Origin of the sequence: Pseudomonas beijingensis, assembly GCF_030687295.1 — a bacterium.
GTDB lineage: Bacteria > Pseudomonadota > Gammaproteobacteria > Pseudomonadales > Pseudomonadaceae > Aquipseudomonas > Aquipseudomonas beijingensis.
In genome coordinates this window covers 2331100-2446442 of record NZ_CP117425.1, presented here as the reverse complement: position 1 = coordinate 2446442, position 115343 = coordinate 2331100, and the positions used below count along the sequence as shown (strand labels likewise).

Sequence of the window (115343 nt, the reverse complement as noted above, 5' to 3'; positions counted from 1 at the left end):
GGTTTTCCGGGAAGAACTGCGCCACGGCATCGTTGACCTTGCGCGACGACTCCAGGTCCGAGCCAATGGGCTTCTCCAGCACCACCCGGGTATTCTCGCTCAAGCCGACCTTCGCCAGGTTCTCGCAGATCGCCCCATACACCGCCGCCGGGGTGGCGAAATAGGCAATGACCTGCTGGGCCGAACCGGCCGCTTCGGCCAGGGCGACATAATCGTCGGCCTTGAGGAAATCCACGTGCAGGTAGGTCAAACGGGCCAGGAAACGCTCGAGTACGGCTTCGTCCAGGTCTTTTTCGCCGACATAACGGCGCAGCTCGGCGGCGATGAATGCCAGGTGCTGCTGCTCGCCGCCGGGCTCACGGGCCAACGCGATGATCCGCGTGTCCTCGTGCAGCAATTGGGCGCCATCGAGCTGATACAGGGCAGGAAAGAGCTTGCGCAAGGCCAGATCGCCCAACGCGCCGAACAAGGCAAAGGTGCACGGTTCAACCGTAATCGAAGGCATGATGTTTGTTCTTTTATCAAGTTAAACTACAAATACCTTTTTTCAAGGTATCACTCAAGGAAAAATGTAGTAATAACCACAACATTTTTCGAAAATACCGATTCCGGGTGGTGGTCCGTCGGAGCCATCAGTAGGATAGGCCACCGCAAAGGGTCGTATCAAAGACCCGTCTTCCTAGGAATCTTGTATGGACCGCGTGCGAAACTTACTGGAACAGATCCAGAGTCGCCTTGAAGACCTGAACAAGGCCGAACGCAAGGTGGCCGAGATCATCCTGCTCAACCCGCAGCAGGCGACCCGCTTCAGCATCGCTGCCCTCGCCCAGGCGGCTTCGGTCAGCGAACCGACCGTCAACCGTTTCTGCCGCTCGTTCGGCGTCAGCGGTTACCCGGAACTCAAGCTGCAATTGGCCCAGAGCCTGGCCAGCGGCGCCGCTTATGTCAGCCGCGCAGTGGAAGCCGATGACAACCCGGAAGCCTATACCCGCAAGATCTTTGGCAGTGCCATTGCGTCATTGGACAGCGCCTGCCAGGCCCTTGATCCCAATTTGATCAGTCGCGCCGTGGACCTGCTGATCCAGGCCCGGCAGATCCACTTCTTCGGCCTCGGTGCTTCCGCCCCGGTGGCCCTGGATGCCCAGCACAAATTTTTCCGCTTCAACCTCGCGGTGACCGCTCACGCCGATGTGCTGATGCAGCGCATGATCGCGTCAGTGGCCCACACCGGCGAGCTGTTCGTGATCATTTCCTACACCGGCCGCACCCGCGAGCTGGTGGAAGTGGCGCGCATCGCCCGGGAAAACGGCGCGTCGGTACTGGGCCTGACCGCCGAAGGCTCGCCGCTGGCCAAGGCCAGTACCCTGAGCCTGAACATTCCCCTGCCCGAAGACACCGACATCTATATGCCGATGACCTCGCGGATCATCCAACTCACCGTTCTGGACGTGCTCGCCACCGGCATGACCCTGCGGCGGGGCGTGGACTTCCAGCCGCATTTGCGCAAGATCAAGGAAAGCCTGAATGCCAGCCGGTATCCGGTGGGGGATGAGTTCAACTGACTCGATCCAGAATCTTCAGTGCCTGATAGTCCGTCTTCGCGAGCAAGCCCGCTCCCACAAGGTCTATGTTGATCACAAGTTCTGTGAACAACCCGAACCCCATGTGGGAGCGGGCTTGCTCGCGAAGGGGCCAGCCGCCACATCAGAGATACTGAGCTAAGCCCCCACCCACGCCTGCAAACTCAAATGCGCCCGCTCCCCCGGCGCCAGGCACAGACTGTCGGTGCCGCCACTGGCCGCTTCGACACAGACAAACTCACTGACCTCATCCCAACTCACCCCCAGCAATGGCCGGGCGCCGGGATGCCACACCACGGTGTCAGCACTGTCGCCGGTGTCGATGCACAGCTCGCGCTGCCAGGCGTGATCCTTGAGCTGCAATTCACCCTCGTGCTGGAACACCCGCTGACAGCCACCCTCGACCCGCAACTCACCTTCCTGCTGGCAAACCTCACGGTTGAGCTGGTCGTAACCTTGCGCACCTTCGAGCCCAGACAGCGCTACCTCACCGACGTCACCGATGCGCCAATAGGCGTGCAAGGCCTGGCTCAACTGGCACGGCAGGCTGTCCTGGTGCTCGGTGCTCAAGCGCAGTTCCATGCGCTCACCCAGGTCGGCATGCAGGTCTACTTGCCAGTCGCACAATTGCAGTTGCCAGTGCAAATGCACACCTTCGTCGTCACTGCGGCTGTCGAGCAGTTTCCAATCGATCAACCGCGCCCAACCGTGGCACGGCCAGGCGTTTTCGCTGGGATGGCGGCCATACCACGGCCAGCACACCGGCACCCCGCCGCGTATCGCGCCGACGTGTGGCCATTTGGCCGCGCACCACAACCATGGCTTCTGGCCGCGCGGCTGAAAGTGCAGCAACTGCGCGCCCTGGCGGCTGAACACCGCCTGGCACAACGGGTGATCGATCACCAACACATCGCGCTGCCGATAGCGCTCCCACGCGAACACCGGGCGTTCGCGCAAGGATCTGAAAAAGCGTTGTAGCGGATGCTCATGCATGGGCCGCGGTCCTGGAAATCATTGAGTTGCTCATCTGTTTGCAACGCTTGTTGTGGCAAGGCGATTGAGCTGTGGGAGCAAAGCTTGCTCGCGATGAAAGCGCCTCGCTTCCCTGGGAGACCGCGTTGCCTTCATCGCGGGCAAGCCTTGCTCCCACAGGCCCCTCGCCACAGGTTTTGCGCCAGCCGAGCACTCCGCAAAAAAAAGCGGACAGCCTTGGCCGTCCGCAAATATGCGCACATAGAGAGGAGCTTATCGCAACAGCGTTAGAACACCGACTGAATTTTCAGGCCGGCCACCAACGCGTTGTCGACTTCATCCACGCCACCTGGATGGGTGATGTATTGCAGGTTGGGACGTACAGTCAGCCAGTTGGTCACGTGGAAACCGTAGTTGATCTCGTAGTTGTATTCGGTGCTGCGCAACGGCGTGAACAGCGGATCATCGTAGTCGCTGACACCATTGGCAACGTTGACCAGCTCGGCGTTTTTCTTCACATCTTCGTTGACATGGATCCGGGAGAAACCGATCCCGACATCATCTTTAGGACGCGCATCGAACGGCCCCTTGTACACGAACATCAGCGACTGGTAGTTGTCGACGATGTTGGTTTCCTTGTCGTGGAAGGTGGCGTTGGCCGCGATATTCAGACCGCGAGAAGCATCACCGTTGTGAGTGGTGAGCTGTTGTTGCGCGACAAACCAGTAGCCGTCCTTGCTGCTGTGGCTGCGATAGGCGTTGCGGGTGGTCGCGGCGTCGTTGCCATCGTCGTCCTCACGGACGTCATCGGCCTTGGCCGTGCTCTTGTAGTAACCGACCCGGTACTCGCCCGGCAGGTTATTGATCTTGGGTGACCAGACCAACTCGACCGGAATGAGGGTACCCTTGGTGCCGCTGCCGCTGAGCTTGTAGCGGTTCTTGTTTTCCAGTTGCGAAGGGTTCTGGTTGTAGGCACCGATTTGCGCATAGAGCTCAGGCGTGATGTTGTATTTGACACGAATCGCCGCCTGCATGATCGGCCAGTTGTACCAGATACCGGTCGCCCAGTTACCCGCTTGTGAACCGCAGAACGCCAGGTTCTGGAACTCGCACGGGAAGGTGTTGAAGTCTTCGCCCTCACCGAAATAACCGGCTTTGACATCCAGTTTGCTGTCGAAGTATTTCTGCTTGATCCACAACTGGGTCAGACGCGTGGTTTGCCCACGACCCCAGACTTCCTGGGAAGAACTGAGGGTACCGGCACGTGGATCACCGATACGGTCGTTGGAGATGTTGCGACCGTCGCGGCGGGTGAACTGGATCTTGGCTTCGGTATCGCCCCAGCCCGCCAGTTTCTCCAGATCGAGCGCGACCCCAAGGCCAAACTGCTGAGACCAGCGCGCGGTCTTGTCATCGTTGTAGCCGCCGTGGAGGTTGGCACCCATCTCGCCGACAAAGTCAGCCTTGATATCGATACCTTGCTCGATCAGCTTGGTCCGTTCACCGCCCCAGTCGCCCGTCATCCACTGCGAATCGGCGCTGAACGCGTCGGCAGCGTGTGCGCTACCGGCCAGCATCATCGCCGCAACGGCTGACAACTGGCAGATAAGCTGGGCGTTGTTTTTCTTTTTCATCCCTACATCCTCGTCTTTATTTATTGTTATTAACTGTTTTTATCTAACGCGGTTTACAACGATTGCGGCGAATGTCCCCATCCACCGCATACTCCCTTGTGGGAGCGGGTTTGTGTGGGAGCTGTGCTTGCTCGCGATGAAAGCGCCTCGATCTTTCGAATGACTGCGTTATCGTTCATCGCGAGCAAGCTTTGCTCCCACAAGCCCGCTGCCACATTGATCCCTCATCGGCCCTTGAACTGCGCCACGTTGGCACCCCGGGCGTCAGCTTGCGGCTGGCCGGCCACGCCCAGGCGTTCGCCGGACTGGGCGTCGAACAGCAGCACTTTCGACGGATCGAATTGCAGCGTCAGGGTTTCCCCGGGCTGCGGTGCCACGTCCGGTGCCAGGCGGCAGCAGACCTTGGTGTCGTTGAGGTTGACGAATACCAGGGTGTCCGGCCCGGTAGGCTCGGTGACCTGGACTTCAGCACGAATGGTCGGCAGGCCATTAGGCTCGCTGCCGGCCAACGCGATCTGTTCCGGGCGCAGGCCGAGGATCACTTCGCGGTCTTCCAGGCCGGCGTCCTGCATGCCCAGCGGCAGCTCGCAACGGGCCTGGCCGCTGTCGAGCAGCGCCAGCAGGCGACCGTCCTTGCGTTGCAGGCGCAGCGGAATGAAGTTCATCGGCGGCGAACCGATGAAGCTCGCCACGAACAGGTTGGCCGGGTTGGTGTAGATGTCTTTCGGCGTGCCGAACTGCTGGATGATCCCGTCCTTCATCACCGCCACTTTGTCGCCCAGGGTCATGGCTTCGATCTGGTCGTGGGTCACGTAGACCGTGGTGGTCTTCAGGCGCTGGTGCATCAATTTCATTTCGGTACGCATCTCGACCCGCAGCTTGGCGTCGAGGTTGGACAGCGGTTCGTCGAACAGGTAGATCTTTGGCCGCCGTGCCAAGGCCCGGCCCATGGCCACGCGCTGTTGCTGGCCGCCGGAAAGCTGGCCGGGCTTGCGATTGAGCAGGTGCTCGATCTGCAGCAGCTTGGCCACGCGATTGACCTCTTCGTCGATGTCCGACTGTTTCATCTTGCGGATTTTCAGGCCGAACTCGATGTTCTCGCGCACGCTCATGGTCGGGTACAGCGCATAGGACTGGAACACCATGGCGATGTCGCGATCCTTCGGGCTCATGCCGCTGACATCCTGGTCACCGATCATGATCGCGCCGCCAGTGATGGTCTCAAGGCCCGCGATGCAGTTCATCAGCGTCGACTTGCCGCAGCCCGAAGGTCCGACGAGGATCAGGAACTCACCATCCTTGATCGACAACTCAATGTTCTTCAGGGTGGTCCGGCAGGCCGGCACCATAGGTCTTGTTTACGTTGCGAAGTTCAAGCGTTGCCATGATTACCCCTTGACTGCGCCGGCCGTCAGGCCGCGCACGAAATACTTGCCTGCGACCACATAGACCAGCAGGGTCGGCAGCCCGGCGATCATCGCCGCCGCCATGTCCACGTTGTATTCCTTGGCCCCGGTACTGGTGTTGACCAAGTTGTTCAGCGCCACGGTGATGGGTTGCGAATCACCGCTGGAGAACACCACGCCGAACAGGAAGTCGTTCCAGATCTGCGTGAACTGCCAGATCAGGCAAACCATGATGATCGGGGTGGACATCGGCAGGATGATCCGCCGGAAAATGGTGAAGAAACCCGCACCGTCCAGTCGCGCCGCCTTCACCAGTGCATCGGGAATGCTCACGTAGTAGTTGCGGAAGAACAGCGTGGTGAACGCCAGGCCATAGACCACGTGCACGAACACCAGGCCCGTGGTGGTACTGGCCAGGCCCATCTTGCCGAGGGTGAACGAGGCCGGCAGCAGGACGGTCTGGAACGGCAGGAAGCAGCCGAACAGCAACAGGCCGAAGAACAACTGCGAACCGCGAAAGCGCCACATCGACAACACGTAGCCGTTCAAGGCACCGATGGCGGTGGAGATCAGCACCGCCGGGACGGTGATCTTGATCGAGTTCCAGAAGTAGCCGTCCACCGTGGCCCAGGCCTTGACCCAACCGATGCCGCTGACCACGGTCGGCCAGCTCAGCAGGTTGCCGGTGCTGATGTCTTCCGGTGTCTTGAAGCTGGTCAACAGCATGACCACCAACGGCACCAGGTAAAGCACTACGGCGAGGATCAGCACCGCGTAGATCGCGATGCGACTCAGGCTGATGGAAGGTTTGGCAGCGAGACTAGTCATGACGCTTGGTCCTCAGCTCGGAGTACAGGTAAGGCACGATGATCGCGAGAATCGCACCGAGCATCAGGATTGCACTGGCCGAGCCCATGCCCATCTGGCCGCGACTGAAGGTGAAGGAATACATGAACATCGCCGGCAGGTCGGAGGAATAACCCGGGCCACCGGCCGTCATCGCCGCCACCAGGTCGAAGCTCTTGATCGCGATGTGCGCCAGGATCATCACGGCGCTGAAGAACACCGGACGCAGGCTCGGCAGTACCACTTTCCAGTAGATGCGCGGCATGCTCGCGCCATCGATCTGCGCGGCACGGATGATCGATTGATCGACACCCCGCAGGCCGGCCAGGAACATCGCCATGATGAACCCCGAAGCCTGCCACACCGCCGCGATCACCAGGCAGTACACCACGCGGTCCGGGTCGATCAGCCAGTCCAGGCGGAAGCCCTCCCAACCCCAGTCACGCAACAATTTGTCCAGGCCCATGCCCGGGTTGAGCAACCATTTCCAGGCCGTACCGGTGACGATCATCGACAGCGCCATCGGGTACAGGTAAATGGTGCGGATAAAACCTTCGCGGCGAATGCGCTGGTCGAGAAACACCGCCAGCAGCACGCCGATCACCAGGGTGATACCAATGAACAGGCCGCCGAACAGCGCCAGGTTCTTGCTCGCCACCCACCAGCGGTCGTTGTCCATCAGCCGCGCATACTGCGCCAGGCCTGCCCACTTGTAGTTCGGCAGGAACGTCGAGGTGGTGAACGACAGGACGAACGTCCACAAGATATAGCCATAGAAGCCCACCAGTACGATGAACATGCTCGGCGCCAGCACCAGTTTCGGGAGCCAGCGCTGCAATGCATCGAACGGCGAGGCCTTGCTGAACACAGCAACAGAACTCATGGGAAGATCCAGTACAAGAGAAAAAGACTACAAAACAATCCCTGTGTGGGAGCGAGCTTGCGTGGGAGCCGAGCTTGCTCGCGATGAAGGCACCTCGGTCTTTCGAATGACCGCGTTATCGTTCATCGCGAGCAAGCTTTGCTCCCACAGGCTCGCTCCCACAAAGGGACCGCGGCGCTAATTACTTCGCTGACTGCACCGCCGCACCCAGTTTCTTGGCTGCGTCAGCCGGGTCGGCTTTCGGGTCGTTGATGTAATTGGTCACCACATCGAAAAACGCACCCTGTACCGCCAGCGTGGTCGCCATGTTGTGCGCCATGCTCGGTTGCAGGCCGCCGGTCTTGGCGTCCGTCAGGAAGTCCTTGGCAGCGGTCTGGGCGCAGGAATCGAAACCGTACTTGGCCATGTCGCCCAGCATGTCGTTGCGCACCGGGATCGAGCCCTTGTTGATGCTGAAGACTTTCTGGAAGTTCTCACCCAGCACGACCTTGGCGATATCCTGCTGGCCAGCCGCAGTGCCCTTGTCCTTCTGCTTGAACACCGCCAGGGAGTCGATGTTGTAGGTGAAGGCCTTGTCGGTGCCCGGGAAGGCCACGCACTCGTAGTCCTTGCCGGCGACTTTCTTCGCTGCGGTCCACTCGCTCTTGGCCCAGTCACCCATGATCTGCATGCCGGCCTTGCCGTTGATGACCTTGGCCGCTTCCAGGTTCCAGTCCTGGCCCTTGCCGTCGGCGTCCATGTAGGTCGCGACTTTCTTCAGCTCGGTCAGCGCCTTGACCATTTCCGGACCGGTCAGGGCCTTGTTGTCCAGGTCGACCAGGGCCTTCTTGTAGCCATCAGCGCCCATCACCGAAAGCACCACGGCTTCGAACACGGTGCTGTCCTGCCAAGGCTGGCCGCCGTGGGCGAGCGGAATAAAGCCCGCGGCCTTGAGCTTGTCGCCGGCTGCGTAGAATTCTTCGAGGGTGGTCGGGTTCTTGGTGATGCCGGCCTTCTTGAAGACTTCCGGGTTGATCCACAGCCAGTTGACGCGGTGGATGTTCACCGGCACGGCGACGTAGTCACCTTCGTACTTCACGGTATCGGAGACTTTCTTGTCGAGCAGGCTGTCCCACTTTTCGGCCTTGGCAACGTCCTTGAGGATGTCGGTGTCGAGCAGGCCGGTGGACGCCCATTCCTGGATGTCCGGGCCCTTGATCTGGGCGACACCCGGTGGGTTGCCGGCCACCGCACGGCTCTTGAGCACGGTCATGGCAGTGGAACCGCCACCACCGGCGACAGCGCCGTCCTTCCAGGTAAAACCGTCTTTCTCTACCTGGGCCTTGAGCACATCGATCGCGGCTTTTTCACCACCCGACGTCCACCAATGGACGACTTCCACGGAACCTTTGGATTCGGCGGCAAGCGTGGTGACAGGGAAGGCTGCGACGGGAAGCAGGGAAGCAAGAGAAATGACAGTAGCGAGGCGAGAAATCGCATTCATCTAGAATTACCTTTCTTGTTGTTATGCATGCAAGTCTGGTGCTTGCGCTGCATGGATTCTAATCAGAGGGAATCCCTTCGCAGGTAACGAAGGGACGTGCAAATGTCACGACATGGTTACACAGGCGCAGGGCTGGATAACCGCGCCAGGGCTGACGCCATGCTCGGTGCCAGGGGCAGGCGCGGAATCAGGACCGCCTGCCAGGCGTGATAAAGATCCGGCTTGCCCGGCCAGATATCGGCGCTGGGACGGTTTTGCGGATCGAGTTCGTGATGCCAGCTGCCGTTGCAGCGGTCGATGAAATGTTTGTCGCAGAACTCCCAGAAGCACCGGTACCAGGCTTCGTACTTCGCCTCGTCGGTGCGCTTGAGCAAGGCGCTGGCAGCGGCCGCCGCTTCGGCGTGAACCCAATGCAGGCGATGGCGAACCACGGCGCGGTTATCCCAGTCCAGGGTGTAGACAATGCCCGGCGCGCCATCGACGTCCCAGCCGTGGCGGCAGTTCTGGTCGAAGAGTTTTTGCGCGTCCTGGGCCAGCCATCCCGGGGTCAGCATGCCGATCTGGACCCGTGCGGCTTCAAGGTGCAGCAGCAGCCGAGCCCATTCAAAACCGTGGCCGGGGGTGGTGCCGTAGGGGCGGAAACCATCGGCGGGATTGTCTTGGTTGTATTCGCGCAACGGCTGCCAGTGGCGATCGAAATGCTCCACCACCAGGTAGTCGTTGGCCGCGGCATGACCGTGGATCACCCGCTCGACAATGCGCAGGGCGCGGGCCAGCCAACGAGGATCGTCGGTGGCATCGGCCAGGGCCAGGAAGGCTTCGGTGGCGTGCATGTTGCTGTTGGCGCCGCGATAGGCCTCCTCCTCGCTCCAGTCGCGGTTGAAGGACTCGCGCAACGCGCCCTCCTCCTCACACCAGAAATGCTCATCGATGATCCGCACCGCTTCGTCCAGCAACGCTGGCGCGTCGGGACGCTTGGCCACCACCGCGGAACTGGCCGCCAGGGCAACGAATGCATGCAGGTAGGCCGCCTTGCCAGCGCCGTCTTCATCAGGCCGCGTCGTGGCGAACCAACCACCGTGCTCGGCGTCGCGCAAACGGCCGTTGAGGGCCTGGATGCCGTGATCCACCAGCTCGGCGAAACCCGGCAAGCCCTGGATGTGAGCCATGGCGAAGCTGTGGGTCATGCGCGCGGTGTTCATGGTCTCGGCCCGGGCATCGGCCGGCAGGCGCCCAAGTTCGTCCAGATTGCCAAAGCCGTCCGGCAGCTTCGAGGCCTTGGCGAACGCCAGCAGCCGCAAGCCTTCATCGGCAAGCCATTGCTGGTGGGCAGGCGCGTTCAGCCAACTGCTGAAGGCCGGTTGGAAGGTGTCCATCGGAATACCTTTTTTGTTGTTTTGACGCAGGGAGTCTAAACAAGGGATGGCGGGCGGCAGGTAACGAAAGGGGCGAGTTATGTCACCGATTTGTGACATTTACCTGGGAGATGAGGTGAGGCTACTGGCGCCATCGCGAGCAAGCTCGCTCCCACACTGGGTCTGCGGCGTTCACAAAACTCCTGTGGGAGCGAGCTTGCTCGCGATGAACGATAACGCGGTCTGATCAATCCACACTGCGCGGCAACTGCAACGTCACTCGCAACCCACCCTCGCGCAGGTTCTGCAGGCTCACTTCACCCCCATGGCTGTGGGCGATGTTGCGGGCGATGCCCAGACCCAGGCCGTAGCCCTGCTGCTGCCCGGCCAAGCGGAAGTGTGGTTCGAAGACTTGCTCCAAGCGCTGTTCCGGCACACCGGGGCCTTCATCGTCGACGTGCAGGATGAACGCGGCTTCATCGTCATCGATGTGCAGATGGGCGTTCTGTCCGTATTTCAAGGCGTTGTCGATCAGGTTGCCGATGCAGCGCTTGAGGGCCAGCGGCTTGCCGGGATACGGCGCCAGCGCCCGGCCATCCTGGGTCACCCGACCGTTGCCGTTGGGCGCCAGGTACGGCTCGACCAGGCAATCGAGCACATGGTTGAGGTCCACCGGCTCAATGTTTTCGTGGATGTCGGTGTCCTTGACGCATTGCAACGCACCTTTGACCAGCAGCTCCAGCTCATCCAGGTCACGGCCGAACTTGGCTTGCAGGTTTTCGTCTTCCAACAGCTCGACCCGCAGCCGCAACCGGGTGATCGGTGTGCGCAAGTCGTGAGAGATCGCACTGAACAGCTGGCTGCGCTCCGTCAGGTAACGGCTGATGCGCTCGCGCATGGCATTGAAGGCTCGCCCCACTTCCACCACTTCGCTGCCACCGCCCTCGGCCACCGGTTCCACTTCGGCACCCAGGGACATGTCCCGCGCGGCCCGGGCCAGACGCTTGAGAGGCCGGCTCTGCCAGTGCACCAGCAAACCGATGAACAGCAACAACAGGCTGCTGGTGAGCAGGATGAAACCGACCTGCTGCTTGGGCAGGCTCTGTTCTTCGAGGCTGGTGTAGGGCTCAGGGAGCAGCGAGGCGATGTACAGCCACTCGCCCGGCGCCATCTGGATCTGCGTGACCAGCACTGGCGGGTTCACCGGTTCGAGGGTCAAGGCGTAGTGGGCCCACGAACGGGGCAGTTCGTCGAGCTTGAGTCCGGCGTTGAAAATCCGCAGGTCATCGGGGCTGACAAATTGCACGGAGATGTCGGCGCTACTGCCCAGGGATTGGCGCAGCACCTCGTCCACCGCCTTGAGCACCGCCAGCTTGCGCGGCGTGACCGGCAACACGTCCATGCCAAGGGGTTTGTCATTGAGGGTGACGACAAACCGCGTGCCGCCCATGCTGCGCAACTGATCGAGCACCAGCGGCCGGTAAGCCACCGGCAGCGACCGCAAATAACTGACGCTGGCGTTCATCGAATGGGCAAGGCTGCGGGCACTGGTGATCAGGCCTTCGAGCTGGGTGGCGCGCAATTGCGAGACCCAGATCACGCTGGACAGGGTCTGGGCGAACAACACCACCAGCAAGGTCAGCAACAGCATCCGGCCTAGCAACGAGCGCGGTACCGGTACCCGCCGGGCGATTTTCCTGATCCAGTCAATGCCCATTGCTGGCAACCACACTGGCCGCCAGTTGGTAACCGCTGCCCCGCACCGTGCGAATCAGCCGCGGCGGCTTGTCGGTGTCACGCAGGCGTTGGCGCAGGCGACTGACCGCCATGTCGACGATCCGGTCCAGGGGCATCAATTCACGGCCACGAGTCGCATTGCCGATGGTGTCGCGGTCGAGGATTTCCTGGGGATGGTCGAGAAACAACTTGAGCAGGGCGAAGTCGGCACCGGAGAGAATCACTTCTTCACCGTCGGTGTGAAAAAGCCGATGGCTGACCATGTCCAGCCGCCATTCATCGAAGGCCAGCACTTCACCGCCGGAACGTTCCTGGCCGAATTGCGCCCGGCGCAGCAGCGCCTTGATGCGCGCCTGCAATTCACGGGGGCTGAAGGGCTTGCCCAGGTAATCATCGGCGCCCAGCTCCAGGCCGATGACCCGGTCGGCCTCGTCGGAACTGGCGGTGAGCATGATGATCGGCACATGGGCCTGGCGGGGGTGCTGGCGAACCCAGCGGCAAAGGCTGAAGCCATCTTCATCGGGCAACATCACATCGAGGATCACCAGGTCGCTCGGCGCATCGTTAAACGCCTGGCGAAACCCGGCGCCGTCGGGCGTGGTGCGCACCTGGAACCCCGCACGGCTGAGGTAGGTGTCCAGCAGTTCGCGAATCTCCTGGTCGTCGTCGACCAACAAAATCGATTTGTTTACTGAACTCACGGGCCTCGTCCTTGTTGTTTGGATTGGGGCGATTATGCCTGATGGATGAGGACTACAAACACACTACAAAAACCCTGTGGGAGCGAGCTTGCTCGCGATAGCGGTGTAACAGTCACCTCAATAGCGACTGGCACTCCGTCATCGCGAGCAAGCTCGCTCCCACAGGGGTGGGTATATATCGAATTTTAAGCGGCGGCGGATTGCTCCAACGCCACGCCCGCGCCCATCAGGCCGGAGTATGGCGCGGTCACCAGCCAGACCGGAATGCCCTTGAAGTAATCGCTCATGCAACCCTTGTCGGCGAAGCAACGGGCGAAACCGCTTTCGAGGAAGAAATCGGCAAAGCGCGGGACCACGCCACCGACGATGTAGACGCCGCCGCGCCCACCCAACGTCAACACATTGTTGCCGGCCACGCGCCCCAACCAGCGGCAGAACTGCTCGAGCACTTCCAGGGCGATGGGGTCGCCAGCCAGGCCGGCCGCGGTGATGGATTCGGGGGTATCGAGCACCGGCACATGGCCGTCCACGGCGCAAATGGCCCGGTACACCCGCGGCAAACCGCTGCCACTGAGGGCGGTCTCGGCGCTGACGTGGCCAATTTCATTGTAGATGTGCTGCCACAGCTGGGTTTCCCGTGGGCTGCTCATGGGCAGGTCGACATGGCCGCCCTCCCCCGGCAGCGCGGCGAAGCGGCCCTCGCCCAGGTCCAGCAGCGTCCCGACGCCCAGCCCGGTGCCCGGCCCGATCACCACCGCCGGCCGCATCGGCTCCGGGGTGCCTTCGCAGACGACCCGGTATTCATCGGAACGCAAACGAGTCATGCCCAGGGCCATGGCCGAGAAGTCATTGACCAGCAGCAGCTTCTCGACCTCCAGGGTCTTGCAGAACGCCAGGTTGCTGAGGCGCCAGTGATTGTTGGTGAAACGAAACTCATCGCCGCTCACCGGGCCGGCCACCGACAGGCACACAGAACCGATGGCGCCCGGCTTCAGGCCCATGCCGCTCAGGTACACCTGGATGGCATCTTCCGGGCAGGCGTAGTCCGCCGTTGCCAGCACCTGAATGTTTTCCAGGGTGTGGTTTTTCCACAGCGCGAAGCGTGCGTTGGTCCCACCGATATCACCGACCAAAGCCAGTTTCAATTAAGCGTCTCCAGGGCAGAAGTGAAGGCGCTGGCGCCCTGCTCCGCCGAGCTGAAGGCCATGCGCATGAAACCGAACAGCTCGCGGCCGGTGCCGATGTTGTTACCCAACAGGCCCTTGGCCGGCGTGCGCGCGGCGAATTCCTCGGCGTCCACCTTCAACTCCAAGGTGCCTTTGACGCCATCGACGCGGATGATATCGCCCTCCTGCACCCGGGCCAACGCGCCGCCGACATAAGCTTCGGGGCTGACATGAATGGCCGCCGGGATTTTCCCCGACGCACCGGACATGCGCCCGTCGGTCACCAGCGCCACTTTGAAGCCACGGTCCTGCAACACACCGAGGAATGGCGTCATCTTGTGCAGCTCCGGCATGCCGTTGGAGCGCGGGCCCTGGAAGCGCATCACTGCGACAAAATCTTTTTCCAGCAGGCCGGCCTTGAACGCGTCCGCCAGGTCCTGTTGATCCTGGAAGACCATGGCCGGTGCTTCGACAATCTGGTTTTCCAAGGCCACGGCCGAGACCTTCATCACCCCACGGCCCAGGTTGCCTTCCATCACTCGCAACCCACCTTCTGGCGAGAAGGCGCGAGCCACCGGGCGCAAAATGTTTTCGTCGAGGCTTTCGATCGGGCCGTCGCGCCACACCAGCTCGCCATCCTCGAGGAACGGCTCCTGGGTGTAGCGGCTCAGGCCGTGACCGAGCACGGTGTTGACGTTTTCATGAAGCAAACCGGCTTCCAGCAACTCACGGATCAGGAACGACATGCCGCCCGCCGCCTGGAAGTGGTTGATGTCGGCCTTGCCGTTCGGGTAGACGTGGCTCAGGGTCGGCACCACCTCGGAGAGGTCGGCCATGTCCTGCCAGGTCAGCTGGATGCCTGCCGCCATGGCGATGGCCGGCATGTGCAGCGTGTGGTTGGTGGAGCCGCCGGTGGCGTGCAGTGCGACGATGGAATTGACCAGCGAGCGCTCATCGACGATCTCACCGATCGGCATGAAGTTGCCGCTTTGCTTGGTCATGCGCGTGACCTGGAACGCCGCTTCACGGGTCAGCGCATCGCGCAACGGCGTGTTCGGGTTGACGAACGAGGCGCCAGGCAGGTGCAGGCCCATCACTTCCATCAGCAACTGGTTGGTGTTGGCGGTGCCGTAGAAGGTGCAGGTGCCGGGGCTGTGGTAGGACTTCATCTCCGATTCCAGCAGCTCTTCGCGGGTGGCCTTGCCTTCGGCGTAGCGCTGGCGCACGTCGGCTTTTTCCTTGTTGGAAATGCCCGAGACCATCGGCCCACCTGGCACGAAGATCGTCGGCAAGTGACCGAAGCGCAGCGCGCCCATCATCAGGCCCGGGACGATCTTGTCGCAGATGCCGAGCATCAGCGCGCCGTCGAACATGTTGTGGGACAGCGCCACCGCCGTGGAGAGCGCGATCACTTCGCGGCTCGGCAGACTCAGTTCCATCCCCGCCTCGCCCTGGGTCACGCCGTCGCACATCGCCGGCGTGCCACCGGCGAACTGGCCGACCGAGCCGATCTCGCGCAGGGCTTTCTTGATCTGTTCCGGGAAGGTTTCGTAGGGCTGGTGGGCCGAGAGCATGTCGTTATAGGACGACACGATGGCGATGTTGGCGGCGTTCATCATCCGCAGGTGGTGTTTGTCTTCGGTGCCGCAACCGGCCACGCCGTGAGCGAAGTTGGCGCACTGCAGCTTGCCGCGCATCGGGCCGTCGCTGGCAGCACCACGGATCAATGCAAGGTAAGCCTCACGCGTGGCGCGGCTGCGGGCGATAAGCCGTTCGGTGACCTCAAGAACGCGGGGATGCATGTGTAGAACTCCAGGCTAACGGGTGTGGCGACCTGATTGTCTATGCTGGTCAAAAGCCCGCCGCACGCTGTGTGGAAGGCGAGGCGACAGACGGTTTTTGACCATTCGGACCAGTTGATTCAGGTCACTCGTTGTAGATAAACCAAAATATTGCCACTAAAAAGGCTTGTTTTCTATTTTTATGCGAATAATCTTGTAATTCCAACAACAAATCGACGGCGGCGCAGTTAATGACTCTTCGAATCGCAATCAATGGTTTTGGCCGCATCGGCCGCAACGTCCTCCGTGCACTGTATACCCAAGGCTATCGTCGCGACCTGCAGATCGTCGCCATCAACGACCTGGGTGACAGTGCCATCAATGCCCATCTGCTCAAGTTCGACACCGTGCATGGCACTTTCGATGCGGACGTGCAGCACGACCACGAAAGCCTGACGGTCAATGGCGACCGCATCTCGGTCAGCGCCATCCGCAACCCGGCCGAACTGCCTTGGGCGGCCGAGAAGATCGACGTCGTGTTCGAATGCACCGGCCTGTTTACCGACCGTGCCAAGGCCGCCGCGCACATCAGCGCCGGCGCCCGCAAGGTGATCATCTCGGCCCCGGCCAAGGGCGCCGATGCCACCGTCGTGTACGGCGTGAACCACGATATCCTGCGCCAGTCCCACCAGATCATCTCCAACGCGTCGTGCACCACCAACTGCCTGGCCCCGGTGGCCCAGGTGCTGCACCGCGAGCTGGGTATCGAAAGTGGCCTGATGACCACGATCCACGCCTACACCAACGACCAGAACCTGACCGACGTCTACCACAGCGACCCGTACCGCGCCCGTTCGGCCACCCAGAACATGATCCCGAGCAAGACCGGCGCCGCCGAAGCGGTGGGCTTGGTGCTGCCGGAACTGGCCGGCAAGCTGACCGGCATGGCGGTGCGCGTACCGGTGATCAACGTGTCCCTGGTCGACCTCACCGTGCAGCTCAAGCGCGAAGCGTCGGCCGAAGAAGTCAACGAGCTGCTGCGCCATGCCAGCCAGCATTCGAAGATCCTCGGCTACAACACCCTGCCGCTGGTCTCCAGCGACTTCAACCACAACCCGCTGTCGTCGATCTTCGACGCCAACCACACCAAGGCCAGCGGCAAGCTGCTCAAGGTACTGGCCTGGTATGACAACGAATGGGGCTTCTCCAACCGCATGCTGGATAACTGCCTGGCGTTGTGTAACGCGGAATAATCGACACGGCAGTCTTGAGCTTTTCTGTGGGAGCGAGCTTGCTCGCGATAGCGGTGTATCAGCCAACATCAATGGCGACTGGCACTCCGTCATCGCGAGCAAGCTCGCTCCCACAGGGTTTCAACGCTGGTGAAATGAAGGCTTGACCCGCCCTGTAGATGATAAGCATTATCATCAACTCGAACCGGATCGGGCCCTACCGTGAGTCAATCGCGCTTTCATCACGTCTTCCTCGCCCAGCGCACGCCGCTGCTGCGCACCCTCGAGCGCATGGTCAGCAACCCCAGTACCGCCGAAGACCTGCTTCAGGAAACCTACCTGCGCGTCACCCGCGCATTGGCCGAACGCACGGTCGAGCACCTTGAACCCTTTGTGTTCCAGACCGCCCGTAACCTGGCGCTGGACCATCTGCGTGCCCGACGCATCCAGTCTCGAACCCTGCTGGATGACGTACCGCTGGAAGTCGTCCATAACGTCGCCGCTCCCCAGAGCAGTGCCGAGGACGCCGCCCATGCCCAACAACTGCTCGAGCGCCTGGACGTCAGCCTGCAGGCCCTGAGCCCGCGACAACAGCAGATTTTCATCCTCAGCCGCCTGCATGGCCACAGTTACCAGACAATCGCCGAACGGCTGGGCGTGTCCCTGAGCACGGTGCAAAAGGAACTCAAACTGATCATGGCGATCTGTGTGGGACAGCTGCAGCGATAAGATTCGAGCTGCAAGTTGTTTGCGGGCTTGTGCTTGCGACTTGAAGCTTGAAGCTTGTAACTTGCCGCTGAACCGAGGAACGAGAACCCACCGTGACGGACAACTCCCCTTCTCCTGCGCCGACGCCGGAAACCGCCCATGCCATGGAGCAGGCGCTGGACTGGCTGATCCTGCTGGACAGCCCCAGCGAGGAACAGACGCGGCAGTTCCAGGCCTGGCTGGCGGCCGATCCACGTCACGGCGAGGCGTTCGCTCGGGCCCAGGCGATCTGGAACGGCCCGCAGGTGCTGGAGGGTGCCCGCCGACTTGCAACCGCACCCAAGGTCACCGCGCTGTCGCGCCTGCGCGCCCACTGGAAACCCCTGGCCACCGCCGCGGTAGTGTTCCTCGGCCTGTTCAACTTCAGCGACCTGCCCCTGCATTTCCAGGCCGATCACCTGACGGTGGTCGGTGAGCGCCAGCGCTTGCAATTGGAGGACGGTTCCAAGGTCCTGCTCAACACCGACTCGGCCTTCTCCAGCACGTTCAGCGAACAACGGCACGTGGCCCACTTGTACAAGGGCGAGGCCTTCTTCGAAGTGCCGGGCAACCGCACCCTGCCGCTGGAAATCGACGCCGGCCCGGTCACCGCCAGCGTCAGCGACACCACGTTCGCCGTGCGTTACCTCGACGGCGTGGCCCAGGTCCAGGTGCAGCGCGGCGATGTGGACCTGCGGGCCAACCGCAACGACACCCATGTACGGTTGTCGGCCGGCGAAAGTATCCGCATCGGCCCCAACGGCTTCGACCGCCCGGCCCGGCTCGATGCCAACACGGACCTGGCCTGGGTCCAGGGGCGGCTGGTGTTTGAGAATCGGCCGCTGAGCCAGGTACTGGCCGAGCTGCGCCGCTACTACCCCGGCTGGATCATCAACAGTAACGAACAGTTGGCCAATGTCGCGGTGACCGGCAATTACCGCCTCGATCAGCCGTTGGACGTGGTTCGCTCCCTGGCCCATATCACCTCGGCGCGGCTCCAGGAATTCCCGGCGCTGGTGATCTTGAACTAAATGAGAATTATTTTTACTCGATAGGCTCCGCTGGTTCGTCTCGTTATAGCCAATGCAATTGATTCGCATCCAGCGATGCGATCTGCACCTATAACAGATGCGACACGGAGCGCTATCGATGTCCTCTCGCCTTACTTGCCGGTTTCTTGCCCCCTCTTGCACGCTGTCACTGCTCACCGCCGCCATCCTGATGGCCGGCACCGCGCCGCTCGCCCTGGCCGCCAATACCGTACAACCCGCTGCCCGCAACATGGGCGACTACACCTTTGCCATCGCCCGGCAGCCCTTGGTCTCGGCCTTGAATGCATTCACCGCGGTCACCGGCTGGCAAGTCGGCATGCCAGCGGAACTGGCCGAAGGCGTCGCGTCGCCAGGAGTGAACGGCTCGCTGCCGCCGGAAAAAGCCCTGGAACGCCTGCTGGTGGGGACCCACCTGGACTACCGCAAGCTGGGCGACAACAGCATCGTCCTGGAAAGGCGCAGCAGCGGCAGCGCGATGGAGCTGCAGCAGGTGACCATCAGCGCCACCCGCCAGGAGCAAGACATCACCAGCGTCCCGAGCACGGTCACCGTCCACGACCGCCAGGAACTGGACCGCAACAACGTCAATACCCTCAAAGACCTGGTGCGCTATGAACCGGGCGTGTCGGTGGGCGGTGCGGGCCAACGCGGCGGCATCAGCGGCTATAACATTCGCGGCATCGACGGCAACCGGATCCTGACCCAGGTCGACGGCGTGGAAGTACCCGGCGATTTCTTCAACGGCCCCTACGCCAAGACCCAGCGCAATTACGTCGACCCGGAAATCATCAAGCGCGTGGAAATCCTCCGCGGCCCGGCCTCGGTGCTGTACGGCAGCAATGCCATCGGCGGTGCCGTGAGCTACTTCACCCTCGATCCGGACGACATCATCAAGCCGGGCGAGGACGTTGGCGCGCGGCTGAAGACCGGCTACAGCTCCGCCGACGAGAGCTGGCTCAAGTCCGCCACCGTCGCCGGTCGCAGCGGCCCCTTCGACGGCCTGCTCCACTACAGCCAGCGCGACGGTCACGAAACCCAATCCTACGGCAGCCACAACAGCACCGGCCTGGACCGCACCGCCGCCAACCCGCAAGACGTGCGCGCCAACAACGTGCTGGCCAAGCTCGGCTGGAACTACAGCGATGATGCACGCCTTGGCCTGGTCTACGAGAAATACAAGGACGACCGCGACAGCGACCTGAAAAGCGCCTACGGCGGCCCCTACGCCAACGGCCAGCCGGCGATCCCCGACTTTGTATTGCCCGGCGGCATGTACCAGTGGCGCACCGGCAACGACACCATCACCCGCGAGCGTTTCGGCCTGGAGCACCGCTTCGCCCTCGACAGCCTGCTGGCCGACCACGTCAAATGGAGCCTCAACCATCAGGTCGCCAAGACCGACCAGAGCACCGCCGAGTTTTACTTCCCGATCACCCGCCAGGTCCTGCGTACCCGGGATACCCTCTACGAAGAAAAGCAGTGGGTCTTCGATGCGCAACTGGACAAGGCCTTCAGCGTCGCCGACACCGATCACGCGCTGACCTACGGCACCACCATCAAGCAACAGAAAGTCACCGGCTCGCGCAGCGGCAATGGCGTGTGCCTGGCGGTCGGCGCCGGTTGCTCCGCGGTGGGCGCCATCAGCACCCGGGACGTGCTGGCAAAGGTCAGTGATTTCCCGGACCCGACCATCAACACCTACAGCCTGTTCGCCCAGGACCAGATCAGCTGGGAGCGCTGGACCTTCACGCCGGGCCTGCGCTACGACTACACCCAGCTCAAGCCGCACCTGACTCAGGAATTCCTCAACGCTGTGGACCCTACCGGCGGCGGTAACGTCAGCGGCAAGAACAAGACCTGGCATCGCGTCTCACCCAAGTTCGGCCTGACCTATGCCCTGAGCGACGAGTACACCTGGTACGGCCAGTACGCCGAAGGCTTCCGCACACCGACCGCCAAGGCCTTGTATGGCCGCTTCGAAAACCCCGACGCCGGCTACAGCGTCGAGCCCAACCCAGATCTGGAACCGGAAAAAAGCAAAAGCTATGAGACGGGGCTCAAGGGCCGTTTCGATTCCGGTTCGTTCGACGTGGCGGTGTTCTACAACACGTACCGCGATTTCATCAACGAGGACGCCATCACCCCCGGCGCCAACCAGTTGACCTTCCAGAGCAACAACATCAAGCACGCCACCATCAAGGGCGCCGAAGTCAAGGGACGCCTGGACCTGGACGTGCTGGGGGCGCCGAAAGGCCTCTATACCCAAGGCTCAGTGGCCTACCTCTACGGGCGAAACAACGACACGGGCGAACCGCTCAACAGCGTCAACCCGCTGACCGGCGTGTTCGGCCTGGGCTACGACCAGGAGCAGTTCGGCACCTTGCTCAGTTGGACCCTAGTCAAGAAAAAAGACCGCGTCGACGACAGCAACTTCAACTCGCCCGATGGCGTGAGCAGCCAGTTCAAGACGCCAGGCTTCGGCATCCTCGATCTGACGGGTTTCTACAAGGTGACCCGCGACGTGACCGTCAGCGGCGGTCTCTACAACCTCACCGACAAGAAGTACTGGCTGTGGGATGACGTGCGCGGCTACGACAGTGTTGGCGAAGCGGCGGTGCTGAACCCCGCCAACCTCGATCGCCTGACGGCGCCTGGGCGTAACTTCGCGGTGAACCTGATCTGGGATATCTGACTCGGTTGCCCAGGCAAAACAGACACCTTTGGCGAGGAGAGACATGTGGGAGCAAGGCTTGCCCGCGATGAAGGCGATGCGGTCTTTCCAGAGATCGTGGCGTCTGTTTCGCGAGCAAGCTTTGCTCCCACACCCCCTCGCCACACGTTCTCATTCGAAGGAATTTTTCATGACATCACAACGCCCCGCTTCCCGCTCCCAACGCCTGAACCAGATCACCCACGAACCTCACAGCAAACTCGACGCGCTGGTCAAGGCCCACGCCCCGTTCGAAACCCCGGCCAGCTTCGCCCGTTTCGTCGTCGCCCAGTACCTGTTCCAGTCGGAACTGGTGGCACTGTACAACGACGCCGAGCTGTCCAGCCTGATCCCCGACCTGCCGGCCCGGTGCCGGGCCGACGCAGCCAAGGCGGATCTCGCCGACCTGGACACCGAAGTCCCCGCGCAGGTGGCCGGTGCGGTGAACAACCCGACCCAGGCCGAAGCCCTGGGCTGGCTGTTCGTCTCAGAAGGCTCCAAGCTCGGCGCCGCGTTCCTGATCAAGCGTGCCGTGGGCCTGGGGCTGAGCGAAACCTTCGGCGCCCGCCATTTGGCGGAACCTGCCGGCGGACGCGCCGAAGGCTGGAAAACCTTCACCCGCACCCTCGACGGCCTGGCCTTTACCGAACAGCAGGAAGCCGAGGCGGACAAAGGCGCGCTGGACGCATTCAATCGCTTTACCGTGTTGCTGGAACAGGCCTATGCGGCCGAGTTGGCCTGACGGTCCGCCTCCCACTGGGATTTATGGTGGATACATATTGCTGCCCCCCCAGGAACCCGTGTGGGAGCGAGCTTGCTCGCGATGACGCCAGACCAGTCGCTCTTCATGCGCCTGACACACCGCTATCGCGAGCAAGCTCGCTCCCACAGGGGAAAGTGCATGTCGGATAGAAATACATGAGCCGCACACCCTCCAAACTCACCCAATGGCTCTTCGCCCTGCTCGCCTACACCAGCCTGGCCATCGGCCTGGTAGCCATCGTCGTGCCCGGCCTGCCGACCACCGAGTTCATCCTGCTGGCCGCCTGGGCCGCGACCCGCAGCTCACCGCGCCTGAGCGCCTGGCTGGAGAACCATCGGCTATTCGGGCCGATGTTGCACAACTGGCGCAACGGCAAGGTCATCCCCCGCCAGGCCAAGGTCGGCGCCACCGCCAGCATGCTGCTCTGCGCAGGATTGATGCTAGTGATGCTCGACCACGGCTGGCCGGTTTACCTGGCGCTCGCTGGCATGGGCCTGGGCAACCTGTGGATCTGGTCGCGACCGGAACAGGTGCAAGGCAATTGTGGCGAGGGAGCTTGCTCCCGCTGGGCCGCCAAGCGGCCCCCAACGGATTTTTGAACTATGATCGCCCTCTCGTACTGGAGGGCTTTCGATGGCAGATCTGCTCACGTCCATGCAAGCCGCACTCGGCTTGCCCACGACTCCAATCACCTTCAGCGGTGAAGGCGCCCTGCCCTCGGCCTTCGCCGTCACGGAGTTGGCCAGCGCCAGCATCGCCGTGGCCGGCCAGGCGACCGCCGCGCTCATCCACCAGCAAACCGGCCGCCGGCCACCCGTCGAGGTCGACCGGCGCCTGGCGTCGTTCTGGTTCTCCACGTCCCTGCGCCCCATCGGCTGGAGCGTGCCGCCAATGTGGGACGCGGTGGCCGGCGACTACGCCAGCGCCGACGGCTGGATTCGCCTGCACACCAACGCACCGCATCATCGCCTGGCCGCGGAAAAGGTCCTCGGCACCTGCACCGACCGCGCCGACATGGCGGCCAGGGTGGCCCGCTGGAACAAGGCCGAGCTGGAACAGGCCGTGGTCGACGCAGGCGGTTGCGCCGCCGAGATGCGTTCGTGGCAGGCCTGGCAAACCCACCCTCAGGGTCTGGCGGTCAATGCCGAGCCGCTGGTGCACCTGAGTGAAACGACTGCGGAGCAGCGCAAACCCTGGCTCGGCGCCGTGACTCAGCCGCTGGCGGGCCTCAAGGTCCTGGACCTGACCCGCGTGCTGGCCGGCCCCATCGCCAGCCGTTTCCTCGCGGGCCTGGGGGCCGACGTGCTGCGCATCGATCCGCCGACCTGGAACGAGCCTGGCGTGGTCCCGGAAGTCACCTTGGGCAAACGCTGCGCCCGCCTCGACTTGCATCGGGCCGATGATCGCGCAGCGTTCGAGGCACTGCTCAAGGACACCGACATTCTCCTGCACGGCTACCGTGCCGATGCCCTGGAACACCTGGGCTATGGCGCCGAGCAGCGCCGGCAACTGGCCCCGGGCCTGATCGACGTCAGCCTCAATGCCTACGGCTGGAGCGGCCCGTGGCAGAACCGTCGCGGCTTCGACAGCCTGGTGCAAATGAGCAGCGGCATTGCCGAAGCCGGCATGGCTTGGAAACACAGCGACAAGCCGACGCCGCTGCCGGTGCAAGCGCTGGATCATGGCACCGGCTATCTGCTGGCGGCCAGTGTCCTGGTGCTGTTGACCCGGCGCCTGGAAAGCGGCCACGGCGGCTCGGCCCGCTTGTCACTGGCGCGCACGGCGAAGCTGTTGATCGAGCGTGGGGCCGCAAGCGAGGCCGGGTTGCGACCTGAAGACGAGAGCGACCAGGAACTCCTGGTGGAGCAGACACCCTGGGGCCCGGCGCATCGATTGCAGGTACCGCTGAAAATTTCCGCAACGCCGTTGCAGTGGGCCTTGCCAGCCGCCGAGCTCGGGGCTCATCGCGCGCAGTGGTGACCGTTCAATCGCTATCGCGAGCAAGCTCGCTCCCACAGTGGATCTGCAGCGGAAACTTATTTGTGTACAACGCCAACCCCTTGTGGGAGCGAGCTTGCTCGCGATAGCGGCCCACCCGTCGCCAAATTGTCTGCGCCATTGCGAGCGAGCTCGCGTCCACAGGTTACCTGACCCAGATCAGCTGCCGACCGTTCGAATCGACTTAGGCTGGTGACTCTCTTCCCTCGCATGGGAGTCATGCAATGTCTGATACCCCCGGAAAACTTCGACTGGGTGCGCTGGTCGCCCTGGTAGTGGGTTCAATGATCGGTGGCGGGATTTTCTCCCTACCCCAGAACATGGCCGCCAGTGCCGATGTCGGCGCCGTGCTGATCGGCTGGGCCATCACCGCTGTCGGCATGCTGACCCTGGCCTTCGTGTTCCAGACCCTGGCCAACCGCAAGCCCGACCTGGACGGCGGCGTGTATGCCTACGCCAAGGCCGGGTTCGGCGACTACATGGCCTTTTCGTCGGCCTGGGGCTACTGGATCAGCGCCTGGCTGGGCAACGTCGGTTACTTCGTGTTGCTGTTCAGCACCTTGGGCTACTTCTTCCCGATCTTTGGCGAAGGCAATACCGTCGCAGCGGTGATCGGCGCCTCGGTGTTGTTGTGGGCAGTGCATTGGCTGGTGCTGCGCGGCATCAAGGAAGCCGCGTTCATCAACCTGGTGACCACCGTGGCCAAGATCGTACCGCTGGTACTGTTCGTGCTGATCGCGGTGTTCGCCTTCAAGCTCGATATCTTCACCGCCGACATCTGGGGCCTGAAAAATCCGGACCTGGGCAGCGTGATGACCCAAGTGCGGCGCATGATGCTGGTCACCGTGTGGGTGTTCATCGGCATTGAGGGCGCGAGTATTTTTTCCGCCCGCGCCGAGAAACGCAGCGACGTCGGCAAGGCCACCGTGATCGGCTTCATCACCGTGTTGCTGTTCCTGGTGCTGGTGAACGTGCTGTCCCTGGGCATCATGACCCAGCCGGAATTGGCGAAGTTGCAGAACCCGTCCATGGCCGCCGTGCTGGAGCATGTCGTGGGGCATTGGGGCGCGGTGCTGATCAGCGTCGGCCTGGTGATTTCGCTGCTCGGCGCCCTGCTGTCCTGGGTGCTGCTGTGCGCCGAGATCATGTTCGCCGCCGCCAAGGACCACACCATGCCCGAGTTCCTGCGTCGGGAGAACGCCAACCACGTACCGGCCAATGCCCTGTGGCTGACCAACGCGATGGTCCAGCTGTTCCTGATCATCACCCTGTTCTCGGCCAGCACTTACCTGTCACTGATCTACCTCGCCACCTCGATGATCCTGGTGCCGTACCTGTGGTCGGCGGCCTACGCCGTGCTGCTGGCGGTGCGCGGCGAGACCTATGAAAACGCCCTGGCCGAGCGCCGCAAGGACCTGCTCATCGGCGCCATCGCCCTGATCTACGCGGTGTGGCTGCTATATGCCGGCGGGATCAAGTACCTGCTGCTCTCCGCCCTGCTCTATGCCCCCGGCGCGATTCTGTTCGCCAAGGCCAAGCACGAGTTGGGCAAACCGATTTTTACCGCTGTCGAGAAGCTGATTTTCGCCGCAGTGATCGCAGGCGCCCTGGTGGCGGCCTACGGGCTCTACGACGGCTTCCTGACCTTGTAGTTGGCTGATTGTTTTAACGGGAGGATGTGTAATGACCACGGAAAAAGTGAAGTACGGCGTTCATTCCGAAGCCGGAAAATTACGTAAAGTCATGGTCTGTTCCCCAGGCCTGGCCCACCAACGGCTGACCCCGAACAACTGCGACGAGCTGCTGTTCGATGACGTCATCTGGGTCAACCAGGCCAAGCGCGACCATTTCGATTTCGTCACCAAGATGCGCGAGCGGGACATCGACGTGCTGGAAATGCACAACCTGCTGACCGACATCGTCGCCATTCCCGAAGCCCTGGACTGGATCCTGCAGCGCAAGATCACCGCCAATTCGGTGGGCCTGGGCCTGGTGAATGAAGTCGGTTCGTGGCTGCGCAGCCTGGAACCGCGCCATATCGCCGAATTCCTGATCGGCGGCGTCTCGGCCGATGACCTGCCGGACAGCTTCGGTGGCAAGACCATCCAGATGTTCCGCGACTTCCTCGGGCACTCCAGTTTCATCCTGCCGCCGCTGCCCAACACCCAGTTCACCCGCGACACCACGTGCTGGATCTACGGCGGCGTGACCCTGAACCCGATGTACTGGCCGGCGCGGCGCCAGGAAACCCTGCTGGCCAGCGCCATCTATAAATTCCACCCCGAGTTCACCCAGGCGGATTTCCAGGTCTGGTACGGCGACCCGGACCAGGAACATGGCAACGCCACCCTCGAAGGCGGCGACGTGATGCCCATTGGCAACGGCGTGGTGCTGATCGGCATGGGCGAACGCTCGTCCCGCCAGGCCATCGGCCAGTTGGCGCTGAACCTGTTCAAGCACAAGGCCGTGGAGCGGGTGATCGTCGCCGGCCTGCCGAAATCCCGGGCCGCCATGCACCTGGACACCGTGTTCAGCTTCTGCGACCGCGATCTGGTCACGGTTTTCCCGGAAGTGGTGAGCCAGATTGTCGCCTTCTCCCTGCGCCCTGACGAGAGCAAGCCCGGCGGCATCGATGTGCGCCGCGAAGAAGGCAGCTTCCTCGACACCGTCGCCTCGGCCCTCAAGCTGCCGGCATTGCGGGTAGTGGAAACCGGTGGCAACAGCTTCGCCGCCGAACGCGAGCAATGGGACGACGGCAACAACGTGGTGGCCCTGGAACCGGGCGTGGTGATCGGCTACGACCGCAACACCTACACCAACACCCTGCTGCGCAAGGCCGGCGTGGAAGTCATCACCATCAGCGCCAGCGAGCTGGGCCGTGGCCGGGGCGGTGGTCATTGCATGACCTGTCCGATCATCCGCGACCCGATCGATTACTGACCTTTGAGCCTGGGCCGGCAACGCTCTCCATCCCACGGCAGAGACCGGCCCCGGGGATAACCTACACCTGAGGAGATCCACATCATGGCGTTCAATATGCGCAACCGCAGCCTGCTGAGTCTGATGCACCACACCCCTCGCGAGCTGCATTACTTGCTGGACCTGTCCCGCGACCTCAAGCGTGCCAAATACACCGGCACCGAGCGTCCACACCTGCAAGGCAAAAACATCGCGCTGATCTTCGAGAAAACCTCGACCCGCACCCGCTGCGCCTTCGAAGTCGCGGCCCATGACCAAGGCGCCCACGTCACCTACATCGACCCGGTGTCGTCGCAGATCGGCCACAAGGAAAGCATGAAAGACACCGCCCGGGTCCTGGGGCGGATGTTCGACGCCATCGAATACCGTGGCTTCGAACAGGAGATCGTCGAGGAACTGGCCAAGTTCGCCGGGGTGCCGGTGTTCAACGGCCTGACCGCCGAATTCCACCCCACCCAAATGATCGCCGACACCCTGACCATGCGCGAACACAGCGACAAGCCGCTGCATGACATCAGCTACGCCTACCTGGGCGATGCCCGCTACAACATGGGCAATTCGCTGCTGATGATCGGCGCCAAACTGGGCATGGACGTACGCATCGGCGCACCGAAAGCCCTGTGGCCGCACCAGGACTTCATCGACCAGTGCCAGGCCTTCGCTGCCGAAAGTGGCGCACGCATCACCATCACCGAAGACCCGAAGGAAGCGGTCAAGGGCGTGGACTTCATCCACACCGATATCTGGGTGTCCATGGGTGAACCGGTGGAAGCCTGGGATGAACGCATCGAGCAATTGCTGCCCTACCAGGTCAACGCGCAAATGATGAAAGCCTCGGGTAACCCGCGGGTGAAATTCATGCACTGCCTGCCAGCGTTCCATAACAGCGAAACCAAGGTCGGCAAAGACATCGCCGCCCGTTATCCGAACCTGGCCAACGGCGTGGAAGTGACCGAGGAGGTATTCGAGTCCCCGGCCAACATCGCCTTCGAGCAGGCGGAGAATCGCATGCACACCATCAAGGCGATCCTGGTGGCGGCGTTGGCGGATATCTAGAACCCAACGCAGCTTGCTCTCTGTAGAAGCAGATCTCTGGGGGTAAGGTCTGTGGGAGCAAGGCTGGCCCGCGATGGCATCGCCTCGGTCCATCAGTTACACCGAGGTGCTTGCATCGCGGGCAAGCCTTGCTCCCACAGGCCAGCTTCCACAAGGGAACTGCGTTGTTCGACCCATTTTTGAAAGGACAGCACCATGCGCATCGTCGTTGCCCTGGGCGGTAACGCCCTCCTGCGTCGGGGTGAACCCCTGACCGCGGCCAATCAACGCAGCAACATCCGCACCGCGACCGAACAGATCGCCAAGATCCACCCCGGCAATCAACTGGTCATCGCCCACGGCAACGGCCCGCAGGTCGGCCTGCTGTCGTTGCAGGCGGCGGCCTACACCTCGGTCACGCCGTATCCGCTGGACGTGCTCGGCGCCGAAACCGAAGGCATGATCGGCTACATCATCGAACAGGAACTGGGCAATCTGCTGGACTTCGAAGTTCCCTTCGCCACGCTGCTGACCCAGGTCGAAGTGGATGGCAACGACCCGGCCTTCCAGAACCCCACCAAGCCTATCGGCCCGGTCTACAGCCAGGAGGAGGCGCAGAAACTGGCCGCTGAAAAAGGCTGGACCATCGCCCCCGACGGCGACAAGTTTCGTCGCGTGGTCGCAAGCCCCAGGCCCAAGCGCATCTTTGAGATCCGCCCGATCAAATGGCTGCTGGAAAAAGGCAGCATCGTGATCTGCGCCGGCGGAGGCGGCATTCCGACGATGTACGACGCCGACGGCAAGCTGCAAGGCGTGGAAGCGGTGATCGACAAGGACCTGTGCTCGGCGCTGCTGGCCGAACAGCTGGAAAGCGATCTGCTGGTGATCGCCACCGACGTCAACGCCGCGTTCATCGACTTCGGCAAACCGACCCAGAAAGCCATCGCCCAGGCCCACCCCGACGAAATGGACCGCCTCGGCTTCGCCGCCGGCTCCATGGGGCCGAAGGTGCAGGCCGCCTGCGAATTCGCGCGCAACACGGGCAAGGTCGCGGTGATCGGTTCGCTGTCGGACATCGATGCTATCGTCCAGGGCACTGCCGGCACGCGCATCAGCACGTCGACACCCGGCATCGCTTATCGATAACAGGAAACTTGCAGGGCGGATCCGGGGTCTGTCCTACACCCATGCCTTCGAAGGAGAGTCGTTTTATGGCCATGTTCGAACCCGGTCACCTGCACATGGAGCGCCATGCGCTGAACAAGGATGATTTCAGCTACAACCTGTGCATCGACTACAAGGTTGAGCAGGACCCCAGGGAGGGCGCAGGCATGTCGTTCCGGGTGCATGGCACGGTGGAAGACAAGACCTTGGACAAGACGTTCTTCCTGGCCAAGGACCAGGCCTTCGACTTCGCCCGCCATGCCACGCGTATCGCCCAGCAATACGGCTTGCCCAAGACCGCCAGCATCGGCTCGATGCACAAGTACTACGACGAAATGTTCGAAGACGTGCGCAAGCAACTGGACGTCAAGCCAGGGGATCCGATGAAGCCTGAACATCTGGCGTAATCGATCCCAAAGCCCCCTATCCCCTGTTTGTGGGAGCAGACCTGTGGGAGCAAGGCTTGCTCCCACAGGTCTACTCCCACCAACAGGGGGTTATCAGTGTTCTGAATATCGGGCTAAATGCAACACTTGCCTGGCTGGCAACCCGCCACGGCTGACCTATGCTCAATGTAGTACCCCCGGGTATTCGTTCAGAGGTCACCGCCATGAACATCAAAATAAAAAGACGCCTCGCCATTTTCGTCACCTGCGCCGCCACGCTTGCGCTGTATGGCACGGCGGCCTACCGGGTCGAGCAGGCCAGGCAACTGCCCCGTGAACACGCCAGTTGCAACTTCGAACGCTGCATCCCCCACAGCGCGACCCTGAACGCCCTGCGCTGAGGCGTGGTCAGTCGTCCTGTTGATCGGTCTTGAGCCGGTCCCGGAACGCCTTGGGCGAGATGCCGACGCGGCGGCGGAACAGCCGGGTGAAGTTGGTCGGGTCGGAAAAACCGAGCAGTTCGGAAATCTCGTAGATGGTCATGCCGGTGTAGGTCAGCAGGCGCTTGGCTTCCAGCAACTGGCGCTCATGCATGATCTGCAACGCCGGTTGCCCCGCCAGTTCCCGGCAGGTGCCGTTGAGGTGGGACACGGAAATACCCAGGCGATGGGCCAAATCTTCGACCTTGACGTGCTCGCGATAGGTTTCTTCCACCAACTGAATGAACCCGTTGAGGTATTCCCGGGCCCGTTGCGGGCGCTGGGCCTGGGTGTGTCGCTGCATCACCTGGCGGCTGACCCAGACCATGATCACGCTGACCAGCGCATGCATCAGCATTTCCCGGGCCGGTTGATGCCCCATGTATTCATTCTGCAAGGCGCTGAACAGGCTGTTGAGGTACTCGGCATTCTCAAGGGCGGGGTAGCTTTCGGCCTGGGCCAGCACATTGACCGAATGCCCCAGTTGCGCTTGCAGGTGCGTGACCAGCGGTGCCGCCAGCGTCACCACATAACCTTCCACATCCTCGGAAAAACGAAAGCCATGGACCGACAGCGGCGGCAGGATCTGCACGGCCGGCTCGGTGAGCTGCGTGCGCCGGCCTTCGATTTCCAGTTCTGCCTGGCCCTTGAAGACAAACAACAACTGACACAGATCGGCGTGCCGATGGGGTTTGATTTCCCATTGATGCTCGCGACTGCGCTTGGAGATGGTTTCGCAGTGCAGCAGGTCCGGCGTCGGCCATTCCTGGCTCTCACCGTAGAGCTTGAACACCGGGATCGAAGGCAGATCAGGTTTTTTCATAACGTGGATCCGGGCCTGGGGGTGCGGGCGATAATCGCACTAATTGGCGAAAAGAACAGGTATCGGCTCAGTTTTCCCCTTCAACTGACAGGTCCGCAAGCGAAAAATGTAGGCACTCGGTCCATAACAATCAACACCGACCCTGGTCGCGTGCTTCGTGCGAGTCATAAGAACAATGAAAATCCTCAAGACCCAAGTCGCTATTATCGGCGCCGGCCCCTCTGGTCTGCTGCTCGGCCAGCTGCTGCACAACGCCGGGATCGACACTGTCATCCTCGAACGCCAGACCCCGGACTATGTACTGGGCCGCATCCGCGCCGGCGTGCTGGAGCAAGGCATGGTCGACCTGCTGCGCCAGGCCGGCGTGGGCCAACGCATGGACGCCGAAGGCCTGCCCCATGACGGCTTTGAACTGGTGCTCAACGATCGGCGGGTGCACATCGACCTCAAGGGCCTGACCGGCGGTAAAAACGTCATGGTCTACGGCCAGACTGAAGTCACCCGGGACTTGATGGCCGCCCGCGAAGCCGCCGGCGCCCGCACGCTGTACCTGGCCAGCGATGCCCAGCCCCACGACATGCAAACCGAACAGCCCTTCGTGACCTTCGAGCACGAAGGGCAAACCTGGCGCCTGGACTGCGACTACATTGCCGGTTGCGATGGTTTCCACGGCGTGGCGCGACAGTCCATTCCGGCGGAAAAACTCAAGGTCTTCGAGCGCGTCTACCCGTTTGGCTGGCTCGGCGTGCTGGCCGACACCCCGCCGGTCCACGAGGAACTGGTCTACGCTCGACACGACCGCGGTTTTGCCTTGTGCAGCATGCGCTCCAAGACCCGCACCCGTTACTACCTGCAAGTCCCCGCCGAGGAGCAAGTGGCCGACTGGCCGGACGAGCGTTTCTGGGGTGAACTGAAAAACCGCCTGCCCTTTGATCTGGCCGAAGCCCTGGTGACCGGCCCGTCCATCGAGAAAAGCATCGCGCCGCTGCGCAGCTTCGTGGTCGAACCGATGCAGTACGGGCGGATGTTCCTGGTGGGCGACGCGGCCCACATCGTCCCGCCGACCGGGGCCAAGGGGCTGAACCTGGCGGCCAGCGATGTCAGCACGCTGTTCAACATCCTGCTCAAGGTCTATCGCGACGGCCGCGTGGATTTGCTGGAGCAATATTCGGCCATCTGCCTGCGACGCGTCTGGAAAGCCGAGCGGTTTTCCTGGTGGATGACCTCGATGCTGCACCGTTTCGACGACGACGCCTTCAACCAGCGCATCAGTGAAGCCGAGCTGGAATATTTCCTCGACTCCGAGGCTGGCCGAAAAACCATTGCGGAAAATTACGTCGGGCTTCCTTACGAGGCTATCGAATAGCCGCCTACCGACTTAAACTGCGGGCTTCGTCCCATTCGCCTTTCCAGCGCGATGCCTGCAGGTTCTGCCGTGACTCAGCTCAATACGCCCCAAGCCCCGAAACCGGCCATCCGCAGCGTGCTGGTGGCCCTGATGCTGGCGATTTTCCTGGGTGCGCTGGACCAGACCATCGTCGCCGTCTCGATGCCGGCCATCTCCGCACAATTTGCCGACGTCAGCCTGCTGGCCTGGGTGATCTCCGGCTACATGGTCGCCATGACCGTGTCGGTGCCGATCTACGGCAAACTCGGTGACCTCTACGGACGCCGGCCGCTGATGCTGTTCGGCATGGGCCTGTTCACCCTGGCCTCGCTGTTCTGTGGCCTGGCGCAAAACATGGAGCAATTGGTACTGGCGCGGATTGTCCAGGGCATCGGCGCCGGCGGAATGATTTCGGTGAGCCAGGCGATCATCGGCGACATCATCCCGCCCCGCGAGCGGGGTCGCTATCAGGGGTATTTCAGCAGCATGTACGCGGTGGCCAGCGTGGCCGGGCCGGTGCTTGGTGGCTACATGACCGAATACCTGTCGTGGCGCTGGGTGTTCTGGATCAACCTGCCACTGGGCCTCGTGGCCTGGCGGGTGGCCCGACGCACCCTGGTGGGGCTGCCAGTGCCGCAACGCACGCCAATCATCGATTATCTGGGCACCGTGTTGCTGATCATCGGCCTGACGGCGTTGCTGCTGGGGATCACCCAAGTCGGCCAGGGCCATGCCTGGCACAGCCATGAAGTGCTGGGGTTGCTGGGTTGCGCGGGGATAGCCCTGGGGGTGTTCGCCTGGCACGAACGCCGGGCGCGAGAACCGTTGCTACCGATGCACCTGTTCGCCAACCGCAGTGCGGTGCTGTGCTGGTGCACGGTGTTCTTCACCAGTTTCCAGGCGATTTCCCTGACGGTGCTGGTGCCGTTGCGCTTCCAAAGCGTGACCGGCGCTGGTGCCGACAGTGCGGCGTTGCACTTGTTGCCGCTGGCGATAGGGCTGCCGATCGGCGCGTATTTCGCCGGCCGCCGTACCTCGGTTACGGGGCGCTACAAACCGATGATCCTGAGTGGTGCCCTGCTCTTTCCATTCGCCATCCTCGGAATGGCCTTCACGGCGCCCGACGCGTTCTGGCTCAGCAGCCTGTTCATGCTGCTCAGCGGCATCGCCTCGGGCATGCAGTTCCCCACGTCGCTGGTGGGTTCGCAGAACTCCGTGCAGCAACAGGACATCGGCGTCGCCACCAGCACCACCAACCTGTTCCGCTCCCTCGGCGGCGCGGTGGGCGTAGCCCTGATGTCGGCGTTGCTGCTGGCCTTGCTGCAGAATTCAAGCTTCGCCCAGCTCGCCGGCACGTCGCTGATCGGTGAAGGGCATGCCGGCAACGTCTTGCTGGACGGCCTCAACGCCACCCCGGGGGAAGCGCAGCATGCCTTGCGCCAGGCATTGCAGGCGACGTTCCGGGATTTGCTGTTGATCAGCGCGGCGGTGTCGTTACTGGGACTGGCGGCGGCAGTGGCGATGCCCGATCGCCTGTTGCGGGGCCGGGATGAAAAAGCTCGCTAGCCAGAATGCACAAAAAACTGTGGCGAGGGATTTTTGGGAGCAAAGCTTGCTCGCGAAACAGGCGCCTCGGTTTTCTGAAAGACCGCATCGCCTTCATCGCGGGCAAGCCTTGCTCCCACAGATGCTATCAGGCCGTCGCCGCGACACCCTCCGGCACCACCTGCGCGCTCATCCCATCCTTCATCCGCTTGGCATCGCGCACGAAGCAGCGTGACGCCAGGAACAGGAACACCATGGTCAAGAGCAGCGCCACCGGGATCAGGTACATCGCGTCGTGCAGGCCGATGGCCTTGAACGCTTCGGTCATCTGGTCGACGCCGGCCGCCGCCATGGCCGTGCGGGCGAAGTAGTCGGACAAACCACCCACCACCACCGGCCCCAAGCCGCCGCCGAGCAAATACAGCCCGGCAAAGTACAACGCCATTGCGGTGGCGCGCAGGCGTGGCTCCACCACGTCCTGGATCGCGGTGTAGACGCAGGTGTAAAAGTTGTACGCAAACAGCCAACCGACGCTGAACACCGCCACGAACACGCCGATTTCAATGCGCCCGGCATGCAGGGCCCACGCCGTGGTGACCGTCGAAATCGCCAGGCTGAACCCTGCAAACAGCAGGCGGCCGTTAGGCACGCGCTGGTGGATCTTGTCCGCGACCCAGCCACCCAGGGTGAGCCCGAACAATCCCGTCACGCCTACCATGATCCCAGTCGCCACAGCTGCCTCGTGCAGCGGCATCAGGAAATAACGCTGCAGCATCGGCACCAGGAACGAGTTGCAGGCATAGGTGGCGAAGTTGAAGCACAGCCCGGCCAGCACCAGCCACAGGAAGGTGGGAATCGCCAGCACCCGGCGAACCGGCCGGTCGATCTTTTCCTGGGACACCTGCACGGTTTCCGCCGCGCCGCGCTTGGGTTCCTTGATGAAAAACATGAACACCGCCAGCACCAGCCCCGGCACCGCCGCGATGAAGAACGGCGCGCGCCAGCTGTCGAACGCCTTGACCATCGCGCCAATGGTGAAAAACGCCAACAGCAGGCCCAGCGGCAGGCCCAGCATGAAGATGCCCATCGCCCGCGCCCGACGGTGGGCCGGGAACAGATCGCCAATCAGTGAGTTGGCCGCAGGCGCATAGCTTGCCTCGCCGATGCCGACGCCCATGCGCACCACCAGGAACGCCCAGAAACTGCCCACCAGGCCGTTGACCGCCGTCAGGCCGCTCCAGGCCGCCAGGCCCCAGCCCATCAATTTGCTGCGCGAACCGTTATCGGCCATGCGCCCCAGGGGCAGGCCTGCAATGGCGTAGACGATGGTAAACGCGGTGCCGATGATGCCGATCTGGAAGTCGCTGAGGCTCCACTCCATGCGGATCGGCTCGATGATGATCGCCGGAATGGTGCGGTCGAAGAAATTGAACAGGTTGGCCAGGAACAACAGGAACAGAATGCGCCAGGCATTCGCCGCTTGGGTCGAGTTCTGCATGGGTCCGTCTCTTTTATTGTTATGGGCCAACGGTCCGTGGCCTGGATATGCAATCTAGACAGCGGCACGGACGCTGTCTCCAATCATTCGCAAGGTTGATACCCGGCCATGGGACGCGGCGTATTTCTTGATACCGATCAACTTCCTGTAACAATTGCCATCATTTTGCCTTTTGTTGGTTAAAGATCGAAGTCCGGTGGCCGATTCAACGAGATCAGGAAAAGATTACCCCGAGCGCTGCTCAGGCTGCAGCCCTGACCGCTTGGACCGACATTCGCGTTTATCCCGGCGCGAGTACCCATCCGCGATGATTCGATGAGTGCATTCATCGAGTCACCCGTTCAGGCAAATGGCGCACAATGACCTCAAAAAAAACAGCCACTGCGGTATCCGATCTGACCTTGAGCCCGGCCGCCAACGGCCCGGAAGTCTCGAAGCCGTCGAGCCCCCCACGCCCCCTGTCGACCCAGCAGTATCTGTATTTCACCGAAACCAACACCGACCGTATCCTCGATAACCTCGACGGCCTGCGTGACACCGTGTTCCCGCGTCCGCCGCACCTGGTGGATGACGAATACGACCGCGCCCAGCAAGAGTTCCCGTCGGTGTGCCTGATCGGCCTGGGTCGCTGCGGCTCCAACATCGCCCTGGACGTGGCCGAGCTGGTGTACAACGCCCGCAAGTTCTACCTCAACGAATTCAACGCCGAAGACAAAGGCTACAACGACAAGGGCTACAGCCCCGCACAGTGGATCCGCAACAACCTGCGCCTGGGCACGAGCAAGGTCAGCAAACCGGTGTTCCTGGTGGAACCGCTGGTGATGCTCGGCGACCTGGACAAGGACATCGCCGGGCGCATCCGTTTCTCACGCAAGGGCGAGAAAAGCGGCTTTTTGCGCGACTACAGCAAAATGAAAATCATGGACCTGTCGGAAGTCCACGCCGGTGGCGCCGGTAACGCGCCGATCCTCGGCCAGTACCTGGCCAAGATCATCCTGAACAAGGACACCCAGCGCTTCTCCAGCCCCGACTGGAAAATGATCCACTCGTACCTGATCGACAGCTGCGGCATCAAGGCCAACCAGTCGCGCCTGTACTTCTCGATCTTCAGCGCCGGCGGCGGTACCGGTTCGGGCATGGCCTCGGAGTTCGGCCTGGCCCAGCAGTACTCGTACATGAACAAGACGTTCGACACCAAACCGATGGACGAACACGACAGCAAGAGCGGCCACTCCTTCGTCTTCGAGCCGATCTTCACCAGCGGCATCTGCGTACTGCCGAACATTTCCGACCACCGCAGCGAAATGTCCGAAGCGCTGCACATCAACGCCGGACGCCTGCTGTGCAAGTACCTGTCGGAAGAATGGGATTTCTCGTACAACTTCGCCAACGAAGACAGCAGCGAAGCCAGCGTGATGGGCCGTATCCGCCCGTGGAACGCGATGATGCTGATCTCCAACGACATCATGCGTTATGCCGAGGAAAGCGATGACGGCAACATCCAGAACATTGATGTCAACGCCATGGAGAAGCACGCCAACCAGTACATCTCCCAGCAGATCTTCAACATCCTGACGGCCCAGGCTGTCACCACCGACTACGACCAGAACTATTTCCGCCGTGCCGGCATCGACATTGGCGAGACCATTCGCCTGGACGCCAACGACCTGTTCATGAGCCTGGCCGGCCCGGTGGCGATTGCCTACGCCGAGTCCGTCGTCCCGGAAACCCCGGCGCCGAGCGGCGACAAGTTCAAGGTGTTCGAGAAAGAGCCGCCGCGCCTGAACATCGACGACCTGTTCTTCCGCTCCATCGACCTGCCGCATTTCAACAAAGTCACCCAGGCCATCGAAGGCATCAGCCTGTTGCCAATCGAATCCAAGCGCTACCGGGCGTCGCTGGAGCAGTACAAGAACTCCGGCTACGACGCCGCGGCCCTGCATGACCTGCACTTCTTCAAGAATTGCTCGTCGGTGGTGTCCATCGTCTCCCTGCCCAAGGATTACAAGCTGTCCTACATGGACCTGAACCGGCTCAAGACCCACCTCAACAGCCTGTTCCCCAACACCACGCTCAAGCGTTACGCGTTGGTGATCGGCGCCTCGGCCAACCTGTCACTCACCACCCTGATCGCCAAGAGCCCGTGCCTGTCGGATGATTTCCTGACCCTGATCGTGGCCTTTATCAAACGCTGCTTCGCCCGCACCCCGTACCGCTTCGACGACACCCTGGACAACTCGATCCTGGACTTCATCATCAACGAAGACTTCGACGAAGCACGCATCGACGACCTGCTCAACGAATTCGAAAACCCGGCGAAGATCCTCGACACCAACTGGTACGCGATCAAGCCGATGTACGAGAAGAAGTACCGCGAGCTGATCAACGACAAGGACAAGTTCGTCTCGATCAACGACATCCGCCTGTCCCGCGACTGCGTGAAGAAATCCATCAAGTACCTGCGTGAGATCTACCGTCACCGCATTGGCAAGACCAAGGTTATTTCCCTTAATAACCATACTGGCAGGACTTACTGAGGCTGGCGCACAGACCGCGGCGTCTCGATCGCGAGCAAGCTCGCTCCCACAAGGGTTTTGTGTACACAGACCCACTGTGGGAGCGAGCTTGCTCGCGATAGCGGTCTTGAACCATCCCCTGAACAACATCCAGAAACAATTAATCAGCCCTAAGGCTGGCCCATAAACTGTTCCCGTTACGTATACGTCACCCTCCCCTGTGGCGTTTCGCCACGGCAGGGGCGCTATCACGCTACTCACCTACACACTTTTCAAACGCAAAAACACGAACCAACTTGGTGCACCGATCAATTCGACGCCCTTTCCTGGATCATAATCCACGGCGAAACCACCACCGCCCAAAGCTGCGGATCGCGTTCCAGAAAATCCAGCGCCCGCGTTTCAGACAGCTTGGCGAGCTGGTCGGCGGCCAGCCAGGCGGCGACTTTGGTACCTTCGTCCTGGGCAACGGCCTCGGCGGCGGCGATCAAATCCAGTGCCGGATCGACCCACAATAGGGCACCCTTGGCAAAGAACGGCTCCAGCTCTTTCCAGGTGATGGATGCAGTTTCTCCAAGCAGCTTGGCATAGAGGGTGCTAGGTTCTTGATTCATGGGACCTGTCCGGAAAAGAAATCGGCGCGAATGATAACGTCGGTGGTCTGGCAGAAAAACCCGGTAGTAATTGCAGCACCGATTGAAAAGCGCAGGAAAGCCAAGGATTGCCGAAACGACCGGACAACCCCCGCCGCTATTCTGTCTTTTTCTTTCAATTTAGCGACACCTCCAGGTTTTGCCCCCAAGCGCCAGCTTCCCTTGCCAACAATCGGCGCTCTACACTGTACCGGTACAGTTGCCGGGGGCATTTTCCGCGAGGGTATCCAAGATATCTGACCCGGTTCTGCTGCTACGGCGCCAGGACTATAAAAACTACAACAGCATGAGTGGAGCACTATGACTAAGGCTACTAAGCAGATTTCCAAACTGTTTGCCGCTATGGTTCTGGCCGGGGTTGCCAGCCATTCGTTTGCCGCCGACACCATCAAGATCGGCATCGCCGGCCCGAAAACCGGCCCTGTAGCCCAATACGGCGACATGCAGTTCAGTGGCGCGAAAATGGCCATCGAGCAGATCAACGCCAAAGGCGGCGTCGACGGCAAGAAACTTGAAGCCGTTGAATACGATGACGCCTGTGATCCAAAACAAGCGGTCGCGGTCGCGAACAAAGTCGTTAACGACGGCATCAAGTTCGTGGTCGGCCACCTGTGCTCCAGCTCCACCCAGCCAGCTTCGGACATCTACGAAGACGAAGGCGTGATCATGATCACCCCGGCGGCTACCAGCCCGGACATCACCGCTCGCGGCTACAAGATGATCTTCCGCACCATCGGCCTGGACAGCGCCCAAGGCCCTGCGGCCGGCAACTACATTGCCGACCACGTCAAGCCGAAGATCGTTGCGGTCCTGCACGACAAGCAGCAGTACGGTGAAGGCATCGCCAGCGCCGTGAAGAAAACCCTCGAAGGCAAAGGCGTGAAAGTGGCCGTCTTCGAAGGCGTGAACGCCGGCGACAAAGACTTCTCCTCGATGATCGCCAAGCTCAAGCAAGCCAACGTCGACTTCGTCTACTACGGCGGCTACCACCCGGAGCTGGGCCTGATCCTGCGTCAATCCCAGGAAAAAGGCCTGAAGGCCAAGTTCATGGGTCCGGAAGGCGTGGGTAACGACTCGATCACCCAAATCGCCAAGGATGCGTCCGAAGGCCTGCTGGTGACCCTGCCGAAATCCTTCGACCAGGACCCTGCCAACGTTGCCCTGGCAGACGCCTTCAAGGCCAAGAAGGAAGATCCGAGCGGCCCGTTCGTGTTCCCGTCCTACTCGGCTGTTGAAGTCATCGCCGAAGGTATCAAGGCTGCCAAGTCCGAAGACACCTCCAAAGTGGCTGAAGCCATCCACGCCGGCACCTTCAAGACGCCAACCGGTGACTTGAGCTTCGACAAGAACGGCGACCTGAAGGACTTCAAGTTCGTGGTCTACGAATGGCACAACGGCAAACCTAAAACTGAAGTATCGCCTCAGTAAGGCCTGGCCTGACTGACTGCCAATAAAGCCCACGGCGTGCCGTGGGCTTTGTTTTAAATGTATTGGGCCGCGCTGGCGTGATCCGCCAGTCTCCCCACCTGAAAATCTCAAAACCGTCATCAGCGGTTCGCTGGCAAACCTCGTGCTCGAAGTGGATGCAGATCCACGGGGCCCGGGCGGGAAAATGACTCCACCAGTGAAATGCGTATCAGGTTTTTAGGAGCGCTGTAATGCCTGACATCTATCACTTCTTCCAGCAGCTGGTTAACGGCCTGACCGTTGGCAGCACGTATGCCCTGATCGCCATCGGCTATACGATGGTTTACGGCATCATTGGAATGATCAACTTCGCCCACGGCGAGGTGTACATGATCGGCTCCTACGTGGCGTTCATCGCCATCGCCGGGCTGAGCATGATGGGACTCGACAGTGTCCCGCTGTTGATGACCGCCGCGTTTCTCGCGAGCATCGTCGTCACCAGCTCCTATGGCTACAGCATCGAACGGATCGCCTACCGCCCCCTGCGCGGCAGCAACCGTCTGATCCCGCTGATTTCCGCCATCGGCATGTCGATTTTCCTGCAGAACACGGTTCTGCTTTCGCAAGACTCCAAGGACAAAGCTATTCCCAACCTGATTCCGGGCAACTTCGCCATCGGGCCAGGCGGGGCACATGAAGTGCTGATTTCCTACATGCAAATCGTGGTGTTCGTGGTGACCCTGGTCGCCATGCTCGGCCTCACGTTGTTCATCTCCCGTTCCCGCCTGGGCCGCGCCTGCCGCGCCTGTGCCGAGGACATCAAGATGGCCAACCTGCTGGGCATCAACACCAACAACATCATCGCCCTGACCTTCGTCATCGGTGCGGCCCTGGCGGCCATCGCTGCGGTGCTGTTGAGCATGCAATACGGCGTGATCAACCCCAACGCCGGCTTCCTCGTAGGCCTGAAAGCCTTCACCGCCGCGGTACTGGGCGGCATCGGCAGCATCCCCGGCGCAATGCTCGGCGGGCTGGTGCTGGGCGTGGCGGAAGCCTTTGGCGCCGACATCTTCGGCGACCAGTACAAGGACGTCGTGGCATTCGGCTTGTTGGTTCTGGTTCTGTTATTCCGGCCGACCGGCATCCTGGGCCGCCCGGAGGTTGAGAAAGTATGACTAGGCATCTCAAATCGGCGCTCTTCAGCGCCCTGCTGGTCTGGGCCGTGGCCTACCCGGTATTGGGTCTTAAACTGACCATCGTCGGCATCAACCTGGAAGTGCACGGCACCAGCCCGGCCATCCTGGCGACCATCGCCGTGTGCTCGCTGCTGATGTTCGTGCGCGTGCTGTTCAGCACACAGATCAGCGCGGCATGGAAGTCTTCGCCCGGCCTGCCGGTGATCCCGGCCAAGGCCAGCAACTTCCTGACCTTGCCGTCGACCCAGCGCTGGATCGTGCTGGGCCTGATCGTCGTGGCCCTGGTGTGGCCGTTCTTCGGCTCTCGCGGCGCGGTGGATATTGCCACGCTGATCCTGATCTACGTGATGCTCGGCCTGGGCCTGAACATCGTCGTAGGCCTGGCCGGCCTGCTGGACCTGGGTTACGTCGGTTTCTATGCCGTCGGCGCCTACAGCTATGCGCTGCTGTCCCACTACTTCGGCCTGAGCTTCTGGATCTGCCTGCCGATCGCCGGGATGATGGCCGCCACCTTCGGTTTCCTGCTGGGTTTCCCGGTCCTGCGCTTGCGCGGCGACTACCTGGCGATCGTGACCCTGGGGTTTGGCGAGATCATCCGCCTGTTCCTGCGCAACCTGACCGACATCACCGGTGGCCCGAACGGCATCAGCAACATCGAGAAACCGACGTTCTTCGGCCTGACCTTCGAACGTAAAGCCGCCGAAGGCCTGCAGACCTTCCACGAATACTTCGGCCTGGAATACAACTCGATCAACAAGGTGATCTTCCTCTACCTGGTTGCCCTGTTGCTGGCCCTGGCCGCGCTGTTCGTCATCAACCGCCTGCTGCGCATGCCGATCGGCCGCGCCTGGGAGGCATTGCGTGAAGACGAAATCGCCTGCCGTGCCCTGGGTCTCAACCCAACCGTGATCAAACTGTCAGCCTTTACCCTCGGCGCCGCGTTCGCCGGTTTTGCCGGCAGCTTCTTCGCCGCTCGCCAAGGCCTGGTGACGCCGGAGTCCTTCACCTTCATCGAGTCGGCGATCATCCTCGCCATCGTGGTGCTGGGCGGGATGGGCTCGCAGTTGGGCGTGATCCTGGCGGCCATCGTGATGATCCTGCTGCCGGAAATGATGCGTGAATTCAGCGAATACCGCATGTTGATGTTCGGCGCCTTGATGGTGCTGATGATGATCTGGCGTCCTCAAGGTCTGCTGCCTATGCAACGCCCCCACATGGAGCTGCGCAAATGAGCCGCGAGATCCTGAAAGTCGAAAACTTGAGCATGCGCTTCGGCGGTTTGCTGGCGGTCAACGGCGTGGCCCTGACCGTGAAAGAGAAGCAGGTGGTAGCCCTGATCGGGCCTAACGGCGCGGGCAAGACCACCGTGTTCAACTGCCTGACCGGCTTCTACCAGCCCACCGGCGGCACCATCCTGCTGGACGGCGAGCCGATCCAGGGCCTGCCCGGCCACCACATCGCCCGCAAGGGTGTGGTGCGCACCTTCCAGAACGTGCGGCTGTTCAAGGACATGACGGCGGTCGAGAACCTGCTGATTGCCCAGCATCGTCACCTGAACACCAACTTCTTTGCCGGTCTGTTCAAGACCCCGGCGTTCCGCAAGAGCGAACGCGAGGCGATGGAGTACGCCGAGTACTGGCTGGACAAGGTCAACCTCACCGAGTTTGCCAACCGTACCGCCGGGACCTTGGCCTACGGTCAGCAACGGCGCCTGGAAATCGCCCGCTGCATGATGACCCGTCCGCGGATCCTCATGCTCGACGAACCGGCCGCCGGCCTGAACCCCAAGGAAACCGAAGACCTGAAAGCGCTGATCGGCGTGCTGCGCGAGGAGCACAACGTCACCGTGCTGTTGATCGAGCACGACATGAAGCTGGTCATGAGCATTTCCGACCACATCGTCGTGATCAACCAGGGCACGCCCCTGGCCGACGGTACGCCGGAACAGATCCGCGACAATCCTGAAGTGATCAAAGCCTACCTGGGGGAAGCGTAAATGCTGCAGTTCGAAAACGTTTCCACCTTCTACGGCAAGATCCAGGCCCTGCACAGCGTCAACGTCGAAGTCCGCCAGGGCGAAATCGTGACGCTGATCGGTGCCAACGGTGCCGGCAAATCCACCCTGCTGATGACGCTCTGCGGTTCGCCCCAGGCCCATAGCGGCAGCATCCGCTACATGGGTGAGGAACTGGTGGGCCAGGACTCGGCGCGCATCATGCGCAAGAGCATCGCGGTAGTGCCGGAAGGTCGGCGGGTATTTGCCCGACTGACCGTGGAAGAAAACCTCGCCATGGGCGGATTCTTCACCGACAAGGGCGACTATCAGGAACAGATGGACAAGGTCCTGCACCTTTTCCCACGCCTGAAAGAACGCTTTACCCAGCGCGGTGGCACCATGTCCGGCGGCGAACAGCAAATGCTCGCCATCGGCCGTGCACTGATGAGCAAACCCAAGCTACTGCTGCTCGACGAGCCGTCCCTGGGCCTGGCACCGATCATCATCCAGCAGATCTTCGACATCATCGAGCAACTGCGCAAGGACGGCGTGACGGTGTTCCTGGTGGAGCAGAACGCCAACCAGGCGCTGAAAATCGCCGACCGGGCATACGTGTTGGAGAACGGCCGCGTGGTGATGCAAGGCACCGGTGAAGCGCTGCTGACCGACCCGAAAGTGCGCGAGGCGTACCTGGGGGGTTGAGTCTGTCGCAGTAAAAAAACGGCCTTCGGGCCGTTTTTTTGTGGGAGCAAGGCTTGCCCGCGATGAAGGCGATGCGATCGTTCAGAAATCGAGGCGCCTGTTTCGCGAGCAAGCTTTGCTCCCACACAATCTACTCTCACCTCATTGGGTTTCGGGAGTAAACAAAAAAATCGGTAGCCCGCTGTAACGCTTTCCCACCTCCCTTCTCTAGTTCAGCAGACCGGCGCTAACGCCGGTTCATTTCCCTGAATGACTGGAGAATCATCATGACTGCTTCGACCCGCACCCTGTCCGCCGCTGCCTTGGTCCTGGCCCTGGGTTCTGCCCTGAGCATGACAGCCGTCTCGACCGTCCACGCAGCCGACGACACCATGGAAAAATGCTTCGGCGTTGCCCTCAAAGGCAAGAACGACTGCGCCGCCGGCGCCGGCACCACCTGCGCCGGTACCGCAAAAATGGACTATCAGGCCAACGCCTGGAAATCGGTCCCCAAAGGCACTTGCACCACCATGGAAAGCAAAACCTCCCCAACCGGTTTCGGCCAGCTCGAAGCGTTCAAAGCCAAGTCCTGATCGCATCCGCCTGAGGCCCGCCACCATGTTGAACACCCCGTCCCTCGCCTCTGCTAGCCGGCTGCCGCCAAGGGCAGGGTTGGGGCTCAAGAGCGAGCATTTTCGTGAGGTGCTCCTGACCCGACCGGATCTGGGCTTTTTCGAGGTGCACGCGGAAAACTACATGGTGGCCGGCGGGCCGCTTCATCACTTCCTGGGGCTGATACGCGAACAGTACCCGCTGTCATTGCACGGCGTCGGCCTGTCGATCGGTGGGGAGGGGCCGCTGGATGTCGCGCATGTGCAGCGCCTGGCCGCATTGATCGAACGCTATCAGCCCCAATCCTTTTCCGAACACCTGGCCTGGTCCAGCCACGGCCCGGTGTTCCTCAATGACCTGCTCCCCCTGGCCTACGACGAAGCGACCCTCGACCGGGTCTGCGAACACATCGACCAGGTGCAGAGCAGCCTCAAGCGCACGCTGTTACTGGAAAACCCGGCTACCTACCTGGCCTTCGAAACCTCGACCCTCGACGAGCCACAGTTCATGAGCGAAGTGATCCGTCGCACCGGCTGCGGCCTGCTGCTGGATGTAAACAACGTCTACGTTTCATGCGTCAACCACTGCCGCGATCCATTGGCCTACCTCGACGCCCTGCCCCTGCAAGCGACCGGCGAAATTCACCTGGCCGGTTTTGCCGAAGATACCGACAGCCTCGGCGAGCGCCTGCTGATAGACGATCACGGCGCGCCCATCGACCACGCGGTCTGGCAACTGTACCTCAAGGCATTGGAGCGGACCGGGCCGGTCGCCACCTTGATCGAGCGCGACAACCACGTCCCTGCATGGGAGGTGCTGCTGGCCGAAGCACACCAGGCCGATCAACTGTTAAGCGCCGCGGGAGCCCGGTCATGAGCGGCCAGCACGCATTCACCGCCGCCCTGCTCGACCCGCGCAAGGCCTGTCCACCCGGACTGATCAGCGCCAATGGAGCGGACCCGCAGAGCCGTTTCGTGGTGTACCGCAACAACGTGCTCAGCTCATTGATCAACGCATTGGCTGACAATTACCCGGTGGCGGCGCAACTGGTGGGCGAGGAATTTTTCCGGGCCATGGCCGGGGTCTATGTCCAATCGACGCCGCCGCGAAGCCCGGTGATGAACGACTACGGGGGCGACTTTGCCGAGTTCATCGAACACTTCGAACCCGCCGCCAGCGTGCCTTACCTGGCGGACGTCGCCCGCCTGGAGCGACTGCACGTGCAAGCCTGGCATGCCGCCGACGCCGAGCCCATGGCGCAAGAGCGAATCGTGGCGGCGCTGTCGTCCCCCACGCTGGCGGGGCATCTGAAGATCGGGTTTCACCCGTCACTGCGCCTGCTGCAATCCCCCTACGCCGTGGTGACGATCTGGGCCGCCCATCAGCACCAGGCGCCGATGCCGTTCGAAATCTTTCCCGCGCAAAACGCCTTGGTGCTGCGCAACGGCCTGGACGTGGAGGTGTTTGCGATCAGTCAAGCTGCCCATGGGTTCATCGCAGCCCTGCAACAAGGGTTGCCGCTGACCGCTGCCATTGAGGCCTCAATCGATCTTGACCTGGAACACACCCTGGCGGGGCTCATCCGCCACCAGGCCATCACCCAAATCCTAGCCGAACAGGTATCCCCATGAACGCTCTGATTGCCGGTTTCATTCAATGGCTGGAGAAAATTCCCCACAGCCTGATCGCCTTCGTCGCACGCTTTTCGATTGCCGCGGTGTTCTGGAAATCCGGCCAGACCAAAATCGAAGGCCTGGCCATCGACCTGTTCGACGGCACCTTCCAGATCGGCCTGCCGCACCTGGCGGACTCGACCATTCCCCTGTTCAAAAGCGAATACGCCCTGCCGCTGCTGTCGCCGGAACTGGCCGCGCACCTGGCGGCCACTGCCGAGCATGTGTTCCCGGTGCTGATCCTGTTGGGCCTGGCGACACGCTTTTCAGCGCTGGCCTTGCTCGGCATGACCGTTGACCATCCAACTGTTCGTCTACCCGGATGCCTACCCGACCCATGGCACCTGGGCGGCGGTCTTGCTCTACCTGATGGCCCGCGGGCCGGGGGTGTTGTCCATCGATCACCTGATCGCCAAGCGCTACACCCACTGACTGAACCCAGCCCCTGTGGGAGCGAGCTTGCTCGCGATAGCGGTGCATCAGCCTGCAAAAATGCCGAATGTGCCACCGCCTTCGCGAGCAAGCTCGCTCCCACAGGGATCTTTGGGTGTTCATGAGTCTTGTGTTCAGCGCAGGCCCCCTGTGGGAGCGAGCCGATCCAGCGCCTCGCCGCTGCGCTTGAACCAGTCGATCAAGTAGTCGGCCAGCACCTGGGTGCGCTTGGGCAGGCCGCCCTGGTACGGGTGCACCAGGTACATCGGCATGCGCCGGGTCTGGTAGTCGCGCAGCAGCCAATGCAGGCGTCCGTCGGCCAGTTCTTCATGCAACAGGTACGACGGCAGCCGGGCGATTCCGGCACCGGCCAGGGCGGCTTTTTTCAGCAAGCTGTAGTGATTGCTGGCGAACGGCCCCGACACTCGGACCCGCAGCAATTCATGTTGCTGGTGGTAAAGCCATTCTTCCCGGCCACTGTAGTGGCTGTTGAGCAGGCAACGGTGTTCGGCCAGGGCCTGGGGCGTCTCGGGTTCGCCATAGCGTTCGAGGTAGGCCGGACTGGCGCAGGTCATTTCGTGCCACGCCAACAATGGCCGAGCCACCAGCCGCTCATCGATGGCGGCGTCGGAACGGATCGCCAGGTCGAAGCCATCGCGGGTCAGGTCACGGTAACCGTTGTTGAGCTCCAGCTCGATCTGCACATTGGGATACGTACGAGCGAACTCCATCAACAAGCCCTCGAAGAAGGTTTCGCCCAACGAAACCGGAACCGTCATACGCACCGGCCCGGAAATGTCATCCTTCAACCGCGCCAATGCCTGACGCGCCCTTTCCACCTGCACCAACAGCGCCTGGGCCTGGGGCAACAACGCCGCCCCGGCCGCCGTGAGGCTCAAGCGCCGCGTGGTGCGTTGCAGCAACACCACCGAAAACCGACTCTCCAACAGGCTGATGCGCTTGGACAACTGGCCCTTGCTGCACCCCAATTGCTGGGCCGCCAAGGTGAAACTGCCAGCCTCCATCAACACGGCAAACGCCGCCAGGTCATCCATTTCGCTCATTGGATTGTTTCCAAATGAAAACCAAAGGTTGCCTATTAGCATGATTATCAGCGGGAAGAACATCTCTAGACTGAAAACTCGTTCAACCCATTAAGGAACAGCTCATGAAAATCCTGTTGATCGGCGCCAACGGCACCATCGGTTCGGCCATTGATAACGAACTGTCGCCCCGCCATGAAATCGTGCGGATTGGCCGCCACAGCGGTGAGTTACAGGTGGATATCAGCGACAGCGCCTCGATTCGTGCTCTGTTCGAGAAGACTGGCCGTTTTGACGCCCTGGTCTGCGCCGCCGGCAACGTCACCTTCGCGCCCCTGGCCGACATGACCGAAGACAGCTTCGCCCTGGGCTTGAAAGACAAGCTGATGGGCCAGGTCAACCTGCTGCTGATCGGCCGCGAATTCGCCAACGACGGTGCATCGTTCACGTTCACCACCGGCGTGCTCAGCCACGATCCGATCAAGAGCGGTGCGTCGGCGGCCCTGGTCAACGGTGCCCTGGACAGCTTCGTGCGCGCCGCGGCAATCGAGTTGCCACGGGGCCTGCGGGTCAACTCGGTGAGCCCGAACGTGTTGCTGGAAGCCATGGACAAATACGCGCCTTATTTCCGCGGTTTCAAACCCGTTCCCGCAGTGGATGTGGCATTGGCCTACGCCAAGAGCGTAGAAGGCCTGCAAACCGGTCAGACCTTTCACGTAGGCTAAGCGATGCTCTACCCGTAGGAACTGCCGCAGGCTGCGATCTTTTGATTTTGATCTTTCGCTCGCGACTCAATTGTCCGGGGCAAGATCGCAGCCTCGTTGCACTCGACAGCTCCTACGGGTTGTGGTGTGAGATCAGTCTGAGTAACGTGGCGGCACTTGTCTGGAGACCCAATGATGCGTGCCGCCCGCTCCCTGCTGTTTATCGCCCTCCTGCCGCTGTTCACCGGCTGCCAATTGCTCGACGCCCCACGTCAGAGCGTCTCCCACGCCGGCCAGACGCGCATGCAGGGCGAGCTCACAGCGGCCGATGGCAAGCTGGTGTTCCAGCCGTGCCAGGAACAACGCCGCTACGTCGTCAACGACAGCGGTGGTACCAGCGTGCTGCAACAGGCCGCCAGCCTGGCCGATGAGCGGGGCAAGCTCTTTGCCGATGTGCGCGGCCGTATCGTTTCCAGCGCAGCGGCCGGCGCCGACAGTCAGTTGGACGTTGAACAGCTGTATCGCCTGGAGCGCTCGGGAACGGCGTGCGAAGACGTTGACTTCAAACGGGTGATCCTGCGCGCCGCGGGACACAGCCCTGAATGGACGCTCAAGGCCAGTGGCAAGGGTCTGGTGCTGGACCGCGAAGGCCAGCCGCCGCTGGCGGTGCCTTACGTCGAGGAGCAATTGGGCGATGGCCGCTTCAACCTCGGCACCGAGGCCAACGGCCAGAAAGTCGAGCTCTGGGTCACTCCTGCGCGTTGTGTCGACAGCGTCACTGGCAGCGTGCAACACATGAGCGCCGAGTTGCGGGTCAACGGCCAGGTCCAACGCGGCTGCGCCTACTTCGGTGGCGCACGCGACGACTGATTCACAGCTTTTGGCTTATAATCGCCGGTTCACGCCCTGGTGCAGTTGTGCATCCCGCGAACCGGACCCCGCCATGTTACGAATCACCGAACTCAAGCTGCCGATCGACCACCCCGAAGAAGACCTGCGCCCTGCCATCGTGCAGCGCCTGGGCATCGCCAGCGATGACCTGCTCGACTTCACCCTGTTCAAGCGCAGCTACGACGCGCGCAAGAAATCCTCCGAGCTGTGCTTCATCTACACCATCGACCTGACGGTGCGCGATGAAGCCAGCCTGCTGCGCCAGTTCGCCGATGACCGTAACGTCAACGAAGCGCCGGATGTCAGCTACAAAGTGGTGGGCCAGGCACCGGCCAACCTGAGCGAGCGGCCGATCGTGGTCGGTTTCGGTCCGTGCGGGATCTTCGCCGCCCTGTTGCTGGCACAGATGGGTTTCAAGCCGATCATCCTCGAACGTGGCCCGGAAGTGCGCCAACGCACCAAGGACACCTGGGGCCTGTGGCGCAAAAGCGTGCTCAACCCCGAGTCCAATGTGCAGTTCGGTGAAGGCGGCGCCGGGACGTTTTCCGACGGCAAGCTCTACAGCCAGATCAAGGATCCGAAATTCCTTGGCCGCAAGGTCCTGCACGAATTCGTCAAGGCCGGGGCGCCGGAAGAAATCCTCTACGTCAGCAAGCCGCACATCGGCACGTTCCGCCTGACCGGCGTGGTGGAAACCATGCGTGAGCAGATTCGTGCCCTGGGCGGCGAAGTACGCTTCCAGCAGCGGGTTACCGATGTGCTGATCGAGGACGGCCAACTGGTCGGCGTCGAACTGGCCAGCGGTGAACGCATCCATTCGAAACACGTGATCCTGGCCCTCGGCCACAGCGCCCGGGACACGTTCCGCATGCTCCACAGCCGTGGCGTGTACATGGAAGCCAAGCCGTTCTCGGTGGGTTTCCGCATCGAACACCCGCAATCACTGATCGACAGCGCGCGCCTGGGCAAGTACGCCGGCCATCCGAAGCTCGGCGCCGCCGACTACAAACTGGTGCACCACGCCAGGAATGGCCGCTCGGTGTACAGCTTCTGCATGTGCCCGGGCGGCACCGTGGTGGCGGCGACGTCCGAGCCGAACCGCGTCGTGACCAACGGCATGAGCCAGTATTCGCGCAATGAGCGCAACGCCAACTCCGGCATCGTCGTCGGCATCACCCCGGAAGTGGATTATCCGGGTGGCCCGCTGGCCGGGATCGAGTTGCAGGAACGCCTGGAATCCCACGCGTTCGTGCTCGGCGGCAGCAACTACGAGGCCCCAGCGCAACTGGTGGGCGATTTCATCGCTGGCAAGCCGTCTACGGCACTGGGCAGCGTCGAACCTTCCTACAAGCCTGGGGTGTCCTTGGGGGACCTGGCCCTGGCCTTGCCGGACTTCGCCATCGAAGCCATCCGCGAAGCCTTGCCGGCGTTCGAGAAACAGATCCGCGGCTACTCGCTGCACGACGCCGTGCTGACCGGCATCGAAACCCGCACCTCATCGCCCCTGCGCATTACCCGCAACGAATCGCTGCAGAGCCTGAACGTCAAGGGCCTGTTCCCGGCGGGTGAAGGCGCCGGTTACGCGGGCGGGATCCTCTCGGCGGGCGTGGACGGGATCCGGATCGCCGAAGCGGTGGCGCGGGATATCCTCGGCCTCGAGGCCTGACAGAGGGCTCTTGGAGCGCCAATGCTGTTCATTCAAGCCAACCCAGGCCCAAGTAACAGCATGACCCTGTGGGAGCGAGCTTGCTCGCGATGGCGGCCTGGCATTCAACACAGATGTTGACTGATCCACCGCTATCGCGAGCAAGCTCGCTCCCACAAGGGATCCCGGGGTTTTCAAGATTCAGATGTTCGCCCGCAACACACTCTCCGGCAGTGCCTCCCCGCGCTCCACGCTTGCCGCCACGATGTCCATCAACCCGCTCAACTCATAGCCTTGGACCTTGAGCCAGGCCGGGTCGTAATAGGTCGTGGCGTAGCGCTCGCCACCGTCACACAAAATCGCCACGATCGACCCCGACTCCCCCGCATCTGCCATCTGCCGGGCCGCCATGAGTGCGCCGATCAGGTTGGTGCCGCTGGACCCGCCGACCCGCCGTCCCAAGCGCTGGGCCAGGTAATGCATGGCCGCCAGCGACAAGGCGTCCGGCACCTTGACCATCGCATCGATGACTTTCGGCAGGAACGACGCTTCGACTCGCGGCCGGCCGATACCCTCGATGCGCGAACCGCAATCCAGGCGCAGGCTGGCGTCGCCACTGCGGTAGTAGTCGAAGAACACCGAACGCTCGGCGTCGGCACACAGCACGCGGGTGCCGTGCTGGCGATAACGGACATAGCGTCCCAGGGTGGCCGTGGTGCCGCCGGTGCCGGGGCTGGAAATCAGCCAGGTGGGCTCCGGATGCTGCTCGAAGCGCATCTGCTGGAAGATCGATTCGGCAATGTTGTTATTGGCTCGCCAGTCCGTGGCGCGCTCGGCATAGGTGAACTGGTCGATGAAATGTCCGTCATGCTCACGGGCCAGGCGTTCGGATTCGGCGTAGATCTGCGTAGGATCATCCACCAGGTGGCTTTGGCCGCCATAGAAGGCAATCTGTGCGATTTTTTCCCTGGACGTCGTCGCCGGCATCACCGCAATGAACGGCAAGCCCAACAACCTGGCGAAGTAAGCCTCGGAAATCGCCGTCGAGCCGCTGGAGGCCTCGATCACCGGCGCACCGGGCTTGAGCCAGCCGTTACACAACGCGTAGAGAAACAGCGAACGGGCCAACCGATGCTTGAGGCTGCCAGTGGGATGGCTGGACTCATCCTTGAAATACAGCTCGATGCCCGGCAGGCCAGGCAGCGGCAGCGGAATCAGGTGGGTATCGGCGCTGCGCTGGAAGTCTGCCTCGATGATGCGGATCGCTTCACGGGCCCACTGGCGGTGGTCGTTCATGGTGTATTTCTCACTGGATCGGTTCGGCGTGGGGAGATCACGCGGTCGTGCAGGCACGGCTGACGTTCGGAAAAACCAGACGCCAGCTTAGGAAAAAACCGACATCACACACAGATACAGCTAAGGTCCCATATGGCCCGTAACTGCCGATTGCGTGGCGCAGGCCTTGTAACGTCATATAACAAAAAAGAATATAACTTTTGTTTTAACAACTAACAGTACGGGTTAGGGTGTGCCATCTTTTTGATTCTGATAATGGAGAGCTACCTTGCCAATTCGTAGCACTTTGACACGATTCCTTCAGTTGGAAGCCGCCGGTGGCCTGCTCTTGATCGCCGCTGCCGTGCTGGCCCTGATACTGAATAACTCACCACTGTCCTGGCTCTATACGGACTTCCTGGACACGCCCGTGGTGGCTCAGGTCGGGGCACTGAAGATTGCCAAGCCGGCGCTGCTGTGGATCAACGATGGTCTGATGGCGCTGTTCTTCCTGCTCATCGGCCTCGAAGTCAAACGCGAGATTCTTGATGGGCAGCTGTCGAATCCTTCGCAAATCGTCCTGCCGGGCGCAGCGGCGATTGGCGGCATGGTGGTACCGGCCCTGATCTATTGGTTCCTCAACCGCGACAATCCGGCCGCCCTCGCGGGCTGGGCGATTCCAACGGCCACCGACATCGCGTTCGCCCTCGGCGTGCTGGCCTTGCTCGGCAAGCGGGTGCCGGTATCGCTCAAACTGTTCCTGATGACCCTGGCGATCATCGACGACCTGGGCGCCATTATCATCATCGCCATCTTCTATTCCGGCGCCCTGTCGACCTTGTCGCTCATGCTGGCGGCCGCCTGCATTGCCGCGCTGGTGGCGATGAACCGGATGGGCGTGGTCAAGCTCGGCCCCTACATGGTCGTGGGCCTGATCCTCTGGGTCTGCGTGCTCAAGAGCGGTGTCCATGCCACGTTGGCCGGGGTGACCCTGGCGTTCTGCATCCCGCTGCGCACGAAAAACGCCGAGACTTCGCCGCTGCTCACCTTGGAACATGCCCTGCACCCCTGGGTGGCCTATGGCATCCTGCCGCTGTTCGCCTTCGCCAACGCCGGGCTGTCCCTGAGCGGCGTCACCGTCGAGAGTTTCACCCATCACGTGCCAATGGGCATCGCCATGGGCCTGTTGCTGGGCAAGACCGTCGGCGTCTTCGGCCTGACCTGGCTGGCCGTGAAAATCGGCATCGCCAGCCTGCCCGCCGGGGCCAATTGGGGCCAGGTACTGGGCGTGGCAATCCTGTGCGGTATTGGTTTCACCATGAGCCTGTTCGTTGGCTCCCTCGCGTTTGAGCCGGGTGTCAGTGACTATGCGGGCATGGACCGGATGGGGATTCTCACCGGGTCGATCCTGGCGGCGGTGCTGGGTTATGCGGTGACGGCGGCGGCCAGTCGTAAGCAGCCTGCATTGCCGGGCTGATTCCTGGCTGCCCCACGGGGTGTATATCCATTGCTGCGGTAACGGCCACTTAGGGTTCCGCCCTTACGGCGGCTCACTTTTGAAGAGCGCAAAAGTAAGCAAATGTATGGTCAGCCCATCTCCTGCAACCACGGGCGATGAGCGGTAAAGCATGCTTGCACTAATGTATCCGGGCTCCTAGTCGGCAATTTGCCGCCTGGCCCTTGATGAGTAGTCGCTCCTGCCTGTCCTTGAAAAACGCTTCAGCTTCGAAAGCTGTTTTGCTTACCAGGTTCTCAGGCAGGATTTGAGCTGTTTATCGTCATCATCGCTGTCGTCGCAAAAGCCGGTAGTGTGGGTTTCGGTCAAGCCCTGGACTGGGTGTTGTAGCTTCCTCCGTGAACTAAAACGGCCCACACGATTCTTGCCAACTTATTGGCTAGGGCGCAGGCGACCTTGTTTGGATGTTTTCGTGTCAGCAAGTCCCTGCACCAACTTCCCAGAGCATCATTGCGCTTGTCGATGCGCACCAGGACCGCCCGAGAGCCTTGAACCATCAGCTTTCGAAGGTATTTATCACCTCGCTTACTGATGTTCAAAAGGACTGTTTGATCACCCGTTGAATACTGCCTCGGCACCAGGCCCAATGAAGCGGCGAAGTCTCGCGCTGAGCGAAAATTGGAAGCGTCCCCGATGTCGGCCAGCAGCGCACTAGCGATGATTGGGCCGATGCCGGGGATGCTCATCAGCCGGGTTCCCGCGTCATCAGCACCCACCTGCTCTTTAATCGTACGATCAACCGCCTTGATTTCGTCGGTGAGCCGTTTGGTCTCTTCTGCCAAATGCTCAATGAAGTCCTTCAACTGTTGCGGCAAGTCTGCGGCCGGGTCGTCCAAAATTTGATGAATCTGATTCATCGCAGCTTTTGTCGCAGGTAACTCAATTCCGAACTCAAGCAAGAACCCGTGAATGCGATTGATTGTTGAGTCCTCTGGACGATTAAGGCTTCGCGAAACGATGTTGCGTCGATAGAAGCTGTTGCTAACAGTCCTTGATGGCACGTAGTGTGTCCTGGGACGGGAGGCAGCTTCGCAGATGGCCTCAGCGTCGATGTAGTCGTTTTTATTGCCTCTGACGTAGGGTTTCACATGCTGCGGGGCAATCAATTTCACTTGATGGCCGAAGGATCTGAGCTTCCTTGCGAGCCAGTGTGAACCGCCGCATGACTCCATCACTATGGGCAGGGTTCGAGCTTTGCAGCGAACTCAAGTAGCCGCTTACGATTGAATTTTTGCGTAGGACTTCCTTGCCTTTGGCGTCGTGCCTACGAGATGGAAGGTGTGTTTCCCGATATCCAGGCCGATTAGCTTCAAGGGTTCCATGAGAGGTCTCCTTCAGGTAAGTGAGAGCCCCGGTCAGTTTAGATTTACCGGGACTCCCACACGGGCTGACCATCTCATTAACGCTTCTGCCCCACCACTCGGCACCTCGCCTAGGCTCGGTGTGCCCTCACTCCGGCATTGCTCCGTGGGCCCGCCGCGAAGGGCTATCCATGGCCCAGCGCGGCTATCCCGGCATCCATGCCGGGATGCCCACTGCGCAATGCCTGCGTTCGGCCAGCGTGGTTTAACGGGGCGTCCAGATCAAGATCAAGAGCCAAAGCAAGAGCAAGAGCAAGAGCGGGGCACATGCCGGCCCTATGTGGTTGAGCCACCGCTATCGCGAGCAAGCTCGCTCCCACAGTGGGTCTGTGGTGAACACAAGACTCATGAACACCCAAGATCCCCTATGGGAGCGAGCTTGCTCGCGATGCCGTCGGCACATCCAACATCACCGCAAACTGACCCTCCGCCTTCGCGAGCAAGCCCGCTCCCACAGGAGGAACGCGGTCCCAACCAAGAGCCAGGTCGGCTATCAGGCCGCCTCGCGGTGGACGTTGATCTCGGGCGCCCCGTTAACCACGCTGGCTGAACGAAGGCATTGCGCAGTGGGTAACCCGGCATGGATGCCGGGTTAGCCGCGCTGGGCCATGGATGGCCCTTCGCGGCGGCCCACGGAGCAATGCCTTCGTTCAGGCATGCCGAGCCTAAGCGAGGCACCGAGTGGTGGGGCAAAGCGTTTTTGGTTACTTTTGGCGCTCTTCCAAAAGTGACCCGCTGTAAGAGCGGAACCGCCAGTAGCCGTTACCGAAGAAATGGATATACACCCCGCCCCCCCCGAAACGAAGCCACAAAAAACGGCGCCTTCCCGTCCAGGAAAAAGCGCCGTTTTCTCAAAGCGATTCCAGCTTAGTGCGAAACGCGACTCGTACCACCCACAGTGGAAATACGAACCCGCTCACCCACACGGAACACCTCGTTTTCCTGAACCTGCTGCACATAGGCACGCATGCTGCCGTCATCTTCACGCACAGTGATTTCCACACCCTGGGTACGGGTCAGGCCTTCTTCGGTAGCGGAACCAATCAGGCCACCCGCCACAGCGCCGATCACGGCAGCGACGATGCTGCCACGGCCACCACCGATGGCACTGCCGCCGACACCACCGACCACAGCACCCGCCGCACCGCCGATAGGGGTCTTGGTGCCTTCGATCTTGACCGGACGCAGGGATTCGATAGTCCCCATGCGAATCGTCTGCACGCGACGCGCTTCGTCACGGGAGTAGGAGTCACCGGTCAGGCTCGACTGACAGCCAGTAAGCAACATCGCCATCGTGGAAAAGGAAGCAACCAGCAAAACAGACTTACGCATAGCATCAACTCCAAAAGACAGGGATTCATTAAACTCCGCAGCTTGACGCCTGTCACGGCCTCGCCGGGATAAAATTGTTTTCATTCAGGTGGGATACAGGCGCACCGGAAAAATTCACCAAACAGTAGCGCCAATTTACGAAACCTGCGTCATCAACCCAGGGATTTTTTCATGGATTATTTCATCATCGTCGTCACCACCGTGGCCGGCCTGTACTTCCACGGGTGGCTGTACGTGCGGATCAGACGCTGGATCGACCGCGACCTGGCGTTGTCGCTGGCGGGGCAGGATGAGCAGAAAAAGACCTACATGCTGCAACAATTGGCCCGCGCCCGGGAGCAAGGCATCAAGCGTCGGGACCTGCCGCAATGGCTGCAAACCGCTGCGGCAGGTTATCCCCCTAAGGCGCCAGGCGCTCGCGAACCCAGCCCGCCCCTTGCAGGCGGTAATTGAGGCGGTCATGCAGGCGACTGGGACGGCCTTGCCAGAACTCGATGCGCTCGGGCAGCAAACGATAACCACCCCAATGCTCAGGGCAGTGGGGTTGGCTGTCGCTGAAGCGTTGTTCGGTGGCCTTGAGCAAATCGTCCAGCTCCGCACGCCCTGAAATCACCCGGCTCTGGGGTGACGCCCAGGCGCCGAGGCGGCTGCCCAGCGGGCGAACCTGGTAATAGGCGTCTGACTCTTGCGCGGTGACCTTGACCACTTTGCCTTCGATGCGCACCTGGCGTTCCAGGGCCGGCCAGAAAAACGTCATGGCCGCGAACGGATTCGCGGTCAGTTGCTGGCCCTTGGCACTGTCGTAGTTGGTGAAGAACGTGAATCCCAGGGCATCCAGGCCCTTGAGCAGCAGGATCCGACAATGCGGGCGCCCTTCTGCGTCCACCGTCGCCAAGGTCATGGCGTTGGCCTCCACCGGGGCCTGCTCGGTTTTCACCGCGTCGGCAAACCATTGGTGGAACAGTGCAAACGGCTCGGCCGGGGCTTGCGCCTCGGTCAAGCCGTCGCGGGTGTAGTCGCGGCGCATATCAGCCAGCGGTTGGGTCATGGCGCGTTCCTTGTGTTAGCCCATCACTGCTTCGAGGTATCGGTGGCCGCGACTTTCTTGGTATCGGTGGCGGCTTTGGCCGGTTGGGGTTTCTTCGCTGGGGTAGCGGGCTTGGCCGGGGCCTTCTTTGCAGGCGCCTTGGTCGCGGCTTTTTTGGCCGGTGCTTTCTTGGCCGAGGCTTTGGTGGTCGAGGCCACTGCTTTTTTAGCCGCAGGCGCAGGCGCCGGGGCAACAGGCTTCGCATCCTGGGCTGCAACCATCGTCACTGGGGCCGGGGCCGGCATGTTGTATTTGCTCAGCAGCGCAACCATGGTGTTGGCCGGCGTGACCAGCAATTCCACACGACGGTTCAAGGCGCGGCCCTCAACGCTGTCGTTGGCCGCACGTGGCGCCACTGCGCCCATGCCGCGCAGCATCAGGCGATCGCGTTGCAGGCCGCTGAGGCGAAAAATCGCCGCCACGGACTGGGCACGCTCCTGGCTGAGCTTGAGGTTGGCCGGTGCAGCGCCCGAAGTATCGGCGTGGCCGAGGATCAGCACGGCAGTCTTCGGGTCGGTTTCAAGGATCTTCGCCACACGGGTGAACGGGCCGAGGGTCACAGGCAGCAGCATGGCCGGACGGTCCGGGTTGAAAGAGCCGTCCACGGGCGCGGTAACCACTAGCACGTTATCGCGGCGCTCGAGTTCGAGCTTGCTGTCCTTGATGGCGGTGCGCAGCTTCGGCTCGTAGTCGTCGAGCCAAGCTTGGGTGACTTTAGGATCGGGCATCGGCACCGCCTTGGCGGTTTCCTGATCCTTGCCACCGAACGGCCACCACCACTTGCCGTTGCTTTCGGCTTCGGCCTTGGCAACCGCTGCCGGCGCCTTGGCCTCAGGCTTGGCTTGCGCTTCTGCCTTTGCTTCGACTTTTCTGGCGGCGTCCGCGGCGGTTTCCTCGGAAGAGAACGGCCACCACCAGTGGCTGGCGCTCTCGGCCTTGGCTTGCGGGGCGACGGCAGCTGGTTTCAGGGGCGCCGCTGGCGCCGTTTCCTTGGCCGCGACCTTGTCGGAAGAACCGAACGGCCACCAGCCGCTGCTGCCCTCGGCATCATTTTGTGGGGTTTGTGCGCAACCGGTGATAGCGAAGCACAGCGCCAGAGCGAGAGTTTTATTCGATGACATTGGATATCCACAAAATGATCTAAATGAAAAAACAAGGCCATGTTTTGGCCGCATAAACAGACGCTTTGAAACTGAAAAGGACACGAGGTTCCTGTGTCCATGGCCTTCAATGGCGCTTTATAGACAAGTGGCAAGCACCCGCGCAAGATTCTGCGCGCGCGGGTCCATCAAGACGTAAGGCCCGAGCGTGTTGGTCACGAAGCCGAACGCGACATCATGTTCGGGATCGGCAAACCCGATGGAGCCCCCGGCCCCCGGATGACCGAACGCCCGCGGGCCAAGGCCGTAGGTCGCGTTCGCTACATCCGGTTGGTCGAGCATGCAACCCAGGCCGAAACGGGTCTGGGTCAGCAATGTCTTATCCTCGCCAAAGCTGTGCTGGCGAGTCAGTTCGTCGAGCATTTCACCTTCCAGCAGGCTGCCGTCCAGCAGCCCCCCATAGAACCCGGCCAGGCTACGGGCATTGCCGTGGCCATTGGCCGCCGGTTGCTGCATGCGTCGCCATTCCGGTTTGTTGGTGCTGGTCATGATCGACGGTGGATTGGTAAAGGCCCGGGTGGTCATGGCCGTGGGCTCGCGCATCGTCACCTGCAGCAGGCGCTGGGCCGCCGCATCGCCGGCGTTGCCTTTGCCGCGGGCGATATGGGCCACGCGATGAAACTCCTCGTCGGCCAGACCGACGTGGAAATCCAAGCCCAACGGCTTGGCGATGCGAGCCACGATGGACTCCCCCGGGCCACGCCCATCGGCCCGGCGCAATAACTCACCCACCAGCCAGCCGTAAGTGATCGCGGCATAACCGTGGCCCTCGCCCGGTGTCCACCAAGGTGTTTCGGCAGCCAGGGCATCGACCATGGCTTGCCAGTCATAAAGCGCTTCGGGCGGCAGCAATTCATGTAGCGCTGGCAACCCAGCCTGGTGGCAGAGCAGTTCGCGCAGGGTGATGGATTGCTTGCCGGCCGCGGCAAACTCTGGCCAATAGCGGGCTACCGGAGCGTCCAGCTGCAACTTGCCTTCGGCCACCAGTTGCAGGGCCGTGACCGCGGTGAACGTTTTGGTGCAGGAAAACAGATTGGCGATGGTGTCGCTGTGCCAGGCTTCATGGCCATCCTTGTCGGCGGTACCGGCCCACAGGTCGATCACCGTGCGGCCGCCCACCTGGATGCACAACGCCGCGCCGCGCTCCTGGGGATCATCGAACAGCGCCGCGAACGCTTCACGCACCGCCTCGAACTGAAGTTCGTAATGGCCTTGAATTTGCACCCGTAACTCCCTTGAAACAAACACTTTTAAGGTGACTGGCATTGTTTCAGCCATTCAGGGTTTTGGGAACCGCCGCAAGACGGCTGGCTAAGCATGTCCCTGTGCAAGAGAAACTGTGGGAGCAAGGCTTGCCCGCGAGGAGGCCTGTGTGGTCTCTCTGAAACCAAGGTACCTTCATCGCGGGCAAGCCTTGCTCCCACAATTACATTTCTTCGCTACAAAATCGCAGCAGCCTCAGGAAATCTCCCGCCGAAACGGCGGCAATGCATTGAGGATCGCCTTGCCGTAGCGCTGGGTCACCAACCTACGGTCGAGCAAGGTGATGGTGCCGCGGTCCTCTTCGGTACGCAGCAAGCGGCCACACGCCTGGACCAGCTTCAGCGAAGCGTCCGGCACGGAGATTTCCATGAACGGGTTGCCACCGCGGGCTTCGATCCACTCGGCCAGCGCCGCCTCCACCGGGTCGTCGGGGACCGAGAAGGGGATCTTGGCGATTACCACGTGCTCGCAATAGGCGCCGGGCAAGTCCACACCTTCGGCGAAGCTCGCCAGGCCGAACAGCACGCTGGAATCCCCACCATCGACCCGGGCCTTGTGCTTGTTCAGGGTTTCCTGCTTCGACAGGTTGCCCTGGATGAACACCTGCTTGCGCCAGTCACGATCGAGGCCATCGAACACGTCCTGCATCTGCTTGCGCGAGGAAAACAGCACCAGGGTACCCCGGGAGCCTTCCACCAGTTCCGGCAGGTCGCGGATGATCGCCGCGGTGTGGGCAGGGGCATCCCGTGGGTCGGCCTTGAGGTCGGGCACCCGCAGCACACCGGCGTCAGCGTGATGGAAAGGGCTCGGGACCACTGCAGTCACGGCTTTCTTCGGAAGGCCGGCGCGCATGCGGAAGCGGTCGAACGTGCCCAGGGCGGTCAGCGTGGCGGACGTCACCAACGCGCCGTAGGCCACGTTCCACAGGTTGCGACGCAGCATTTCCGCCGCCAGGATCGGGCTGGCATTGACCTCGATGTCGAACAGCGAACCGCTTTCGGCCAGGGTCAGCCAGCGCGCCATCGGCGGGTTGTCTTCCGGGTCTTCGGCGGTGAAGGCCGTCCACAGCTCCCAGTTGCCCTGGGAGCGGGACAACAGGCTGCCGAACAGCGGGTACCACTCCTCGGCCTGGTTGCTGGCAATACCGATGTTGACCTCGCCATCCATGCCTTCCTTGAGCAGATCGGTCAGACGCGTGAACAGGTCGGTCAGGCGCGCGAAACCTTTCTTGAGCTCGATGCCCATTTCGCGCATGTGCTCGGGGATCACCCCTCCGACAAACCGGTGGCGTGGCCGCTCGCGCCCCTCGACGTCTTCGCCGGGCTTGAAATCGGCCACTTGCTCGCACGCGGTGAACATGAACTGCTGGTTCGTCTTGATTTCCCGCGCCAGCTCCGGCACTTGCTCGATGAACTTGCCCAGGTCACCCGGCAACGGATGCTGGGCCAGCAGTTTGGTGAGGTTCTTGGCGGTGGTTTCCAGCCAATCGGCGGTGGAACGCAGCCGGGTGTAATGGGCGAAATGGCCGATGGCCTTGTCTGGCAGGTGATGGCCTTCGTCGAACACGTAGATCGTGTCGCGCGGGTCCGGCAGCACCGCACCGCCGCCCAGGGCCAGGTCGGCCAGGACCATGTCGTGGTTGGTGACGATGACGTCGACCTTGCCCATGCCTTCGCGGGCCTTGTAGAAGGCGCATTGGCCGAAGTTCGGGCAGTGGCGGTTGGTGCACTGGCTATGGTCGGTGGTCAGGCGGGACCAGTCGGCGTCTTCCAGGGCGGTGGACCAACTGTCGCGGTCGCCGTCCCATTTATTGCCGGCCAGCTTCTCGATCATGCTGGTGAACAGCTTCTGGCTGGCTTCATCCACCTCGATCTTGAAGCCTTCTTCTTCGAACAACTGGGCCGTGGCAGTCTGGGCATGGCCTTCCTGGAGCAACATGTCGAGCTTGGACAGGCACATGTAGCGCCCGCGGCCTTTGGCCAGTGCGAACGTGAAGCTCAACCCGCTGTTGCGCATCAGGTCGGGCAGGTCCTTGTAGACAATCTGCTCCTGCAGGGCGACGGTGGCCGTGGCGATCACCAGGCGCTTGCCGGCGGCCTTGGCGGTGGGAATCGCCGCCAGGCTGTAGGCCACGGTCTTGCCGGTACCGGTGCCGGCCTCCACCGCCACGACGGCAGGCTCGCCGCTGCGCCGACCTTCGTCGTCGGTGTCGATGTCACCCAGGACTTTTGCCACTTCGGCAATCATCAGGCGCTGGCCATATCGCGGCTTGAGGCTCTTGGCTTCGAGAAAACGCGAATAGGCGCCCTGGATCGTGGTTTTGAGTTCGGTGCTGATCATGAATGGTCGGGCGCTAAAAACGCTGGATAAATTTTCAGTGGTTCGGATCGGCGGCTATCATACCCCGCTAATGAATCCTGCGCAGAACGGAGTAACCCAATGACACCCTTTGCCCTTGTCTACACCCTGCATTTACTGGCGGCCCTGGTCTGGGTCGGCGGCATGTTCTTCGCCTGGATGATCCTGCGCCCCGCCGCAATGACGGCGCTTGAGGGCCCTGCCCGGCTCAAGCTATGGGTAGAAGTGTTTCAGCGTTTTTTTGTCTGGGTCTGGGTCGCGGTCGTACTTTTGCCGATCAGCGGCGTAGGCCTGATCCATCTGCGCTTCGCCGGTTTCGAAACCGCGCCGCGTTATGTGCAGGTGATGATGGGGTTGTATGTGGTGATGACGGCGCTGTTTATCCGCATCCAGAGCTTGCAACTGCCGGCGTTGCGTAACGCCGTGACGGCGCAGGACTGGCCGGCGGGGGCGGCAGTGCTAGGGAAGATCCGGCGGTTGGTGGGGATCAATCTGTTGATCGGGTTGCTGGTGGTGGCGATTGGCGCAGCGCGACCGATGTTCTGAAAATAGCGCACCGAACCCTGTGGGAGCGAGCTTGCTCGCGATGGCGGCACGTCAGGCAATACTTGATCGACTGACACAACGCCATCGCGAGCAAGCTCGCTCCCACAGGTCGGGATTAGATTTTCTTCAGAACCGCTGCACCGTCACCGTCCCCGCCGCTCCGGCAGGCCCTGGCTGGCCATCAGCGCCAGGACGGCCGCTTTTGCCGCCATCCGCGGTATAGACCAGGCAGCCCTTGGCCTTGCCTCCCGCCCCGGGTTTGCCACCGTGCCCCGCCGCGCCACCGGCACCGCCGTCCACCGCCACCTTGATCTGCTCGGCCGGGTAAGCCAGGGGCAGTTCCAGGCGCACCTGCGCTCCAGCGGCTCCCGGCTGGCCATCGCTGCCATTGCTGCCGTCGGCCCCGCGACCGGCCGAACCCCAGGTGCAACCCGGCGCCTGGCCATTGGCACCGTCAAGGCCAACGTAACCCGGTGCACCGGTGCCGCCGCGAGCATCCACCGACAACAACGGCGCGTTCAACACCTTGAAACGCAGGTTGAGATCGCGTCCCGGCCGCGCGGCCTTGGTGTAGGTCCCCGGTGCGCCACGTGAAGTGATCTGGCTGCCCTCGGCCAATTCAGCCTGGGCCACTTTCATTTCCAGTACCTGCTGCGCCGGCACGATGGCGATCCGCGCCTCACGCCCCAGATGCAATTGGTCGATGGTCAGTTCAGTGACATTGGAAGGCACCAGCAGCGTGCCGTAATCGGCCACGTCCAGGCGTTCCAAGGTCAGGGTGCTGGTGGTGTTGGGCAGGCGCATCAACGAATGGCCTTCGACCTGGAGCACCTGGGCCGAAGCCCACGGACATACGAGTGCGGCAAGCAGACACAATTTACGCATGGGAAGCCTCTGGCGCGGTCGGGAGGGTTTGCAGGTGGAAGATGCCAAACAGCAGCACTCTGAGGCGATCACGTCCAGGCGCGGGGCGGCCACGGAAACTGGCCCTGAACAACAGCAGCTCCAGAAGATGGAGCACCAGCAAAAACGCGCCGGCGACATTGACCAGCAGATGCAGCGGATGGACGAACGGCACGACCAGATTGACCAGCACCACCAGCCAGAACAGCAGGGTCAACAAGCGCCCCAGCCCCCAAAACACCTTCATACGCCCCCCTGATCAAGCATTATTCTTTGCGCGCACAGTAACGGCTTGCGCGCCGGATAAGCCAGAGGGCCCGGCAAATTTAATCTAACCCGAGCCTCGGCCACCGGATCGCCCTCCCGACGACCCGGCAGCCCTGGGCCGCGCCTCAGCGCTGGATATGCAATTCAACCCGACGGTTCTGCGCCCGCCCTTCGTCGGTCTCATTGTCGGCCACCGGCTCGCTTTCGCCCTTGCCTTCGCTGGTGAGTTTGTCGGGGGCCAGGCCCTGGGTCAGCAAATACTCCACGACGCTGCTGGCCCGACGTTCGGACAGCCCCTGGTTATAGGCATCCGTGCCGACACTGTCGGTGTGGCCCACCACCCGGATACTGGCGACATTGGCATGGCTGAGCTTGCCCATCAGCCCATCGAGCTGGCTTCGAGCCTCTGCGGTGAGGTCGGATTTGTCGAAATCGAACAGCACCTTGCCCGCGTCGTTGAGGGTGATGACCTCGCTGGCCGGTGCTTGCGGTTCGACCGGCGGCGCACTGGCCGGGTATTGCGGCACTGGGCAACCGTGATGCTCGACCGGTGTATTGGCCGCAGTATCGGGACAACGGTCGCGGCGGTCGAACACGCCGTCGTCGTCTTCATCGCCATCCTGGGCGTAGCAGATCAAACCACCGCCCAGCAGCCCCAATGCGGCGCCACCGGCGGCCCAACCGCTGCTTTCAATGGCCCCCAACCCGCCGCCGACCAGGCCGCCGATCAGGCTACAGATTGGCCAGGTGCGTTGATTGAGGGGTGCGCTGCCGTCGCTGTGAGTGGCGCAACCGGACAACAGACTGCTCGCCAGCAGTACCGGTAAGGCGGACCTGATTAGAACGTTCATGGTGAAGGCTCCTGTGTTACCGGCCCATACCGGTCACACAGGAGTAAAGACCCGCATCCGCAACTCTACAAGCCGCGGATGACAGGGGTTTCAGCGGTTTATCCTGATTTCCGTGCGGCGGTTCATCGCACGGCCGTCAGCGGTCTTGTTATCGGCCACCGGCTGGCTCTCACCGGCACCGGACACCGAGACAAAACTGGCACGCGGCACGCCGTTCTGGACCAGGTATTGCACCACCGAATCGGCTCGCTTCTGCGACAGTTTTTTGTTGTAGGCATCGCTGCCGACGCTGTCAGTGTGGCCAGTGACACTCAGTTGCGCGGTGGACGTTTCCTGTTTCAGCCGGGTGGCGACCGTACTCAGCACATCTTTGTCGGCCGGGGTCAGCGTGGCTTTGTTGAACTCAAAGTGCACGTCGCGGATCACGATGGTTTCTTCCTTGACCACGACCGCTTCTTCGACCATCGGCACCGGGGCGGGTGGTGGGCAACCGTCGGCATCGACCTGCACGCCCTTCGGTGTGCCCGGGCACTTGTCGCGGCTGTCCGGCACGCCATCGCCATCCTCGTCGCCGTCGCCCTTGACCCAGCAATAAGCTGCCGCCATGCCGCCAACATACAGCGCGCCGCCGCCAGCCCAGGAAGTACTTTCTATGGCACCTAATCCCGCGCCGATCGCACCGCCGACGGCCGCACAGGTCGGCCAGTCGGTTTTCTGCAAACCTGCGCAACCAGTCAACACACTGGTTAGCAGAACCAGGGGTAACGCTGTCCGAACTATGCTCATCGGGTTTTCTCCTTGAGGGATCGGCTGGTCGCCGATTCAGGGGAGTAAAGACCCGACTTCGAATCTGCGCCAGCCTGGGTAATTGCGGGTTTTCGCCCCGTGTTTGCGACGTTTGCGCACATTCAGGGACAAACCGCTCTAGGCCATGCTGTCCGGGCAGGCTATCGTGGCGGTTCTGACTGAGGAACTTCGATGACCGTTGCCATTTCTTCACGTACGCCCCAGCAAGCCCTGGCCGCCGTGCTTGACCGTTATGCCCCAAAAACACTGCTGCTGATCGGTGCCAGCGGCTTTCCCGCACTCGAAGCATTCCAGCAGGCCCACCCCGACACCGAAGTGATCCATGCCGGCCCCGGCGCGTTGCCGGCGGACGTGGCGGCGCGACGTTTTGACCTGGCCCTGGCGCTCGATTGCCTGGAGCATTTGCCCAAGCGCGAGGGTCTGAACCTGTTGGGCGGCATCCGTAATCTCAACGCCAGCCGCATCGCCGTGCTGGCCGACCTCAACGCCTGCGGCTGGCAAGAGACGGACTTTTTTTCCCTGGCCCTGCAAGCCAGTGAGCGATTCCAGCGCGAAGACCAGGTGCTGACCCTGTTCACCTACGATCTGCTTGAATATAAACAGGTCCCCGACTGGCTCAACTCACGTTTTTGGGCCAACCCGGAAAACTTTGGAAAATATTGGTGGTAACCGTGAACACAAGCTCGCACTCACCCATTTGCCCCTGCGGCAGTGGCAACTCACTGGAGGCCTGCTGCGGCCACTACCATGACGGTCACCCGGCGCCCTGCGCCGAAGCCTTGATGCGCTCGCGCTATAGCGCCTATGTGCTGGGCCTGGTGGATTATCTGGTCGCCACCACCCTGCCCGCCCAGCAGCAAGGCCTCGATCGCCAGTCCATCAGCGAATGGAGCGCCAACAGCACATGGTTGGGACTGAACGTGGAAAGCAGCGAAGTGTTCGGCGGTCAACCGGAACACGCCTTCGTCACGTTCACCGCACGCTGGCACGACGGCCAGGGCGAGCATAGCCACCGTGAACAGTCTTCGTTCGTGCAGAACGACGGACGCTGGTACTTCATCGATCCGACCGTGCCGGTCAAGACAGGACGCAACGACAGCTGCCCGTGCGGCAGCGGGCACAAGTTCAAGAAGTGCTGCGCCGGTTACTTCAATCGCTGATTTTAGGAAACGTCCGACGCTCGTGCATCGGCCCATAGGGCTAGACTGGAGATAAACCAGAGGCACGGACATGACCCCTTCATCATTCTTGCTACGCATCACCTGCCTGCTGCTGTTCGTTGGGCTCGGCGGCTGTGCATCCTGGCGAGGTGAAGAAGCCCCGGAACCCCAGGTGCACCTGGTCAAGGTCGAGGTGGTGCGGGCCCGGCTGGTGGAACAGAAGTTCATGCTGCACTTTCGCGTCGACAACCCCGGCGACAGCGACCTCACCGTTCGTGGCCTGACTTACCGCATTCACCTGGGCGACCTGCTGCTGACCGAAGGTGAGCATGAACACTGGTTCACCGTGCGCCCCAAGCACAGCGCCTACTTCAAGGTGCCGGTGCGCACCAACCTGTGGCCACAGGTGCGGGAAGTGGTGAAGCTGCTGGAGAAACCCCGGGAACAGATCCCCTATCGTCTGGAAGGTGAGCTGGAAACCGGATTATTCATCGCCCACTACGTGCACCTTGAGCGCAATGGCGTGATAATCGCCGCCGATTTTATTGCGGAGTAACCCCGATGACCCAGCAACCCCACGTCCACGGCCCTGATTGCAACCATGATCACGACCATCATCACGACCATGACCACGGCCACGTCCACGGCCCGAACTGCGGCCACGCCCACCAGGAACCGGTGCGCAACGCCCTGAAGGATGTCGGCCGCAATGACCCTTGCCCGTGCGGCAACGGCAAGAAATTCAAGAAGTGCCACGGGGCTTGAGGGGCTGGGCGCAATACTTTTTCGCCTGTTAGACCGTCATCGCGAGCAAGCTCGCTCCCCACAGGGGTTCCCGGCGTTCGCCAAGCCTTGTCTCACCACTGACTTCTGTGGGAGCGGGCTTGCTCGCGAATGCGGTGGGCCAGTTGGCAGTGATTAACCTGACTCGCCCTCTTCGCGAGCAAGCTCGCTCCCACAGGGCAATTGCGGTGAGGCGATATCCAATGATCACCGAAGAATCCACTGTAGGAGCGAGCTTGCTCGCGATGAGGCCGGTACATTCACTGCTTATGTATCAGCCCGCCTGCAGAATCCGCTTCACACCAACCACCGTCGCATACTCCCCGTGCAAGTTGCCCAGGGACATGGCATGCACCTCGGCTGCCGAACGGGCGTTGCCGAAGTAATCGGTTTTGTCGAAGGTAAAGCAGGCGTCCTCGGCCACCCAGGTATCGAATCCCAGATTGCCAGCCGTACGCGCCGTGGACTCCACCGAGTTGTGCGTCGCCACGCCGACGATCACCAGTTGCCTGATACCGGCTTTGCGCAGGTCTTGCTCCAGGTGGGTGCCACTGAACGCATCCGGCACCTGTTTTTGCACCAACCATTCCCCGGCCATCGGCTCGAACCGTGGCTGGACCTCCACCCCCGACTGCCCCGGCCAGAACACCGAGTCCGGCGAGCGGGACAGGTGATGGACGTGAATCACCGGTCGCGCCGTGTGTCGCCAGAAAGCCAGCAGTTCCAGCATGCGCAGCTCTGCCTCGGGGTTGTTCCGAGGGCCGAGCCTGGGGTGAAGGATGCCTTTTTGTTGATCGATGAGGATCAGCGCTGCGTCGTTCTGTAGCTCCATGCCAGTCTTCTCTTGCTCGGTCTTTGAATGGTCCACACTTGAGCATCACCTCTTCCAACAGGCAAGCCTTCGCGCAAAAGCGATGACCCGGCCACGGGCTTTCATCGCCAAATCAACAAATAACCCTCCCCCCCGCTTGCGCGGCCCCCGCCTGCTCACTAACGTAGCGCCTTTATTGGTGCCACCCCCCTCCCGCAGGAGCTTTGCCATGGCCTCGCCAGCCTCTATTTCCCTCATCCCCCGGCTCGGTGTTGCCGCCGCGGTAGCCAGTGTGCTCGGTTTGAGCGGATGCCAGACCTGGAATGCCCAGGACACGGTCCCGCCCACGTCCGGTGTGCAGCCGCTCAAGGGGCTGGCGCAGAACGTCTCCGTCCGCCGCAACGCCACGGGCATGCCGCTGATCGAAAGCAACAGCTTCCATGACGCCTTGTTCACCCTCGGCTACGTCCACGCCAGCGATCGCATCACCCAGATGGTGACCCTGCGCCTGCTGGCCCAGGGTCGATTGGCGGAAATGTCCGGCGCCGAGCGGCTGGACGTCGACCGCTACATGCGCGCCGTCAACCTGAAGAAAAACGCCGACGAGCTGTACAAGGCGTCTTCGCCGCGGCTCAAGCGCTTCTTCGAAGTCTATGCCCGGGGCGTCAACGCCTACCTGTTCCGTTACCGCGACAAGTTGCCGTCGGACCTGGCCGCCACCGGTTACAAACCCGAATACTGGAAACCGGAAGATTCGGCGCTGATGTTCTGCCTGCTGAATTTCAGCCAGTCGGCCAACCTGCCGGAAGAAATCGCCAACCTGGTGCTGGCCCAAACCGTCACCAACGATAAACTCGCCTGGCTGAGCCCGTCCTACCCGGACGAGCAACTGCCCGTGGCCGAGGCCGACAAACTCCAGGGCCTGCGCCTCAATGGCCAGATCCCGGGCCTGAACGAAATCAGCAAGGCCACCCACCAATTGGCCGGGCTGAACCTGTTGGGTGCTGCGTCGGCAAGCAACTGGGCCATCGCGCCGCAACGCAGCCGCAGCGGCAAGAGCCTGTTGGCCAGCGACAGCCATGGGCCGCTGGGCATGCCGGGGCTGTGGAGCCCGGTACAGATCCGTGCGCCCAAGTACCAGGCGGCCGGGGTTTCCGTGGCGGGCATCCCGATGATCCTGGCCGGGTTCAATGGCAAAGTGGCCTGGAGCATGACCAGCGTGCTGGGGGACAACCAGGACCTGTTCCTGGAAAAAATCCGCCGCCAGGGCAATGGCCTGTCCTACGAGGTCAACGGCAAATGGCAACCGGCGATCGTGCGCAACGAAACCTATTTCATCAAAGGCCAGCGGCCGATTCGCGAAGCGGTGTTCGAAACCCGCCACGGCCCGCTGCTCAACAGTGCCCAGGGCCCGGCCATGGCCAACGGCTTTGGCCTGGCCTTGCAGACGCCGAGCTTCAGCGACGACAAGACCCTGGACGCCTTCTTCGACCTGTCCCGGGCACAGACCGTCGAGAAAGCCTCCGATGCCAGCCGGGAAATCCGCGCCATGGCCGTGAACCTGGTCTTTGCCGACGCCAGCCATATCGGCTGGCAAGTCACCGGTCGCTACCCGAACCGCCGTGAAGGTGAAGGCTTGTTGCCGTCGCCGGGCTGGGACGGTCGCTACGATTGGGACGGTTACGCCGACCCGATGCTGCACCCCTACGATCAAGACCCGGCCCAGGGCTGGCTCGGCACGGCCAATCAACGGGTCATTCCCCATGGCTACGGCATGCAGCTGTCCAATTCCTGGGCTTCGCCGGAGCGTGGCGAACGCATGGCCGAACTGGCCGGCGCCGGCAAGCACGACACCCGCAGCCTGACCGCCATGCAATACGACCAGACCACGACGCTCGCGGCCAAGCTCAAGCAAGTCTTCGAAGCCCCGGGCATGACCCAGCCACTCAAACAGGCCATCGAAGCCCTGCCGGTGGCTGACCGGGCCAAGGCTCGCGAGGCCTATACCCGTTTGATGGCGTTCGATGGCCGGCTCAGCCCGACCTCCGCCGACGCGGCGATCTACGAGCTGTTCCTGCAGGAAAGCATGAAGCAGATTTTCCTCGACGAGCTGGGCCCGGACAGCAGCCCGGCATGGCAGGCGCTGGTCGCCAACGGCCAATTGTCCTACTCGGCCCAGGCCGATCATCTGCTGGGGCGGGAAGACAGCCCGTTCTGGGACGATGTGCGCACACCCCAGAAAGAAGACAAGGCCGTCATCCTGGCTCGCAGCCTGGCCGCCACCATCAGCGCCGGTGACAGCCAGTTGGGCGGTGACCACAAGGCCTGGCAATGGGGCCAATTGCATCGCAGCGCCTGGAAGAACAGCAACGGTCAGATCGTACGCGGCCCGCTGCCAGCCGGTGGCGACGCCACCACACTCAACACGGCGGCGTTCGCCTGGGGGCAGGATTTCACCACCACCCTGGCGCCGGCCATGCGCTTTATCGTCGACTTCGGCCAGCCCGAGCCGTTGATGATCCAGGACGGTGCTGGCCAGTCCGGCAACCCGGTCAGCCCACACTATGCCAATGGCATTGATCCGTGGATCAAGGGGCAGTACCAGAGCCTGCCGTTGCAATCGCAGAACTTTGATCGGGCCTATGGCAAGACACGATTGACCCTGGTGCCTGGCAAATAACTGCAGCCCAGGACTTTGTGGCGAGGGAGCTTGCTCCCTCGCCACGGGTGCTGGGTTGTCTGGACTGAAGTCATCGCGAGCAAGCTCGCTCCCACAGGGGGTCGTGTTGAATTCGGTATGGCGATTCAACACAAAGCCAATGTGGGAGCGAGCTTGCTCGCGATGGCGCCAGCCCATGCACCCCGAAAAACCCGATAGAACTTCTCCCCCCGCCGTCGCCTCTACCTGACAAGCCCATCGCTCCGGTGACTGCATGGATCTTGTCATTGCCCGCCCCGAAGGCTTGTACTGCCCACCCGGGGATTTCTACATCGACCCGTGGCGGGCGGTGGAACGCTCGGTCATCACCCACGCCCACGGCGACCATGCCCGCGGCGGCAACCACCATTACCTGGCAGCGGCACCCGGCGAAGGTATCTTGCGGTCACGCCTGGGCCAGGACATCAACCTGCAGACCCTGCCTTACGGCGAACGCCTGTCGCATCATGGCGTGACCTTGAGCTTTCACCCCGCCGGCCACGTGCTGGGCTCGGCCCAGGTACGGCTGGAATATCAAGGCGAGGTCTGGGTGGCGTCGGGGGATTACAAAGTCGAACCCGACGGCACCTGCACCCCGTTCGAGCCGGTGAAATGCCACACCTTCATCACGGAATCCACCTTCGGCCTGCCGATCTACCGCTGGCAGCCCCAGGCGCAGATTTTCGACGAGATCAACCAGTGGTGGCGCGGGAACATCGCCGCCGGCCGGGCCAGCGTGTTGTTCTGTTATTCCTTCGGCAAGGCCCAGCGGATTCTTCACGGCATTGATGAAAGCCTCGGCCCGATCCTGGCCCATGGGGCGGTGGAACCGCTGAACCGGGTCTACCGCGAGGCCGGGGTTTATCTGCCGCCAACGATTTATGCCGGTGATATCAAGAAGAACGACCCGATCATGGGCCAGGCGCTGATCATCGCCCCGCCCTCTGCCGGGGGCAGCAGTTGGATGCGCCGTTTCGGCGACTACAGCGATGCCTTCGCCAGCGGCTGGATGCGCCTGCGTGGTACACGTCGGCGGCGCGGCGTCGACCGGGGTTTCGTGCTGTCCGACCACGCCGACTGGCCAGGCCTGCTCTGGGCCATCGAGCAGACCGGCGCCGAACGGGTCATGGTCACCCACGGGTCAGTTGCCGGGCTGGTGCGCCACTTGTGCGAGCAAGGCCTCAATGCCCAGGGATTCACCACCGAATACGGCGACGACGAAGAAGACCTCGCCACGGCCATCGACAGCGGTGAGGAGGAGCCATGAAAGCCTTCGCCGAGTTGTACGCCAAACTGGACGCCACCACTTCCAGCAATGCCAAGCTCACCGCCATGCAGGACTATTTCACCAAGGCCCCGCCCCAGGACGCGGCGTGGGCCGTGTATTTCCTCTCCGGCGGGCGTCCGCGGCAGCTGGTGCCGGTAAAAATCCTGCGGGAGCTGGCGGTCCAGGTATCCGGGTTATCGCTATGGCTGTTTGAGGAAAGTTATCAGGCCGTGGGCGACCTGGCCGAAACCATTTCGCTGGTATTGCCCGAATCGCCCCACAGCTCCGATGAAGGCCTGGCGCTGTGGATCGAAGAGAAACTGCTGCCATTGCGCGGAGAGTCGCCCGACGTCCTGGCTGAACGGCTTCCAGCGCTGTGGGCGCAGTTGGACCGGCCGAGCCTGATGCTGTGCATCAAACTCATCACTGGCAGCTTCCGGGTTGGGGTGTCCAAGCTATTGGTAACCCGGGCCCTGGCGACCATGGCCGGGCTGGACAGCAAACGGGTGGCCCAGCGGCTGGTGGGCTATACCGATCTGTCCCATCGCCCCACGGCCGCCAGTTACCTCAAGCTGATCGCCGCCGAGTCCGACGATGAACATGCCCAGCGCGGCGGCCAGCCTTATCCGTTTTTCCTGGCCCATGCGTTGTCCGCGCCAGTGGAGCAATTCGACACCCTACTGGGGCCGGCCAGCGACTGGCAGGTGGAATGGAAATGGGACGGCATCCGGTCCCAGGTGATCAAGCGCGACGGTCATTTATGGGTCTGGTCGCGAGGCGAAGACTTGGTCACTGAGCGATTTCCGGAATTGCATTCACTGGCCCAGGCGTTGCCTGACGGCACGGTGATCGACGGTGAAATCGTGGTCTGGAAAGCCCCCCAGTCGGTCACCGAAGACTCCTTCGACCCGGACGCGCCGTTGCAACCAGCCGTGCAACCCTTCGCCCTGTTGCAGCAGCGCATCGGTCGCAAGACCCTGAGCAAGAAAATCCTCGACGACGCCCCCGTGGTGGTGATGGCCTACGACCTGTTGGAATGGCAAGGCGAGGACTGGCGCAGCCGCCCCCAGGCCGAGCGCCGCGAACAACTGGAAGCGCTGATCGCCCGTATTCACAGCCCGGTGCTGTTGCCCTCGCCGACGGTCACCGGCCAGGACTGGCTCGACCTCGCCCGGCAGCGCGACGCCTCTCGCAGCCTCGGCGTCGAGGGCATGATGCTCAAGGCCCGCAACGCGCTGTATGGCGTAGGCCGCACCAAGGACATGGGCGTGTGGTGGAAATGGAAGATCGACCCGTTCAGCGTCGACGCGGTACTGATCTACGCCCAGCGTGGCCACGGCCGACGCGCCAGCCTGTACAGCGACTACACCTTCGCCGTATGGGACAACCCGCCGGGCAGCCGCGAGCGCACCCTGGTGCCATTCGCCAAGGCCTATTCAGGGCTGACCGATGCAGAGATGCGCCAGGTCGACAGCATCGTGCGCAAGACCACCGTGGAAAAGTTCGGCCCGGTGAGCAGCGTCACCCCCACACTGGTGTTCGAACTGGGCTTCGAAGGCATCGCCCTGTCCAAACGCCACAAGAGTGGTATCGCGGTGCGGTTTCCACGAATGTTGCGCTGGCGCCAGGACAAGAGCAGCGAAGAGGCCGACACATTGGCGACGCTTCAAGATTTGTTGAAATGCTAGCCGCCCGCTCTGCCACATTCGTTTGACACAGTAGTCGCTATGTAAAATGCATGATAAAAATAGTGCGAATCGATGATGAACCGCATTTAAATATATGTGCTTTGGTGCGGGATGATGTGATTCTAAAAAAACTATGGATGTCCCGCAGGCTAGCAGCTTTTCTGACGCCGTAATTGCGTCACGAGTCTATTTATCACGACCAGAAAAAACCGACTTGCTCTTTTAAAGAGCACTGCTAACGTGACATCAGATCAGTGAATTTATTTAAGTGTCTCCCATCCAGCGCCTGCGCCAGGCCCTTTTATGCAACAGTCATTCGGGGAGCGAGCGGCAGCTTCCCCACGGTGAGGCCGGGCGAGACCATCCCCTACGGTAGGGTGATCGCAGTGAAACCGAGACGTGCCCCCACACTAGCAAGGGAGCCTGAAAAAAATGCGCGTAGAGAAGCGGTTTCACTCATTGGACAGTTTCAGGGGGTTGATGGCGATTTCAGTAATGCTCTACCACTTGCGCGTCAGCGGAAGTTTTACCGAATGGTTGTTATTTCGCCATGCCGAAATATTCGTATCTTTCTTTTTTGTATTGAGTGGCTTTGTATTGATGCATGCCTATGGCAGCTCCGCACAGTTTGTTTTTCGCAAATTCTTCATAACACGGACCTTCCGTTTGCTGCCCCTGCACCTCTTTATGCTGGCTATTTTTATATTGTTAGAGTGCGGCAGGTATATGGCTGCCCAAAAAGGCATGGACTTCAACAATGAGCCATTTTCAGGAAAGTTCGCCCCTTCTGAAATTCTGCCAAATGCACTGCTGTTGCAATCCTGGACGCATTTGACTAATCCCCTGTCGTTCAACTATCCGTCTTGGAGCATCAGTATCGAGTATTACACCTACATGATCTTCGCCCTTATCCTGGGCATCGCTTTCGGCATCCGGACATGGGCGTGGGCAACGATGGTACTCGTGGCCCTGGCACTGATGTATGCAGGCAATACCTTCTTCACCATCGAATCGCTCCGGGGCCTCGCTTACTTTTTCACCGGTTGCCTGGCGTACACCGTGTATGTGAAGCTCCCCCGCCCCAACCAGACCCAGACCTGGTTGCTGACAACGCTTGAAGTGCTGGCGCTGGCAGCGGCGCTGGTTTTCGTGGTCAACGATTTTGCAGCCAAGCAGCTGTTGGCCAGCCCCGTGTTCGGTGTCATCGTTGTGATATTCGCCTTTGATGGCGGGTCCGTGTCGCGGTTGTTGGCGCGACGTGGCTTCGGTTTTCTCGGCAAGTTGTCTTATTCCATCTACCTGACCCACGCGGCCGTTCTGTTTTGCGTAGTGTCAGCGTTTATGGTGGCGAGAAAAATCTTTGGCGTTGACATTGCACCGATGGTCGACGGGACTCGTTACCTGGACCTCGGTAACGTACCGCTCAATAACCTCATCGCTTTGCTGGTAGTGGGATTGGTCGTTCTGGTGTCGATGTTCACCTACCGGTATGTCGAAATGACCGGGCAATCCCTTGGCCGAGCGCTTGCCAACAACACCGCACACAGCAGTCCCGCATTGAGATCCGATACTGAGATTTGAACAAACGGGACGAAAACCGTTAGGCCGCCCTGGCTTTCCCATCAAAGGCCGGCCCCTGCGCAGCTAATCGCTACCCAGCAGCGGCAGGCACTCTGCGAGCGACAGAAACGCAGAGTCCGCGCCATCCTGGTGCAACTTTTGATGTACGCTCATCTCCGCGCACCATTGCGTTCCGTCTCCCGCCGCCCGTGCTTTTAAAACACTTGTTCGGCACTATGGTTCGGAAATTGCTACCTTTATGCCGTCATACCGTTCAGACCTTCACCGGTAACAATCTTACGCGCCACAAGCGCTCAAATTGGTTTTAGGGACTCAATAATGAAAAAAGCACTGCTGACCCTTTCTGCACTGGCGTTGTGCATGGCCGCTGGCGTCGCCACAGCCAAGGAATACAAGGAACTACGTTTTGGTGTCGACCCTTCCTACGCCCCGTTCGAGTCCAAGGCCGCTGACGGCAGCCTGGTCGGTTTCGACATCGACCTGGGCAATGCGATCTGCGCAGAGCTGAAGGTCAAATGCAAATGGGTCGAAAGCGATTTCGACGGCATGATCCCGGGCCTCAAGGCCAAAAAATTCGACGGCGTGATCTCCTCCATGACCGTGACCCCGGCGCGGGAAAAAGTCATCGACTTCTCCAACGAGCTGTTCTCCGGCCCAACGGCCTATGTCTTCAAGAAGGGCTCGGGCCTGAGCGAAGACGTTGCCTCGCTCAAAGGCAAGACCGTCGGCTATGAGCAGGGCACCATCCAGGAAGCCTACGCCAAGGCCGTGCTGGACAAGGCTGGCGTCAAGACCCAGGCCTATCAGAACCAGGACCAGGTCTACGCCGACCTGACCTCCGGCCGCCTCGACGCGGCGATCCAGGACATGCTCCAGGCTGAGCTGGGCTTCCTGAAATCGCCAAAGGGCGAAGGCTATGAAGTCAGCAAGCCGGTGGACAGCGAACTGCTGCCATCCAAGACCGCCATCGGTATCAATAAAGGTAACAAAGAGCTGAAGGCGCTTTTGGATAAAGGTATCAAAGCGTTACACGACGACGGCACGTACGCCGAGATCCAGAAAAAACACTTTGGCGATCTGAATCTGTACAGCGGCAAATAATGCGCGGCGCCCATCCGGTCTCGGGTGGGCGCTTTTTTTCTGCCAAAGGCCTCCTCCATGTTCGAACAACTCCTACAAAATCTGGGGCTCTCCGCCTTCAGCCTGCAGGGCTTCGGCCCGCTGCTGATGCAAGGCACCTGGATGACCATCAAGCTGTCGGCCCTGTCCTTATTGTTGAGCGTCTTGCTCGGCCTGCTGGGCGCCAGCGCCAAGCTGTCCAGCGTCAAACTGCTGCGAATCCCTGCCCAGCTCTACACTACGCTGATCCGCGGCGTACCCGACCTGGTGCTGATGCTGCTGATCTTCTACAGCCTGCAAACCTGGCTGACTTCGTTTACCGACTTCATGGAATGGGAATACATCGAGATCGACCCATTCGGCGCCGGGGTGATCACCCTGGGCTTCATCTATGGCGCGTATTTCACCGAAACCTTTCGCGGCGCGATCCTCGCGGTCCCCCGGGGCCAGGTCGAAGCCGCCACGGCCTATGGCCTCAAGCGTGGCCAGCGGTTTCGCTTCGTGGTGTTTCCACAAATGATGCGCTTTGCCCTGCCGGGTATCGGCAACAACTGGATGGTGATGCTCAAGGCCACCGCGCTGGTGTCGATCATCGGCCTGGCTGACCTGGTCAAGGCGGCCCAGGATGCGGGCAAGAGCACCTACCAACTGTTCTACTTCCTGGTGCTGGCGGCATTGATCTATCTGCTGATCACCAGCGCGTCCAATTTCATCCTGCGCTGGCTTGAACGCCGCTACGCCGCCGGAGCCCGGGAGGCGGTGCGATGATCGAACTTCTGCAGGAATATTGGCGGCCGTTCCTTTACAGCGACGGCGTCAACATCACCGGCCTGGCCATGACCCTGTGGCTGCTCAGCGCCTCGCTGCTGATCGGCTTCGTGGTGTCGATCCCGCTGTCCATCGCCCGGGTTTCACCCAGGTTCTACGTACGCTGGCCCGTGCAGTTCTACACCTACCTGTTCCGGGGCACGCCGCTCTATATCCAGCTGCTGATCTGCTACACCGGCATCTACAGCATCGAGGCGGTACGCGCCCAACCCATGCTCGACAGTTTCTTTCGCGACGCGATGAACTGCACGATCCTGGCCTTTGCCTTGAACACCTGCGCCTACACCACGGAAATTTTCGCCGGGGCGATTCGCAACATGAACCATGGCGAAGTGGAAGCGGCCAAGGCCTACGGCCTGACCGGCTGGAAACTGTACGCCTACGTGATCATGCCCTCGGCGCTGCGGCGCTCGCTGCCGTACTACAGCAATGAAGTCATCTTGATGCTGCACTCGACGACCGTGGCGTTCACCGCTACCGTTCCAGACGTGCTGAAAGTCGCCCGGGATGCCAACTCGGCGACGTTCATGACGTTCCAGTCGTTCGGGATCGCCGCGTTGATCTACCTGACCGTCACCTTTGCGCTGGTGGGCCTCTTCCGCCTCGCCGAACGCCGATGGCTGGCCTTCCTCGGGCCGACCCACTAGGGCTTTTGTTCCAGGACACACACGCACATGCGCCACCAGATCCATGACCAGCTGGCCCCGGTACCGGGGACCGCACGCAAGATCCACAGCTTCCACTTCGGCCCGGAAAAAGCCGTCGGCAAAATCTATATCCAGTCGTCCCTGCACGCCGATGAACTGCCGGGCATGCTGGTCGCCTGGCACCTCAAGCAACGCCTGGCCGAACTCGAGGCGTCGGGCCACCTGCGCCACGAGATCGTGCTGGTACCGGTCGCCAACCCCATCGGCCTCGAACAAGTGCTGATGGACGTGCCTTTGGGTCGCTACGAAACCGAGAGCGGGCAGAACTTCAACCGCCGCTTCGTCGACCTGAGCGAAGAGATCGGCAACGAAATCGAGGAGCTGCTCACCGACGATCCGCAGCACAACCTGATGCTGATCCGCACCAGCCTGCGCGATGCCCTCGCCCGGCAGACCCCAGGCACCCAACTGCAATCCCTGCGCCTGGCCCTGCAACGGCTGGCCTGCGACGCCGACATGGTGCTGGACCTGCATTGCGACTTCGAAGCCGTGGCCCACCTCTACACCACACCCGAAGCCTGGCCCCAGGTCGAGCCGCTGGCCCGCTACATCGGTGCCGAAGCCAGCCTGCTGGCGACCGATTCGGGCGGCCAGTCGTTCGACGAATGCTTCACCCTGCTCTGGTGGCAACTCAAGGAACGCTTCGGCGAACGCTTCGAAATTCCCCTGGGCAGTTTTTCGGTGACCGTGGAATTGCGTGGCCAGGGTGACGTCAACCACGGGCTGGCGAGCCTCGACTGCCAGGCCTTGATCGAATACCTGATCCGCTTCGGCGCCATCGACGGCGAACCGATGCCCATGCCCGAACTGCCCTACCCGGCCACGCCGCTGGCCGCGGTCGAGCCGGTGGCGACGCCCGTGGGCGGGTTGCTGGTCTACAGCGCCCTGCCCGGCGAATACCTGGAGGCGGGGCAACTGATCGCGGAAATCATCGATCCGGTCAACGACACCGTCACCCCCGTTCATTGCCGTAACGCCGGGCTGCTGTACGCCCGTTCGCTGCGTCGCATGGCCACGGCCGGCATGGTGATCGCCCATGTCGCCGGCACCGAGGCCTACCGCAGCGGCTACCTACTTTCGCCTTGAGGATGCATGCTCCATGTACAAACTGACCATCGAAGGCCTGCATAAAAGCTATGGCGAACATGAAGTGCTCAAGGGCGTTTCGCTCAAGGCCAAGACCGGCGACGTCATCAGCCTCATCGGCGCCAGCGGCTCGGGCAAAAGTACCTTTTTGCGCTGCATCAACTTCCTGGAACAACCCAATGACGGCGCCATGACCCTGGACGGCCAACCGATCCGGATGATCAAGGACCGCCACGGCATGCACGTGGCCGACGCCGACGAACTGCAACGCATCCGCACCCGCCTGGCCATGGTGTTCCAGCACTTCAACCTGTGGAGCCACATGACCGTGCTGGAAAACATCACCATGGCGCCGCGCCGGGTATTGGGTGTGAGCAAGCAGGAAGCCGACGACCGTGCCCGGCGTTATCTCGACAAGGTCGGCCTGCCGGCGCGGGTTGCCGAGCAGTACCCGGCGTTTCTCTCCGGCGGCCAGCAACAGCGCGTGGCCATTGCCCGTGCGCTGGCGATGGAACCGGAGGTGATGCTGTTCGACGAACCCACCTCGGCCCTGGACCCGGAGTTGGTGGGCGAAGTGCTGAAGGTGATCCAGGGCCTGGCCGAAGAGGGCCGGACCATGATCATGGTGACCCACGAAATGAGCTTCGCCCGCAAAGTCTCGAACCAGGTGCTGTTCCTGCACCAGGGCCTGGTGGAAGAAGAAGGCGCTCCGGAAGACGTGCTGGGCAATCCCACCAGCGAACGGCTCAAGCAGTTTCTCAGTGGCAACCTGAAATAAACTTCGGACTCCCCTGAAAAGAAGGCGCCAGGCGCCAATGCCTGTCAGTTAGGAACAAACGGCATAAATCCTGTGGGAGCAAAGCTTGCTCGCGATAGCGGCAGAGTCGCCAATATCTTAGTCGGCTGGCTTACCGCAATCGCGAGCAAGCTTTGCTCCCACATGTTTGCTGCTTAGCTGACTGGCATTCGGCGCCAGACGCTGCTTTTGTGGCGAGGGAGCTTGCTCCCGCTGGAGGCGCAGCCTCCGCAGCATGTCATCCAGATCCAGGGGGCCGCTTCGCAGCCCAGCGGGAGCAAGCTCCCTCGCCACAAAAGCACGCTCGCCACGCTATCTCGCATAAAACCTTTCGCATCCTGCCGTGGTCACTGAAGAAGGACTTCCAGGGCGCACGCGGCAGGCATGGCGACATCCAACAATTTCGCAAACCAGTGGTTCGGCGCCCGCGGCTGGAAGCCGTTCGCCTTTCAGAAGCAGGTATGGGCCGCGGTCAAGCGCGGGGAATCCGGGCTGTTGCACGCCAGCACCGGCGCCGGCAAGACCTATGCGGTGTGGTTTGCCGCCCTCAACCGTTTCGCCCGCCCGGTACCGCCGCCGGACAAACCACGCAAACGCAAGCCGCCGGCCGAACCGCTGACCGTCCTGTGGATCACGCCGATGCGCGCATTGGCGGCCGATACCGGCAAAGCCCTCGAAGCGCCCCTGGCCGACCTGCAAGTGCCCTGGAGTGTCGGCCTGCGCACTGGCGACACCAGCGCCAGCGAGCGCGCCCGCCAGGGCCGTCGCCTGCCCACCGCGCTGATCACCACGCCCGAAAGCCTGACCTTGATGCTCGCCCGGGCCGATGCGCAAGCCGCGGCCTCGACCCTGCGCATGGTCGTGGTGGATGAATGGCACGAATTACTCGGCAACAAACGTGGCGTGCAGTTGCAACTGGCCTTGGCACGCTTGCGGCGCTGGCATCCCGAACTCATCGTCTGGGGCGTGTCCGCGACCCTGGGTAACCAGGCCCACGCCGAGCAGGTGTTGATCCCGCAAGGCAACGGGATCAGTGTGCAAGGGGCCAACGGCAAGGCGCTGCAGGTTGACACACTGCTGCCTCCGGCCCTCGAACGTTTCCCGTGGGCCGGGCACATCGGCCTGAAGATGCTGCCTCAAGTCGTCGCCGAAATCGACGCCAGCCGCAGTTGCTTGGTCTTCACCAACACCCGGGCACAATCGGAAATCTGGTATCAGGCGCTGCTTGAGGCAAGACCCGATTGGGCCGGGCTGATCGCCCTGCACCATAGCTCACTGTCGCGCGACACCCGGGATTGGGTGGAGCAGGCATTGAAGGACGGCCAGCTCAAAGCGGTGGTCTGCACCTCCAGTCTGGACCTGGGGGTGGATTTCCTGCCAGTGGAACGGGTGCTGCAGATCGGCTCGGCCAAGGGGGTGGCGCGGCTGATGCAACGGGCCGGACGCTCCGGTCACGCGCCAGGACGGACCTCCCGGGTGACGCTGGTACCGACCCACAGTCTGGAATTGATCGAGGCCGCCGCCGCGCAGGACGCCGTGGCCCAACGACGCATCGAACCCCGCGAATCCCCCCGCAAGCCACTGGATGTCCTGGTGCAGCACCTGGTGAGCATGGCCCTGGGCGGCGGCTTCGTTCCCGAAGAACTGTTCGAGGAGGTACGTGGCGCCTGGGCCTACCGCGACCTCAACCCGGCTGAATGGGCCTGGGCCCTGGCCTTTGTACGCCACGGCGGCCTGACATTGACCGCCTACCCCGATTACCGACGGGTCGAACCGGACGAACACGGGGTCTGGCGTGTGCCTGACGCCCGCCTGGCCCGGCGTCACCGCATGAGCATCGGCACCATCGTCAGCGATGCCAGCCTGCAATTGAAGTTCTGGAGCAAGGGCGGCGGCGGCAAGACCCTGGGCAGCGTAGAGGAAGGCTTCATCGCTCGCCTGCGGCCCGGCGACGGTTTCCTGTTCGCCGGGCGACTGCTGGAATTGGTCCGGGTCGAAGACATGACCGCCTACGTGCGCCGCAGTCAGGCCAAGAAGGCCGCCGTGCCGCGCTGGAACGGTGGGCGCATGCCGCTTTCCAGCGAACTGGCGGCCGCCGTCGTGGCCCGCTTGAGCGAAGCCGCCACGGGCCGCTTCGAGGGCCCGGAGATGCAAGCCGTGCAGCCCCTGCTGTTGACCCAACAACGCTGGTCCGGCTTGCCCACGCAACACACCTTGCTGGCCGAAGCCCTCAAGTCCCGGGAAGGCTGGCATCTGTTCCTGTACCCATTTGCCGGGCGCCAGGTGCATCTGGGCCTGGCCAGCCTGCTGGCCTGGCGCGTCAGTCGGCAACAACCGCTGACGTTTTCCATTGCCGTCAATGACTACGGCCTGGAACTGCTCAGCGCCACGGCAGTGGATTGGTCGCACTACCTGACCCCGAGCCTGCTGAGCATCGATCACCTGCTGGCCGATGTGCTCGCGAGCCTGAACGCCGGGGAGCTGGCCCTCAGGCGCTTTCGCGAAATCGCCCGGATCGCCGGGCTGGTCTTCGCCGGCTACCCCGGTGCGCCGAAAAGCACCCGGCAAGTCCAGGCCTCCAGTGGGTTGTTCTTCCAGGTGTTCAAACAATACGACGCCGACAATCTGTTGCTGGCCCAGGCCGGGGAGGAAGTCTTGCGTGAAGAATTGGATATCCGTCGACTGGAGCAGACCTTGCAACGCCTCAATACCTTGAAGCTGGACCTGCACGTGATCAAGCGCCCCACCCCGCTTGGGTTCCCGCTGCTGGTGGAGCGGTTCCGGGAAAGCATGAGCTCGGAAAAACTCGCCGACCGTATCCGGCGGATGGTCAGCGAGCTGGAAAAGACTGCCGATCGCGGTGACGCCTGATGCCAGCGCCGTATCCCGTCAGCCTGGCCGGCGAAGCGCTGTGGTTGCTCCCGGAAAAAGCCTTGTATTGGCCCGATCAGCAAGCGTTGATGGTGGCCGATGTTCATTTCGGCAAGGCCGCCGCCTATCGTAGCCTCGGGCAACCGGTGCCCCACGGCACCACCGCCAGCAACATCGCGGTGTTGGATGGGTTACTGGCGCGCCTGGCGTGTCGACAGTTGATCTTTCTCGGAGATTTTCTCCACGGCCCCGGTTCTCACGCGCCCGGCACCTTGAAGGCACTTTCCGATTGGCGTGAACGACATCCGCACGTGGCCATGACGCTGATTCGTGGCAACCACGACAAACGCGCCGGCGATCCACCGTCAGCGCTGAACATCCGCGTCGTACCGGAGCCGTTGCTGCTGGGCCCTTTCGCCGTGCAGCACGAGCCCACCCCACACCCCAGCCGCCATGTGCTGGCCGGTCACGTACACCCGGTCTACCACCTGAGCGGCAAGGGCCGGCAGCGCCTGCGCCTGGCCTGCTTTCGGCTGGGCAGTGAAATCAGCCTGCTGCCGGCCTTCGGCGCCTTCACAGGTGGCTATCGAGTCGAGCAAGACCGCGGTTGCAGGATTTTTGTCATCGGCGATAACGAAATATGGCCCGTCAACTGAAGCACTCTGTGCTATCGCTGGCGGGCCATCGTCTCATCAGGCAACAGGCGCAGGAGGCGGCTCGTCCGGCAGGGTCGGCTCGCCGGGTTCGGTAGGCTGTTCGTTGGGCGTATCGGGATCGGGCTGGCCGGGAATGCCGCCCGCCGCTTCGGCAGGATGGGCCAGCAGTGACCAGGCCATGACGCCGATCTGATTGGGCTCGAGCTTTGCCAGTTCGGCACTGATTCGCGGATCGATCTTCATAGAGCAACTCCTGGGCGAAGCCCGTTGCGCTGACGCAAAAACGGGCAGTACACGCAATAGAGTGTCTGCCCGCCCAGGAATTCCAACTGTTCGTCAGAATCAGGTACGCGGTAGGGTCACACCGCGCTGGCCCTGGTACTTGCCGCCACGGTCCTTGTAGGACACTTCGCATTCTTCATCGGATTCAAGGAACAGCATCTGCGCCACACCCTCGTTGGCGTAGATTTTCGCCGGCAGGGTCGTGGTGTTGGAGAATTCCAGGGTCACGTGGCCTTCCCACTCGGGTTCCAGCGGCGTGACGTTGACGATGATGCCGCAACGGGCATAGGTGCTCTTGCCCAGGCAGATGGTCAGCACGTTGCGCGGAATGCGGAAGTATTCGACGGTGCGGGCCAGGGCGAAGGAGTTCGGCGGGATGATGCACACGTCGCTCTTGACGTCGACGAAGCTCTTCTCGTCGAAGTTCTTCGGGTCGACGGTGGCCGAATTGATGTTGGTGAACACCTTGAATTCGTCGGCGCAGCGCACGTCGTAGCCGTAGCTGGAGACACCGAAGGAGATCAGCCGGTCGGCGCCTTCGCCACGCATCTGGCGCTCGACGAAGGGCTCGATCATGCCGTGCTCTTGCGCCATGCGGCGAATCCACTTGTCCGATTTGATGCTCATGGCGGTTTCCTGAAATAGCGAGGTGGAAAAAATACGTCCGGCATCTTACCGGGGCACGGGGCCGGGTTCAAAGCGCGGCACGCAAATCTCGCCGATCCACCTTGATTTCCGGGTCCTGCCGGCCATCACCCGCGCCGTCAGTCACCAAATAAGAGAAACCTTCGCAAAGACCATTGGCACATTCTGGAAAAAGGGTTAAGGTGGCGCCACTGTGTTGCTTGTGTCACTGAGAATCTCTACACGATATGTTGAATTTCGATCCAACCATCTACAAGAATTTTTCCTGCTCTTTGCACTCAGTCTCGGCCAGGGTTCTTCCTGAGTCGCAGTTATCTTTGTTCAAGGAGTTACACCATGTCTAATCGCCAAACCGGTACCGTTAAGTGGTTCAACGATGAAAAAGGCTTCGGCTTCATCACCCCACAATCCGGTGACGACCTGTTCGTTCACTTCAAAGCTATCCAATCCGACGGCTTCAAAAGCCTGAAAGAAGGCCAACAGGTTTCTTTCATCGCTACCCGCGGTCAGAAAGGCATGCAAGCTGAAGAAGTTCAAGTTATCTAACTTGTACTTGCTTTAGTAAAAGGCCCCGCCCTCAAAAGCGGGGCTTTTTTTTGCCTGTCGTTTTTTACCGGCGCACAAAAAACTGTGGGAGCGAGCTTGCTCGCGATAGCGGCGTGTCAGTCAACATTCATATTGCTGACATACCGCTATCGCGAGCAAGCTCGCTCCCACAGGGCTTGTTACTAGCCTGGGACTACCAGGTGACGCCAAATCCAGCCGTGTAGCGTGTCTTGCTCAGATCGCTGTCCTCAGTACCCTCGATGACATCCTTCTCCGCCTTGAGGTTGAGCGACGCCCAATCAGTGACCTTGTAGCGCAGCCCCACTTCAGCGTCATAGGCGTACTCCGCCACGCCGGACAGTGGCTTGCCCACTTCGCCGTTGGTGAAGAACTCGACGCGCTTGCCGATCAGGTAGCGGTTGTAGTCCCACTTCATCGCGACGGAATAGAAGTTGTCCTTGCCGCCGTCGCGGTATTCATAGTCGGTGCGGTTCAGCAGCGAACCCAGAGAGAACGCCCCCAGTTCATCATCCCAGAACTGGTAGCCCGGGCCGGTACCCACCACGCGCTGGCGCGCCAGGTCTTCGACTTTGTCGCGCTTGTAGTTCAGGCGACCTTGCCAGAACCATTTGTCCGTCAGGAACCGGTCGAGGGAATACTCCAGACGCCAGTTATCGGTGGAAACCACGTCATCCTGGAATTCACGGTTGTATTCACCTTCGGCGGTGTGCCGCCATCTGCCGTGGCGGGCCGAGGTCTTGAAATCGATGTCGTAATCATCGGTATCGTTTTCCGCACGCTGGTAATCCAGCGCGGCGTCGATATTGCCTTTCCACACCAGGTCTTCGACCACCGGCTTGGGCTTGAGGATCTGCTGGATACTGGCCAGCTCGACGGTCTTGGGCGCATCACCGTTGGCCAGGGTGACCTTGCCATCCTCGGCCGCCTGCAGCGCCTTGGCCTTCTCGCCGGTGTAGGCATCCTGCTTGACCAGGAGTTGCTGATCGCTCTCCAGGGTCTTGACCTGTTTCCAGTCGATGGGAATCGCACCGGCGTAATCGGTCTGGATCAGCAACTTACCGCCATCGAAAACGGTAATCTTGCCACTGAGTTTGTCCCCATTCTTCAACCAGACAGTGTCGGCGAGCAAGGGCATGGAGGCGCTGGTAACAGCCAGGCATAGCAGGGTTCTAGACAACATAAGCGATAAAGGGCTCAAGTTTGCGGTGAAAAGGCGGCATTATCCCCCAGGATGACACCTCAGCAAGGACTGACCCGTGTAGGGCTGATGAGTTCATTTCTCAACCAGCCCTGTAGGAATTAATCTACAGACGGACACCCATTCAGGAACACTTTACGTGACTGACACACCTGCGGACACCGAGAACGCCACCCAAATCCGCCGCACGACCCTTTACTTGACCCTGGCCCAGGTGCCGGCGGGCAAGGTCGTCACCTATGGCCAACTCGCCGAAATGGCCGGCCTGGGCCGCGCGGCGCGCTGGGTGGGAAGAACCCTCAGCCAGTTGCCAAACGACACCAAGCTGCCCTGGCATCGGGTATTGGCTGCCGGTGGTCGGATCAGTCTGCCGGCGGGCAGCGCCTCGGGGGATGAACAGCGCGCACGCCTGCGCATGGAAGGGGTCAGTGTCCTGAACAATCGTGTTGATATTCAGCGCCATGGCTGGCGCCCGGTAGAGCACAGCGGTTAGAGTGCGCGCTTTGTTTTCGCAATTTTTGAGGCAGACTCCAGCCCATGCCCCGTAAAACCTGGCGCGCCGCCCTCGCCGCCTATGCCAGTCCCTCGACGCTCGTGCTGTTGCTGCTTGGCTTCGCTGCCGGCTTGCCATACATGCTGGTGTTTTCCACGCTTTCAGTCTGGTTGCGCGAAGCCGGCGTGGCCCGCGAAACCATCGGCTACGCGAGCCTGATCGGCCTGGCATATGCCTTTAAATGGGTCTGGTCGCCACTGCTCGACCAATGGCGCCTGCCACTGCTGGGCAAACTGGGGCGTCGCCGTTCATGGCTGGTGCTGTCCCAGGCGCTGGTGATCCTCGGCCTGATCGGCATGGGCTTCTGCGATCCACAAAAACACCTGTCATGGTTGATCGCCATCGCCGTGATCGTGGCCTTCGCCTCCGCGACGCAGGACATCGCCGTCGACGCCTATCGCCTGGAGATCGCCGACGACACCCGCCAGGCCGCCCTCGCCGCCAGCTATATGTCCGGTTACCGCATCGCCGCGCTGCTGGCCACCGCCGGCGCCCTGTTCTTCGCCGAAGGCTTTGGTTCCACCGGTTTCAACTACAAACACTCGGCCTGGGCTGGTACTTACCTGCTGTTCGGCGTGTTGATGGTCCCGGCGCTCCTCACCTCACTGTTCATGCGCGAGCCGCCGGTGCCGCTGCGCACCCAATTGCAGGCCGGCCGCTACACGTTCGTTCATCAGTTGGCGTCGGTATTCGTGCTGATCGTGCTGCTGGTCTCCGTCCCGGCGATGTTCACCCAGTTGTTCAACACCGACTTTGCCAGCGTGCTGTTCGAGGGCGTCAGCCTGCTCGACCTGCTGCTCGAAGACCGCGCCTTCCTGCGGGCCATCCTCTATACCATCCTGACGGCCCTGTGCCTGTCGGCCATGGGCCGTCGCGGACTGGCGCCAGTGCTGACGCCGATCAACGATTTCATTCTGCGTTACCGCTGGCAGGCCCTGCTGCTGCTCGGGCTGATCGCAACCTATCGGATGTCCGACACAGTCATGGGCGTCATGGCCAACGTGTTCTACATCGACCAAGGGTTCACCAAGGACCAGATCGCCAGCGTCAGCAAGATTTTCGGCCTGATCATGACCCTCGTCGGGGCCGGCATGGGCGGCCTGCTGATCGTCCGTTTCGGCATCCTGCCCATCCTGTTCATCGGCGGTGTCGCCTCGGCCGCCACCAACATCCTCTTTCTGATGTTGACCGACATGGGCGCCAACCTGCAGATGCTGATTGTCACCATCTCCCTGGACAACTTCAGCTCCGGCCTGGCCACTTCGGCGTTCGTCGCCTACCTGTCGAGCCTGACCAACCTGAAATTCTCCGCCACCCAATACGCCCTGCTCAGCTCGATCATGCTGTTGCTGCCGCGCTTGATCGGGGGTTATTCAGGGGTGATGGTGGAAAAATTCGGCTACCACAACTTCTTCCTGATCACCGCCCTGCTGGGCGTGCCGACCCTGCTGCTGATCGCCTTGCACTGGTTCCAGGGAGAACCGTCGCCAGGATTCGACACCCAGCGAGGAACCGGCGCCCACCCGGCCTGCGGAAGAGTCGTAGGAAACTTCAGCAAACGCCAGGGAAACCGGCGTTCGCACCTGGCGACCGGCCACGCGCCTGTACGCCAGGGCATCTCGCCCGTACAATGCTCCGTCACTTCTCGTCATCAGCAACCGACAACGGCCAACCATGCGCACCAGTCAATTTTTGCTCGCCACACAGAAAGAAACGCCTTCCGACGCCGTCGTGATCAGCCATCAGTTGATGCTGCGTGCCGGCATGATCCGCAAACTCGCCTCGGGCCTGTACACCTGGCTGCCGATGGGCCTGCGGGTCATGCGCAAGGTGGAAGCCATCGTTCGCGAAGAGATGAACGCCGCCGGCTCCCTGGAAGTGTTGATGCCGAGCACCCAACCGGCCGAGCTGTGGCAGGAGTCGGGGCGCTGGGAAGAATACGGGCCCTGAGCTGCTGCGCATCAAAGACCGTCACGGTCGCGACTTCTGTGCAGGCCCGACCCACGAAGAAGTGATCACCGACCTGATGCGCAATGAGTTGAGCAGCTACAAGCAACTGCCCATCAACCTGTATCAGATCCAGACCAAGTTCCGTGATGAAATCCGTCCACGCTTCGGCCTGATGCGCGGTCGCGAATTCATCATGAAGGACGCCTACTCGTTCCATGCCGACCTGGCTTCGCTGCAAGTCACCTACGACCGCATGCACCAGGCGTATTGCAACGTGTTCACCCGCCTGGGCCTGAAATTCCGCCCGGTTGAAGCCGACAACGGCTCCATCGGCGGTGCCGGCTCCCATGAGTTCCACGTGCTGGCCGAGTCCGGCGAAGACGACATCGTCTTCAGCAATGGTTCCGACTACGCCGCCAACATCGAGAAAGCCGAAGCCGTGCCGCGGGAAACCTCCCGCGCCGCGCCGACTGAAGAGCTGCGCCTGGTGGACACCCCGAACGCCAAGACCATTGCCCAGTTGGTGGAAGGCTACAACCTGCCGATCGAACGCACCATCAAGACCCTGATCGTGCGGGCGGAAGAAGCCGGCAAGCTGATTGCCCTGATCGTCCGTGGCGACCACGAACTGAATGAAATCAAGGCCGCCAACCAGCCAGGCGTCGCCAGCCCGCTGGTCATGGCCACCGAAGCCGATCTGCGCGACGCCATTGGCGCCGGTGCCGGTTCCCTCGGCCCGTTGAACCTGCCACTGCCGATCATCATCGACCGCTCTGTCGAGCTGATGAGCGATTTCGCCATCGGCGCCAACATCGACGACAAGCACTACTTCGGCGTGAACTGGGAGCGCGACCTGCCGGTTCCAACCGTGGCGGACCTGCGCAACGTCGTGGCCGGCGACCCGAGCCCGGACGGCAAGGGCACCCTGGAAATCAAGCGGGGCATCGAAGTCGGGCACATCTTCCAGCTGGGCAACAAGTACAGCAAGGCGATGAAGTGCGAAGTGCTGGGCGAGAACGGCAAGCCGGTCACCCTGGAAATGGGTTGCTACGGCATCGGCGTTTCCCGCGTGGTGGCAGCCGCCATCGAGCAGAACAACGACGAGAAAGGCATCATCTGGAGCGACACACTCGCGCCGTTCCAGGTAGCCCTGGTGCCGCTGCGCTATGAAACCGACCTGGTGCGCGAAGCCACCGACAAGCTCTACGCCGAACTGACGGCCGCCGGCTTCGAAGTGTTGCTGGACGACCGCGACAAGAAAACCAGCCCCGGCATCAAGTTCGCGGACATGGAACTGATCGGCATCCCCCATCGGATCGTCGTCAGTGACCGTGGCCTGGCCGAAGGCAACCTGGAATACAAGAGCCGCACCGAGGCCGAGCCGCAAGCGCTGCCGGTTGCCGACGTGCTGTCGTTCCTCCAGGCCCGTATCCGCCGCTGACACCAGATAGAGACGTCATGTTCAAGCGAAACCCCTTAGGCCTCGGTGGCGCCGCCCTGTGCGGCGCCCTGCTGGTCAGCGGCTGTGCCAACCAAATGTCACAACGCAGCGAGCACGAAGAGCGGGTCGAGCGCAAACTGCTCGACCACAGCCTGCAGATCGACGTGGGCGAACCCAAGGTGCTCGACCTGCCGCAGCGTCGGGTGCGCATCCATGAGCAGAAGACCTTCGAAGTCACTGAGTTCGAGGTCACCCGCCGTTACGATCGATACACGCCTTACCAACCCTGGCGGGAGATCTACGAGATTCCCCTGGGCGCGGTGGCCGTGGTGGCCGGTATCGGCGCGAACGTGGTCAATGTGTTCGCCCTCGGCAGCCTGCCGGACACGGCGACCCGTGACTGGATCAGCTACGGTTTCGCCGGGCTCAACCCGTTCATGAACGTCCCCTCCCATGGCCGTGCCCAGCAGAACTTGGCGGGCATCGACGAAATCCAGCGCGACAAGCGCACGGAACACTCGAGCCTGCCGTGGAGCGAACGCCCGGTGGAAGTCAAGGCCGCCCGGCAGACCTTCGAGCTGAGTACCGACCGTAACGGCGTGCTGCGCTTGAACCTGCTGGAAAGCCCGTTCGCCGAGCAGGACCTGAGCCAGTTCGGCAAGTTGCAGATCAGCGTGACGGATGCTCAGGACGAAGTGCACAGCGATTCATCCCTTAGCGTCAGCAGCACCTTGCGCAGCAAACTGGTGGAAGCGCACGCGCTGATCTACGACGACCTGGAAGATGACGAGGTGAGCCAGTGGGTTCATCGGGTCAAGCGCCTGTCGGAGCTGGGACTTGAAGAAGAAGCCAGTGAACTGGAACAGAGCCTGATCGAACTGACGCGCAACGATCCGGAGCTGCAGGCCGAATTCATGAAAGCCCTGACCAAGGATGGCGGGCGGTTGGTGGCGGATCCGGGCGCGAATTGAAATACCCCCGGTGACAAAGAGTTTGTGCAGACCAAGACCTGTGGGAGCAAGGCTTGCCCGCGATGGCGACCTCAAGGATGCCATCGCGAGCAAGCTTTGCTCCCACAAGCGTCCCTCGCGACAAAGTGGACGTCAGGCAAGACATTCAGCCAAGTGGCAGCCTCACCGCTCAAACAACTCCAACTGCTCGAACCCTCCCCGCAAATCCTCCAGCCGCACCCCGATCCCCAATAACCGCACCGGCTTGCCGCCCCGGTTGAACGCCTGAGTCAACAGCAACTGATAGCTGCCCAGGTCCCGCCCTGCCCCGGCCTGTTCCAGCGTGGTCTGGGTGAAGTCGTGGAACTTCACTTTGACGAACGGCTTGCCCGGTCGATAACTGCTGTCGATCCGCGCCATGCGCCCTTTGAGGGTTTCCATCAACTCCGGCAGTTTGTCGAGGCAACTCACCAGGTCGGGCAAGTCGACATCGTAGGTATTTTCCACACTGATGGACTGCCGTCGGCTGTCGTTGTGCACCAAACGCTCATCGATCCCACGGGCCAGGCTCCAGAGCCGCTCGCCAAAACTGCCGAACTCTCGCACCAGCGCCAACTTGTCCCATTCACGCAACTGCAGGCAATCGACGATACCGAGCCGGTTCAGCTTCTCAGCGGTGACCTTGCCAACACCGTGAAGCTTGCTGACCGGCAGGGCCGAGACAAAGTCCTCGACCTGGTCCGGGGTGATGACAAACAACCCGTTGGGCTTTTTCCAGTCACTGGCAATCTTGGCCAGGAACTTGTTCGGCGCGACGCCGGCGGACACGGTGATGTGCAACTGATTGGAAACACGTCGGCGAATGTCCTGGGCGATGCGGGTGGCGCTGCCGCCGAAATGGGCGCTGGCGGAAACGTCCAGGTAGGCCTCGTCCAGGGACAGCGGCTCGATCAGGTCGGTGTAATCGCTGAAAATCGTATGAATTTCCTTCGACGCTTCCCGATAGGCCTCCATTCGCGGCTTGACGATGGTGAGGTCCGGACAGAGCTTCAAGGCGTGGCCGGAAGACATGGCCGAGCGCACGCCGTAGGCTCGCGCTTCGTAGTTACAGGTGGCAATCACACCCCGCCGATCCGCCGAGCCACCCACCGCCATAGGCTTGCCGGCCAGCCGCGGATCATCGCGCATCTCGATAGCGGCATAAAAACAGTCACAGTCGACATGGATGATTTTACGTTGCGTCATAGAAGAACAGGGCGTGGGACGAATCGGGCTACCAGTATCGCATCGGCACCTGTATATAGCACCAGTAGTTTGAAAGATCCTTCGTCGCGTCCCGAAAACGCCTACATAAATTTACTTCTTCAATCGCAACGCACTCTCCAATAGAGCTACAGCCCTTGCCAGGCCTGCGTCACAGCGCTGTCACAATGTCTTTTCCAAGTCTAAGCGCTTGAAGCGGAACAGGTTTTTATGACACCGGGGTTGACAGCGGCTCGATCCTCTGTAGAATGCCGCCACACAGACGCGGGATGGAGCAGTCTGGTAGCTCGTCGGGCTCATAACCCGAAGGTCGTCGGTTCAAATCCGGCTCCCGCAACCAAACATCAAGAAAGGCTACTCGAAAGAGTGGCCTTTTTTGTGCGCGCTCGTTTCTGACCACACGATCAGAGACACGCAACCTGCGATACTCCGCGCACTGCAAGTTGTAGGACAATTTCCCTTTAATTCCACGCATTTAGGAAGGCAAGGAACGGATCGGCCGTTTATTTGACCCCTGCGTCTTTTAACGGTTGACACTCGGGCGTTCGCCTGTAGAATGCCGCCACACAGACGCGGGATGGAGCAGTCTGGTAGCTCGTCGGGCTCATAACCCGAAGGTCGTCGGTTCAAATCCGGCTCCCGCAACCAAATATCAAGAAAGGCTGCTCGAAAGAGTGGCCTTTTTTGTGCCTGACGAAAAAAGGCCTCATTACAAATTTTTTGTAATTATTTTTTACCGCGGGGATTGGTAACTTAGCTGGATACCCCCATCCTGTCGCGCATAGCTCAAGAGGTGATTGATGCGCGCCCACTCGTCTGACCCGCAAGACTCCGTTACTGCGACACAACCGATCAAAGCCGAACGACTGCGCTGGCTGGATCGGATCAGCCAGTACCGCCAGCCCATCGGCCTCGCGGTAACGCTGCTGCTGTTTGCGATTGCATTGATTGCCTGCCGCCATCTGCTGAGCGAGCTCGATCTATACGCCCTGCACGACTCGATTCTGGAAGTGCCCCGGCCAGCCCTGCTCGGTGCGATCGCCGCCACGGTCGTCGGCTTCATCATTCTTTTGGGCTACGAATGGTCCGCCAGCCGTTACGCCGGTGTGACACTGCCGCCACAAACCATGGTCCTGGGCGGGTTCACCGCATTCGCCATCGGCAATGCCATTGGCCTGTCGCTGCTATCGGGCGGTTCGGTTCGCTACCGTCTGTATGCACGCCATGGCCTGGGGGCATCGGATGTCGCCCACATGACGCTGTTCGCCAGCCTGTCCCTGGGCTGCGCGTTGCCGCCGTTGGCGGCCCTGGCGACACTCAGCAACCTGCCCGCCGCGTCTGCCGCGCTGCACTTGCCTGCCGCTTTGCTCGGGGCGATTTCCGTGGCGGTGCTGCTGCTCACCAGCGTATTGGCCATCGGCATTTACCGCCGCCGCCTGCCGGAGCAGCCTTATCGGGACAGCCTTCTGGTAAAGGCCGGGCGTCGCACACTGCGCCTGCCGGGTCGCCGCCTGACCTTCTTGCAGTTGGTGATCACCGCGCTGGATGTGGCCGCGGCCGCCACTGTGTTGTATCTGTTGCTGCCCGAGGCACCGCCGTTCGGCGCCTTCCTGCTGGTGTACCTGCTGGCGCTGGCCGCCGGCGTGCTCAGCCATGTACCGGGCGGGGTCGGGGTATTCGAAGCGATCCTGCTGGCCGCGTTTGCCGACAAACTCGGCGCCGCACCGCTGGCCGCCGCGCTGTTGCTGTATCGCTTGATCTACGTGCTGCTGCCAATGCTGGTGGCCTGCGTGTTGCTGCTGATCAACGAGGCGCAACGGCTGTTCCAGACACGCCAGAGCCTGCGGGCGGCATCGGGTTTCGCCGCGCCGATCCTGGCGGTGCTGGTGTTCCTCTCCGGTGTGGTGCTGCTGTTTTCCGGCGTGACCCCGGAAATCGACACCCGCTTGGAGCACATCGGCTTCCTGATTCCTCATCGGCTGGTGGACGCGTCGCACCTCGGCGCCAGCCTGGTGGGCGTGTTGTGCCTGTTGCTCGCCCAAGGCCTGCGCCGTCGCCTGTCGGCCGCCTGGATGCTGACTACGGTGCTGCTCCTGGTGGGTGCCCTGCTCTCACTGCTCAAGGGTTTTGACTGGGAAGAAGCCACGCTGCTGACCCTGACAGCGGCCCTGCTGGCGGTATTCCGGCGCTCCTTTTATCGTCCGAGCCGCCTGACCGAGCTGCCATTTTCCCCGCTGTTCCTGATCGCCAGCCTCTGCGTGCTCGGCGCGTCGACCTGGCTGCTGCTGTTTGCCTACCAGGACGTGCCCTACAGCCATCAACTCTGGTGGCAGTTCACCCTCGATGCGGACGCTCCTCGCGGCCTGCGCTCGCTGCTGGGCGCCGCAGTACTGCTGGTAGTGGTATCCCTGACCTGGCTGCTGCGCACCGCACGGCCGGTGATCCATTTACCGACGGCTGATGAGCTGGAGCGGGCTAAGACGATTCTCATGACATCTTCGCAACCCGACGGCGGCCTGGCCCTGACCGGTGACAAGGCACTGCTGTTTCACCCCAACGACGAGGCGTTCCTGATGTACGCCCGCCGTGGCCGCAGCCTGGTGGCGCTGTACGACCCGATCGGTCCAACCCAGCAACGGGCCGAAATGATCTGGCAGTTCCGCGACCTGTGTGACATCTACCATGCCCGTCCCGTGTTCTATCAGGTGCGCGCCGAAAACCTGCCGTACTACATGGACATCGGCCTGACGGCCATCAAGCTGGGCGAGGAAGCACGGGTCGACCTCAAGCGTTTCGATCTCGAAGCCAAGGGCAAAGAGATGAAGGACTTGCGCTACACCTGGAACCGCGGCACCCGTGACGGCCTGTCGCTGGAGATCCACGAGCCGGGCCAGGCGCCGATGGATGAGCTCAAGATCATTTCCGATGCCTGGCTGACCGGCAAGAACGTGCGGGAAAAAGGTTTTTCCCTGGGGCGTTTCAGCGATGACTACCTCAAGCATTTCCGCATCGCGGTGATTCGTTTCGAAGGCCGGCCGGTGGCGTTCGCCAACCTGTTGGAAACCCACAGCCACGAACTGGCCAGCCTCGACCTGATGCGTGCCCACCCCGAGGCCCCGAAACTGACCATGGAGTTCATGATGGTCGGCCTCATCCAGCATTATAAAAACCATGACTACGCCCGCTTCAGCCTCGGCATGGTCCCGCTGTCGGGCCTGCAACCGAGACGCGGCGCACCGCTGACCCAGCGCCTGGGCTCGATGGTGTTCCGCCGTGGCGAGCAGCTCTATAACTTCCAGGGGCTGCGCCGCTTCAAAGACAAATTCCAGCCTGACTGGGAACCTCGTTACATGGCCGTGCCCGCCGGACTCGATCCGCTGGTGGCGCTGGCCGATACCGCCGCCCTGATTGCAGGCGGCCTGACTGGACTGGTGAAACGCTGATGATGCAACGCTCCTGGCGATACGTAGTGGCCGCCCTGCTGGTGCTGGCGGTGATTCTCGGTGGCGGTTACTGGTACTGGAACCGCCCAGCCCCGCAACCGACCCTGGAACAACTGGCGCCCGCCGATGGCGCAGCCCTGACCCGCGTCACTCCCGGTACCAAGGCGCGAGCCCGGGTACTGGTGGCGGTCAATGAAGACCAGAAGCTCAGCGACACACAATTGACGACCCTCAGCCGCAGCGGCTCGGCGCAGATCGTCCAGGTGATCCTGCCCAAGGACTGCATGTTGCAAGGCCGTGCCCTGCAGGCTGGCCTGAGGGAGCTCCAGGGCCCTGCCACGCTGGTCAGCGGCATCGGCCCTGGCGCCGTGCTGGCCTGGCGTTGGCTGGCCGAGCAGAAGGACGACAAGGCCAAGGCCGTTTCGGTGGACCTGGCCCTGGAAAAACCCGGTTGCACCCACCTGCTGCCTAAAAAAGCAGCCCACGGCCATTGGCTGGTGGCCTGGAACGACAACCCCGACGACACCAGCGCCGGTTTCGTACGCGACCAATCGAATGCCGAGACCAGCATCAGCGACTACGACATCAACCTGCCGCAAGTGCTGAATAACGAACTGCGCAAAATCCTGGTGGGCACCGACAAGGCCAAGGGCGGCCTGAGCATCCCGGTGGTGGAAGTCCCAGCCAGCCAGACACGGGACACCGTCACTCTGTTTCTCTCCGGAGATGGCGGCTGGCGCGACCTGGACCGCGACGTGGCCGATGAAATGGCCAAGATCGGCTACCCGGTGGTCGGCATCGACACCCTGCGCTACTACTGGCAGCACAAGAGCCCCGAGCAGAGCGCGGCGGACCTGACCGAGCTGATGCAACACTACCGGCAGATCTGGGGCACCAAGCGCTTCATCCTGACCGGCTACTCCTTCGGCGCCGACGTGTTGCCGGCCATTTACAATCGCCTGCCGGCCACCGAACAACAGCGGGTCGATGCGATCATCCTGCTAGCCTTCGCCCCGCACCGGCAGCTTCGAGATCGAAGTCGAAGGCTGGCTCGGCAACGCCGGCACCGAAGCCGCCACCGGCCCGGAAATGGCCAAGCTGCCAGCCGAAAAAGTGGTGTGCATCTACGGCGGTGAAGAAGCCGACGAAAGCGGTTGCACCGACAAGACAGCAGTAGGAGAAGCCATCAAGCTGCCTGGCGGCCACCACTTCGACGAGAACTACCCGGCCCTGGCCAAGCGCCTGATCGATGAGATCAACAAGCGCCAGAGCAAACCAGCCGAACAGTAAACCGCTACACGCCTGACAAAAGCCCCGGCAGCCTTAGGGTTGCCGGGGGCTTTTTTGTGCCCGCTCAACTGCCCCCTGTGGGAGCGAGCTTGCTCGCGATGACGGTGGCATATTCAACATCTGTGCAAACTGACACTCCGCTATCGCGAGCAAGCTCGCTCCCACAAGGGCTTCACTCTGGCGTCAGCATGAGTGTCGCCCACAAAAAAGCCCCCGCCACCACAAGGCAACGAGGGCTTCTTGTTTTCCTGAGGCTACATCTCGACCTGCGTCCCCAGTTCAATCACCCGGTTCAACGGTAGATTGAAAAAGCGCAGGTTGCCGTTGGCGTTTTTCAACATGAAGGCGAACAACTGCTCGCGCCAGCGGGCCATGCCTTCGAGCTTGGAGGCAATGACAGTCTCGCGACTGAGGAAGTAGGTGGTGCGCATCGGGCTGAAATCCAGGTCATCCAGATGGCAGAGCTTGAGTGCCTGCGGGACATCCGGCTCGTCGGTGAAGCCGAAGTGCAGGATCACCCGGAAGAACCCTTCGCCATAGGCATCGACCTCGAAGCGCCGCTGCGGCGGTACCCGGGGAATGTCTTCGTACACCACTGTCAGCAGCACCACTTGCTCATGCAGCACCTGGTTGTGCAATAGATTATGCAACAGCGCGTGAGGCACCGCGTCCGAACGCGCCGTCAGGAACACGGCGGTGCCTTGGACACGGTGGGGCGGTTGCACGCGGATGCTGCTGATGAAAATCGGCAACGGCAATGCCCCTTCGTCCAGGCGATCCACCAACAGTTGCTTGCCGCGCTTCCAGGTGGTCATCAGCACGAACAAGGCGATACCGGCGATGACCGGGAACGCACCGCCCTGGATGATCTTCGGCACGTTGGCGGCGAAGTACAGGCCGTCCACCAACAGGAAACCGAACAACAGCGGCACCGCCAGCAGCGGCGGCCATTTCCACAACAGCAGTATCACCGCGGACACCAGGATCGTGGTCATCAGCATGGTACCGGTCACGGCCACGCCGTAGGCCGAAGCCAGCGCGCCGGAAGATTCGAAACCCAGCACCAGCAGCACCACGCCGACCATCAGCGACCAATTCACCGCGCCGATGTAGATCTGCCCCTGCTCGGCGCTGGAGGTGTGCTGGATGTACATGCGCGGGATGTAACCGAGCTGGGTCGCCTGGCGTGTCAGGGAGAACGCGCCGGAAATCACCGCTTGGGAAGCGATCACCGTGGCCAGGGTCGACAAGCCTACCAACGGCAGCAGCGCCCAGCTCGGCGCCAGCAGATAAAACGGGTTGCGCGCCGCTTCCGGGTCGCCCAGCAACAACGCGCCCTGGCCGAAATAGTTGAGCATCAGACCTGGCAGCACCAGGATGAACCAGGCGCGGGCAATCGGTTTGCGACCGAAATGGCCCATGTCCGCGTACAGCGCTTCAGCGCCGGTCAACGCCAGCACCACCGCGCCGAGGATCGCCACGCCCATGCCCGGATGGACAACAAAGAATCGCACGGCCCAGGCCGGGTTCACCGACTGTAATACCTCCGGGTGTTGCAGGATGCCGTACACACCCAGGGCGCCGAGCACCAGGAACCAGGTCACCATGATCGGGCCAAACAGGATGCCAATCCGTGCAGTGCCGTGGCGCTGGATCAGGAACAGCCCCACCAGCACCACCAGCGACAAGGGCACCACCCAGTGGTCGATACCTTCGAACGCCAAGCCAAGACCTTCAACTGCCGAGAGCACGGAAATCGCCGGGTGCGTGATCATGCTGTCCCCGTAGAACAGCGCTGCGCCGATCAAGCCGCAGATCACCAGGAATGTCCGCAGTCGCGCCCTTCCCGCCGCGGCTCGCCGCGCCAGGGCGGTGAGCGCCATGATCCCGCCCTCGCCCTGGTTGTCGGCGCGCAGGACGAACATCATGTACTTGAGCGACACGACCCAGATTAGCGACCAGAAAATCAGCGACAGAATCCCCAGCACCCCATCGTGATTGACAGGCACGCCATAGGCACCGGAAAACACTTCCTTGAGGGTGTACAACGGGCTCGTGCCGATGTCGCCATAAACCACCCCGACCGCCGCGACCAGCATGCTCAGCGGCTTCGCTGCCGAATGCTCGGCGCCTGCCACCTGACTACTTGCATGACCCATCCAACACTCCCGATTCCCAGACCTGTCTTCTTCAACGAAACACGATGCTTTGTTGAGGCAGCATGCGCTGTTTTACGTATTGTTACAGACGTTTTGTTGACTGTAGCAATCGCCAGAGCGCAAAGGCGCGAAGCATAGCGCAGCACTCGTCGCATTTCCCGGTATAAAGCTGGTCAAGTGCATCGACCCTGGATAGAATTGCGCACTTTTTGATCAGAGGCGCGCCAGGCGCCCTGTCTCGGCAAGAGACGATCCCCCCTACACCGAGGTTAGACATGTCCACCACTACCGCGCCCGCCAATCCGAAGGTTGGCTTCGTATCCCTGGGTTGCCCGAAGGCTCTGGTCGACTCCGAGCGCATCCTGACCCAGCTGCGCATGGAAGGCTATGACGTCGTGTCCACGTACCAGGACGCCGACGTGGTCGTGGTCAACACTTGCGGCTTCATCGATTCGGCCAAGGCCGAGTCCCTGGAAGTGATCGGCGAGGCCATCAAGGAAAACGGCAAGGTCATCGTCACCGGCTGCATGGGCGTGGAAGAAGGCAACATCCGCAATGTGCACCCAAGCGTATTGTCCGTGACCGGCCCGCAGCAGTACGAGCAGGTGGTCAACGCCGTGCACGAAGTGGTGCCACCGCGCCAGGACCACAACCCGCTGATCGACCTGGTGCCGCCACAAGGCATCAAGCTGACCCCGCGCCACTACGCCTACCTGAAGATTTCCGAAGGCTGCAACCACAGCTGCAGCTTCTGCATCATCCCGTCGATGCGCGGCAAGCTGGTGAGCCGTCCGGTGGGTGATGTGCTCGACGAGGCCCAGCGCCTGGTCAAGGCCGGCGTCAAGGAGCTGCTGGTGATCTCCCAGGACACCAGCGCCTACGGCGTCGACGTGAAATACCGCACCGGCTTCTGGAACGGCGCGCCGGTGAAAACCCGCATGACCGAACTGTGCGAAGCCCTCAGCACCCTCGGCGTCTGGGTCCGCCTGCATTACGTTTACCCATACCCGCATGTCGACGAACTGATCCCGTTGATGGCGGCCGGCAAGATCCTGCCGTACCTGGACATCCCGTTCCAGCACGCCAGCCCGAAAGTCCTCAAGGCCATGAAGCGCCCGGCCTTCGAAGACAAGACCCTGGCCCGCATCAAGAACTGGCGCGAAATCTGCCCGGACCTGATCATCCGCTCGACCTTCATCGTCGGCTTCCCTGGCGAAACCGAAGAAGACTTCCAGTACCTCTTGGACTGGCTGACCGAAGCCCAGCTCGACCGCGTTGGCTGCTTCCAGTATTCCCCTGTGGAAGGCGCACCGGCCAACGACCTGGACCTGGACGTGGTGCCGGACGACGTCAAGCAGGACCGTTGGGAGCGCTTCATGGCGCACCAGCAGGCCATCAGCTCGGCGCGCCTGCAAATGCGCATCGGCCGTGAAATCGAAGTGCTGGTGGATGAAGTGGACGAACAAGGCGCCGTGGGCCGTTGCTTCTTCGACGCGCCGGAAATCGACGGCAACGTCTTCATCGACAACGGCAGCAACCTCAAGCCAGGCGACAAAGTCTGGTGCAAGGTGACCGACGCCGATGAATACGATTTGTGGGCTGAGCAGATCGGTTGATCTGCCACCCTATACAGGCCCCTGCAATACCTGTGGGAGCCGAGCTTGCTCGCGATGGGGTCGTGTCAGTCAATATTCATGCTGACTGATGCACCGCCATCGCGAGCAAGCTCAGCTCCCACAGGTTGTTCCACAGGCCAAAAAATTGAAAAGCCCCGCTCTTGCGACAAGATGCGGGGCTTTTTTACGGCTATCGTATGGAGAAACCCAAGACATCCAGCACAAGGAACAGGCGGAAATGCGCCAGCATTCGGTCATCCATACACCGAAACCGAGCGATTATCAGGAACTGACCCAGGTTTGGGAGGCGTCGGTGCGGGCCACCCATGAGTTTCTGCCAGACAGTTACATCGAACTGCTGAAAAACCTGGTGCTCACCCGTTACCTGGATGCGGTGATGCTCATTTGCACACGGGACGCGCGCCAGCGGATCACCGGTTTCGCCGGTGTCGCGGCCGGCAAGGTCGAGATGCTCTTCATCGACCCACAACACCGTGGCCAGGGCCTGGGCAAGCTGTTGCTGCGCTACGCCATGGAACACCTGAACGCCGATCAACTGGACGTCAACGAACAGAACCCGCAAGCCTTGGGCTTTTACCTCAAGCAAGGCTTCGAAGTGGTCGGGCGCTCGGCAAAAGATGGCATGAACCAGCCCTACCCCCTTCTGCACATGCGCTACAAACAGCCTGACCTGAAGGCTGGGCGCGGCTAAAAGTGGCATGAGGCAAATGGACCCGCGATTAACCGGCCCCAGGCAGGTACAATGCCCACCCTCTTTTTTTACGGCCCCCGTCATGACTGACCCGATTCGTCTCTCCAAACGCCTCATCGAACTCGTCGGCTGTTCCCGTCGGGAGGCTGAGCTGTTCATCGAGGGCGGCTGGGTCACCGTGGATGGCGAAGTGATCGATGAGCCGCAGTTCAAGGTGACGACCCAGAAAGTCGAACTCGACCCCGAGGCCAAGGCCACCGCGCCGGAGCCGGTGACGCTCCTGCTGAACGTCCCGGCGGGCACGGATGTGGACACCGCGATGGCCTCTCTCGGACCGCAGACCCTGAGCGAAGAACATCGCTTCGGCAAGCGGCCGCTCAAGGGCCACTTCCTGCGCCTGACCGCCAGTGCAGACCTGCAAGCCAACGCCAGCGGGTTGCTGGTGTTCACCCAGGATTGGAAGATCTTGCGCAAGCTCACCGCCGACGCCGCCAAGATCGAACAGGAGTACGTGGTGGAAGTCGAAGGCGAAATGGTCGCCCATGGCCTCAATCGCCTGAACCACGGCTTGACCTACAAGGGCAAGGAGCTGCCGGCGGTCAAGGCCAGTTGGCAGAACGAGAACCGCCTGCGCTTTGCCATGAAAAACCCGCAGCCCGGCGTAATCGCGTTGTTTTGCCAAGCGGTCGGGCTCAAGGTCGTCGCCATTCGCCGCATTCGCATCGGCGGCGTGTCCATCGGCAAGGTGCCGCTGGGCCAGTGGCGCTACCTGTCTGCCAAAGAGAAATTCTAATTTTCCCGGCGCCGCACCGAACGCAGGCGCCCACTGCCGATTGATCAGGACTGCACACATGATTCACAACGACGTACTGCGCAGCGTGCGCTACATGCTCGACATCAGCGACAAGAAGGTCATCGAAATCATCAAGCTGGGCGGCCTGGACGTCTCCCTGGCGGACCTGGCGGGCTACCTCAAGAAAGACGAGGAAGAAGGTTTCGTGTTCTGCCCTGACGAGGTCATGGCGCATTTTCTCGATGGCCTGGTGATCTTCAAGCGTGGCAAGGACGAAAGCCGTCCGCCGCAGCCGATCGAAGTGCCGGTGACCAACAACATCATCCTCAAGAAACTGCGAGTGGCCTTCGAGCTGAAGGAAGACGACATGCACGCCATCCTCAAGGCCGCCGAGTTCCCGGTGTCCAAGCCGGAACTGAGCGCGCTGTTTCGCAAATTCGGCCACACCAACTACCGCCCGTGCGGCGACCAATTGCTGCGCAACTTCCTCAAGGGCCTGACGCTGCGCGTTCGCGGCTGATGCCGAGGGGCTGCTGATTCCTAAGCACTGCTGATGTTTGCAGAGCTTTTGTGGCGAGGGAGCTTGCTCCCGCTGGGGTGCGAAGCAGCCCCCTGCTTTTGTCTGACACACCGCCAGGGGACGCTGCGCGTCCAGCGGGAGCAAGCTCCCTCGCCACAAAAGCGCCCTTGCCACAGAGAACAGTGCCCACCTGGTCCCTCGCGCTATGATGCCCTTTCAACCTCGCCTCGATCCCAGCCCATGACCTACACCGTCTCCCCCATCGGCTTCGTCCGCTCCTGTTTCAAGGAGAAGTTCGCCATCCCCCGTCAACCGCAACTGGCCCCGGCCGCGCGCGGTGTGCTGGAACTGGTGGCGCCGTTCGATCAGGGCGAGGCGGTACAAGGCCTGGAGCAAGTCAGCCATGTCTGGCTGCTGTTCCTGTTCCATCAGGCCCTGGAAGACAAGCCACGCTTGAAAGTGCGGCCGCCACGCCTGGGCGGCAACAAGTCCATGGGCGTGTTCGCCACCCGCGCCACCCATCGTCCCAACGGCATTGGCCAGTCGGTCGTGAAGCTGGAACGGGTCGAAGCCGGGCGCCTGTGGCTCTCGGGTATCGATTTGCTGGACGGCACACCGGTGCTCGACATCAAGCCCCTACGTGCCCTACGCCGACATCATCGGCTCGGCCTCCAACAGCATCGCCAGCGCCGCGCCTGAGCTCATTCCGGTGCAATGGGCGGACACTGCCCTGCTTCAAGCGCACGAGCATGCCACGCGCCTGGAAGAACCGTTGGTGGATCTGATTGAACAGTGCCTGGCCCAAGACCCACGCCCGGCGTACCAGACTCCTACCGCCGAACGGGAGTACGGCGCGCAGTTCTGGGACTTGGATGTTCGCTGGCATTATCCGCAGCCGGGGTTGATCCGGGTGCTGGAAGTGATTCCGGCGAAATCGTAACCGCCAGAAATGAAAAAGCCCCCGCTACCTTCCTTCAGGTAGCGGGGGCTTTTTTATGGTCTGGCAGCTGGACCGAGTCGCTGCCATCGCGAGCAAGCTCGCTCCCACAGGTGGTTCGTGTTGTTCACGCGTTTGGATTCAACACAAATCCCCTTGTGGGAGCGAGCTTGCTCGCGATAGCGATCTATCAGCCGCCACAAATGCAGGCTTACTTCTCTACAAACGCCCGCTCGATCAGGTAATCACCCGGCTCGCGCATACGCGGCGAAACGGTCAGGCCGAAGCTGTTGAGCACTTCACTGGTCTCGTCGAGCATGCTCGGGCTGCCGCACAGCATGGCGCGGTCGTCCTGCGGGTTGATCGGTGGCAGGCCGATGTCGCGGAACAGCTTGCCGCTGCGCATCAGGTCGGTCAGGCGGCCTTCGTTCTCGAACGGCTCGCGCGTCACGGTCGGGTAGTAGATCAGCTTGTCGCGCAGGGCTTCGCCGAAGAACTCGTTCTGCGGCAAGTGCTCGGTGATGAACTCGCGGTAAGCGACTTCATTGACGTAACGCACGCCGTGGCACAGGATCACTTTCTCGAAACGCTCATAGGTTTCCGGATCCTGGATGACGCTCATGAACGGCGCCAGGCCGGTGCCGGTGCTGAGCAGGTACAAATGCTTGCCAGGCTTGAGATCGTCCAGCACCAGGGTGCCGGTGGGTTTCTTGCTGATGATGATCTCGTCGCCTTCCTTCAGGTGCTGCAACTGGGAAGTCAGCGGACCATCGGGCACCTTGATGCTGAAGAACTCGAGATGCTCTTCCCAGTTCGGGCTGGCAATCGAGTAAGCGCGCATAAGCGGGCGGCCGTTGGGCTGTTGCAGGCCGATCATCACGAACTGACCGTTCTCGAAGCGCAGGCCCGGATCGCGGGTGCACTTGAAGCTGAACAGAGTGTCGTTCCAGTGATGAACACTGAGGACACGCTCGTGGTTCATGTTGCTCATGTACGGGGACTCCTGGGAATGGTGCCTGCGCCGATAATCTGCGCAATTGCATCGCATTCTAATGGCGGCGACAATATCTGTTAAATGGATTATTAAGATAAGGGTTATCGGTTATATCGATATGCGATTTACTCTACGTCAACTACAAGTCTTCGTCGCCGTCGCCCAGCAAGAAAGCGTGTCTCGCGCTGCGGGGCAACTCAATCTGTCGCAGTCGGCGGCCAGCACCTCCATCACCGAACTGGAGCGGCAATCGAGCTGCCAATTGTTCGACCGTGCCGGCAAACGCCTGAGCCTCAATGCCCTGGGCAAACAGCTGCTGCCCCAGGCAGTGGCGCTGCTGGACCAGGCCAAGGAGATCGAAGACCTGCTCAATGGCAAATCCGGTTTCGGCTCACTGGCGGTCGGCGCGACGCTGACCATCGGCAATTACCTGGCGACCTTGTTGATCGGCGGGTTCATGCAGCGCCACCCGGAAAGCCAGGTGAAGCTGCACGTGCAGAACACTGCCAATATCGTGCACCAAGTTGCCCACTATGAAATTGATCTGGGTCTAATCGAAGGCGACTGCAGCCATCCAGACATCGAAGTGCAAAGCTGGGTCGAGGACGAACTGGTAGTGTTCTGCGCCCCTCAACACCCACTGGCCAAGCGTGGCCAGGCAACCATGGAGGAGCTGACCCATGAAGCCTGGATTCTGCGGGAACAGGGCTCCGGCACGCGACTGACCTTCGACCAGGCCATGCGCCACCACCGCAGCGCGTTGAATATCCGCCTGGAGCTGGAACACACCGAAGCGATCAAGCGCGCCGTGGAGTCCGGCCTGGGCATTGGCTGCATCTCACGCCTGGCCCTGCGCGACGCCTTCCGCCGCGGCAGCCTCGTCGCGGTGGAAACCCCGGACATGGACCTGGCGCGGCAGTTTTATTTCATCTGGCATAAACAGAAGTACCAGACCTCGGCCATGCGCGAATTCCTCGAATTGTGCCGAGCGTTCACCGCCGGAGCCCAGCGCAGCGACGAAATCGTGCTGCCGACCATTGCCTGAGCCGTTACAGCAGGATCAGCCCCCACACCAACGCGATCATCGTCAGGGCAACGAACTGGGCGGCGCTGCCCATGTCCTTGGCGTTTTTCGACAACGGGTGCAGCTCCAGGGAGATGCGGTCGATGGCCGCCTCCACCGCCGAGTTGAGCAATTCCACGATCAACGCCAGCAGACACACGGCGATCAGCAGCGCCTGCTCGACACGGCTGACGTTCAGGAAGAACGACAACGGAATCAGCACAACGTTGAGCAACACCAACTGACGGAACGCCGCTTCGCCGACAAAAGCCGCGCGCAGCCCGTCCAAGGAATAGCCGGAGGCGTTAAGGATGCGTTTCAGGCCGGTCTGGCCTTTAAAAGGTGACATAGAGTGAGCAACTGATCGAAAAGGAGTGGAGAAACTAATTCAAACCCGGTCAAAAAAGCGTGAAGCAGCGCATTAAGCCTGCGGCGAAATTGACTCAAGTTGTTGCAGCAGCAAGGCCGCCTGGGTCCGGGTGCGTACATTCAGTTTACGGAAAATCGCCGTGACGTGGGCCTTGATGGTGGCCTCCGACACATTCAGCTCATAGGCAATCTGCTTGTTCAGCAGGCCTTCGCAGACCATGGTCAATACCCGGAACTGCTGCGGCGTGAGGCTGGCCAGGCCCGCGCTGGCGGCTTTGGCTTCTTCGGACACGCTCACCGCCTCGAACGCCTGGGGCGGCCAGCAGACATCGCCGTCCAAGACCGCTTTCACGGCCTTTTGAATCATTTCAAGGGAACTGGATTTGGGGATGAACCCACTGGCGCCGAACTCCCGGGCCTTGACCATCACCGAGGCTTCCTCCTGGGCCGAGACCATGACCACGGGGATCTGCGGGTATTGGCCGCGCAACAGCACCAGTCCTGAAAAACCGTAGGCACCGGGCATGTTCAGGTCCAGCAGCACCAGGTCCCAATCGGCCTTCGCCGTCAGTTGGACCTCCAGTTCCGCGATACTGGCCACCTCCGTCAACCGGACAGCCGGGCCAAGGCCCAGGGTCACTGCCTGATGCAACGCGCTGCGAAAGAGCGGGTGGTCATCGGCAATCAGGATTTCGTATGTGGCCATTTTTCAAATGATCCTGTTTTTAATGGCAGGCCCGATGCATTCGCGCCTCGCCAAGACAACTCAAGACACCACCCTGCAGCGGCATCCACAGGGCACGTGCAACGCCAAACATAGCGTTTCAAACAGTGGTCGGCGCCCTGGTCGGCGCCAAGCATGCCCAGCGAAGCCGGGGTGGTCAAGCAGCACGGCCGCCCCTGCGTCCAGTATGGGCCACTATTGGGCCAATACTGCTTGCGGGGTGCGAATGAAGGGTTGCAACTCGGCATGGGCCGGGGTCGACACGTTCACTTCCTGCTGGCCCTTGGCGCCCAGGTAATGTTGGCTGAACACATCGAAATAGGCATCCAGGGCCGACGCGGCGTCGCTGTCGCCTGCCAATTCCAGACACAACGCCGCTACCTCGGCGGTGCACAGGTGCTCGCTGCGGGTCGAACGACGCAAGCGGTAGCGCGACAGTTTATCGGGCAACAAGCTCAGGATCGGCAGCCGGTCGAAATATGGGCTTTTACGGAAAATCTTGCGCGCCTCCGTCCAGGTCGCGTCCAGCAGAATGAACAGCGGGCGCTTGGCCTGATCGAGGTCTACCGTGTGGGTAACCCGCGATGGCTCCACGTATTCGCCCGGAAACACCAGGTACGGTTGCCATTGCGGGTCGTTCAGCAACGCCAGCAGTTGCTCATCGACCTCGGTGCGCGACCAGATGAACGCATGGTTGTCGCGCACCACATCGGCAATCAGCCAACCGGTGTTGCTAGGCTTGAACACCTCTTTGTTGGTCATGATCAGGCAGACCCCGGAACGTGTCTCGACGCTTGGTCGCCAGGCGCACAGGCAATGGCTCTCGATCACCCGGCAGGCGCTGCAACGGGGCGCGCGCCAGCCACGGGCCTGAATCGGCTTGATGCCCTCATCGATGCGCTGGTCACGCAGGCGGGCTACGGCATTAGGGGCGTGATTCATCGTGGACGACGCCGACAGACAGGAAAACTCGACACGAACAACACTCGGCAGGGCAATAAAGGCCGGCAGTCTACCAGAGCGCACGAGCCTGTACCGTCCACCCGGGCTCCCCTATAATCCCCGACCACTGAACGCACAGTCATGTGATCGGTCGAACCACCAGTCACTGAACCAGGAGAGTTTCATGCTGCGCCTTATCGTCCCTACCGTTGCCGTTCTGCTGGCGACGTCCTTCAGCGCTCAGGCTGCCTCGCTGAAAGAACTCGAACTGAACAAGATGCTGCAGAACGTTGCCAAGGAAAGTAGCGTCGGTACGCCGCGGGCGATCAACGAAGACATTCTCGACCAGGGTTATACCGTCGAAGGCACCGAGTTGATCAACCATCTCAGTGTGCAAAGCAGCCATGCCCAGAAAATGCGCGCAGACCCCAAGGCCGTGTATTTCCAGCTTGGCTCCACGGTGTGCACCAATCCGGGCTTTCGCAAGCTGATGGCCAAGGGTGCGACGATGCGCTACGAATTCACCGAGGTTAAGACCAACCGTCCGGTCGCAACCGAACGTTTCCAGGAATCGGATTGCCCAAAACCGGCCAAGACGAAGAAGTAATCAACCCGAGCTTGCGCGCCGCTGTTCATCGTCGGCGCGCAATTCCGCTACCAGCGCCTGCAGGTAGCGCGAGCGCCATGCTCGCCCGCCCAGCCGACGACAGCATTCTTCCTCAAGACTCACCCGATTGGCCTTGGCCGATTCCACCAGCATCAAGTGCAACTGCCTGTCGAGTTCCAGAGTCACCCTGGCCATCTCTCCCGCCTCCATGCCCGATCCGCTTCAATCCATCACGTGGCACCCAGCCCTGGGCGTCAAATTGCATTGGCACGCTTGTTATCAGTAAATCAGAGCGGCACGCACCTGGTCGGCAATCTGACGAGCGGCGCGATATTGCCGTGCGCTTATCCAGCGGTTGCCAACGGTCACTTTTGAGCGCCATGATCAGGGCAGCAAAGATCAGCTAGATTCAGAAGTATCCTTAGTATTTGCATCGGGCAGAAAGAGGCTGCCCGGCCAACACTTTGGCGTGCTTGTTTTTATCAAAGGGAAAAGCAGAACCCGCTGGATGGCTTGGTCGCCCTGCCGCAGACCGCGTCAAGCCAGGTCACCCTCCAGGCAGATGCCTGAGCTGACAACGACACACGAAGGTGTCGTGGCCCTGACGAATCTCTCGTCCGGGCCGGGGTCCTGTTAAGAAGGAGAAGTTGAATGCCTTACAAACCGAATGACCTGCTCAGTCGTCATTTTTGAGAACCACGGCCACGACCTCACCCGCAAGGTTGAAGAACAACTCAACCTGGTGTCTCCCAACAGTCCCAACCTCCCCATTTACCGTGACATGATCCTGACTGTGCTGCGCATGGCCCAGGAAGATCACAACCGCTGGAATGCCAAGATCACGCTGCAGGCCCTGAGGGAGCTGGAACAGGCCTTTCGTACGCTCGAACAATTCAAGGGCCGGCGCAAGGTCACGGTCTTCGGCTCGGCCCGAACGCCCATTGAACATCCGTTGTACGGCCTGGCCCGAGAGCTGGGCGCTTCGCTGGCGCGTTCAGACATGATGGTCATCACCGGTGCCGGCGGTGGCATCATGGCCGCTGCCCATGAAGGCGCGGGGCGTGACCATAGCCTGGGATTCAATATCACCCTGCCTTTCGAGCAGCACGCAAACCCGACCGTCGAAGGCACGTCGAACCTGCTGCCGTTCCACTTCTTCTTCACCCGCAAGCTGTTTTTCGTCAAGGAGGCCGACGCACTGGTGCTCTGTCCCGGCGGTTTCGGCACGCTTGATGAGGCGCTGGAAGTCCTGACGCTGATACAGACCGGTAAAAGCCCACTGGTACCGGTGGTCCTGCTGGATGTGCCCGGGGGCAAGTTCTGGCAAGGCGCCCTGGACTTTATCCGCGAGCAGTTGGAGGAAAACCGCTACATCCTGCCCACTGACATGAAACTCATGCGCCTGGTGTACAACGCCGAAGAGGCCGTGGAAGAGATCAATCAGTTCTACCGCAACTTCCACTCCAGTCGCTGGCTCAAGCATCAGTTCGTGATCCGCATGAATCACAAGCTAAGCGAGCAGGCCTTGCAGCAGATGCAGGTAGATTTTGCCGACCTGTGCCTGAACGATTGTTTTCATCAACATGACTACAGCGGCGAAGAGCACGACGAGGCGCGGTTCAGTCATCTGACACGGCTGACGTTTACCTTCAACGCCCGCAATCATGGTCGTTTGAGGGAACTGGTGGACTACATCAACCTGCCGGAAAACTGGGCCCAGCCCGCCCAAAAGCCCCATCCCCTCACCTGGGAACCGATCAAGGTAACCTGAGCCCATAAAAAAACGGCCCGCTATCGAAATAGCGGGCCGTTTTTGTTTAATCATCCATACCGCGACCGCTGAACAAACGGTTGATCATCTCCATGGAGTAGCCTCGGTACGCCAGGAAACGCCCTTGCTTGGCTCGCTCTCGTGCATCGATGGGCAAATGCCCTGAGAACTTGCGGCGCCAGGTGTCCGTCAGTTGCTCCTGCCAATCGATACCGCTTTCGCGCAAGGCGAGCTCGATATCCGGGCGTTGCAAGCCACGCTGGCCCAGTTCCTCACGAATGCGCAAAGGACCATAGCCGGAGCGGGCGCGATAAGCGACGAAACTTTCCAGGTAACGGGATTCCGACAGCAGGCCCTCTTCAGTCAAACGGTCGAGGGCCGTGTCGATCAACTCATCGGGCGCGCCGCGCTGACGCAGTTTACGCGTCAGCTCGACTCGACCGTGCTCGCGCCTGGCGAGCAGGTCCATCGCGGTTCGCCGCACCGCGACGAGGGTATCGAATACGGCGGTCATCGGATCAATCAGATGTCAGCGTCAGCCAGGTCGTCAACGGGCTCGCGATTAGCCACGGACTTGACGTCTGCAACCGGGCTCAACAGTTTGTCACGCAGTTGCTTCTCGAGAGCAGCGGCAACTTCCGGGTTATCCGCCAGGAACTTGGCCGAGTTAGCCTTGCCCTGACCGATCTTGGTGCCGTTGTAGGCATACCAGGCGCCCGACTTCTCAACGAAACCGTGCAACACACCCAGGTCGATCATCTCGCCATTGAGGTAGATGCCCTTGCCGTAAAGAATCTGGAATTCGGCCTGACGGAACGGCGAAGCCACCTTGTTCTTCACGACCTTGACGCGGGTTTCACTGCCAACCACTTCATCACCTTCTTTCACCGCGCCAGTACGGCGGATGTCGAGGCGAACCGAGGCGTAGAACTTCAGTGCGTTACCACCAGTGGTGGTTTCCGGGCTACCGAACATCACACCGATCTTCATACGGATCTGGTTGATGAAGATCACCAGGCAGTTGGCATTCTTGATGTTACCGGTGATCTTGCGCAGGGCCTGGGACATCAGGCGGGCCTGGAGGCCCACGTGCATGTCGCCCATTTCACCTTCGATTTCAGCCTTTGGCACCAATGCCGCCACGGAGTCGACGATGATCACGTCGACCGCGTTGGAACGTACCAGCATGTCGGTGATTTCAAGGGCCTGCTCGCCGGTGTCCGGCTGGGAAACCAGCAGGTCGTCGACGTTGACGCCCAGTTTGCCGGCGTATTCCGGGTCCAGGGCGTGTTCGGCGTCGACGAAGGCGCAGGTCGCGCCGGCTTTTTGGGCCTGGGCGATCACGGACAAGGTCAGTGTGGTTTTACCGGAAGATTCAGGACCGTAGATTTCAACGATTCGGCCTTTTGGCAGACCGCCAATGCCAAGCGCAATGTCCAGGCCCAGGGAGCCGGTGGAGATGGAAGGAATAGCCTGACGGTCCTGATCGCCCATACGCATTACGGCACCCTTGCCGAATTGACGTTCGATCTGACCCAAGGCCGCAGCCAAGGCTTTCTTCTTGTTGTCGTCCATTAAAGTCCTCACGTAATCAATAAGGCCTGGCGGCCAACACCTGTATAAGTAGCCAGTATTATTCCACAGTGATTGAGGATCGCCTACCCCTGATTTGAGATTTCTACAGCGGCATGTTGCAACAGCCCCTCTAGCGCGGCCTTCACCGTTTGTCGGCGGACCTCGTCGCGGTTGCCTGCAAAGAAGCGCAGCTCGCTGATCAGCGTCTCGCCTACGCCCCAAGCCAGCCACACGGTGCCCACCGGTTTGCTCGGCGAGCCCCCGTCCGGCCCGGCCACCCCGCTGACCGCCACGGCAAAACGCGCCAGGCTTTTGCGCTGGGCGCCTTGTGCCATGGCTTCGACCACCTCGCGGCTGACCGCCCCGACCTTCTCGAACAACTCGGCCGGTACCTCGAGCTGCTGGCTCTTCTGGCGATTGGAATAAGTGACGTAACCGGCCTCGAACCAGGCCGAACTCCCGGGAATCCGGGTAATCGCCTCGGCAATACCCCCGCCGGTGCAGGACTCGGCCGTGGTGACGTGGGCATTGAGCAACTGCAGGCGCCTGCCCAGTTCAGCGGCCAGTTCGGTAATGTCGTCCATGGTGCTCTCCTGATTCCACGCGATTGAGGCCTACCGTACACGAGCAGTCGACGCTTGCAAGGCTCGCCGGATTACCGACCCAGCGCCCTGACGTAGGCCTGGCAAGCCTGCAAGGCAATCAGTCCGCGGTCGCCTGCGTCGGTGATGGCGATAATTCGTTGAGCATGCGCTGGGTCAAGTCCGGCTCTCGCTCTTCCATGAACCACGCCGCTGGCGCTGGCGGCGGAAGGCATCGAGCAGCTACCGGCCGGTTCCTCGGCAAGGAGGACTGACAGCCTAAGATCAGAAGTAGCGAGACGATCGCGAAGATGAGCCTGATTTTTTTGGGCATCGGTCATTACCTGATAGTGGGTTTGTTCGCTGACGAACAGGCGTTGCTCGAGCGCGAGACGCTTATTCTGCTCTGCCTGTACCTGAGCGACAGCCGCGCTGCTGATCTGCTCAAGGTCGGATTGATGCAAGCTGGTCTGCTCCGCCAACTGTTTGCCGTAGCGCCAGTCCTGGACCTTCCATGTCGCGCCGACCAGCAGCAGCGCCAAGCCGCCCACGACCAGCGCCTTCAATGCCAGTGGGTTCATGGCACGTCCTTGAAGAAGATGTGATTGCCCAGGCGCAAGGTCTGTTTCGCCTGCTCGGCCCAGACCGGTGGCTTGAGCATCGTGCTCGCGTAGTAGTGGGTGGCCCCGCCTGTGATGTCAGGCTCTGCGCCGGAGATCACCAGGTCAGCCGCCCGCTTCGCCTGGGCGAACTGCTTCGACGGGATTTCCTTTGCTCCACTCAGGTACGGGAAGTTCGGGTCGCTTTTGTTCCAGCAACTGAACTGATAGGGCTTCAGGCAGACACCGACATAGCCTTCACCCCACCAGGATCTGGCGTTACCGTCGAACACGCGGTTACGGATGGTCCAGGCCACGGCTATCTGGCCGGACAATCCTTCGCCGCGAGCCTCACCCCACAGGGTTCGGGCGAGGATGTCGCAGTCCTTTTCGATTGCAGTCATATTTTCCTCTAGAAAAAATCCCTTTTAAGTGAGCACAAGAACGCCGGCGGCGTGCTGCTCACGATTGCGGTCTGACATTCAGGATGGTGTTGACTGACCTACAGCAATCGCGAGCAAGCTCGCTCCCACCAGGGTCTCGGTTGCACGCCGTGCATGTACAACGCTGAACAAAAACTGTGGTAGCGAGCTTGCTCGCGATTGCGGTGTGTCAGGCAATGGGGATGTTGAATGTAAGGGCGCTATCGCGAGCAAGCTCGCTCCCACAGAAGGGCTGGTGGCGTCAGGCTTTGGCATCCAGGCAGGTTGCATGAATCAGGCAGCGGTAGCTTTTTTCCCGGTCGCCACTGGCGGTGACCTTGTCGATCGACCAGCGACCGCGCATGAAATCCGGCCAGGTGGGGTCCAGCAGTACGATGCCCTCGGCGGACAGTCCAGGGTTGCCAGGGCATTCGATGGTCACCTTGAGTGCTTCGCGCAGCATCCGGCGCACCTCTCCTTCGCCGGCAGCGCGGGCGTCGTCGGCGCTCTGGAAGCGCTGGCGCAGGGTCTTGAACGGCGCGATGCCGCTCTCCTCGACCTGCAGCTTGCCGGCCGCCGCATCCCACCACCGGGTCTTGCAGCCCTGGTACTTGGCCCGGGCGGTTTCATCAAACTTGGCCGAAATGAAGGCGTGGTCGCCCGGGCGATTGTTGGTCGTCACCGACAGTTTCATCTCGGGCAGGACCTTGCCCGATAGAGACTTCACCTGGCCGCGCCGGGCCAGCACATACAGCTCGTTGATCGGCTTGGCGACGGCGTCATAACGGTGAGCCAAGCGCGTCAGGAACCCCATGTCGGTCTCGTTGGTCTGGTCGATGTGCTCGATTTTGATCAGCGACAGGTCCGGCGCCACACGGGGTGAAAACCCGTGCCTGGAGGTCAACTGACGAAACAGCGCACCCAGGGTCGTCGGGCCATGGCTGACGGATCGACGCTGCTTGAACCCGGTCTGGTCAGCCGCGCTGAACGGGGCCGCCATGGCCACTAGTGTGAGATTCAAGGGAAACAGCGTTGGCGTGCGCCGGGTAATGACGAACTCGCCTTTGTCCACCAGCCCCGACTCCAGGTAACCGACCCGCAGACCGATTTTCCCACCGAAACTGGGCAATCCTTCAAGCCCGTCCAGGCTGATGGTGAGCGTCAACTGATCGGACTCGATCCCCGCCGCGTCGACGTGTGTCCAACTGAGCAATCGTTCGTTGAGCAGCGCGGCGTTCGCGCCATAAATTTCCACCGCTGGCGTGAAACCCAATGACATGTCGCCTCCTTAATCCCAGGCCGAAACCGGTGGGGTTGCCACGGGCTTGAGGTCCACTTCCGGCAAGACCACCCACACGCCCGCCGGCAATACCGGGCCCCATTCAGCTAACCCCGGATTGAGCCGCCAGAGCGCTTCCTCGACGATGTCGTCGCAACGCTCCAGCTCGCGGTACAGCAACAGATTCACCGAATCACCGGCGATACTTCGAACCCTACGCATTGGCGAACTCCATCAATTCAACCACCCAGCCGACCACCATCGCCGTGCCGTCATCAATGATTTCGGTCTGGGTTTCCGTGACCTTGTTGATCTGCCACAGGCCCCAGTTGCGGCCGATGCCATCGACCAACGGCAGCGGGACGCGCTGCGCCTGCAAAGCGCGCAACTCATCGAGACGATCCATGGCGGTCGCATACATCGACTTGCCCGTGATCGTCAGCCCTTGCAGGCCTTGGCCGATCTGGCTGGACTTGGGTTTGCTGGTGAGAATGTCGATGCTTTTCCAGCCACCGTCCGACGTATACACC

General features: G+C 61.5%; 99 protein-coding genes, 2 tRNA genes and 9 pseudogenes (2 of these 110 only partly in view). 65 read left to right on the top strand and 45 right to left on the bottom strand.

What is annotated here, in order from left to right; genetic code table 11:
- Positions 1-505, bottom strand: the 5' portion of a protein-coding gene (zwf, locus tag PSH84_RS11070) for a glucose-6-phosphate dehydrogenase (RefSeq protein ID WP_092203908.1). It extends 965 nt beyond the left edge of the window; the window shows 505 of its 1470 coding nt (coding positions 1-505); its start codon is at positions 503-505; its stop codon lies beyond the left edge, outside the window.
- A gap of 196 nt (positions 506-701) precedes the next feature.
- Between zwf and PSH84_RS11065 the strand changes: the two genes are divergently transcribed.
- Positions 702-1562, top strand: coding sequence for a MurR/RpiR family transcriptional regulator (locus PSH84_RS11065; protein WP_170842276.1), 861 nt, complete (start codon positions 702-704; stop codon positions 1560-1562).
- Between the two features lie 156 nt (positions 1563-1718).
- Here the strand turns inward: PSH84_RS11065 and PSH84_RS11060 are convergent, their stop codons facing one another.
- The 11 genes and pseudogenes from PSH84_RS11060 to edd all read right to left on the bottom strand — a co-directional run bounded on the left by PSH84_RS11060 (position 1719) and on the right by edd (position 15565).
- A complete protein-coding gene (locus tag PSH84_RS11060) occupies positions 1719-2573 on the bottom strand; it encodes a D-hexose-6-phosphate mutarotase (protein ID WP_122566841.1) in 855 nt (284 codons plus the stop codon).
- A 266-nt stretch (positions 2574-2839) separates the two neighbouring features.
- Positions 2840-4186, bottom strand: a complete 1347-nt coding sequence (locus PSH84_RS11055; RefSeq protein WP_122566842.1) for a carbohydrate porin — start codon at positions 4184-4186, stop codon at positions 2840-2842.
- Between the two features lie 224 nt (positions 4187-4410).
- A pseudogene (locus PSH84_RS11050) lies at positions 4411-5572 on the bottom strand (ABC transporter ATP-binding protein).
- A gap of 2 nt (positions 5573-5574) precedes the next feature.
- Positions 5575-6420 (bottom strand): carbohydrate ABC transporter permease, encoded by an 846-nt coding sequence (locus PSH84_RS11045; RefSeq protein ID WP_053182577.1) that lies wholly within the window; start codon positions 6418-6420, stop codon positions 5575-5577.
- On the bottom strand, positions 6413-7321 hold the full coding sequence (locus PSH84_RS11040; protein ID WP_003198535.1) for a carbohydrate ABC transporter permease: 909 nt from the start codon (positions 7319-7321) through the stop codon (positions 6413-6415). Before PSH84_RS11040 ends, PSH84_RS11045 begins: the two co-directional genes overlap by 8 nt.
- Before the next feature lie 181 nt (positions 7322-7502).
- Positions 7503-8804, bottom strand: coding sequence for an ABC transporter substrate-binding protein (locus PSH84_RS11035; protein WP_122566844.1), 1302 nt, complete (start codon positions 8802-8804; stop codon positions 7503-7505).
- Between the two features lie 116 nt (positions 8805-8920).
- A complete protein-coding gene (locus PSH84_RS11030) occupies positions 8921-10180 on the bottom strand; it encodes a D-mannose isomerase (protein ID WP_305482883.1) in 1260 nt (419 codons plus the stop codon).
- 226 nt (positions 10181-10406) lie between these two features.
- Positions 10407-11876 carry an ATP-binding protein gene (locus PSH84_RS11025; RefSeq protein WP_305482881.1) on the bottom strand — a complete coding sequence of 490 codons (1470 nt, stop codon included), beginning with the start codon at positions 11874-11876 and terminating at the stop codon, positions 10407-10409.
- Positions 11866-12597 (bottom strand): response regulator, encoded by a 732-nt coding sequence (locus PSH84_RS11020; RefSeq protein ID WP_060738873.1) that lies wholly within the window; start codon positions 12595-12597, stop codon positions 11866-11868. The genes PSH84_RS11025 and PSH84_RS11020 overlap by 11 nt, the downstream gene beginning before the upstream one ends.
- Positions 12598-12782: 185 nt before the next feature.
- Entirely contained in the window at positions 12783-13742 is a 960-nt protein-coding gene (locus PSH84_RS11015; RefSeq protein WP_305482879.1) for a glucokinase, read from the bottom strand.
- Positions 13739-15565: a phosphogluconate dehydratase gene (edd, locus tag PSH84_RS11010; protein WP_122566850.1), complete on the bottom strand. Its 1827-nt coding sequence runs from the start codon at positions 15563-15565 to the stop codon at positions 13739-13741. The genes PSH84_RS11015 and edd overlap by 4 nt, the downstream gene beginning before the upstream one ends.
- A gap of 230 nt (positions 15566-15795) precedes the next feature.
- On the opposite strand from edd, the gene gap reads away from it, so the two are divergent.
- The 13 genes from gap (at position 15796) to PSH84_RS10945 (ending at position 30011) form a co-directional block, all read left to right on the top strand.
- Positions 15796-16797, top strand: coding sequence for a type I glyceraldehyde-3-phosphate dehydrogenase (gap, locus tag PSH84_RS11005; RefSeq protein WP_003184623.1), 1002 nt, complete (start codon positions 15796-15798; stop codon positions 16795-16797).
- A 201-nt stretch (positions 16798-16998) separates the two neighbouring features.
- On the top strand, positions 16999-17505 hold the full coding sequence (locus PSH84_RS11000) for an RNA polymerase sigma factor (protein ID WP_122566851.1): 507 nt from the start codon (positions 16999-17001) through the stop codon (positions 17503-17505).
- A 143-nt stretch (positions 17506-17648) separates the two neighbouring features.
- Positions 17649-18554 carry a FecR family protein gene (locus tag PSH84_RS10995; protein ID WP_122566852.1) on the top strand — a complete coding sequence of 302 codons (906 nt, stop codon included), beginning with the start codon at positions 17649-17651 and terminating at the stop codon, positions 18552-18554.
- Positions 18555-18672: 118 nt separating this feature from the next.
- Positions 18673-21267 (top strand): TonB-dependent receptor, encoded by a 2595-nt coding sequence (locus PSH84_RS10990; RefSeq protein WP_305482878.1) that lies wholly within the window; start codon positions 18673-18675, stop codon positions 21265-21267.
- Between the two features lie 169 nt (positions 21268-21436).
- On the top strand, positions 21437-22027 hold the full coding sequence (locus PSH84_RS10985) for a biliverdin-producing heme oxygenase (protein ID WP_305482877.1): 591 nt from the start codon (positions 21437-21439) through the stop codon (positions 22025-22027).
- A gap of 176 nt (positions 22028-22203) precedes the next feature.
- Positions 22204-22647: a YbaN family protein gene (locus PSH84_RS10980; protein ID WP_305482876.1), complete on the top strand. Its 444-nt coding sequence runs from the start codon at positions 22204-22206 to the stop codon at positions 22645-22647.
- Positions 22648-22681: 34 nt separating this feature from the next.
- Complete coding sequence (locus tag PSH84_RS10975; protein WP_305482874.1) at positions 22682-24028, top strand: CoA transferase; 1347 nt, start codon at positions 22682-22684, stop codon at positions 24026-24028.
- Between the two features lie 242 nt (positions 24029-24270).
- Positions 24271-25698 (top strand): arginine-ornithine antiporter, encoded by a 1428-nt coding sequence (gene arcD / locus PSH84_RS10970; RefSeq protein WP_305482872.1) that lies wholly within the window; start codon positions 24271-24273, stop codon positions 25696-25698.
- 31 nt (positions 25699-25729) lie between these two features.
- Positions 25730-26986 (top strand): arginine deiminase, encoded by a 1257-nt coding sequence (arcA, locus tag PSH84_RS10965; protein ID WP_122566858.1) that lies wholly within the window; start codon positions 25730-25732, stop codon positions 26984-26986.
- A gap of 84 nt (positions 26987-27070) precedes the next feature.
- A complete protein-coding gene (locus PSH84_RS10960) occupies positions 27071-28081 on the top strand; it encodes an ornithine carbamoyltransferase (protein ID WP_122566859.1) in 1011 nt (336 codons plus the stop codon).
- Between the two features lie 195 nt (positions 28082-28276).
- Entirely contained in the window at positions 28277-29206 is a 930-nt protein-coding gene (gene arcC, locus PSH84_RS10955) for a carbamate kinase (protein WP_305470014.1), read from the top strand.
- Between the two features lie 65 nt (positions 29207-29271).
- The gene (locus tag PSH84_RS10950) at positions 29272-29631 is read left to right on the top strand and encodes a DUF5064 family protein (protein WP_122566861.1); all 360 of its coding nucleotides are present in this window, start codon (positions 29272-29274) and stop codon (positions 29629-29631) included.
- 203 nt (positions 29632-29834) lie between these two features.
- Positions 29835-30011, top strand: coding sequence for a hypothetical protein (locus PSH84_RS10945; RefSeq protein ID WP_163006774.1), 177 nt, complete (start codon positions 29835-29837; stop codon positions 30009-30011).
- A gap of 7 nt (positions 30012-30018) precedes the next feature.
- Here PSH84_RS10945 and PSH84_RS10940 read toward each other — a convergent pair whose 3' ends face one another.
- Positions 30019-30912 carry a helix-turn-helix domain-containing protein gene (locus tag PSH84_RS10940; RefSeq protein WP_305482870.1) on the bottom strand — a complete coding sequence of 298 codons (894 nt, stop codon included), beginning with the start codon at positions 30910-30912 and terminating at the stop codon, positions 30019-30021.
- A gap of 175 nt (positions 30913-31087) precedes the next feature.
- On the opposite strand from PSH84_RS10940, the gene pobA reads away from it, so the two are divergent.
- Together pobA and PSH84_RS10930 are read left to right on the top strand one after the other, a co-directional pair.
- Positions 31088-32278, top strand: a complete 1191-nt coding sequence (gene pobA, locus PSH84_RS10935; RefSeq protein ID WP_305470012.1) for a 4-hydroxybenzoate 3-monooxygenase — start codon at positions 31088-31090, stop codon at positions 32276-32278.
- A gap of 69 nt (positions 32279-32347) precedes the next feature.
- Positions 32348-33865, top strand: a complete 1518-nt coding sequence (locus tag PSH84_RS10930; protein WP_305482868.1) for an MDR family MFS transporter — start codon at positions 32348-32350, stop codon at positions 33863-33865.
- A 127-nt stretch (positions 33866-33992) separates the two neighbouring features.
- Here the strand turns inward: PSH84_RS10930 and PSH84_RS10925 are convergent, their stop codons facing one another.
- Complete coding sequence (locus PSH84_RS10925; RefSeq protein ID WP_305482866.1) at positions 33993-35342, bottom strand: spinster family MFS transporter; 1350 nt, start codon at positions 35340-35342, stop codon at positions 33993-33995.
- A gap of 359 nt (positions 35343-35701) precedes the next feature.
- Between PSH84_RS10925 and PSH84_RS10920 the strand changes: the two genes are divergently transcribed.
- Positions 35702-37879 (top strand): hypothetical protein, encoded by a 2178-nt coding sequence (locus PSH84_RS10920; RefSeq protein WP_305470008.1) that lies wholly within the window; start codon positions 35702-35704, stop codon positions 37877-37879.
- Positions 37880-38166: 287 nt separating this feature from the next.
- Here the strand turns inward: PSH84_RS10920 and PSH84_RS10915 are convergent, their stop codons facing one another.
- Positions 38167-38472, bottom strand: a complete 306-nt coding sequence (locus tag PSH84_RS10915) for a DUF2288 domain-containing protein (RefSeq protein ID WP_053119051.1) — start codon at positions 38470-38472, stop codon at positions 38167-38169.
- Positions 38473-38811: 339 nt separating this feature from the next.
- Here PSH84_RS10915 and PSH84_RS10910 point away from each other — a divergent pair, with 339 nt between their 5' ends.
- The 9 genes and pseudogenes from PSH84_RS10910 (at position 38812) to PSH84_RS10870 (ending at position 46508) form a co-directional block, all read left to right on the top strand.
- Positions 38812-39939: a branched-chain amino acid ABC transporter substrate-binding protein gene (locus tag PSH84_RS10910; protein ID WP_122566869.1), complete on the top strand. Its 1128-nt coding sequence runs from the start codon at positions 38812-38814 to the stop codon at positions 39937-39939.
- 230 nt (positions 39940-40169) lie between these two features.
- Entirely contained in the window at positions 40170-41093 is a 924-nt protein-coding gene (gene livH, locus PSH84_RS10905) for a high-affinity branched-chain amino acid ABC transporter permease LivH (protein ID WP_122566870.1), read from the top strand.
- On the top strand, positions 41090-42346 hold the full coding sequence (locus PSH84_RS10900) for a high-affinity branched-chain amino acid ABC transporter permease LivM (RefSeq protein ID WP_053182535.1): 1257 nt from the start codon (positions 41090-41092) through the stop codon (positions 42344-42346). The genes livH and PSH84_RS10900 overlap by 4 nt, the downstream gene beginning before the upstream one ends.
- Complete coding sequence (gene livG, locus PSH84_RS10895; protein ID WP_060738896.1) at positions 42343-43110, top strand: high-affinity branched-chain amino acid ABC transporter ATP-binding protein LivG; 768 nt, start codon at positions 42343-42345, stop codon at positions 43108-43110. The genes PSH84_RS10900 and livG overlap by 4 nt, the downstream gene beginning before the upstream one ends.
- Complete coding sequence (locus PSH84_RS10890; protein ID WP_003184675.1) at positions 43111-43812, top strand: ABC transporter ATP-binding protein; 702 nt, start codon at positions 43111-43113, stop codon at positions 43810-43812. It abuts the gene before it with no gap.
- Positions 43813-44078: 266 nt separating this feature from the next.
- Positions 44079-44384: a BufA1 family periplasmic bufferin-type metallophore gene (locus tag PSH84_RS10885; RefSeq protein ID WP_122566871.1), complete on the top strand. Its 306-nt coding sequence runs from the start codon at positions 44079-44081 to the stop codon at positions 44382-44384.
- A 25-nt stretch (positions 44385-44409) separates the two neighbouring features.
- Entirely contained in the window at positions 44410-45279 is an 870-nt protein-coding gene (bufB, locus tag PSH84_RS10880) for an MNIO family bufferin maturase (RefSeq protein ID WP_122566872.1), read from the top strand.
- Complete coding sequence (locus tag PSH84_RS10875) at positions 45276-46034, top strand: HvfC/BufC N-terminal domain-containing protein (RefSeq protein WP_305482864.1); 759 nt, start codon at positions 45276-45278, stop codon at positions 46032-46034. The genes bufB and PSH84_RS10875 overlap by 4 nt, the downstream gene beginning before the upstream one ends.
- Positions 46031-46508, top strand: a pseudogene (locus PSH84_RS10870) (DoxX family protein). Before PSH84_RS10875 ends, PSH84_RS10870 begins: the two are co-directional and overlap by 4 nt.
- Before the next feature lie 134 nt (positions 46509-46642).
- Here the strand turns inward: PSH84_RS10870 and PSH84_RS10865 are convergent.
- The gene (locus PSH84_RS10865) at positions 46643-47572 is read right to left on the bottom strand and encodes a LysR family transcriptional regulator (protein ID WP_305482863.1); all 930 of its coding nucleotides are present in this window, start codon (positions 47570-47572) and stop codon (positions 46643-46645) included.
- Positions 47573-47676: 104 nt separating this feature from the next.
- On the opposite strand from PSH84_RS10865, the gene PSH84_RS10860 reads away from it, so the two are divergent.
- The 3 genes from PSH84_RS10860 (at position 47677) to PSH84_RS10850 (ending at position 50812) form a co-directional block, all read left to right on the top strand.
- Positions 47677-48276, top strand: a complete 600-nt coding sequence (locus PSH84_RS10860) for a short chain dehydrogenase (RefSeq protein WP_305482862.1) — start codon at positions 47677-47679, stop codon at positions 48274-48276.
- Positions 48277-48450: 174 nt separating this feature from the next.
- Positions 48451-49125 carry a COG3650 family protein gene (locus tag PSH84_RS10855; protein WP_305483165.1) on the top strand — a complete coding sequence of 225 codons (675 nt, stop codon included), beginning with the start codon at positions 48451-48453 and terminating at the stop codon, positions 49123-49125.
- Between the two features lie 73 nt (positions 49126-49198).
- A complete protein-coding gene (locus PSH84_RS10850; protein WP_122566877.1) occupies positions 49199-50812 on the top strand; it encodes an NAD(P)/FAD-dependent oxidoreductase in 1614 nt (537 codons plus the stop codon).
- Between the two features lie 180 nt (positions 50813-50992).
- Here the strand turns inward: PSH84_RS10850 and PSH84_RS10840 are convergent, their stop codons facing one another.
- A complete protein-coding gene (locus tag PSH84_RS10840; RefSeq protein ID WP_305482860.1) occupies positions 50993-52087 on the bottom strand; it encodes a PLP-dependent cysteine synthase family protein in 1095 nt (364 codons plus the stop codon).
- Positions 52088-52355: 268 nt separating this feature from the next.
- Here PSH84_RS10840 and nhaA point away from each other — a divergent pair, with 268 nt between their 5' ends.
- Positions 52356-53543, top strand: coding sequence for a Na+/H+ antiporter NhaA (nhaA, locus tag PSH84_RS10835; RefSeq protein WP_305482858.1), 1188 nt, complete (start codon positions 52356-52358; stop codon positions 53541-53543).
- Positions 53544-53887: 344 nt separating this feature from the next.
- On the opposite strand, the pseudogene PSH84_RS10830 reads toward nhaA, so the two are convergent.
- Both PSH84_RS10830 and PSH84_RS10825 read right to left on the bottom strand, forming a co-directional pair.
- Positions 53888-54904, bottom strand: a pseudogene (locus PSH84_RS10830) (IS110 family RNA-guided transposase).
- A gap of 906 nt (positions 54905-55810) precedes the next feature.
- Positions 55811-56275, bottom strand: coding sequence for an outer membrane lipoprotein (locus tag PSH84_RS10825; protein ID WP_024776354.1), 465 nt, complete (start codon positions 56273-56275; stop codon positions 55811-55813).
- A 171-nt stretch (positions 56276-56446) separates the two neighbouring features.
- Between PSH84_RS10825 and PSH84_RS10820 the strand changes: the two genes are divergently transcribed.
- Positions 56447-56728 (top strand): hypothetical protein, encoded by a 282-nt coding sequence (locus PSH84_RS10820; RefSeq protein ID WP_122565375.1) that lies wholly within the window; start codon positions 56447-56449, stop codon positions 56726-56728.
- Here PSH84_RS10820 and pdxH read toward each other — a convergent pair.
- The 4 genes from pdxH to dinG form a co-directional block, all read right to left on the bottom strand.
- Complete coding sequence (gene pdxH, locus PSH84_RS10815; RefSeq protein ID WP_122565376.1) at positions 56676-57323, bottom strand: pyridoxamine 5'-phosphate oxidase; 648 nt, start codon at positions 57321-57323, stop codon at positions 56676-56678. The two genes, PSH84_RS10820 and pdxH, sit on opposite strands and share 53 nt — an antisense overlap.
- A 23-nt stretch (positions 57324-57346) precedes the next feature.
- Complete coding sequence (locus tag PSH84_RS10810) at positions 57347-58483, bottom strand: OmpA family protein (protein WP_305482857.1); 1137 nt, start codon at positions 58481-58483, stop codon at positions 57347-57349.
- A 117-nt stretch (positions 58484-58600) separates the two neighbouring features.
- Positions 58601-59746, bottom strand: coding sequence for a serine hydrolase domain-containing protein (locus tag PSH84_RS10805; protein WP_305482855.1), 1146 nt, complete (start codon positions 59744-59746; stop codon positions 58601-58603).
- A 234-nt stretch (positions 59747-59980) separates the two neighbouring features.
- A complete protein-coding gene (dinG, locus tag PSH84_RS10800) occupies positions 59981-62125 on the bottom strand; it encodes an ATP-dependent DNA helicase DinG (protein WP_122565379.1) in 2145 nt (714 codons plus the stop codon).
- A gap of 99 nt (positions 62126-62224) precedes the next feature.
- Here dinG and PSH84_RS10795 point away from each other — a divergent pair, with 99 nt between their 5' ends.
- Complete coding sequence (locus tag PSH84_RS10795) at positions 62225-62689, top strand: DUF2269 family protein (protein WP_122565380.1); 465 nt, start codon at positions 62225-62227, stop codon at positions 62687-62689.
- A gap of 126 nt (positions 62690-62815) precedes the next feature.
- On the opposite strand, the gene PSH84_RS10790 is transcribed toward PSH84_RS10795, so the two are convergent.
- The 4 genes from PSH84_RS10790 to PSH84_RS10775 form a co-directional block, all read right to left on the bottom strand.
- Positions 62816-63574, bottom strand: coding sequence for a collagen-like protein (locus PSH84_RS10790; protein ID WP_122565381.1), 759 nt, complete (start codon positions 63572-63574; stop codon positions 62816-62818).
- Positions 63567-63839 (bottom strand): DUF1145 domain-containing protein, encoded by a 273-nt coding sequence (locus PSH84_RS10785; RefSeq protein ID WP_063322681.1) that lies wholly within the window; start codon positions 63837-63839, stop codon positions 63567-63569. The genes PSH84_RS10790 and PSH84_RS10785 overlap by 8 nt, the downstream gene beginning before the upstream one ends.
- 145 nt (positions 63840-63984) lie before the next feature.
- Positions 63985-64710, bottom strand: a complete 726-nt coding sequence (locus PSH84_RS10780) for a PA1041 family peptidoglycan-binding anchor lipoprotein (RefSeq protein WP_122565382.1) — start codon at positions 64708-64710, stop codon at positions 63985-63987.
- Between the two features lie 90 nt (positions 64711-64800).
- Positions 64801-65496: a PA1041 family peptidoglycan-binding anchor lipoprotein gene (locus PSH84_RS10775; RefSeq protein WP_122565383.1), complete on the bottom strand. Its 696-nt coding sequence runs from the start codon at positions 65494-65496 to the stop codon at positions 64801-64803.
- 192 nt (positions 65497-65688) lie between these two features.
- Between PSH84_RS10775 and PSH84_RS10770 the strand changes: the two genes are divergently transcribed.
- The 4 genes from PSH84_RS10770 (at position 65689) to PSH84_RS10755 (ending at position 67442) form a co-directional block, all read left to right on the top strand.
- Entirely contained in the window at positions 65689-66186 is a 498-nt protein-coding gene (locus PSH84_RS10770; RefSeq protein WP_122565384.1) for a DUF6231 family protein, read from the top strand.
- Positions 66187-66188: 2 nt separating this feature from the next.
- The gene (locus tag PSH84_RS10765; protein ID WP_205929590.1) at positions 66189-66677 is read left to right on the top strand and encodes a YchJ family protein; all 489 of its coding nucleotides are present in this window, start codon (positions 66189-66191) and stop codon (positions 66675-66677) included.
- A 70-nt stretch (positions 66678-66747) separates the two neighbouring features.
- Positions 66748-67233, top strand: coding sequence for an LEA/WHy family protein (locus PSH84_RS10760; protein WP_122565385.1), 486 nt, complete (start codon positions 66748-66750; stop codon positions 67231-67233).
- A gap of 5 nt (positions 67234-67238) precedes the next feature.
- On the top strand, positions 67239-67442 hold the full coding sequence (locus tag PSH84_RS10755; protein WP_003198420.1) for an SEC-C metal-binding domain-containing protein: 204 nt from the start codon (positions 67239-67241) through the stop codon (positions 67440-67442).
- Positions 67443-67734: 292 nt separating this feature from the next.
- Here PSH84_RS10755 and PSH84_RS10750 read toward each other — a convergent pair whose 3' ends face one another.
- A complete protein-coding gene (locus PSH84_RS10750) occupies positions 67735-68292 on the bottom strand; it encodes a cysteine hydrolase family protein (protein WP_122565386.1) in 558 nt (185 codons plus the stop codon).
- A 208-nt stretch (positions 68293-68500) separates the two neighbouring features.
- Here PSH84_RS10750 and PSH84_RS10745 point away from each other — a divergent pair, with 208 nt between their 5' ends.
- The 11 genes from PSH84_RS10745 (at position 68501) to pdeM (ending at position 83568) form a co-directional block, all read left to right on the top strand.
- A complete protein-coding gene (locus tag PSH84_RS10745) occupies positions 68501-70951 on the top strand; it encodes a penicillin acylase family protein (protein ID WP_305482853.1) in 2451 nt (816 codons plus the stop codon).
- Between the two features lie 253 nt (positions 70952-71204).
- The gene (locus tag PSH84_RS10740) at positions 71205-72236 is read left to right on the top strand and encodes a ligase-associated DNA damage response exonuclease (protein WP_305482851.1); all 1032 of its coding nucleotides are present in this window, start codon (positions 71205-71207) and stop codon (positions 72234-72236) included.
- On the top strand, positions 72233-73924 hold the full coding sequence (locus PSH84_RS10735) for an ATP-dependent DNA ligase (RefSeq protein WP_305482849.1): 1692 nt from the start codon (positions 72233-72235) through the stop codon (positions 73922-73924). The genes PSH84_RS10740 and PSH84_RS10735 overlap by 4 nt, the downstream gene beginning before the upstream one ends.
- Positions 73925-74356: 432 nt before the next feature.
- Entirely contained in the window at positions 74357-75505 is a 1149-nt protein-coding gene (locus tag PSH84_RS10730; protein ID WP_305482847.1) for an acyltransferase family protein, read from the top strand.
- Between the two features lie 318 nt (positions 75506-75823).
- On the top strand, positions 75824-76606 hold the full coding sequence (locus PSH84_RS10725) for a transporter substrate-binding domain-containing protein (RefSeq protein WP_122565391.1): 783 nt from the start codon (positions 75824-75826) through the stop codon (positions 76604-76606).
- Between the two features lie 57 nt (positions 76607-76663).
- Complete coding sequence (locus PSH84_RS10720) at positions 76664-77392, top strand: ABC transporter permease (protein WP_025212190.1); 729 nt, start codon at positions 76664-76666, stop codon at positions 77390-77392.
- Positions 77389-78099: an ABC transporter permease gene (locus PSH84_RS10715; protein ID WP_122565392.1), complete on the top strand. Its 711-nt coding sequence runs from the start codon at positions 77389-77391 to the stop codon at positions 78097-78099. The genes PSH84_RS10720 and PSH84_RS10715 overlap by 4 nt, the downstream gene beginning before the upstream one ends.
- Before the next feature lie 27 nt (positions 78100-78126).
- Positions 78127-79245, top strand: coding sequence for a succinylglutamate desuccinylase/aspartoacylase family protein (locus PSH84_RS10710; protein ID WP_305482846.1), 1119 nt, complete (start codon positions 78127-78129; stop codon positions 79243-79245).
- A 13-nt stretch (positions 79246-79258) separates the two neighbouring features.
- Positions 79259-80023: an ABC transporter ATP-binding protein gene (locus PSH84_RS10705; protein ID WP_122565394.1), complete on the top strand. Its 765-nt coding sequence runs from the start codon at positions 79259-79261 to the stop codon at positions 80021-80023.
- A 402-nt stretch (positions 80024-80425) separates the two neighbouring features.
- Positions 80426-82912, top strand: a complete 2487-nt coding sequence (locus tag PSH84_RS10700) for a ligase-associated DNA damage response DEXH box helicase (RefSeq protein WP_305482844.1) — start codon at positions 80426-80428, stop codon at positions 82910-82912.
- Positions 82912-83568: a ligase-associated DNA damage response endonuclease PdeM gene (pdeM, locus tag PSH84_RS10695; RefSeq protein ID WP_305482842.1), complete on the top strand. Its 657-nt coding sequence runs from the start codon at positions 82912-82914 to the stop codon at positions 83566-83568. The genes PSH84_RS10700 and pdeM overlap by 1 nt, the downstream gene beginning before the upstream one ends.
- Positions 83569-83604: 36 nt before the next feature.
- On the opposite strand, the gene PSH84_RS10690 is transcribed toward pdeM, so the two are convergent.
- Complete coding sequence (locus PSH84_RS10690; RefSeq protein ID WP_122565397.1) at positions 83605-83811, bottom strand: hypothetical protein; 207 nt, start codon at positions 83809-83811, stop codon at positions 83605-83607.
- 99 nt (positions 83812-83910) lie between these two features.
- Positions 83911-84477: a dCTP deaminase gene (dcd, locus tag PSH84_RS10685; protein ID WP_003184751.1), complete on the bottom strand. Its 567-nt coding sequence runs from the start codon at positions 84475-84477 to the stop codon at positions 83911-83913.
- 354 nt (positions 84478-84831) lie between these two features.
- On the opposite strand from dcd, the gene PSH84_RS10680 reads away from it, so the two are divergent.
- The gene (locus PSH84_RS10680; protein ID WP_002554837.1) at positions 84832-85041 is read left to right on the top strand and encodes a cold-shock protein; all 210 of its coding nucleotides are present in this window, start codon (positions 84832-84834) and stop codon (positions 85039-85041) included.
- Positions 85042-85234: 193 nt separating this feature from the next.
- Here the strand turns inward: PSH84_RS10680 and PSH84_RS10675 are convergent, their stop codons facing one another.
- A complete protein-coding gene (locus tag PSH84_RS10675; protein ID WP_122565399.1) occupies positions 85235-86242 on the bottom strand; it encodes a DUF481 domain-containing protein in 1008 nt (335 codons plus the stop codon).
- A gap of 157 nt (positions 86243-86399) precedes the next feature.
- Here PSH84_RS10675 and PSH84_RS10670 point away from each other — a divergent pair, with 157 nt between their 5' ends.
- From PSH84_RS10670 to PSH84_RS10655, 4 genes and pseudogenes are all read left to right on the top strand, one after another.
- On the top strand, positions 86400-86753 hold the full coding sequence (locus PSH84_RS10670) for an MGMT family protein (protein WP_305482840.1): 354 nt from the start codon (positions 86400-86402) through the stop codon (positions 86751-86753).
- A gap of 44 nt (positions 86754-86797) precedes the next feature.
- Positions 86798-88358: pseudogene (locus PSH84_RS10665) on the top strand (AmpG family muropeptide MFS transporter).
- Positions 88359-88487: 129 nt separating this feature from the next.
- Positions 88488-90204 (top strand): annotated as a pseudogene (locus PSH84_RS10660) (proline--tRNA ligase).
- A 17-nt stretch (positions 90205-90221) separates the two neighbouring features.
- Entirely contained in the window at positions 90222-91175 is a 954-nt protein-coding gene (locus PSH84_RS10655) for a hypothetical protein (protein ID WP_305482838.1), read from the top strand.
- 162 nt (positions 91176-91337) lie between these two features.
- Here PSH84_RS10655 and dinB read toward each other — a convergent pair whose 3' ends face one another.
- On the bottom strand, positions 91338-92399 hold the full coding sequence (dinB, locus tag PSH84_RS10650; protein WP_060738936.1) for a DNA polymerase IV: 1062 nt from the start codon (positions 92397-92399) through the stop codon (positions 91338-91340).
- 281 nt (positions 92400-92680) lie between these two features.
- Here dinB and PSH84_RS10645 point away from each other — a divergent pair.
- The 4 genes and pseudogenes from PSH84_RS10645 (at position 92681) to PSH84_RS10630 (ending at position 97150) form a co-directional block, all read left to right on the top strand.
- Positions 92681-92757: transfer RNA gene (locus PSH84_RS10645), tRNA-Met, on the top strand.
- Between the two features lie 231 nt (positions 92758-92988).
- A tRNA-Met gene (locus tag PSH84_RS10640) sits at positions 92989-93065 on the top strand.
- A 152-nt stretch (positions 93066-93217) separates the two neighbouring features.
- Positions 93218-95860 carry a bifunctional lysylphosphatidylglycerol flippase/synthetase MprF gene (gene mprF / locus PSH84_RS10635; protein WP_122565404.1) on the top strand — a complete coding sequence of 881 codons (2643 nt, stop codon included), beginning with the start codon at positions 93218-93220 and terminating at the stop codon, positions 95858-95860.
- Positions 95860-97150, top strand: a pseudogene (locus tag PSH84_RS10630) (virulence factor family protein). The gene mprF and the pseudogene PSH84_RS10630 overlap by 1 nt, the downstream one beginning before the upstream one ends.
- Positions 97151-97404: 254 nt before the next feature.
- Here PSH84_RS10630 and PSH84_RS10625 read toward each other — a convergent pair.
- Positions 97405-99249: a potassium transporter Kup gene (locus PSH84_RS10625; RefSeq protein ID WP_439800565.1), complete on the bottom strand. Its 1845-nt coding sequence runs from the start codon at positions 99247-99249 to the stop codon at positions 97405-97407.
- A 335-nt stretch (positions 99250-99584) separates the two neighbouring features.
- On the opposite strand from PSH84_RS10625, the gene rimO reads away from it, so the two are divergent.
- The 5 genes and pseudogenes from rimO to tsaA all read left to right on the top strand — a co-directional run bounded on the left by rimO (position 99585) and on the right by tsaA (position 103890).
- A complete protein-coding gene (gene rimO, locus PSH84_RS10620) occupies positions 99585-100925 on the top strand; it encodes a 30S ribosomal protein S12 methylthiotransferase RimO (protein WP_014336847.1) in 1341 nt (446 codons plus the stop codon).
- Positions 100926-101163: 238 nt separating this feature from the next.
- Entirely contained in the window at positions 101164-101637 is a 474-nt protein-coding gene (locus tag PSH84_RS10615; RefSeq protein ID WP_122565408.1) for a GNAT family N-acetyltransferase, read from the top strand.
- 82 nt (positions 101638-101719) lie between these two features.
- On the top strand, positions 101720-102430 hold the full coding sequence (locus PSH84_RS10610; protein WP_003198375.1) for an rRNA pseudouridine synthase: 711 nt from the start codon (positions 101720-101722) through the stop codon (positions 102428-102430).
- Positions 102431-102488: 58 nt separating this feature from the next.
- Positions 102489-102950, top strand: a complete 462-nt coding sequence (locus tag PSH84_RS10605) for a YehS family protein (protein ID WP_053182473.1) — start codon at positions 102489-102491, stop codon at positions 102948-102950.
- Positions 102951-103190: 240 nt separating this feature from the next.
- Positions 103191-103890, top strand: a pseudogene (gene tsaA / locus PSH84_RS10600) (tRNA (N6-threonylcarbamoyladenosine(37)-N6)-methyltransferase TrmO).
- Positions 103891-104098: 208 nt separating this feature from the next.
- On the opposite strand, the gene fpr reads toward tsaA, so the two are convergent.
- Entirely contained in the window at positions 104099-104878 is a 780-nt protein-coding gene (gene fpr, locus PSH84_RS10595; RefSeq protein WP_003184787.1) for a ferredoxin-NADP reductase, read from the bottom strand.
- A gap of 121 nt (positions 104879-104999) precedes the next feature.
- Here fpr and PSH84_RS10590 point away from each other — a divergent pair, with 121 nt between their 5' ends.
- Positions 105000-105926 (top strand): LysR family transcriptional regulator, encoded by a 927-nt coding sequence (locus tag PSH84_RS10590; RefSeq protein WP_063322709.1) that lies wholly within the window; start codon positions 105000-105002, stop codon positions 105924-105926.
- Positions 105927-105930: 4 nt separating this feature from the next.
- Here the strand turns inward: PSH84_RS10590 and PSH84_RS10585 are convergent, their stop codons facing one another.
- From PSH84_RS10585 to PSH84_RS10575, 3 genes are all read right to left on the bottom strand, one after another.
- The gene (locus PSH84_RS10585) at positions 105931-106293 is read right to left on the bottom strand and encodes a diacylglycerol kinase (RefSeq protein WP_053118952.1); all 363 of its coding nucleotides are present in this window, start codon (positions 106291-106293) and stop codon (positions 105931-105933) included.
- Positions 106294-106365: 72 nt separating this feature from the next.
- Positions 106366-107019 (bottom strand): response regulator transcription factor ErdR, encoded by a 654-nt coding sequence (gene erdR / locus PSH84_RS10580; protein ID WP_122565411.1) that lies wholly within the window; start codon positions 107017-107019, stop codon positions 106366-106368.
- A 213-nt stretch (positions 107020-107232) separates the two neighbouring features.
- Positions 107233-107979 carry a tRNA-uridine aminocarboxypropyltransferase gene (locus tag PSH84_RS10575; RefSeq protein WP_122565412.1) on the bottom strand — a complete coding sequence of 249 codons (747 nt, stop codon included), beginning with the start codon at positions 107977-107979 and terminating at the stop codon, positions 107233-107235.
- Between the two features lie 184 nt (positions 107980-108163).
- Here PSH84_RS10575 and PSH84_RS10570 point away from each other — a divergent pair, with 184 nt between their 5' ends.
- Positions 108164-108586, top strand: a complete 423-nt coding sequence (locus PSH84_RS10570; protein WP_003198359.1) for a quorum-sensing-regulated virulence factor family protein — start codon at positions 108164-108166, stop codon at positions 108584-108586.
- On the opposite strand, the gene PSH84_RS10565 is transcribed toward PSH84_RS10570, so the two are convergent.
- Positions 108587-108781, bottom strand: a complete 195-nt coding sequence (locus PSH84_RS10565) for a hypothetical protein (protein ID WP_122565414.1) — start codon at positions 108779-108781, stop codon at positions 108587-108589.
- 456 nt (positions 108782-109237) lie between these two features.
- On the opposite strand from PSH84_RS10565, the pseudogene PSH84_RS10560 reads away from it, so the two are divergent.
- Positions 109238-110357: pseudogene (locus tag PSH84_RS10560) on the top strand (LOG family protein).
- A 46-nt stretch (positions 110358-110403) separates the two neighbouring features.
- Here PSH84_RS10560 and recX read toward each other — a convergent pair.
- The 3 genes from recX to PSH84_RS10545 form a co-directional block, all read right to left on the bottom strand.
- Positions 110404-110871, bottom strand: coding sequence for a recombination regulator RecX (gene recX / locus PSH84_RS10555; RefSeq protein ID WP_305482834.1), 468 nt, complete (start codon positions 110869-110871; stop codon positions 110404-110406).
- Between the two features lie 8 nt (positions 110872-110879).
- The gene (recA, locus tag PSH84_RS10550) at positions 110880-111932 is read right to left on the bottom strand and encodes a recombinase RecA (protein WP_014336835.1); all 1053 of its coding nucleotides are present in this window, start codon (positions 111930-111932) and stop codon (positions 110880-110882) included.
- 83 nt (positions 111933-112015) lie between these two features.
- Positions 112016-112516 carry a CinA family protein gene (locus tag PSH84_RS10545; protein WP_122565416.1) on the bottom strand — a complete coding sequence of 167 codons (501 nt, stop codon included), beginning with the start codon at positions 112514-112516 and terminating at the stop codon, positions 112016-112018.
- A gap of 413 nt (positions 112517-112929) precedes the next feature.
- Between PSH84_RS10545 and PSH84_RS28990 the strand changes: the two are divergent.
- Positions 112930-113025, top strand: a pseudogene (locus tag PSH84_RS28990) (hypothetical protein); the annotation flags it as partial.
- A 65-nt stretch (positions 113026-113090) separates the two neighbouring features.
- Here PSH84_RS28990 and PSH84_RS10535 read toward each other — a convergent pair.
- The 4 genes from PSH84_RS10535 to PSH84_RS10520 all read right to left on the bottom strand — a co-directional run.
- Entirely contained in the window at positions 113091-113516 is a 426-nt protein-coding gene (locus PSH84_RS10535; protein ID WP_122565418.1) for a cell wall hydrolase, read from the bottom strand.
- A gap of 280 nt (positions 113517-113796) precedes the next feature.
- The gene (locus tag PSH84_RS10530) at positions 113797-114813 is read right to left on the bottom strand and encodes a contractile injection system protein, VgrG/Pvc8 family (RefSeq protein WP_122565420.1); all 1017 of its coding nucleotides are present in this window, start codon (positions 114811-114813) and stop codon (positions 113797-113799) included.
- 9 nt (positions 114814-114822) lie between these two features.
- Entirely contained in the window at positions 114823-115035 is a 213-nt protein-coding gene (locus tag PSH84_RS10525) for a tail protein X (RefSeq protein WP_063322730.1), read from the bottom strand.
- Positions 115028-115343, bottom strand: the 3' portion of a protein-coding gene (locus tag PSH84_RS10520; protein WP_305482833.1) for a phage tail protein. Its footprint extends 68 nt past the window's final position; 316 of the gene's 384 nt are visible here — the last part of the coding sequence; the start codon falls outside the window, past its right edge — the gene reads right to left on this strand; it ends in the stop codon at positions 115028-115030. The genes PSH84_RS10525 and PSH84_RS10520 overlap by 8 nt, the downstream gene beginning before the upstream one ends.

Coding starts and splice junctions, on each gene's coding strand:
- erdR (WP_122565411.1), bottom strand. CDS start 107,019: ATGGCCACATACGAAATCCTGATTGCCGATGACCACCCGCTCTTTCGC.
- PSH84_RS11040 (WP_003198535.1), bottom strand. CDS start 7,321: ATGAGTTCTGTTGCTGTGTTCAGCAAGGCCTCGCCGTTCGATGCATTG.
- PSH84_RS10860 (WP_305482862.1), top strand. CDS start 47,677: ATGAAAATCCTGTTGATCGGCGCCAACGGCACCATCGGTTCGGCCATT.
- PSH84_RS10960 (WP_122566859.1), top strand. CDS start 27,071: ATGGCGTTCAATATGCGCAACCGCAGCCTGCTGAGTCTGATGCACCAC.
- PSH84_RS10865 (WP_305482863.1), bottom strand. CDS start 47,572: ATGAGCGAAATGGATGACCTGGCGGCGTTTGCCGTGTTGATGGAGGCT.
- PSH84_RS10720 (WP_025212190.1), top strand. CDS start 76,664: ATGTTCGAACAACTCCTACAAAATCTGGGGCTCTCCGCCTTCAGCCTG.
- PSH84_RS10525 (WP_063322730.1), bottom strand. CDS start 115,035: ATGCGTAGGGTTCGAAGTATCGCCGGTGATTCGGTGAATCTGTTGCTG.
- PSH84_RS10565 (WP_122565414.1), bottom strand. CDS start 108,781: ATGGCCAGGGTGACTCTGGAACTCGACAGGCAGTTGCACTTGATGCTG.
- PSH84_RS10570 (WP_003198359.1), top strand. CDS start 108,164: ATGCTGCGCCTTATCGTCCCTACCGTTGCCGTTCTGCTGGCGACGTCC.
- PSH84_RS10890 (WP_003184675.1), top strand. CDS start 43,111: ATGCTGCAGTTCGAAAACGTTTCCACCTTCTACGGCAAGATCCAGGCC.
- PSH84_RS10885 (WP_122566871.1), top strand. CDS start 44,079: ATGACTGCTTCGACCCGCACCCTGTCCGCCGCTGCCTTGGTCCTGGCC.
- PSH84_RS10985 (WP_305482877.1), top strand. CDS start 21,437: ATGACATCACAACGCCCCGCTTCCCGCTCCCAACGCCTGAACCAGATC.
- PSH84_RS10745 (WP_305482853.1), top strand. CDS start 68,501: ATGGCCTCGCCAGCCTCTATTTCCCTCATCCCCCGGCTCGGTGTTGCC.
- PSH84_RS10715 (WP_122565392.1), top strand. CDS start 77,389: ATGATCGAACTTCTGCAGGAATATTGGCGGCCGTTCCTTTACAGCGAC.
- PSH84_RS11045 (WP_053182577.1), bottom strand. CDS start 6,420: ATGACTAGTCTCGCTGCCAAACCTTCCATCAGCCTGAGTCGCATCGCG.
- PSH84_RS10990 (WP_305482878.1), top strand. CDS start 18,673: ATGTCCTCTCGCCTTACTTGCCGGTTTCTTGCCCCCTCTTGCACGCTG.
- PSH84_RS10590 (WP_063322709.1), top strand. CDS start 105,000: ATGCGATTTACTCTACGTCAACTACAAGTCTTCGTCGCCGTCGCCCAG.
- PSH84_RS10875 (WP_305482864.1), top strand. CDS start 45,276: ATGAGCGGCCAGCACGCATTCACCGCCGCCCTGCTCGACCCGCGCAAG.
- PSH84_RS10710 (WP_305482846.1), top strand. CDS start 78,127: ATGCGCCACCAGATCCATGACCAGCTGGCCCCGGTACCGGGGACCGCA.
- PSH84_RS10915 (WP_053119051.1), bottom strand. CDS start 38,472: ATGAATCAAGAACCTAGCACCCTCTATGCCAAGCTGCTTGGAGAAACT.
- dinG (WP_122565379.1), bottom strand. CDS start 62,125: ATGATCAGCACCGAACTCAAAACCACGATCCAGGGCGCCTATTCGCGT.
- PSH84_RS10770 (WP_122565384.1), top strand. CDS start 65,689: ATGACCGTTGCCATTTCTTCACGTACGCCCCAGCAAGCCCTGGCCGCC.
- arcD (WP_305482872.1), top strand. CDS start 24,271: ATGTCTGATACCCCCGGAAAACTTCGACTGGGTGCGCTGGTCGCCCTG.
- livG (WP_060738896.1), top strand. CDS start 42,343: ATGAGCCGCGAGATCCTGAAAGTCGAAAACTTGAGCATGCGCTTCGGC.
- gap (WP_003184623.1), top strand. CDS start 15,796: ATGACTCTTCGAATCGCAATCAATGGTTTTGGCCGCATCGGCCGCAAC.
- PSH84_RS10810 (WP_305482857.1), bottom strand. CDS start 58,483: ATGTCATCGAATAAAACTCTCGCTCTGGCGCTGTGCTTCGCTATCACC.
- edd (WP_122566850.1), bottom strand. CDS start 15,565: ATGCATCCCCGCGTTCTTGAGGTCACCGAACGGCTTATCGCCCGCAGC.
- PSH84_RS10575 (WP_122565412.1), bottom strand. CDS start 107,979: ATGAATCACGCCCCTAATGCCGTAGCCCGCCTGCGTGACCAGCGCATC.
- pobA (WP_305470012.1), top strand. CDS start 31,088: ATGAAAATCCTCAAGACCCAAGTCGCTATTATCGGCGCCGGCCCCTCT.
- PSH84_RS10730 (WP_305482847.1), top strand. CDS start 74,357: ATGCGCGTAGAGAAGCGGTTTCACTCATTGGACAGTTTCAGGGGGTTG.
- arcC (WP_305470014.1), top strand. CDS start 28,277: ATGCGCATCGTCGTTGCCCTGGGCGGTAACGCCCTCCTGCGTCGGGGT.
- PSH84_RS10940 (WP_305482870.1), bottom strand. CDS start 30,912: ATGAAAAAACCTGATCTGCCTTCGATCCCGGTGTTCAAGCTCTACGGT.
- PSH84_RS10910 (WP_122566869.1), top strand. CDS start 38,812: ATGACTAAGGCTACTAAGCAGATTTCCAAACTGTTTGCCGCTATGGTT.
- bufB (WP_122566872.1), top strand. CDS start 44,410: ATGTTGAACACCCCGTCCCTCGCCTCTGCTAGCCGGCTGCCGCCAAGG.
- PSH84_RS10610 (WP_003198375.1), top strand. CDS start 101,720: ATGACTGACCCGATTCGTCTCTCCAAACGCCTCATCGAACTCGTCGGC.
- PSH84_RS11030 (WP_305482883.1), bottom strand. CDS start 10,180: ATGGACACCTTCCAACCGGCCTTCAGCAGTTGGCTGAACGCGCCTGCC.
- PSH84_RS10585 (WP_053118952.1), bottom strand. CDS start 106,293: ATGTCACCTTTTAAAGGCCAGACCGGCCTGAAACGCATCCTTAACGCC.
- PSH84_RS10740 (WP_305482851.1), top strand. CDS start 71,205: ATGGATCTTGTCATTGCCCGCCCCGAAGGCTTGTACTGCCCACCCGGG.
- PSH84_RS10850 (WP_122566877.1), top strand. CDS start 49,199: ATGTTACGAATCACCGAACTCAAGCTGCCGATCGACCACCCCGAAGAA.
- PSH84_RS10680 (WP_002554837.1), top strand. CDS start 84,832: ATGTCTAATCGCCAAACCGGTACCGTTAAGTGGTTCAACGATGAAAAA.
- PSH84_RS11055 (WP_122566842.1), bottom strand. CDS start 4,186: ATGAAAAAGAAAAACAACGCCCAGCTTATCTGCCAGTTGTCAGCCGTT.
- PSH84_RS11025 (WP_305482881.1), bottom strand. CDS start 11,876: ATGGGCATTGACTGGATCAGGAAAATCGCCCGGCGGGTACCGGTACCG.
- PSH84_RS10925 (WP_305482866.1), bottom strand. CDS start 35,342: ATGCAGAACTCGACCCAAGCGGCGAATGCCTGGCGCATTCTGTTCCTG.
- PSH84_RS10780 (WP_122565382.1), bottom strand. CDS start 64,710: ATGAACGTTCTAATCAGGTCCGCCTTACCGGTACTGCTGGCGAGCAGT.
- PSH84_RS10825 (WP_024776354.1), bottom strand. CDS start 56,275: ATGCGTAAGTCTGTTTTGCTGGTTGCTTCCTTTTCCACGATGGCGATG.
- arcA (WP_122566858.1), top strand. CDS start 25,730: ATGACCACGGAAAAAGTGAAGTACGGCGTTCATTCCGAAGCCGGAAAA.
- PSH84_RS10615 (WP_122565408.1), top strand. CDS start 101,164: ATGCGCCAGCATTCGGTCATCCATACACCGAAACCGAGCGATTATCAG.
- PSH84_RS10535 (WP_122565418.1), bottom strand. CDS start 113,516: ATGACTGCAATCGAAAAGGACTGCGACATCCTCGCCCGAACCCTGTGG.
- PSH84_RS10725 (WP_122565391.1), top strand. CDS start 75,824: ATGAAAAAAGCACTGCTGACCCTTTCTGCACTGGCGTTGTGCATGGCC.
- PSH84_RS10795 (WP_122565380.1), top strand. CDS start 62,225: ATGACACCCTTTGCCCTTGTCTACACCCTGCATTTACTGGCGGCCCTG.
- PSH84_RS10705 (WP_122565394.1), top strand. CDS start 79,259: ATGTACAAACTGACCATCGAAGGCCTGCATAAAAGCTATGGCGAACAT.
- PSH84_RS10530 (WP_122565420.1), bottom strand. CDS start 114,813: ATGTCATTGGGTTTCACGCCAGCGGTGGAAATTTATGGCGCGAACGCC.
- PSH84_RS10655 (WP_305482838.1), top strand. CDS start 90,222: ATGTTCAAGCGAAACCCCTTAGGCCTCGGTGGCGCCGCCCTGTGCGGC.
- pdeM (WP_305482842.1), top strand. CDS start 82,912: ATGCCAGCGCCGTATCCCGTCAGCCTGGCCGGCGAAGCGCTGTGGTTG.
- PSH84_RS10675 (WP_122565399.1), bottom strand. CDS start 86,242: ATGTTGTCTAGAACCCTGCTATGCCTGGCTGTTACCAGCGCCTCCATG.
- PSH84_RS10690 (WP_122565397.1), bottom strand. CDS start 83,811: ATGAAGATCGATCCGCGAATCAGTGCCGAACTGGCAAAGCTCGAGCCC.
- PSH84_RS10790 (WP_122565381.1), bottom strand. CDS start 63,574: ATGCGTAAATTGTGTCTGCTTGCCGCACTCGTATGTCCGTGGGCTTCG.
- PSH84_RS10605 (WP_053182473.1), top strand. CDS start 102,489: ATGATTCACAACGACGTACTGCGCAGCGTGCGCTACATGCTCGACATC.
- PSH84_RS10785 (WP_063322681.1), bottom strand. CDS start 63,839: ATGAAGGTGTTTTGGGGGCTGGGGCGCTTGTTGACCCTGCTGTTCTGG.
- PSH84_RS10945 (WP_163006774.1), top strand. CDS start 29,835: ATGAACATCAAAATAAAAAGACGCCTCGCCATTTTCGTCACCTGCGCC.
- dinB (WP_060738936.1), bottom strand. CDS start 92,399: ATGACGCAACGTAAAATCATCCATGTCGACTGTGACTGTTTTTATGCC.
- recX (WP_305482834.1), bottom strand. CDS start 110,871: ATGACCGCCGTATTCGATACCCTCGTCGCGGTGCGGCGAACCGCGATG.
- PSH84_RS10545 (WP_122565416.1), bottom strand. CDS start 112,516: ATGGACGACATTACCGAACTGGCCGCTGAACTGGGCAGGCGCCTGCAG.
- PSH84_RS10700 (WP_305482844.1), top strand. CDS start 80,426: ATGGCGACATCCAACAATTTCGCAAACCAGTGGTTCGGCGCCCGCGGC.
- PSH84_RS10980 (WP_305482876.1), top strand. CDS start 22,204: ATGAGCCGCACACCCTCCAAACTCACCCAATGGCTCTTCGCCCTGCTC.
- PSH84_RS11060 (WP_122566841.1), bottom strand. CDS start 2,573: ATGCATGAGCATCCGCTACAACGCTTTTTCAGATCCTTGCGCGAACGC.
- PSH84_RS10995 (WP_122566852.1), top strand. CDS start 17,649: ATGGAGCAGGCGCTGGACTGGCTGATCCTGCTGGACAGCCCCAGCGAG.
- PSH84_RS10755 (WP_003198420.1), top strand. CDS start 67,239: ATGACCCAGCAACCCCACGTCCACGGCCCTGATTGCAACCATGATCAC.
- PSH84_RS10760 (WP_122565385.1), top strand. CDS start 66,748: ATGACCCCTTCATCATTCTTGCTACGCATCACCTGCCTGCTGCTGTTC.
- PSH84_RS10750 (WP_122565386.1), bottom strand. CDS start 68,292: ATGGAGCTACAGAACGACGCAGCGCTGATCCTCATCGATCAACAAAAA.
- PSH84_RS10855 (WP_305483165.1), top strand. CDS start 48,451: ATGCGTGCCGCCCGCTCCCTGCTGTTTATCGCCCTCCTGCCGCTGTTC.
- PSH84_RS11035 (WP_122566844.1), bottom strand. CDS start 8,804: ATGAATGCGATTTCTCGCCTCGCTACTGTCATTTCTCTTGCTTCCCTG.
- mprF (WP_122565404.1), top strand. CDS start 93,218: ATGCGCGCCCACTCGTCTGACCCGCAAGACTCCGTTACTGCGACACAA.
- PSH84_RS10735 (WP_305482849.1), top strand. CDS start 72,233: ATGAAAGCCTTCGCCGAGTTGTACGCCAAACTGGACGCCACCACTTCC.
- PSH84_RS10950 (WP_122566861.1), top strand. CDS start 29,272: ATGGCCATGTTCGAACCCGGTCACCTGCACATGGAGCGCCATGCGCTG.
- PSH84_RS10625 (WP_439800565.1), bottom strand. CDS start 99,249: ATGCTGGTCGCGGCGGTCGGGGTGGTTTATGGCGACATCGGCACGAGC.
- livH (WP_122566870.1), top strand. CDS start 40,170: ATGCCTGACATCTATCACTTCTTCCAGCAGCTGGTTAACGGCCTGACC.
- dcd (WP_003184751.1), bottom strand. CDS start 84,477: ATGAGCATCAAATCGGACAAGTGGATTCGCCGCATGGCGCAAGAGCAC.
- PSH84_RS10900 (WP_053182535.1), top strand. CDS start 41,090: ATGACTAGGCATCTCAAATCGGCGCTCTTCAGCGCCCTGCTGGTCTGG.
- PSH84_RS10840 (WP_305482860.1), bottom strand. CDS start 52,087: ATGAACGACCACCGCCAGTGGGCCCGTGAAGCGATCCGCATCATCGAG.
- fpr (WP_003184787.1), bottom strand. CDS start 104,878: ATGAGCAACATGAACCACGAGCGTGTCCTCAGTGTTCATCACTGGAAC.
- PSH84_RS10920 (WP_305470008.1), top strand. CDS start 35,702: ATGACCTCAAAAAAAACAGCCACTGCGGTATCCGATCTGACCTTGAGC.
- PSH84_RS10975 (WP_305482874.1), top strand. CDS start 22,682: ATGGCAGATCTGCTCACGTCCATGCAAGCCGCACTCGGCTTGCCCACG.
- PSH84_RS10775 (WP_122565383.1), bottom strand. CDS start 65,496: ATGAGCATAGTTCGGACAGCGTTACCCCTGGTTCTGCTAACCAGTGTG.
- recA (WP_014336835.1), bottom strand. CDS start 111,932: ATGGACGACAACAAGAAGAAAGCCTTGGCTGCGGCCTTGGGTCAGATC.
- PSH84_RS10820 (WP_122565375.1), top strand. CDS start 56,447: ATGGATTATTTCATCATCGTCGTCACCACCGTGGCCGGCCTGTACTTC.
- pdxH (WP_122565376.1), bottom strand. CDS start 57,323: ATGACCCAACCGCTGGCTGATATGCGCCGCGACTACACCCGCGACGGC.
- rimO (WP_014336847.1), top strand. CDS start 99,585: ATGTCCACCACTACCGCGCCCGCCAATCCGAAGGTTGGCTTCGTATCC.